Below are 110,259 nucleotides of genomic sequence, written 5' to 3' on the forward strand. Positions count from 1 at the left end.
ATTCGGTTGGAGCTCGCAGCACGACGTCGGGTTGCGGACGGGGTGTCGCCGATGGGCGACGCGGTCGGTCGGACCGGGGTCAGAGGGCGAGGGCGATGCCGAGCGCGATGAGCCCGAGCAGCGGGGGCAGGCCCTGGACGACGGCCGGACGGGCCTTCGTGCGGTCGGAGGTGATGAGGACGAGCGAGGCCAGCAGCATCGAACCGGCTGAGGCGAAGACGAGGGCGGCGCCGATCCCGGTCGAGCCGGTGATGAGGAACACGATGCCGACGATCGTGCCGATGGCGAGGAAGAGGTTGTAGAAGCCCTGGTTGTAGGCCATCCCCCGCGTCGTCTCGGCCTCCAGCTCGGAGGTGCCGAAGGTCTTGCGGGTGGAGGGCTCGGTCCAGCGCAGGGACTCGAGGACGAAGATGTAGACGTGCACGAGCGCGGCGATGCCGACGAGGATGAGACTGACGACGAGCATGGACGGGCCTTCCGAGAGGTCGGGATCGAGTCACTCGGAGTGAGGGACTATCTGTACCGATAGGTCTACTATAATAGTAGAACGCTCGGTCCACAACCCCGTCCGCATCGTGGACGGCCGAGCCATGAGGAGGCCGTCCATGGGACGCACGCAGGAGTTCGACACCGTCGCCGTCGTGCAGGCGGCGCGTGACGTGTTCTGGGATCACGGGTTCGAGGCGACCTCCCTCGCCGATCTCGAGGCCGCCACCGGACTGCGTCGATCGAGCCTGTACCACGCCTTCGAGAGCAAGCGCGGACTCTTCGACGCCGCCGTCCAGGACTACCTCGACACGGTCATCCGACCTCGGCTCGCCGTCCTCGCCCGGGCGGACGACGGGCGCGCCGGACTGGCCGCCTACTTCTCCGGGGTGCAGCACGTGATCGCGACCCTGCCGGACGACTCCCCCCGCCGCGGCTGCCTCCTCCTCAACAGCGCGGCGGGCCTCGCCGCCCACGACGACGCCCTGCGCGAAGTCGTCGACGGCTACCGGGCCGAGCTCACCGCGGCGGTCTCGGACGCGCTCGCCCTCGCCCGGCCCGACGCGGATGCGGCCGAACTCGCCGCCGAGGCACGCCAGCTCACCTCGCTCTCGGTCAGCGCCCTCCTGCTCGCGAGGGTCAACCGGGACGAGGCCGTCGCGATCCTCGACGTCGCGGTCTCGCAGGTCGCGCGCTGGTAGTCGGCGCCGACTCCGGGCGGTCCAGGGTGACACGCGCGCGTGCGAATGTGACGCCCTGTTGCGGCGGCCGAGAGGGGCTGGCCGGGCTCCCGTAGCATGGCGGGCACCCCACCCCTGGAGCCATCGACCCATGACGAACGCCGCCCGCAGCCCGCTCGCCGGGAGCAGCTCCACCGCCGCCCGCGCGGCGGGATCCGGAGCCGCAGCCGTGGAGACCCGCGCCTCCGCGGTCGCCTTCGAGGCCGTGGGACGAGCCTTCGCGAACGGCCCCGGCACCTCCTCCGCCGACCCGCGTCCGGTGCTCCGCGACGTCACCATCACGGCCGAAGCCGGCGAGGTCGTCGCCATCCTCGGGACGAGCGGCTGCGGCAAGTCGACCCTGCTGCGCATCGCCGCCGGTCTCGACCACCCCACCTCCGGCTCCGTGCTCATCGACGGCACCCCCGTCGCCGGCATCGACCCCCGCATGGCGTTCGGCTTCCAGGAGCCGCGACTCCTCCCCTGGCGCACCATCGCGGCCAACGTCGCCCTCGGACTCCCGAAGCGGACACCCACGGCGGAGGGGCGCGAGCGCGTGGCCGGTCTCCTGGAGCTCGTCGGCCTCGCCGACTTCGCCGAGCACCGTCCCCGCGAGGTGTCCGGCGGCATGGCCCAACGCGCCTCCCTCGCCCGAGCGCTCGCCCGGCGACCCGGCGTCCTCCTCCTCGACGAGCCGTTCGGCGCCCTCGACGCCCTCACCCGGCTGAAGATGCAGGACCTGCTGCTCTCGATCCACCTCGCAGCACCCACCACGATCCTCCTCGTGACGCACGACGTCGACGAGGCCCTCCAGCTCGCCGACCGGGTCATCCTCCTCGGACGTGAGCCGGGGAAACCCGGTTCGACCATCGCGCAGACCGTGACCGTCCCCGGTGGCCGACCACGCGACCGCGGCTCGGCCGAACTCGCCGAACTGCGCGGACGCCTCCTCGACGGGCTCGGCATCGACCGCCACGGCCTGGCCCGCGGCGACCAACGACTGCCGTCCATCCCGCACTTCCCGTACTGACCCGGGCAGCACCCACCCGGCACCACCCATCGCGCACCGATCCACAGCAAGGACCAACGCATGCCCATTCGACGTCGCTTCACCACCTCCCGAGCCGGACGCATCGCGCTCGTCGCCGCCACCGCGACGGCCGCGCTCCTCCTGAGCGGCTGCGTCGCCGGCGAGAACGCCCCGGCAGCCGGCGGCGACAGCACCGCCGGCACCACCGAGGGCGGCACCCTGAACATCGACTTCGCGACCTACAACCCGCTCTCGCTCATCATCAAGGACCAGGGCTGGCTCGAGGATGCGCTCGACGACCAGGACATCACCGTCAACTGGGTGCAGTCGGCCGGTTCGAACAAGGCCAACGAGGCTCTCAGAGCGGACGCGATCGACGTCGGCTCCACGGCTGGTTCGGCGGCGCTCCTGAACCGCGCGAACGGCTCCGCCATCCGGGCGATCGACGTGTTCTCCCAGCCCGAGTGGTCCGCGATCGTCGTCGGCGCCGGCTCCCCCATCACCGACGTCTCCGAGCTCAAGGGCAAGAAGGTCGCCGCCACGAAGGGCACCGACCCGTACTTCTTCCTCCTCCAGGCCCTCGAGGAGGCCGGACTCTCGGCCTCCGACGTCACGATCGAGAACCTTCAGCACGCCGACGGCTGGGCGGCCCTGCAGAACGGCTCCGTCGACGCGTGGGCGGGGCTCGACCCGATCATGGCCGGTGCCGAGGAGGCGGGTGCGAAGCTCATCTACCGCAACGTCGACTTCAACAGCTACGGCATCCTCGCCGCGACGGAGTCCTTCATCGACGAGCGACCCGACGTCGCCCAGACCGTCGTGAACGCCTACGAGCACGCCCGCGAGTGGGCCACGTCGAACCCCGACGAGACGGCGCAGATCCTCGCCGACGCCGCCGGCCTCGACCTCGCGGTCGCGACGAAGGTGATCACGGAGCGCTCCAACCTCGACGTCGACCCGACCCCGGGGAAGGCGCAGGAGCAGGTGCTGTCGATCATCGGGCCGATCTTCGTGGAATCCGGCGACGTCTCCTCGCAGGACAAGGTGGACGACGCCCTGGCGGACCTCTTCGACCCGAGCTTCGTCAAGGACGCCGACCCGTCCGCCATCGGCGCGAAGTAGCCCGTGAGCGACCGACCCGGCCTCGGCACCCCGACCGCAGCGCTCGCGGGCGCCCAGGCCACCCGGTCCGGCCGCGAGGCGCGCGCCGTCCTCGGGTCCCGCAGGATCGTCGTCGTCCTCGGCGGCCTCCTGGTCCCGGTCCTCATCCTCGTGGCCTGGCAGCTCGTCACGGCCTTCGGTCTCGTGCCCGCCTCGCAGCTGCCGGCGCCCGCCGAGGTGTGGGCCGCGGGTGTCGACCTCGCGCAACGCGGTTGGCTGCAACAGGACGTCGCCATCTCGGTGCAGCGGGTCCTCATCGGCTTCCTCATCGGCGCCGTGCTCGGCCTCGTCCTCGGCGCGGTCGTCGGGCTCTCCCGCCTGGGTGACATCCTGCTGTCGACGACGTTCGCCGCGATCCGTGCCGTCCCGTCGCTCGCCTGGGTGCCGCTGCTCATCCTGTGGCTGAAGATCGGCGAGGAGTCGAAGATCACCCTCATCGCGATCGGCGCCTTCTTCCCGGTCTACACGACCGTGTCGGCCGCCCTCCGTCATGTCGACCGGCAGCTGGTCGAGGCCGGCCGCGCGTTCGGGCTGAACGGGGTCGCGCTCTTCCGGACGGTGCAGCTACCGGCGGTGACCCCCTCCGTGGTCTCCGGGCTGCGTCTCGCGCTCGCGCAGTCGTGGCTGTTCCTCGTGGCCGCGGAGCTCATCGCCTCGTCGATGGGCCTCGGCTTCCGGCTGGTCGACTCGCAGAACAACGGCCGCGTCGACCGGATCTTCTTCGTCATCATCGTGCTCGCCCTGCTCGGTGCCCTCACCGACGCCCTGGTGGGTGTGTTCGACCGCTGGATCAAGCGCCGCTGGGGATAACCGACGCCTGCCGCACGTCCGCGGCGCGAATGCCTGAATGTTGCAGCGAAGTCGCTCTCGACGCAAGAAACCACCGCCTGCTCCGCCCGTACGCTCGAAGGGATCGCCTCCCATCCCGTGAGGCGGCATCTTGCACAGCGGTCAGGAGGTTCACCATGTCGAACGTCGCCACCACCAACACGAAGAGCATCGTCGGAGAGCCGGAGGTCGTCGAAGACGGCTCAGCACTCGCCGCGGACCCGGCCTGGGTGGAGCTCAAGACCGCCGCGACCGCCGTGCAGACCGTCCAGGTGAAGGACGGATCCATCCCCGAGGTGGGCGACCACGCCGCGGCCGCAGCGCACGTCGCGACGATCGTCGCGAGCGTCACGACCCTGGCCCCGCGCTTCCCCCACGACGCCGAGTACCTCGAGGCCCTCGTCACCGACCTGGAGCGCTGGGCACGAGACGGGTTCGGCGTCCCGGACTTCCTCGACTCCCTCGTCGCCTTCCACCCGGAGCAGCATCGGGTCGACGGCCTCCGGCATCTCGTCGTGTTCCCGATGGTCACGCAGAACGGCTCCCCGGACCGCCACCTCGAGGCGGTGCTCGTCGAGGTCATCTGGCCGGAGTTCATCGCCGCGCTCGAAGCGGGTGACTACACGAACGCCCTGTTCGTCCCCATCCGGTTCCTCGACTTCACCCCCGGCTACGACACGAACTCCGCGGTCCTGTTCCCCGAGACGGTCGCCATGCGCGCGATCCCCCCGTTCACCTGGGGCGCGATCTTCCAGGACCGCGAGGCGGCGCGCTACCGACGCGTCGTCCGTGCCGCAGCCGGGATCACCAAGCTCGATCTCCCGGCCGACGCCGCCTCCCTCCTCGACGACCAACAGCTGGCCGAGGAGACCTTCGTCATGTGGGACCTCATCCACGACCGCACGCACATGCGCGGCGACCTGCCCTTCGACCCGTTCATGATCAAGCAGCGGATGCCGTTCTTCCTCTACTCCCTCGAGGAACTGCGCTGCGACCTCACGGCCTTCCGCGAGTCCGTGCAGCTGGAGCGGTCCCTGACGCTCCGCTCCGAGACGGAGACACTCGACGCAGCCGACGCGGCCATCCTCGGGCACGCGAAGCTCGTCCAGTACGCGATCATCTTCGACCGCATCTTCCGGTTCGCGATCACCGGCTCCCGGGTCCGCAACTACGACGGGGTGGGCGGGCAGCTGCTCTTCGCCTGGATGCACCAGCGCGGCGTGCTGCATTGGACCGACACCCGCCTGACCATCGACTGGGACGAGGTGCCCGACGTGGTCGTCCAGCTCGGGGAGAGCATCGACGAGCTGTACTGGCGCTCGATCGACCGCCCGAAGACGGCCCACTGGCTCGCGGCGTACGACCTCGTCCGGACCACACTGACCCCGCATCCCGCGTCGAACTGGGCGCGCGGATTGTCCGACGAGATCCTCAGTGGCCCGCCGCGTGGGCTGACCGATGCGGTCCTCGACGACGAGTTCCCGCTGTCGATGTTCTACGAGGCGCTCGGCAAGAAGATGACCGACGTCATCTCGTCGACCGCCGGGATCACGGGGCGTTCCGCGGCCTGACCCGACCATGCCGCGGAGGAGCCCGGAGCAGTGCGCACCCTGCGTGCCGCTCCGGGCTTCAGGCTGTGCCCAGGCCGGCGAGCGCCACCGCTCCGCCGACGAGCGCCCAGCTGGCGAGGCTGCCGACGATGAAGAACTCGGCCTTGGATCCTCCGGCGGAGTCCTTCGAGATCTCCGGGAAGCGGATGATGCCCTTCGCCGCGACGACCGCGCCGATGGCCGTGAACTGTCCGGCCAGGGCGAGCGCGAGGATGAGGATGCGCTCCAGCGGTCCGATGAGTCGCCCGCCGGGCAGGGGGAGTTCGAGGACGTCGTCGGGACTGCGGAAGAGGACGGCGCCGTCGCCGGTGCGCCGTTCCTCCGCCGTCTCCTTCGCGGTGAGCGGCGCCAGCGCCAGTCGGACGACCACGTTCGCCGATTCGATGAGGAAGAGGGTGGAGGCGGCGACGATGGCCGCGACCTCCGGTGGCACGGCCGTGAGGCCCGCGTAGGGCAGCGCCTCGTACCAGGTGACCACCAGCCCCTCCGGCGACGGCTGCGCCGAGCCGAGGGCCAGGACGGCGACGACGAGGAGACCGAGCAGACCGACGACGGCCGCCGCCGCGCGGTGCCGTCCTGGCCGGGTGGCGAGTTGCCAGACGGGGACGAACAGCAGCACGGCCGCCCAGGCGCCGATCCCGACGCCCAGGGCGACGATCGTCCCGAGCACGAGACCGACGGCGGTGCCGAGCAGTCGATCCCGGCGCCAGCCGAGCGCCGCGCCCAGCACGAGCCGCGCGACGTCCGAGGCACCGACGGCGATCAACAGGGTGGCGACCACCATCATCCGAGTACCTCCGTCATCAACCGCTGTCCTTCGAAGACGGCCAGCACCCCCTGCGCCCGCACGGTCTGTGAGACCGCGGAGGCTGACACGCCTTCACGCTCGGCCAGCTCCCGTTGCGTCCGTCCCGACAGCTTGCCGAGCAGGAGCCTACGACCGCGGTCCGACATCTTCCCCACGAGGTGATCGCGTCCGAGGAGGTAGGCGTTGACCAGCGCCTCGTCCGGGGCGTGGTCGCGGGTGCCGCCGACGGCGAACCAGGTCCGGAGTTCGGGCAGTCTGGCGTACTCGTGGGCGCGGGCCCGGTCGATCGCCGCTCGCGCCGCCCACCATCCGGGACCGTCCTGCAGCGGGACGTTCGGCCCGGCGCCGATCTCCCTGACCGCTCCGAATCCCAGGCCGAAGCGACAGTCCACGCCGGCGGGCAATTCGAGGCGCACCAGCAACGACGCGAGGAGTGCGGCGGGGAGGTCGGCGAAGACCGCTTGGAACTCGTCGCCGACGGTCGGGACGAACGGCTGTCTGGCCGCGACCCGCTCACCCGCCTGCGCGAGCGCGTGTTCGACGGTCCGCTGCAGCGCGACGCGGTCCTCGTGCTCCTTCGACCTCGAGATGTCGACGATCACGGCGATGGAGGCGTTCATGAGTGAAGCCTATCTCTTCACTCAGTCAAAATGAAGCGTGAGACTTCAGTTTTGCGAAGTGAAGCCAGGAGCTTCAGGATGATCGTGGGAGTCCGGACCCGCCGCCGCGCGCTCCTCCGCACGACGGATGTCCGCGCGAGGGCTCCGCGCTAGCGTTGACGGCATGAGCGACTCCGCCGCCGAGCAGCACGAGGAACGCCCGGTCGACCCGTACGACGCCGGATGGCGACGACCACCGGCCACCACCGCGGAGCTGCGTTCCGACGTCGTCCTCGCCATCGCGCTCGGCGTCGGCACCCTCCTGAGCCTCACGCTCTACACGATCGCCGGCTTCTACGCCGAGCCCGCCCCGATGTGGGCCTCGGTGCTCTGGGCGATCGGCATCACCGCTCCCCTCGCGTTCCGTCGCCGCGCCCCCTGCACCGTGTCGGTCATCGTCGGGGTCATGTTCATCATCGGCGGCACGGTGCTCGTCCCCGAGGTGCTGTTCACCAACATCGCCCTGTTCATGGCCATCTACACGGTCGGCGCCTGGGTGTCGGACCGACGTCGTGCCGTGCTCGTCCGGGTGCTCATCATCTTCGCCATGTTCGCCTGGCTGCTCGTCTACATGTTCATCCAGGCCACCGACCCCGACGCCCTCCCGAACCTCTCCAGGGTCGGCCTCTTCTCGCCGCTCGTCGCGTTCATCCTCATCCAGATCCTCACGAACATCCTGTACTTCGGCGGCGCCTACTTCTTCGGCGAGCGCGCGTACCAGTCCGCGAGGGAGCGGGCGGTGCTCGAAGCGCGGACGATCGAGCTCGAGCAGGAGCGCGCGCGGTCTGCCCGGCAGGCGGTCGCACTCGAACGGGTGCGGATCGCCCGTGAACTGCACGACGTCGTCGCCCACCACGTCTCGGTGATGGGCGTGCAGGCGGGGGCGGCGCGCACCGTGCTCGATGCGAACCCCGCTGCCGCGCGCGACGCCCTCACGAACGTGGAACTCGGCGCCCGGAGCGCGATCGACGAACTGCGGAAGATGCTCGGCACCCTGCGGGCGGACGGCGACACGAACCCGGAGGACGGACCCTCGACGGTGGGCGTCGGCCGGCTCGGGCAGCTCGCCGACGAGTCGAGCGCGAACGGCCTGCCGACCCGGTTCGAGCGCATCGGTGCTCCGGTCCCCATCCCCGCGGTGGTCTCCTTCAACCTGTACCGGATCGCGCAGGAGGCGTTGACGAACGCCCGGAAGTACGGCGGCACCCACGCGACTGCGGAGCTCCGGCTCCGCTACCTGACCGACGCCGTGGAGCTCGAGGTGACCAACACGGGCACCGTCCCCGCGTCGGCCAGAGCTGGCGGGCTCGGGCTCATCGGCATGCGCGAGCGGGTCGCATCCTCCGGCGGTGTCCTGGAGGTCGGTGCGCGCACCCGTGGTGGCTTCCTCGTCCGCGCGGCCATCCCGCTCGGGCGATCCGGCGACCAGGCGATGGAACCGGTCGGCCCCGCACGGGACGACACCAGGGCGCTGTCGTCCGCAGCAGCCCACCCCTCGACCCCGATGACGGAGGACCCCGCATGACCGAGCACCCCACCCGCATCCTCCTCGTCGACGACCAGGAACTCCTCCGCGCGGGGTTCCGCATCATCCTCGGCTCACAACCGGGCGTCGAGATCGTCGGCGAGGCGTCGAACGGTTCCGAGGCGGTGGCACTCGCGACGACGCTCGCGCCCGACGTCATCTGCATGGACGTGCAGATGCCCGGCATGGACGGCCTCGAGGCCACCCGTCGGATCGTGGCCGACCCCGAGGTGCACGCCGCGGTCCTCATCCTCACCACCTTCGATCGCGACGACTACCTGGCCGAAGCGCTCCTGGCCGGCGCGAGCGGCTTCCTGCTGAAGAACTCGTCCCCGGAGGAGCTCGTGGCGGCGGTGCGGGTGATCGCCGACGGTGAGGCGCTGCTGTCCCCCGCGGTCACCCGTCGGGTCATCGAGGGTTTCACCCGGCAGAACGCGGCGGCCACCGATCCCGCTGCCGGCCAGACACCGACCCCGACCGTCCGCACGACCGGCTCCGACTACGAGCAGCTGACGGAGCGCGAGCGCGAGGTCCTGCACCTGGTGGCCCAGGGGCTGTCGAACCAGGAGATCGCGACGACCCTCTTCGTCGGCGAGGCGACCGTGAAGTCGCACGTCTCGAAGGTGTTGCAGAAACTCGCCCTCCGCGACCGCATCCAGGCGGTCATCTACACCTACGAGCACGGGCTCGCCGCACCGCGCAGCTGAGGGTTCGCTCCGCCTCGGCGCAACCCCGTCCCCCGAACCGGCGGGAGGAGTACCGTGACGACCATGGAATTTCGATACCTCGGCAACAGCGGACTCAAGATCTCAGAGATCATCTTCGGCAACTGGCTGACCCACGCCTCACAGGTGGAGAACGACGTCGCGACGGCGAGCGTTCGGGCCGCCCTCGACGCGGGCATCACCACCTTCGACACCGCGGACGCGTACGCGAACACGGCGGCGGAGCAGGTGCTCGGCGACGCCCTCAAGGACGAACGACGCGCGAGCCTGGAGATCTTCACGAAGGTCTACTGGCCCACCGGCCCCAAGGGACACAACGACGTGGGCCTCTCCCGCAAGCACATCATGGAGTCGATCGACGGGTCGCTGACGCGCCTCGGCACCGACTACGTCGACCTCTACCAGGCGCACCGCTACGACAGCGAGACGCCGCTCGAGGAGACGATGCAGGCCTTCGCCGACGTCGTGCGTGCCGGCAAGGCCCTCTACATCGGTGTCAGCGAGTGGAACGCGGAGCAGCTTCGCGCCGGTCACGCGCTCTCGAAGGAGCTCGGCTTCCAGCTCATCTCGAACCAGCCGCAGTACTCGATGCTGTGGCGCGTCATCGAGGAGGAGGTCGTCCCGACCTCCCGTGAGCTCGGCATCTCGCAGATCGTCTGGTCGCCGGTGGCGCAGGGCGTCCTCAGCGGCAAGTACCTCCCGGGTGCCGAGCTGCCGCAGGGCAGCCGCGCGACGGACGAGAAGGGTGGCGCCGACACGATCAAGCGCTTCCTCGACGACGAGGTGCTGACCGCCGTGCAGCAGCTCAAGCCGATCGCCGAGGAGCTCGACCTCACGATGGCGCAGCTGGCGCTCGCGTGGGTGCTCCACAACGACAACATCGCGGGTGCCATCGTCGGCGCCTCCCGCCCGGAGCAGGTCACGGCCAACGCGGCCGCGGCCGGCGTGAAGCTCGACGACTCGGTGATCGCCCGGATCGACGAGGCCGTCGCGTCCGTCGCCGAGACCGACCCGGCGAAGACCGTCTCCCCGGAGTCGCGTCCCGCCTGATCAGGCCACACGAGACGCCCGGCCTCCCCCGTCAGACGGACGGGGGACGCCGGGCGTCGTCGCGTCAACCCGCCCCGCGGGGGATGCCGGTGCACGCGGTGCGGCCGTAGCGTGATGAGCAGACGGGGAGACCCCCGCCCCGGCCCCCGCCGGACACACGCTCACTGGAGGCGGCCGATGCTCGAACTCAGCCACATCGACAAGTCGTACGGCGAACGGAAGGTGCTCGACGACGTCAGCTTCCAGGTCGCTCCCGGACGCATGACGGGCTTCGTCGGCGGCAACGGGGCCGGCAAGACGACGACCATGCGCATCCTCCTCGGGGTCCTCACCGCCAACGCCGGAACCGTGACCCTCGACGGCACCGCCCTGACCCCCGAGGACCGCCGCCGGTTCGGGTACATGCCGGAGGAGCGCGGCCTGTACCCGAAGATGCGGGTCGAGGAGCAGCTCGTCTACCTCGCGCGGCTGCACGGCTTCACCGCACACGCCGCGAAGCGGAACGCCGGCGAACTCCTCGAGCGTCTCGGCCTCGGCGAACGCCGGAACGACACCCTCGAGAGCCTGTCGCTCGGCAACCAGCAGCGCGCCCAGATCGCGGCGGCGCTCGTGCACGACCCCGAGGTCCTCGTCCTCGACGAGCCGTTCTCGGGCCTCGACCCGATGGCGGTCGACGTGGTCGTCGGCGTGCTCAGCGAGGTCGCATCGGGTGGAGCGCCCGTGCTGTTCTCGAGCCACCAGCTCGACATCGTCGAGCGACTCTGCGACGACCTCGTGATCATCGCGTCCGGCACCATCCGGGCTTCCGGCTCGCGCGACACCCTCCGTGAGGCGCACGCCGGCAACCGCTACGAGCTCCTCACCACGGCGGACACCGGCTGGCTCCGTGAACGGCCGGGCATCACGGTCGTCGACTTCGACGGCGGCTACGCGCTCTTCGACGCCGACGACGCCGCGGCCGCCCAGGCCGTCCTGCGCGAGGCGCTCGCCCACGGCGACGTCACGAGCTTCGCCCCCCTCCGTCCCACCCTCGCCCAGATCTTCAAGGAGGTCATCCAGTGAGCACCGCAACGCACACGCCGACCCAGTCGGGCGGACGCCGTCACTCCGGCCCCGCCACTCCCAGCCTCGTCCAGAGCATCGGCCTCGTCGCCGAGCGCGAGGTCAAGATGCGCCTCCGGAGCAAGACCTTCCTCATCTCGACGGGCATCCTGCTGCTCGTGATCCTCGCCGGCATCGTCGTCGGCGGGTTCATGGCGAAGAACACGGCATCCGAGGCGACGAAGGTCGCGGTCGTGGGGAGCCCGGGCGGTGGACTCACCGAGGGCGCCGCCGGGAAGTTCGACATCACGGGCGCACCGGACGTCGCCACCGCCGAGCAGCTCGTGAAGGACGGTGACGTCGAAGCGGCGGTCGTCCCGAGCGACAGCAACGCGACCGGCTTCGAACTGATCTTCGCGACCGAGGCGGACCCGGCGCTCGTCTCCCAGATGAGCGTCCAACCCCAGGTCACGATCCTCGACCCCGACAGCGACGGGTCGGCGGGCTTCCTGCTCTACATCGTGTCGCTGGGCTTCGGGCTCGTGTTCTTCGTGTCGGCCACGACCTTCGGTGCGTCGATCGCGCAGAGCGTCGTGGAGGAGAAGCAGACGCGTGTCGTCGAGATCCTCATGTCCGCGATCCCGGTGAAGGCCCTCCTGGCCGGCAAGGTGCTCGGCAACAGCATTCTGGCGTTCGGTCAGATCCTCGCGATCGCCGCCCTGTCGGTCATCGGCCTGACGGTGACGGGTCAGAGCGAGCTGCTTGCCGGTCTCGGAACCCCGGTCGTCTGGTTCGTGGTGTTCTTCATCCTCGGCTTCATCCTCCTGGCGGCACTGTTCGCCGCCGCCGGATCGCTCGTCTCGCGGCAGGAGGACATCGGATCTACCACCACGCCGATTACGATGCTCATCATGATCCCGTACTTCGCCGTCATCCTCTTCAATGACAATCCGCTGATCATGACGATCATGTCCTACGTGCCGTTCTCGGCCGCCGTCGGCATGCCCGTCCGCCTGTTCGTGGGCTCGGCGCAGTGGTGGGAGCCGATCCTGTCGCTCCTGATCCTCGCGGTCTCCGCGGCGCTCGTCATCCTCGTCGGCTCGCGCATCTACGAGAACTCGCTGCTCAAAATGGGTGGACGCGTCAAGATCTCGGAAGCGCTCAAGGCATGAGCGGGCTCGGCGGGATCGACGAGGTCTTCAACCCCGGCGCGTTCGAGGCGAAGCAGTTCCTCGATGCCGAGCAGCGCCTCCCCGCGCCGGCCCCGCTCGCGGGCGACCCGGTCGGCGACATCTACGGCGACGAGCCCATCGTGCTCGACCTCGTGGACGAGGACGAGGAGGACCAGGACGCGCACCTGACGCCCGAACAGGCCGCCGCGAACGCGACCCCGACCGTGGGCGACGACGACGAGCAGGTCGCGGTGGCGTCCTCGATCGCCGTGCACGCCCTCGCGTACGAGCACGCGCTCGCGCAGGAGACGCCGGACGCCGAACCCGAGCCGGGTGCGCACGCCGACGTCGACGCCGCGGTCGACGCGGTGTCGGAGGAGGTCGCGCCCTCCTCCGACGGCCCGCGTCACGCCGCCGACTGACCGCACGTTCGGGTTCGCAATTCAGGAGCGCCACGGCGCGTCGCGGCCGATTCGCCTCGTCCGATGACGCCGCACCCGGGCGCTCCTGAATTGTGAACAGCCTTGACCGGGTTCCATCCACGCAGGAAGTCCGCCCGCGATGCACGGAAGCTGCGTGTGGCATGCGCGAGGATGGATCAGTGACCGACTCCTTGCATGACTCCTCCATCCGCGGCTTCGCCTCCGACAACTACTCCGGGGTCCACCCCGAGATCCTCGAAGCCCTCGCGGCGGCCAACGGCGGCCATCAGATCGCGTACGGCGAGGACGACTACACCCGCCGCCTCCACGAGGTGTTCGCCGACCACTTCGGTCGCGACGTCGCCGTGTTCCCCGTCTTCAACGGCACGGGCGCGAACGTCGTCGGTCTGCAGTCCATGCTCCCGCGCTGGGGGGCCGTCATCTCGGCGACGACCGCGCACATCAACTCCGACGAGGGCGGCGCCCCCGAGCGGGTCGGTGGCATCAAGCTCCTGACGGTCGAGGCACCCGACGGCAAGCTCACCCCGGAGCTGATCGACCGCGAGGCCTGGGGCTGGGGCGACGAGCACCGCGCACAGCCCCTCGTCGTCTCGATCACCCAGACGAGCGAGCTCGGCACGCTGTACACGCCCGAGGAGATCCGCGCCATCGCCGACCACGCCCACGGGCACGGCATGAAGCTGCACCTCGACGGCGCCCGCATCGCCAACGCCGCGGCCGCGCTCGGGGTCCCGCTGCGCGCGTTCACCACCGACGCCGGCGTCGACGTGCTGTCGTTCGGCGGCACGAAGAACGGACTCATGTTCGGCGAGGCCATCGTCGTCCTCGAGCCCTCGGCGTCGGAGGGCCTGATCTACCTGCGCAAGCTCAACATGCAGTTGGCGTCGAAGATGCGGTTCGGGGCCGCGCAGCTCATCGCCCTGCTCGAACCCGCGGCCGACGGCGGCGACGGTCTGTGGCTGCGCTCGGCCTCCCACGCGAACGCGATGGCCGCGCGCCTCCGCTCCTCGCTCGAGGCCCTCATCGCAGCCGGCGAGGCGCCCGGTCTCGGGTTCAGCCAGCCGACGCAGGCGAACGCGGTCTTCGCGACCCTGCCGGCCGGAGTGCCGGACCGCCTGCGCGAGCGGTTCCGGTTCTACGACTGGGACGCCGCGAAGGGCGAGGTGCGGTGGATGTGCTCCTTCGACACCACCGAAGCGGACATCGACGCGTTCGTCGCCGCGATCCGCGAGGAACTCGCGCGCGCCTAGCTCTCGCGACGACCCACCCACGCGAGCCCAACCACGATGTGGCAAGGTTGGTGGTCGGGCTTCCATCCGGATGAGAGAGACGGTCATGCACTATCAGTCGACGCGGGGACACGACCTGCCCCAGCACTTCTCGGACATCCTCCTCGGCGGGCTCGCCCCCGACGGCGGGCTCTACCTGCCGGCGGAGTACCCGCAGCTGACGGCCGAGGAGCTCGAGTCGTGGCGCGAACTCTCCTACGCCGACCTCGCCTTCGCCGTGCTGTCGAAGTTCGCGGACGACATCCCCGCCGCCGACCTCCAGGACATCACCCGGCGCACCTACACCGCCGAGGTCTACTCGAACGGGCGCGAGGGCGACGACGCGTCGCTCATCACCCCACTGCGCACCCTCGGTGAGGAGGGCGGCACCGAACTCCGGCTCCTCGGCCTGTCGAACGGCCCGACGCTCGCCTTCAAGGACATGGCGATGCAGCTCCTCGGCAACCTCTTCGAGTACACGCTCGCGAAGAGCGGCGACGAGCTGAACATCCTCGGCGCGACCTCGGGCGACACGGGCAGCGCGGCCGAGCACGCCATGCGCGGCAAGACGGGCATCCGGGTCATCATGCTGAGCCCGCACGGCCGCATGAGCAGCTTCCAGCGCGCGCAGATGTTCAGCCTCCAGGACGACAACATCGTGAACCTCGCCGTCGAGGGCAACTTCGACGACTGCCAGGACATCGTGAAGGCCGTCTCGAAGGACGCACCGTTCAAGGCGCTCCACGCCGTCGGTACCGTCAACTCGATCAACTGGGCCCGCGTCGTCGCCCAGGTCGTCTACTACGTGCACGGCTGGCTGCTCGCCACCGACGGTCCTGGCCAGAAAGTGTCGTTCTCGGTGCCGTCCGGCAACTTCGGGAACGTCTGCGCCGGCCACATCGCGCGCTCGATGGGGCTGCCGATCGACCAGCTCGTCGTCGCCACCAACGAGAACGACGTGCTCGACGAGTTCTTCCGGACCGGCGTGTACCGCCCGCGGTCAGCGGCCGAGACGCACCACACCTCCAGCCCGAGCATGGACATCTCGAAGGCGTCGAACTTCGAGCGCTTCCTCTACGACCTCGTCGGCCAGGACGCCTCGCGACTCGGCGAGCTGTTCCGTGCGCTCGACGAGGAGGGCGGGTTCGACCTCTCCGGCACACCCGAGTTCGAGCGCATCAGCGAGTTCGGGTTCGTCTCCGGCCGCAGCACGCACGCCGACCGGGTCGCGACGATCCGCGACGTGCACGAGCGCTACGGGGTCACGATCGACCCGCACACCGCCGACGGCGTCACCGTCGCGCGGCGCCACCTGCGGGAGGGCGTCCCGATGCTCGTCCTGGAGACCGCGTTGCCCGCGAAGTTCGCCGAGATCGTCCGCGAAGCGCTCGGCGATGAGCCGGAGCGCCCGGTGGCGTTCGAGGGCATCGAGGGCCTGGAGCAGCGGTTCGAGATCGTGCCGGCCGACGTCGACCGCATCAAGGCGATCATCGCGGAGCACAGCGGCCGCTGAGCCCTGGGCGTCGAGCCGTTGGCGTTCCGCGGGCCGCTCGGCGAGCAGCGCGGAGGATAGGCGTGCGAACGCCGTCGGCCAAGCCCGAGCGGCACGAGTCGGGGATGCCTACGCTGCTCACATGACCGATCCCATGGATGCAGCAGCAGCAGATGCGCAGCGCGACGCCCTCGCGCACGGTGGCCCCGGTGCTCAGGCACACGTTCCGGGTGAGGACGCGACCGACGGTTCCGTCGGCGGTGTCGTCCCCGACGGCGACACGTTCGACCGCTCGGCCGACGACGCGGCCCCCGGTGACGGCGGCCCGAGCAACGCCGGCGACGGTGTCGGCGGGGACGACGTGGTCGGCGACGCCGGACTCGACGGGGCCGACGACACCGAGGACTCGCTCGAGGACCTCGACGACGCCGACGACCTCGCTGACCACGCGCCGGTGGGCGACGACAACGGCGAGGGCCCCGAGTAGGAGGTCGCCGACCTCGGCTCCCCGACGGCGCTCACCGAGCCCGTCGGGGAGTCGCGGTCCGATCACCGACCCGGTCCCCGAGCGTGTCGAGGGGCCGCCGTCAGCTCGTCGTCAGGGGACGAGGATCAGCTTGCCACTCGGGTGCCCCGACTCGCTCTCGCGGTGCGCCTCGGCGGCCTCGGCCAGCGGCCGGATCGTGCCGAGCTCGAAACTGAACCCGGGACGCCCCTCGGGCCCGGCGGTCGCAAGTGCGGCGACGGCCGGGATGGCCTCGGCACGCCACGCCTGCTCCTGGTCGGTGAGCGGGAGCGGGTTGCCGCCGGACCACGCCTGGATCCCGAGCTCGGCCGCCTTCCCGCCGACCACGATCGTCCCGATGTTCCGGCGGTCGTCGACGAGCTCGAAGGAGGCGTCGAGCGCCTCGTCGGTCCCGACGGCGTCCAGCACGCGGTCGACGCCCTGCGGCGCGACCTCGCGGACGCGCTCCACCAGGCCCGGTCCGTACACGACCGGGACGGCTCCGAGCTCGCGCAGCCGCTCATGGTTCCGCTCGCTGGCCGTCGCGACGACCGTCGCGCCCCACGCCACGGCGAACTGCACGGCCGCGTGCCCGACCGCGCCCGAGCCGCCGTGGATGAGCAGGGTCGTCCCCTCGGTCACCCCGAGCGAGCGCAGGGCCTGATACGCCGTGCTCACCGGGATGCCGATCGCCGCCGCCTCCTCGAAGGAGACGTTCGACGGCTTGGCGATGATCTGCTGCGGCGTCACGACGACGTGCGTCGCGTACGTCCCTGCGGCGTTCGTGATGACGACCTCGTCGCCCACCGACCAGCCCTCGACCCCTTCGCCGACCTCGGCGACCACGCCGGAACCGTCGCTCCCGACCCGGCGCGTCCCGGTCAGTTCACCGCCTCGGATGCCGCTCCGGAGCTTCCAGTCGATGGGGTTCACCCCGGCGGCGCGGACCTCCACGACGAGCTCGCCCGGACCGGCGTGCGGGGTCGGGACCTCGACGGTCTCGAGGACGTCTGCGGACCCGAGTTCCCGGTACTGGATGACGGTGGCCATGTCGTTCCCTTCTCGTGACGCGGCGGTTCGCCGCTCGTCGACGGTCGCCGCGCAGGGAGGCGGCGTTCCGAGGCTACTCCCGACCCTCCTCCACAGCGCCCGGGGGTGGGCGAGCATGACGCCCGATGACCGCGGGATGGCACGGGCCGGCACCGCCCCCGTAGCGTTGGAGCATGCCTCCCACTGATGGATCGACGTCCGCCGCGGCCTCCGCGACCATCGCGAACCTGCTCGCCGAGACCCGCAGCTACGCGCCGCCCGCCGACATCGCGCGCAAGGCGAACGTCGGGCCGGGCGAGTGGGCGCGCGCCGCTGCCGACCCCGTCGCGTTCTGGGAGGAACAGGCGCGCCGACTCGACTGGGTCACCCCCTGGGAGACGGCGCACACCTGGGAGCCTGCGCGGCCGGTCGATGGTTCCGATCCCGACGACCCCTCGCCGGAGCTCACCGTCCCCGCCGCGACCTGGTTCGCCGGGGGCACGCTCAACGTCGCGGTCAACTGCGTCGACCGGCACGTCGACGCCGGGCGAGGCGACAAGGTCGCCCTGCACTTCGAGGGCGAGCCCGGCGACCGCCGCTCGATCACCTACGCCGAGTTGCAGCGCGAGGTCTCGAAGGCGGCGAACGCTCTGACCGCACTCGGCATCGGGCAGGGCGACCGCGTCGTCATCTACCTCCCCGTCATCCCGGAGACGGTCATCGCGACGCTCGCGGTCGCCCGCATCGGCGCCATCCACTCGCTCGTCTTCGGCGGCTTCTCGGCGGAGGCACTGCGGTTCCGCGTCGAGGACACGGAGGCGAAGCTCCTCATCACCACCGACGGCCAGTACCGCCGCGGCTCCGCGGTGCCGGTCAAGCAGAACGCCGACGCCGCCGTCGACGGCGTCCCCTCCGTGGAGCACGTCCTCGTGGTGGCGCGGACGGGCGAGGAGACCCCGAACGTGCCGTGGACGCCCGGGCGCGACGTCTGGTGGCACGACACGGTCGGCGTCGCCCCCGACACCCATGAGGCCCAGGCCTTCGACGCCGAGACCCCGCTGTTCATCATCTACACGAGCGGCACGACGGGGAAGCCGAAGGGCCTCGTCCACACCTCCGGCGGCTATCTCACGCAGGCGTCCTGGACCCACTGGGCGGTCTTCGACGCCAAGGACGACGACGTCCACTGGTGCACGGCCGACCTCGCCTGGGTCACGGCCCACACCTACGAGATCTACGGGCCGCTCTCCAACGGCCTCACCCAGGTCATCTACGAGGGCACGCCGAACACCCCGCACCAGGCGAGGCACTTCGAGATCATCGAACGCTACGGGGTGACGACGTACTACACGGCGCCCACGCTCATCCGGACACTCATGACCTGGTTCCCGGAGGGCCCGCCTCCCGAGCACGACCTCTCGAGCATCCGGCTGCTCGGTACCGTCGGCGAGGCGATCAACCCCGAGGCCTGGATGTGGTTCCGCGAGCGCATCGGGCGCGGTGAGGCCCCCATCATCGACACCTGGTGGCAGTCGGAGACGGGGTCGGCCGTCATCGCGCCGCTGCCCGGCGCGACCACGATCAAGCCGGGCTCCGGGAGCCGGGCCCTGCCCGGCCTCGAAGCGCTCGTCGTCGACGAAGCGGGCGAGACGGTGCCCTACGGTTCCGGCGGGTACCTCGTCGTCAGCCGGTTCGGGCCCTCGATCGCGCGCACCGTCTGGGGCAACCCGGAGCGATACCGCGACTCCTACTGGGCGACGTACTGGAAACAGGGCTACTTCTTCTCCGGCGACGGCGCCAAGTGGGACGCCGACGGCGACATCTGGGTGCTCGGCCGCGTCGACGACGTCATCAACGTGTCGGGTCACCGCCTGTCGACCATCGAGATCGAGTCGGCCCTCGTCTCGCACCCGCACGTCGGGGAGGCCGGCGTGGTCGGGGTGCACGACCCGATCACCGGGAGCGCGATCGCGGCCTTCGTCATCCCGTCCTCGCGCTCGCACGGGCCCGAGGCCGACGATGAGGCCTACTGGCTGGAGCGGTCCGCGAGCCTGGAGGCGGCGCTCCGCGCGCATGTGGCGAACGAGATCGGGCCGATCGCCAAGCCCCGCGACGTCTTCGTCGTCCCCGACCTCCCGAAGACGAGGTCGGGCAAGATCATGCGGCGCCTCCTCGGCGACATCGTCGACCGCCGTCCGCTCGGCGACACCACGTCACTGCAGGACGAGTCCGCGCCCCACCGGATCGCCGAGATCGTGGCCGCCGCCCGAATCGCGCAGGCCGGGGAATAGCCCGCAGATGCATGCAGTTGCATCCATCGTCAATGGAGACGCCGACCCTGTCCCGTTCCCCGTCCCCCTTTGGAGATCCATGTCCATCGTGACCCGCACCGCTCAGACCGATGCCCCCATCCTCGACGTCCTCGCCGACCGCTGGAGCCCCCGCGCCTTCGTCAGCGAGCCCGTCGACGCGGCGAAGCTGGCCTCCGCGCTCGAAGCCGCACGGTGGTCGCCGAGCGCCAACAACAGCCAGCCCTGGCGGTTCATCGTCGGCACGAAGGGCACGGAGACGTTCGACAAGATCGCCGAGCAGCTGGTGCCGTTCAACCGCGGGTGGGCCGCCCAGGCGGGCGCGCTCGTCGTCGCCGTCGCCGAGACCCTCGACGACGAGGGCAAGGAGCGCCCGTGGGCGATCTACGACCTCGGCCAGGCCATGGCGCACCTGAGCGTCCAGGCCCACAGCGACGGGCTCTTCGCCCACCAGATGGCCGGGTTCTCCGCCGATGGCCTCCGCGAGGCCTTCTCGCTGCCGGACGGCCTGCTGCCCTTCACCGTCACGGCCCTCGGCGAACTCGGCGAGCCCGAGCTGCTGCCGGAAGGCATGCTCCGCGACCGCGAGAGCGCTCCGCGCGAGCGTCGCCCCATCGCCGACCTCGTGATCGTCCAGGAGTAGTCCGCTCGCTCCACCCTGCTTCTCGCTGCTGCGCAGTCCGGTCCGCCGGGCTGCGCAGTCGTCGTTCGTCGTTCCCTGTCCCGGCCCGTCGACAGGCTCAGGGACCACCTGTCGACGGGCGAGGCGCTAGAGCCCGGCGACGAGGTTGATCACGGTCGCGAGGATCACGGAACCGAAGAGGTACGACAGGAGCGTGTGCTTCAGCACCGTGCGCCGCAGCTCGCTCGTGCGGAGCGTCGTGTCGGAGACCTGGTACGTCATCCCGAGGTCGAAGGCGAGGTAGGCGAAGTCGCTGTACTGCGGGGCCTCCGCCTGGTTGAAGTCGATCCCGCCCTCCGGTGCCGCGAAGTACATGCGCGCGTACCGGAGCGTGTAGATCGTGTGGATGAGCGCCCAGGAGAGCGCCACGCTCAGCACGGCGAAGCCCGCGAGCACGCCCTGCTCGACGCCGGTCGACGCGCGCGCCTGGAGGATGACGACGCTCAGCGCGATGAGGCTCCCGACGCTCGCGAGGACGATCAGCACCTCGCTCGTCGTCCGCCCCGGTTCCTCGGACGTCGCGTGCTCGCGCGTCCGTTCGGGACCCATCCGCCAGATCCGCACCCAGAGCGATCCGACGAAGACGACGCAGGTGGCGCCCCAACCGGCGAGGATCGCGCCCGCCCAGAACCACTGCAGCCCGGCGACCACGCCGACGACGAGGCCGATGCAGGCGGAGACGGACAGCCGGAGTTTCGCGCCGTGCCGCACCATGATCGGTTCTGGGGTCGATGAGCTCACGAGCTGATCGTGGCACCGTCCGCCGGGCTCACGGTGCAGGCTCGCGGCCCACGACGCAGCTCACGCCGGTACGACGAACAACTCCTCCAGCTCGGCGAAGACGCCGACGGCGAGGCGTTCGAACGGTTCGGCACCCAGCCGGATCGTCTCGCCGGGGACGAGGCCGGTGAACGAGCCCTCCACCGCGTACGTCAGGACGGTTCCCACCGTGAACACCCGCTCGTGTCCGATGATCGACTCGACGATGAGTTCCAGCTCGTTGAGGGCGCTCGGCCCGCGCCCGATCACCGACCGCACCCGGTGGACGAAGGGACGGTCGAGCACGAGGGTCAGGCCGGTGAAGAACTCGGGGTCGACCACGGCCACCGCGGCGGGATCCGCTCCGGCCTCGGCGAGGGTCACCCGTCCGGCGACGAGCGCGGCGATCATCGCCTTCGCCTGGTCGACCTCGCGCTGTTCGAAGGTCTTGCGTCCCAGCATGGGCGTCTCCTCGGGTGACTCGGATCGGGTGCGCCTCACGCTACTCCCCCGCGCGCCCGACGCCCAGTGGGCGCGGTGCAGGAGGCGTGGCGGTCAGGCCTTCGTCCGCCGGCGACGCGGAACGTGGAGCGACACCACCCCGGCCTCGCGGTTGATCCGACGAGCCCAGGCCCGCCAGACCAGGGCGAACACGACGACGAGGACCACGAGGGTGGGCAGGCTGAGGACACCGAGGGCAGGCATGTCGGGGAAGAGCAGTCCCCAGACCACGGCGTTGCCGTCCCACAGCCCGTGCATGAGCGCGACGCCCAGGTAGGCGAGCACGACGCCGACGGTGAGGCGGAAGCGCCCGTTGCGGGCGGCGGCGAACACCGCGGCGGCCAGGAGTGCCGTCCACAGCGGGTGACCGACGGGATCGAAGATCGTCCTCCCGACGGCCGCTCGAGCCGCCTCGAACGACGGGTGGGCGATGATCGTCTCGATCGGAGTCGCGCCGGCGGCCAGCTTCTGCGTGTCCTCGACGCCCTGCGCCCAGCCCTGCCCGATGTACCAGAGGTTCTCGAGGACCGCGAAGCCGATGCCGACGGCCCCGCCCACGAAGAGGCCGCCGCGAGCGGTCTTGCGCGGCAGGCGCCAGGCGAGGATGACGACCGCGATGATCTTCGCGAGTTCCTCAGCGACCCCGGCGAAGAACAGACCGACGTCGCGCGGGTTGTCGTGCAGATCGGTCGCGGCCACGCCGATGAGGGAGTCGAAGGTGCTGCCGAGCGAGATCGCGACGAATCCGCCGACGAGCACCGCCCACAGCAGGACGGGGATGGTGACTCCATCGCCCGGCTGGAGGCGTCGCACCATCACGAGGAGCAGCGTCGCCGCGGCCAGGCCGGAGCCGAGGAGGATCCAGGCGGGGATGACCGCCGGGTTCCCGAGGAGCACGTGCGGCACGAGGAGGAGGAACGCCCAGAGGCCCAGCCCGCCGAAGAAGAACCAGGTGATCGCGTGGCGGCGTCGCCAGATCGGGGCTGGCGGTTCGATCGCCTCAGGGGTCGTGCTCGGGGCTGCGTGTGACATCGGGTCCTCTCAGGGCGCGCCGATCGGGCCCATCGCGAGGATCACGCTAGTGCGCGTCGCCCGTCGCACGACAGGGGGTTCCTCCCCCATTCGGGGGTGGTGGCCAGCGCGGTGCTGTCGCGTGAGCGCGGGGTACACGCGTGAGCGCGTCCCTCCGGAGGGGCGCGCTCACGTCACAGGGTCGCGCTCGCGTCAGCGCACCGCGCCGGCCGCGACGACCGGGCAACGCTAGGCCGGGACCTCCGCGCGCTCGACCGTCAAGCCGTCGCCGTCGAGCGCCAGCCCGACGTGGACCGTGTCGCCGTCACGGATCGACCCGTCGAGGATCGACCGCGCCAGGCGGTCGTCGATCTCCCGCTGCATGAGTCGACGCAGCGGACGGGCGCCGTACATCGGGTCGTACCCGCGCTCCGCGAGCCAGGCCCGGGCATCGGGGGTCACGGCCAGATGCAGTCGACGTTCGCCGAGGCGGCGCTGCAGGCGGTCGATGTAGAGCTCGACGATCTGGCCGAGCTCCTCCTCGCTGAGCGGCTGGAACACGACGATGTCGTCGAGCCGGTTCACGAACTCCGGCTTGAACGCCTGGCGCACCAGCTGCTGGACGGCCTCCTCCTTCTGCTCGAGGGAGAGCGAGGCGTCCATCAGGTACTGCGAGCCGAGGTTCGACGTCAGCACGAGGATCACGTTCCGGAAGTCGACCGTGCGGCCCTGACCGTCGGTCAGTCGCCCGTCGTCGAGCACCTGGAGCAGGATGTCGAACACCTCCGGGTGCGCCTTCTCCACCTCGTCGAGCAGCACCACCGAGTACGGGCGCCGACGCACGGCCTCGGTCAGCTGACCGCCCTGCTCGTAGCCGACGTACCCGGGAGGGGCTCCGACGAGTCGGGAGACCGAGTGCTTCTCGCCGTACTCGGACATGTCGATCCGAACCATGGCCTTCTCGTCGTCGAAGAGGAACTCGGCGAGCGCCTTCGCGAGCTCCGTCTTGCCGACGCCGGTTGGGCCGAGGAACATGAAGGAACCGGTCGGGCGGTCGGGGTCGGAGATGCCGGCCCTGGTGCGGCGGACCGCGTCGGACACGGCGGCGACCGCGCGGTGCTGACCGATGAGTCGGCGGGAGAGCTCCTGCTCGAGGTGCAGCAGTTTCTCGGTCTCGCCCTGCAGGAGCCGGCCGACGGGGATGCCGGTCCAGGCGGCGATCACGGCCGCGATGTCTTCGGCGGTCACCTGGTCGTTGACCATCCTCGGCTCGCCGTCGGCGTCCTGCTCGGCGGACTCCGCCATCGCCAATTCGCGTTCGAGCTGCGGGATGTCGGCGTAGAGGAGTTTGGAGGCCTGCTCGAGCTTGCCCTCGCGCTGTGCGCGTTCGGCCTTGCTGCGGGCGGCGTCGAGCTGCTTCTTGAGGTCGCCGACCCGGTTGAGGCTCGCGCGTTCCTTCTCCCACCGCGCCTGCAGCTCACCGAGTGCCTGCTGTCGTGTGGCGAGGTCCTCCCGCAGGCGGGCGAGGCGTTCCTTCGAGGCGTCGTCCTTCTCCCGTTTGAGCGCGAGCTCCTCGAGCTTCAGGCGGTCGACGCTGCGTCGGAGTTCGTCGATCTCGACCGGGGCGGAGTCGATCTCCATGCGGAGCCGGCTGGCCGCTTCGTCGATGAGGTCGATGGCCTTGTCCGGGAGCTGACGGGAGGTGATGTACCGGTTGGAGAGGGACGCGGCGGCGACGAGCGCGTTGTCGGCGATGGCCACCTTGTGGTGGGCCTCGTAGCGTTCCTTCAACCCGCGGAGGATGGCGATGGTGTCCTCGACGCTCGGCTCGCCGACGAAGACCTGCTGGAACCGCCGTTCCATGGCGGCGTCCTTCTCGACGAACTCGCGGTACTCGTCGAGGGTGGTCGCGCCGATGAGGCGCAGTTCGCCGCGGGCGAGCATGGGCTTCAGCATGTTCGCCGCGGCGACGGAGCCTTCACCGCCGCCGGCACCCATGAGGACGTGCAGCTCGTCGATGAAGGTGATGATCTGGCCGTCGGACTCGTCGATCTCCTTGAGGACGGCCTTCAGTCGCTCCTCGAACTGCCCGCGGTACATGGCGCCTGCCACGAGGGCGGAGAGGTCGAGCGACACGAGCTGCTTGCCCTTGAGGCTGTCGGCGACGTCGCCCGCGACGATCCGCTGGGCGAGGCCCTCCACGACGGCGGTCTTGCCGACCCCGGGTTCGCCGATGAGGACGGGGTTGTTCTTGGTGCGCCTGGTGAGCACCTGGCTCACGCGACGGATCTCGGCGTCGCGGCCGATGACCGGGTCGAGTTTGCCCGACGCGGCGATCTCGGTCAGGTTGACGCCGTACTGCTCGAGCGCGCTGCGCTGATCCTCCTGCTGAGGCGTCTGGCCTGCTGGCATGGGTACGGTCTCCTGTTCAAACTTGAGTGAATCTGACTCAAGTTTACCACCGTGCCGAGCGGGCGACAAGATCCACACGACAGGTGCCCTCCAGCCCATCGAAGGGTAGGCTTACCTATCGATGCCTCGCCTCAGTGAACAGACCCCCGACTCGATCTTCATCCTCCTCGCAGCCGTCGTCCGGCGGATCGAGCAGGTGAGCCCGAGCTATCGGCGGTTCACGTTCACCGGTCCCGAGGTCCAGCACATCGCGGACAACCGCCACGATCAGCGCATCAAACTGCTCTTCCCGCTGCCCGACACCGGGTTCGACGAGCTACCCATGCACGACGACTGGTACCAGGCCTGGCGGATGCTGCCCAACGACAAGCGTCACCCGATGCGGACCTACACGATCCGCGAGGTCCGGCCGGAGCTCGCTGAGTTCGACGTCGACATCGCCATCCACGGCCGCGTCGGACCGGCCTCCTCCTGGGCGATGGACGCCGAGGTGGGCGACGAGCTCATCGTCAACGTCCCGAACGCGCGGTCCGCCGTGGCGGCGGGCGGCATCGACTGGCACGCCCCCGCGACGGTCGATCAGGTCCTCCTCGCCGGTGACGAGACGGCACTCCCGGCGATCGCCGGCATCCTCGAGAGCCTGCCGGACACCACCCGCGGGATCGCCGTCGTCGAACTCCCCCACGCCGACGACGTCGCCGCCCTCTCCACGAAGCCCGACGGCGTCGAGCTCATCGTGCTCCCCCGCGGGACCCAGCCCGTCGGCACCCTCCTCATCCCCGAGGTCGAGCGGATCGCCGGGCGTCTCGCACCGTCGGTCGACACCGCGACGATCGCCACGCAGCCCGCCCTCGAGGACGTCGACGTCGACACCCAGCTGCTCTGGGAGGCGCCCGTCAACGCGACCGGAGGGCCGGTCCTCGAGAGCGCGCCGCTCTACGCCTGGCTGGCGGGGGAAGCCTCCGCCATCAAGACGCTGCGCAGGCACCTCGTCTCCGGATGCGGCGTCGACCGCAAGTCGGTCGCGTTCATGGGCTACTGGCGCCACGGCAGGGCCGAAGACAACCGATGAGCCGGTGAGCGCCGACCTCGACAGCCTGCGGCTCCCGACCGCGGCGGCCCGCGCCCGCGAGGCCTCGACGGGGATCGCCCGGACGACGACCGCGCGCTGGCTCCTGCTCGTCGCGGCGATCCTCCTCCTCGCGGGCATCGCCGCCGCGAGCCTCTTCATCGGTTCGGGAACCATCAGCGTGTCGGAGGTGTGGCGGGCGCTCACCCAGGGCGGCGGCGACACGAACGCGATCCTCGTGACCGGGTTCCGCGTGCCGCGCATGCTCCTCGCGATCGGCGTCGGTGCGGCGCTCGGTCTCGCCGGGGCGATGATGCAGGCGGTCACCCGCAACCCGCTCGCCGACCCCGGCATCCTCGGCGTCAACGCGGGGGCGTACCTGGCGGTCGTCCTGGCCGTCGCCATCGCCGGGACGGCGGACCTCGGCTCCTACGTCTGGTGGTCGTTCGCCGGTGCGGGTGTCGCGTCCGTCGTGGTCTACGTGATCGGCTCGCGTGGGCGGGCGGGCGCCACCCCGGTGCGCCTCGTCCTGGCCGGAGTCGCCCTCTCCGCAACGCTGCAGGGCGTCACCTTCGCCATCACCATCCGGAACCCCGACATCTTCGACAAGATCCGCTTCTGGCAGGCCGGCTCCCTGCAGAACCGTCAGCTGGACGTGTTCCTGGGGGTGCTGCCGTTCCTCGTCGTCGGCGCTCTGCTCGCGCTCGTCGTCTCCCGGTCGCTCAACGCCGTCGCCCTCGGGGACGACCTCGCGACCTCGCTCGGCACGAAGGTCCTCCGGACGCGTGTGCTGTCGGTCGTCGCGATCACCCTGTTGTGCGGTTCGGCCACCGCGGCGGCCGGGCCGATCGCGTTCCTCGGGCTCATGTCGCCCTACCTCGCCCGGGCCGTCGTCGGCCCGGACCAGCGCTGGACGCTGCCGTTCACGATGGTGTTCGCCCCGATCATCTTCCTGCTGTCCGACCTCCTCGGGCGGGTGGCCGTGCAGGGTGAGATGCCCGTCGGGATCGTGACCGCGTTCATCGGGGCGCCCGTGCTCATCGTGCTGATCCGCCGGTCGAAGGCGCAGGGGCTGTGACGGCGTTCGCCGAGCCGGGGCGCCGCACCGTGCGCCTCGGTCCGATCAGCTGGGTGGTGCATCGGCGCGAGCTCGTCGTCGTCGCGATCCTGTCCGTGATCGTCCTGGCCGTCGGGGCGTTCGCGCTCACCCAGGGCGAGTACCGCATCCCGCTCGACAAGCTCCTCGCGGCGTTCGCGGGTGACGGTTCGGAGAGCGTGCTGCGGATCGTGCTGGAGTGGCGGCTGCCCCGGGTGGTGATCGCGGTGGTCGGCGGGATCGCCCTCGGGCTGTCCGGGGCGATCTTCCAGTCGATCACCCGCAACCCGCTCGGCAGCCCGGACATCATCGGCTTCAACTCCGGCGCCTTCACGGGTGCGCTCATCGTCACCCTCGTCGTCGGCGGTGGCTATGCCGCGACGGTCACGGGCGCACTGGTCGGCGGGCTCGCGACCGCCCTCGTCGTGTACGTCCTCGCCTGGTCGCGGGGCGTCCAGGGGTTCCGGCTCATCGTGATCGGCATCGCGATCAGCGCCGTCCTCAACGCCTTCAACGACTACCTGCAGCTGCGCGCGGACCTCAACGCGGCGATCGCGGCGGCGAGCTGGGGCATGGGTTCCTTGGCCGACCTCGGCTGGAGCGACGTCGTCCCGGTGACGATCGCGGTCGCCGTCCTGGTGCCGATGCTCGGACTCCTGTCGCGTCGGCTCGGCATGCTCGAACTCGGCGACGACATCGCGAAGGCGCTCGGCATCCCGGTCGAGCGCACGCGACTGCTGCTGCTCGTCGTCGGGGTCGCCCTGACCGCGACCGTGACCGCGGTCGCCGGTCCGATCGTCTTCGTCGCCCTCGCCGCACCCCAACTCGCGCGTCGGTTGACGAAGTCGGCCGGCATCACCCTCGTCCCCTCGGCCGCCATGGGCGCGGCGTTGCTCCTCGTGAGCGACGTCGTGGCCCAGCGGATCATCGCCCCGGCCGCGCTGCCGGTCGGTGCGGTGACCGTGACCCTCGGTGGCATCTACCTCATCGCCCTGCTCATCACGCAGGCGGGAAAGCGCTGACATGAAGACCGAATCCCCCACCCCGAGACTCGCCGGCTCCGGCCTCCGCGTCGGCTACGACCAGCGGACGATCATCCAAGAGCTCGACCTCTCGATCCCCGACGACTCGTTCACCGTCATCGTCGGCCCGAACGCCTGCGGCAAGTCGACGCTCCTCCGTGCCCTGGCCCGATTGCTCAAGCCGACGCAGGGGCACGTGCTGCTCGACGGTCAGGAGATCACGCGGTACCCGTCGAAGGAGGTCGCGAAGCGCATCGGCCTGCTGCCGCAGACGTCGATCGCCCCTGACGGCATCTCGGTGATCGACCTCGTGTCGCGCGGGCGGTACCCGCATCAGTCGATCCTCAAGCGCTGGTCGGCGGCTGACGAGGCGGCGGTGATCGCGGCGATGGAGGCGACGAACGTCACCGAGCTGTCCGGTCGGCTCGTCGACGAGCTGTCGGGTGGCCAGCGTCAACGGGTGTGGGTCGCGATGGCGCTCGCTCAGGACACCCCGTTGCTGCTGCTCGACGAGCCGACGACGTTCCTCGACATCACCCATCAGGTGGAGCTCCTCGACCTGTTCACCCGCCTCAACCAGGAGGGTGGCCGCACGCTCGTCGCGGTGCTGCACGATCTGAACCAGGCGGCCAGGTACGCGACGCACCTGATCGCGATGCGCGACGGTCGTGTGGTCGCCCAGGGGGCGCCGGCCGACATCGTGACCGCCGACCTCGTGGAGGAGGTCTTCGGGCTCCGCTGCCGCATCATCGACGACCCCGAGTCGCACACGCCGCTGGTCATCCCCCTCATGGGCGCGCACTGACCCGACCCGTCTTCGTTGCGGGCGGGTGGTGTCGGCGCGGTGCGCTGGTGTGAGCGCGGTGCTGCGGGCACGGTGCGCTGACGCGAGCGCGGTGCTGCGGGCACGGGCGCGCCCCGGTGACGTGAGCGCGGGCCTCCGGAGAGGCGCGCTCACGCCGCCGGGGCGCGCTCACGGCAGTGAACCGGTGCGGGGTTCAGCAGCCGAGGGCGGGTGTGCCGGGTCGGCAGGGCTTGTCGACACCGACCGTCGCGTTGCGGACGATCTGGATGGGGTGCGGAGTGTCCGTCGGGATGGTCAGGGTCCCGATCACGGGAAGCCAACCGCTGTCGCCGACCCGGTACTCGGCCGCGTACTCCACCTCCACAGCGATCGTCTTGGACCCGACGGTCGTGTACCGGTGACTGGTCGGCGTTTTGGAGAACTCGGGGAGCCCGAGGGACGCCCAGGTGGCACCACCGGTGCTGCTGGTGACGGTGGTGCCGTCGCCGTAGTCGATGGTGAACCCGACGGGGATGAAGTTCACCTCCGCCGTCTGACCGAGCAAAGTGCCCGAGCGGGTGTGGCCTGATGCACCGGCGATCACGTTCGTGTGCAGCCCGCGCACACCCCAGCCCCCTGGTTCGGTGGTGACGGTCGGGGCAGCGGGCGCGAAGCTGATGAGGTCCCGGATCGTGACCGGTTGTGCGGCGGGTGCCTGTTCATCGACTGGCTCCTCCGGCCGAAGCGGTGGGTAGATGATCGAGCAATCCCGTGGATGGAATATCGGGCAGACGACGACCTCTCGGTCCTCGTCAGAATCGCCGACGGCCGAGGCGTCCTCGTCCTGCCCTCCGGCATCTCCACCACCACCGCCGGTTCCGGGTCGCGTATCGGATCCGCCGATGATCACGGACCCGTCTCCGATACAGCTACCGCTGATTGCACCCCCGAACGAACAGTCTGAAGCAGCCGATGCGGACTCGGTCGGAAGGACGACCCCGAGGAGGGCGAGGCTGAGGACAGACGGGAGGATGACCTCGATCATTCGCCGTCGCATACGGATGCTCCTTCCTGCAGAACTTTGCTGGTGATGAGGAAGGATCCGTCGCGCACGCCGTTCCCGATCTCGATCGCGAACGGCAGCCGCGTGACTCGATCCGGTGGCGCCACCGAGGTGCCCGTCGCGTCGACGACGTCCATGCCCGAGATGTCGAGGCAGGTCAGCGCAGAGGCGAGGACCCCGTCGGCATCAGGGTTCGCACTCCAGGTCTGCAGTCGAACGCCGTCGACGCGAGCAGCGCCGATGTAGTCGAGCCCGCTACCGCTGAGCATCCCGAATCCGTCGATCTCGGCGGTGGCTGCGTCAGGCGACATGACCTCCAGGATCCGCTCGGGTTGAGACCCCTTCTCGGAGGCAATCGTGTTGGAGATCTCGACGAACCGACCGTACGTCTCCGTAACGGCCGCTAGCGCCTCCTCTTCGTTCGCGAACACCGGCGGCGGTGAGCTCCTCGACGGGGGTGTCGGATCCGGGCCGGTGCACGCTGTCAGGGCGAGGATCGACGTCACGAGGGCGAGGGCGGGGATGGAGCGAGGAAGTTGGGTGACTGGCATCCATCGACGCTATGGGCGCTCCCCCACCCTCCCGGGGTTATCCACAGAGCAGATATGCCTACACCGACATATGCCGCGCAACTGGCCCTTTCGCCAGCGCGGTGCGCTGACGTGAGCGCGCCCTATGGAGGTGAGCGCGGGCCTCCGGAGGGGCGCGCTCGGCTCAGAGACCCGCGCTCGCGTCAGCGCACCGCGCTGGCCGAACCACCAGTCGTTACCGGGACGTGACCCGGGAAGCTTAGGCTTACCTCATCCCCCGCACTCTCTACGGAAAGCAGAACATGCGCCGCATGCCCCGCACCCTCACCGCCGTCGCCGCGCTCGCGGTCGCCGGCCTCGCCCTCGCCGGCTGCACCGCCGGGTCCTCCACCGACGACGCGTCCACGGGCACGCTCGGCACCGTCGACACGATGTTCGGCCAGGTGACGGTCCCCGAACCCGCCGGCGACCTCACCGTCGTCGCACTCGGCTGGTCGGACGCGGAGATGGCGCTCTCCCTCGGCGTCGTGCCCGTCGGCGTCTACGACTGGCAGTCCCTCGGAGCCGACAACAAGGGCGTCGGCCCATGGGCGACGGAGCTCTTCGGCGACGTCACCCCGGAGATCATCGAGGACAGCGGCGACACCGTCAACTACGAACAGATCCAGGCCCTCGAGCCCGACCTCATCCTCAACACGCGTTCCGCGGGCGACGAGAAGCAGTACGAGCGACTCTCCAAGATCGCCCCGACGGTCTTCGCACCGAAGGGCACCGCCGCGTTCGCGACCCCGTGGGACGTCCAGCTCGAGCAGGTCGCCGCTGCGCTCGGCAAGACCCAGGAGGGCGACGCGCTCGTGTCCGCCACGAAGCAGTCCATCAACGAAGCCGCAGACCTCCACCAGGAGTTCGCCGGCCTCACCGCGGTCGCCGCGACGAAGTTCGGCGACGCCTACGGTGCCTACCTCGAGGGCGACGGGCGCTTCGACATCCTCGCCGACCTCGGCTTCCGACAGAACCCCGCCGTCCTCGACCTCGAGACGGCCGGCTTCTACGCAGCCGTGTCGGCGGAGCATGTCTCCGCCTTCGACGCCGACATCGCCGTCATGCTCCCGATCGGCTTCACCGCCGCCGAGACGACCGCTGACCCCCTCCTCGCGAGCCTCCCCGTCGTGCAGGACGGCCGCGCCATCGTCCTCGACCCGACCGACGAGCTCACGCAGGCCTACAGCGCCGCATCGGTGCTGAGCATCCCCGTCGTCCTCGAGCAGCTCGTCCCGAAGCTCGCCGAGGCCGCCGCCAAGGTCGCGAAGTAGGCACAGCGGCACCCCGCAAGGGGCCGCACCCGAGAGCCGGACGGAACCGTGTGTTCCCTCCGGCTCTCGTGCGCTCCGGGGGCGACGCAGCGCGTCAGACGAGTCAGGCCGGCGTCGCTCAGGCCGGCCGCACCAGCGTCCGCACCCGCATCGCGCCCAGCAACCCGACGAGCAGCAGGGCGGCGAGGAGCAGCGCGACGGCCACCCCTGCAGACACCGGGAAGAGCACCGTCAGCCCTCCACCGACGAGGAACGCCAACAGGACGGCGTCCGACTGCCAGATGAGGACGTTCAACGACGAGACGTCACCGACCGGGGTCGGGATCGGCATGAGCAGGCCGATCGGCAGCGGCCCCTTCGCGGCGTCGAAAACCCGCAGCACGACGAGCCAGGGCCCGAGCAGCAGCCACCACCCCAGCGGTTGCAGGAGCAGGGTCCCGCCGGAGGTCGAGGCCAGCAGGAGACCGAGCAGGGCGCCGACGCCGCCGAACCCGAGCACGGCGACGAGGGGCGCGACGGCACCGGCGAGGACGAGCGCACGCGGGCTCCGACCGTAGAGGGTGGGAGCACCGGCACTGTCGATCCCGTGCCGAACGGCATCGCACCACACGCCGACCGCGAGGTAGGCGCCGAACACGGCCGGGAGGGCGAGCATCCACCGAACGCCGTCCGGGAGACCGAGCGCGACGACGACCGCGGCTCCCGACGCGACGAGCACCGACGAGCCGAGCAGCATCCGTCCCGGCGTGCGGCGCGCGCCGACGAGCGATCGGCGGAGGACGACGAGCCAGAACGGACCACTCATCCGGAGCGGGATCCGACGGCCCCGCGTCGGCGAGGCGCGCAGGCCGCCGACGGCACCGGAGGCGTCACCGCTCTGCACCATCATCCCGACGCGCTGCCACCGCAACGCCTGCTCGAGCAGGGGCCCACTCCGGAGGCGGTCCAGTTCGCGCGGGACGAGCAGGAGCGCGAGGAGTCCGAGGAGGACCAGGGCCACCGCCGGCCACCACACGACCGGCACGCCGACCACCGCGAACGAGCCGCCGCCACCCCAGGTGAACAGTGCCGCCCAGTCACCGGTCGCGAGGGCGCTCCCGAGCACGAGGCTCTCGACGCCGCCCACGACGGGCGACCAGAGCAGTCCCAACCACCCCCACGGGGAGAGGAGCAGCCCACCGGGGACGAGGAGCCCGAGGATCCCCGCACCACCGGCGATGGAGGCGACGACCGCGACGGTGCGCCGTGACCCCTGCTGGCCCACCAGCCAGGCCACCGAGAGCAGGAGCGCGAACCCGACGGCACCGATGAGGAGGGCGACGACGGCGGCGGGTGAGGTCGGGCCGGAGACGCCGATCAGCGAAGCGCTCTCGGCTGCCGCCCCGACGGAGACGGCGGCGGGCTCCCCCGACACCAGGAGGCGCGACAGGCCGACCACCCCGGCCGCCAGGACCGAGAGCCCCGTCAGCGCGAGGACGGAGCCGACGAAGGGCCGGCGCAAGGTCAGTCGCCTGGGGAGCGGCGAGTCCGCGAGGAACTGCACGGACATCGGGCGGGGCACGACCGGGCCACGCGACCGCGCGCCGAGCACGACGACGATCGTCGTGACCGCCGCGATCAGCGCGACCACCCCGGGGCGGACGGCCGACACCACGCCGGCGGCATCGGGTTCGATCAGTCCGAGCACCGCGAACCGGACGAGCGGCGCACCCGCGATGAGGGCGGTCAGCAGCCCGGCGTAGAGGACGAACGCGATGTCGGTGGCCCGTGGGCGACCGTCGCGCGCGGCGAGGACCGCGCGGCTCGCGCTGAAGACGCGACGGTCCTCGCGCGCCGTGCCGACGTCGGGGGTGGTCACGGGGCTTCGACCGTGATCGCCTCGTCGGCGATCCGCTCGATGAGTCCGGGGTCGTGGCTTGCGAAGACGACCGCCGCTCCGCGTTCCTTCGCGAGGACGATGCGATCGGCGACCAGTGCCCGCCGCTCGGCGTCGAGGCGTTGCTCGGGTTCGTCGAGGATGAGTACGTCGAAGGGCCGCACGAGTGCCGTCGCGAGGGCGAACATCTGCGACTGGCCCGAGGACAGTTCGGTCGTGAACCGTCGCGCGAGCGCGTCGATGCGCAGCTCGGCGAGCAGCTCGTCGGCGGCATCGTCGGCCGCGCCCCCGGTGACACCCCAGGTGGTGGAGATGTAGCGCAGGTGTTCGCGGAGCGTCAGGTCGGGAGCGTAGGCGGGCGTGCCCACGAGCGCGGACACCGATCGTCGGACCGTGCGGTCGCGATCGTCGATCGTCCGGCCGCCGATCGTCGCGGTGCCGCTCGACGGGCGCATCCGGCCGCTGAGGATCCGGAGCAGGGTCGTCTTGCCGGAGCCGTTGCGTCCTCGGACGGCGAGCGCCATCCCCCGCTCGACCCGGATGTCCGTCGGCGCCAGCAGGGTCTCGCCGTCGATCACGGCGCTGACCTCGTCGGCCTCGATCAGCGGCTGCGTCTCGGCAGCCGGTCCCCCCACGTGTTCCGACATCGTTCCATCCTGTCAGGCGGGTGCCCGGGTGTCCTCCGCCGCGCGACGGATCCGAGTGATCGCCCTCGCGCCGGATGGGTCCGACGAGGGTGCAGAATGCAGAGCATGGGAATCGTCACCGGGCGTCGGAACGCCCGTCCGCCGAGACAGCGCCGCGCAGGCGGATCACCCGACCCGGACGCCTACGACGAGCTCGTCCGGCAGATCCGCGACGGACGGATCGACGCCGACGCCGGTGCCGATCGCCTCATCGCACGGCTGACCGACCGGGAACTCCTCGGGCTGCTCGACGGCGACTCCCCGCGGCGGTTGCTGCCCCTCATCCCCCTCCTGCTCCACCGTCGGCCGTTCGTGGCAGGCGCGGTCCCCCGCCTCGGGATCCCGGGGATCCGCTTCAGCGACGGTGCCCGCGGTGTGGTCATCGGCTCGTCCACGGCCTTCCCCGTGACGATGGCGCGCGCGGCCACCTGGGATCCGGAGTTGGAGGAGCAGGTCGGGACGGCCATCGGCGCGGAGACCCGTGTCCGCGGCGCGAACTACTCGGCCTCCGTCTGCGTCAACCTGCTCCGGCATCCCGCCTGGGGTCGAGCGCAGGAGTGCTACGGCGAGGATCCGGTGCTGACGGGGCGGATGGGCTCGGCGATGACCCGAGGTGTCCGGGTGCACACGATGGCCTGCGTGAAGCACTTCGCCCTCAACTCGATGGAGGACGAACGCTTCGAGGTCGACGTCTCGGTCGACGACCACGCCCTGCACGAGGTCTACCTCCCCCACTTCAAGGCCGTGGTCGACGCCGGAGCCGACTCGGTCATGAGCGCCTACAACCGGGTGCGCGGGGAGTACATGGACGTCAACCGTCCGCTGCTCACCGGGGTCCTCCGCGAGGAGTGGGGGTTCACCGGGTTCGTGACGAGCGACTGGGTCTTCGGCACCCACGACGCCGTCGGGAGCCTCGAGGCGGGGATGGACGTGGAGATGCCGCTCCGTCTGCGACGGGCGCACGAACTGCCCGCCGCCCTGCGGGCAGGCACCCTGGATCGCGCCACCGTCCTGCAGTCCGCGCGACGCATCCTGCGCACCACGCTCCTGCACGCCGCGACCCGCGCCCCGGCGGAACCGCCGGCGGACATCGTGGCGGGATCGGCGCACCGGGCGCTCGCGAGGCACGTCGCCGAGGAGTCGATCGTCCTCCTCGCCAACGCCCCGGTCGACGGCACACCGCTCCTCCCGCTGCCGGCGACGACGCGTCGGATCGCCGTGCTCGGTCGCCTCGCCGACCAGGAGAACCTCGGCGACCACGGCTCCTCGCGCGTCCGCCCGCCCTCCACGGTCTCGCCGCTGCAGGGGTTGCGGGCGGCCCTGCCCGAGGTGGACATCACGACCGCGCCGGCGCGCGACGTCCGGGCTACCGTCGCGGCGGCTGCGGCGGCCGAGACGGCGATCGTCGTCGTCGGCTTCGACCAGCACGACGAGGGCGAGTCGGTCGTCACCGGCGGCGTCGACGTGGGTGTGCTGGGGGCAGCCCTCGACTCCGGCCGGCTGCGTGGCGCCATCACCGCGGTCGCCCACCTGGCGTCGCGCTTCGTGCGCGGTGGCGACCGCACCTCGCTCCGGCTCCGCCCCTCGGACGAGCGGCTCATCCTCGCCGTGACGGCCGCGAACCCGCGGACGGTCGTCGTTCTCGTCGGCGGCAGCGCGATCCTCACCGAGAGCTGGCGCCACCGCGTCCCGGCCCTCGTCCTCGCCTGGTACGGCGGTATGGAGGGCGGTCGAGCGCTGGCCGACGTCCTCACCGGTGTGGTCGAACCCGGCGGGCGGCTGCCGTTCGTGATCCCGACCGACCCCGCGCACCTCCCACCGTTCGACCGCACGGCCAAGGCCGTCGTGTACGACGACCGCTGGGGCCAACGCCGACTGGACGATGAGGGCCGGACGCCCGCCTTCCCGTTCGGGTTCGGGCTCGGCTACACGACCATCGCCCATCGCCTGCTCGGCCACCGCTTCGACGCCTCGGGTGGGACCGCCGAGGTCCGCGTGACGAACACCGGCGACCGCGAGGGTTCGACGGTCGTCCAGCTCTACGCAGCGGACGTGGCCAGGGCGCGACCCGTCTCCGAGCTGCTGGGGTTCCGGAAGGTGACTCTGCAGCCGGACGAGGAGCGGATCGTCCGCGTCACCCTCGACCCCACGCCGACGCTCGAACGGGACCCGGCCACCCGGCGCTGGTCGGCCCGTCCGGGCGACTGGATGCTCCAGGCCGCGCAGCACAGCCCGGGCGACTGGTCGTCGGCCGTGGCACTGCGGCACGATGACGCCACAGCCGAGGACGACGTCGCGACCGAGGGCGCGGCCGGCTGAACCGCGGCGGTCGGTCGGCTCAGCGCGGCGACGTCCGCGACTCGGACTCCGCGAGCCCGTCCACCCTCACGGCCAGCTCGTCATCATGGCCGAGCACGGCGCGCAGGAGTCGTTGCGTGTCGCGGCGGACGGACAGGACGGCGTCGTCGCGGCGCAGGACGAGCGTGCCGTCCGGGCCGGTGTAGCGCTGCTGCAGCTCGTCCAGTTCGCGAGCGCGGAGTAGGGCGACCGTGCTCTCGGCGATCGGGTCGACGAGGCGGACGAGTGCCGCCTCCCCGCTCAACTCGCTCGCGACGACGCGACGGGCGCTCGCGTCGAAGATCGTCTTCTGCGCCGCCCTGGTCACGACGAACGGCCGTGACGGTCCGTCGAGCAACCGTCCGACGACGTCGCGCGCGGCGTCCGGGCGGCCGATGCGCCGCGCGGCCGCCTGCATCCGCTGCAGCCGCCCCGGTTCGCGGAGGATCTCGTCGATCTTCCAGCCGATCGTCGTCGCGGTGTTGCACCGGACCGCAGCGCCCTGCTCCATGAGGTAGTCGCCGTTGCGGACCTCCTGCCCGGGGATGGGGTTCACGAGCACCATCGGGAGCCCGGCCGCCATGCACTCCGACGCCGACAGGCCTCCCGGCTTGCCGACGAAGAGATCTGCCCGGTGGAGCAGCTGCGGCATCTCGTCCGTGAAGCCGAGCACCGTGTACCGCTCGTCCGTGGGCGCGATGAGCTCCTCGATGCGGTGCCGGAGCGCGTCGTTCCGGCCGCACACGATCGTGGCCGTGAACGGCGAGCGCAGGTGCAGCGTCTGTCGGACGACCGCGAGCGCGTAGTCGCCGCCCGAGGCCCCCGCGGAGACGAGCAGCGCGGGTGGAGCACTCGGATCACGTTCGGCCGGGGTGCTCGGCTGGGCGGCGATCGGGATGCCGGTGGCGGCGACCCGGTCGGGCGGGAGACCGAGTGCGGTCAGTTGCACACGCCCCTCCTCCCGGGCGAGCGACAGCGAGTGGAAGGCGCTCGTCAACCACAGGCCCTGGAAGTCGTAGTCCGTGGTCACGACGGCGGTCCGCGCGTCCACGGTGCCGCGCAGGATGAGCGACGCGAGCAGCTGGGCCGGGAGGAAGTGGGTGCAGACGATGGCCGTCGGCTTGAACCGTTTGATCGCCGCGACCACGGGCATGGCGTTCGCCCGGGTCCACGGGTCGAGCGGGCCGCGACGCCGGAACGGGGCGTCGCTGATGTCGTAGCCCCACTCCACCAGCCACGGCGTCTCCTCGACGAGCACGAAGTAGCCCTTGCCGAGGACGTCGCGGTACAGCGAGGTGCTCGCCTGCAGCACGTCGAGGACCTGGACCTCGCCGACGTCCGCGCGCTCGAGGCAGGCCTGCTCCACGGCGGCGGCCGCACTGTTGTGGCCGGAACCGACCCCCGCCGACAGGATCAGGACGCGCTCGTGGCCGACCGTGGCGGGGTCCCGTGTCGTCGTCCGCTGCATGAGGCGATGCTAGCGCGCCGCCCCACCAGCCGCCGCAGCCTCGTAGAGCGCGATGAGTCGGGTGGTCTGGGTCGACTGACGGAGGGTGCGCGCGAGTTCCGACGGGACGACGGGTGCCGTGCCGGCGTCGATGTCGGCCACCGCGCGGCGGATCGATGCGGCGAGCGCCTCGACGCCACCGTCCGCGGGCTGCCACATCGTGCCGGCGGGCAGTTCGGCGGCGATGTTCGGATCGCTGATGATCGACGGCGTGCCGAAGGCGGCGGCCTCGAACACGGTCATGCCCTGCGTCTCGAATCCGATCGAGGTCTGCACGAGGGCGTCGGCGTCGGCGATGGCGCGGAGCGAATCCGGGTAGGACACGCGCCCGGCGAAGACGACGTGGTCGGCGAGGTCGTGCTCCGCGACGAACGCCTGCGCCTTCGACAGCAGGAGGCCCGCGCCGTACAGGCGGAACACCGCGTCGACCTCGGCCAGCCGGACGGCCTCGAGGAACTCCATGAGCCGTTTCTCCTGGCTGAACCGACCGATCCAGACGAAGGACGGCAGCCGGTGCGGCACCTGGAGCGTCGTGGCGCGTTCGTCGAGGATCTCGTCGAGGACCGCGTCGTCGACACCCGTCGAGAGCACCTCGGCGCCCGCGGTGACGCCCTGCTCGCGGAGGACCCGGGCGAAGTGATGGGACGGCGCGATGACGACGGCCGCGCGCTTCGCGAACTCCTGCAGGTAGGCCCACACGCCGGTGGGCAGGGTCGAGAGACGGGGACGGAGCACCCGGCGCTGCCACCACGAGAGAGCACCGATGACGAGCCCGGGGGCCGGCATCGTCTGCTCGATCCCGACGTCCATCCGGTTGTGCATCGTGTGCACGGCCGGGATCCCGTGCCGCTCGGCGTACCGGTAGGCGGTGAGCGCCTGCCAGAAGTCGGCCTGCACATGCACGACGTCGACCGGCGGCAGCGCGGCCAGACGGGCGTCGAGCCACCGGTCGGTGAGGCGACCGGGCACGGTCATGGAGTACTCGCGGTCGAGCGTGATGGGGATCGACGGGGTGTCGAGGTAGTGCGGGTCGTCGTCATGGGTCTGGTGCATCCGCGGTGCACAGACCGTCACGGTGTGACCGGCCGCCTCCAGGAAGCGCCGCTGCAGGCGGATCGAGACCTGGGCCCCGCCGGACGACTCGGGATGCTGGTCGCTGAAGACGAGGATGTGCATGGTCCCCAAGGCTACCCGTGGCGCTCGCGCAGCCGCTCAGGCTTCGTCGAGCACCGCGACGATCGACTCCTGCAGGTAGCCGAGCCAGGAGTAGATGGCGAGCATGAGCTGCGGGTCCTGCTCGTCGTCCGTCTCGGGCGTCGGCGGCTCGAAGCCCTCGGCGTCGTCCTCCTCGATCCCGAGCCGAGCGGCGATGGTGAGTCGGGTGTCGTTGAGGAACCGCAACCACGTCCACGCCGTCTCGCCCTCGAGCGTGACCGCTGCGCCGTCCTCGGCTCCGGTCGATGCACCGGACACCGAGGGGTCACCGTCGTCCGTCGTGAGCGCGGCCAGCACGGTCCGGGCGGCGTCCACCTTCCCGCCGACGAGGTCGTCGGCGGTGAAGCGACGGAACTCGGCGGCCGCCTCCGGGTCGTCGCGGTAGCCCTCCGGCACCAGACGGGCCATCGCGGGGTCGAGTTCGACGGCGTTCGCGAGACCGGCACGGGTCGCGTCCTCGAGCATCTCGACGAGCTGCCCGGCCAGCTGGCCGAGGATCGAGGTCTCCTGCTCGTCGAGCCGCAGCACGACGGGCCCGGCCGGGGGCCGGACGAAGGCGCTCACGCGTCGGCCTTCGCGAGGGAGGCCCAGAGCCCGTAGCCGTGCATGGCCTCGACGTGGCGCTCCATCTCCTCGCGGTTGCCGGTCGCGACGACGGCGCGGCCCTCGTGGTGCACGGCGAGCATGAGTCGTTCGGCCTCCTCGTGCGTGTAGCCGAAGTAGCTGCGGAACACGAGCGAGACGTAGGACATGAGGTTCACCGGATCGTTCCACACGATGGTGACCCACGGTTGCATGGTGAGGGTCGCCTCGTCGACGATCGGCTGGTCGAGGATCTGCGCCATCCTCCAAGCCTCCCACGATGCGTGCGGCTGTGCCTCCCCGCGGACGACCGATTCAGGCGGTGGCGGGGGTGCCGGCGCGCGGCTGGCGCAGTGGCAGGGTCACGGTGAACGTGGAGCCACGGCCCGGACGGCTCGACACCGTGATCCACCCGTGATGCGCCTCGGTGATGGACTTCACGATCGACAGGCCGAGGCCCACACCCGGCTGCGCCTCGTCGCGGACCTCCCTGGCCCGGAAGAAGCGGTCGAAGAGCTGGCGTTGGTCGTCCGGCGAGATGCCGATGCCGGTGTCCGCGACGGTGACGGTCGAGGTGTCGTCGTCCGCGGAGACGGTCAGCACGACGCGCCCACCCCGCGGGGTGTACTTCACCGCGTTCGAGAGCAGGTTGTCGAGGACCTGACGCAGCCTCGACCCGTCGCCCTCCAATTCGACGTGCGGTGGGACCTCGGCGCGGACGGCGACCCCGGCCTCCGAGGCGCGCGGCAGGATCGCCGCCACGCTCTCCCTGGCGATGTCGCCGAGGTCGGTGAGCGCGATGCGTACCCGCATCTCCGCATCACCGGCCGCGAGGAGGTCGCCGATGATCGCGTACAGCTGCTCGGCGTTGCGCTGGATCGTCGCGACCTCGCGCTCGAGGCCGAGTCCCTTGAGGTCGTGCCCCTCGGTGAGGAGGTCGAGGTAGCCGATGATCGAGGTCAGCGGGGTGCGGAGCTCGTGGGAGACGTCGATGAGGAACGCCTCCCGCAACGCCACCGCGTTGGCGAGGTCGGTGACGTCGTGACCGACGGTGATCGTCCCGATGAAGGTGCCGTCCTCGGTGTGCACCTGTCGCGCGTTCCCGATGATGGCGCGCTGGTCGCCCGGTTCGCCCACCCAGTAGAGCTCGCCGCGGAAGCTCTCCCCGCGCAGCGCCCGGTTGATGACCTGCTGTTCGGGCCGGAGCTTCGTCGTCCGATCCGCCCCGTACACGTGGACGCCAGACCGGGTCTTCGGGTCGAACCCCGCCAGCGCGGCCTGTTCGTACGTCGCCTGGTTGCGGAGCGCGGCCGAACCGTCGGGGCGGAAGAAGACCACGGCGGCGTCGACGGACTCCGAGACCGTCGTCGCGACCGCCGCCGCCTCGGTCGCCGCGGCGAGCGCGATCCGGGCGCGCCCCTCATGGGCGCGGAGCTGCCGTGCGGCCAGATGCACCGTGACGGTCATGATGAGGACGAGCGCCGGCAGGATGCAGAGCGCACCCCAGCCGCCGGGCGTCGTCGGCCAGGATCCGGCACGCGCGACGGGGACGAGGGAGACGAAGATCGCCCCGAACACCGGTACGGGCAGGGCGGAGACCCCGAACCCGCCGGCCAGCCAGAGGACGGGGATCACCAGCAGGAGACCGGACGTCGGCAGGTTCGGCAGGGTGTCGCGGAAGAACGCCACGGCGAGCATGTCGATGGTCGGCACGAGCACGAGCAGGCCGCGGAGGGCGCCCGCCGGCGGCACGGCGAAGAGCAGGGAGGTCGCTGCGGCCGTGAGGGAGAGCCCGATGAGGAAGTCGGGTGCCAGGAGCGTCCACGTCGAGGTCAGGCCGATGTAGACCCCGAGCATCACGATCGAGGTGATGAACGCGAACTGCGCGCCGGCGAAGAGGTGGTTCGTCCGGGGCAGGGGCGCGGCGGCCGCAGCGGGGACGGTGATGCCGACGGCCGGCGTCGCGGAAGGACGGGCGGCATCCGGCCGAGCAGCAGCCGGCTGCGACGGCTGCGGCCGAGCGGGGCCCGGCCGCGCTGCATGCGCCTGAACGGGACGTGGCTGGGCGCCGGCACGTTCGCGGAACCGTGGGTCCTGGGGCTGACGCTGGGCCATGGCTGCTCTCCGGAGTGGACGAGCGGGGCACCGGGATCGGGCCGCTCACTTCGGAACCCTACCTGGTACGGGGACACGCCCGACAATCCCCGGTCGGCGGCCGTTCAGGCCGGGCGGGGGTCCGGCCGCTTCGGCGGGTAGACCCAGGTCACCATCACGACGGAGATCATCATGAGCAGGAACCACGACACGAGCTTCGTGAGCGGCACGAGCTGCCACCCGTCCTCCTGGTTCGGGTAGAGCCAGGCACCGGTGACGGTCCCGATGTTCTCGGCGATCCAGATGAAGCCGGCGACGAGGAGGAAGGCGAGCAGCACCGGCATCCGGTACGTCCGCCGGAAGACCCGGAAGTGCATGATCGTCCGGGCGAACACGACGAGGACGGCCGCGAGCAGCACCCACCGCAGGTCGACGACGTAGTGCTGGCTGAAGAAGTTGACGTAGATGCCCGCGGCGATCAGGGTGGTCAGCCAGACGCTCGGGTAGCGGTCGAACCGGAGGTCGAACAGCCGGTACACGCGCACCAGGTACGAGCCGACCGCCGCGTACATGAACCCCGTGTACAGCGGGACGGCTCCGAGATGGAGGACCCCGCCGCCGTCGTACTCCCAGGACCCGACACCCGTCTTGAAGAGCTCCATGCCCGTCCCGACGAGGTGGAACAGGACGATCACCCACAGCTCGCGGCCGGTCTCCAGCCGGGTGGCGATCATGACCACCTGGATCACGACGGCGGCGACGACGAGGGCGTCGTTCCGTGCGAGCCAGACGTCGTCCGGGTACCAGAGCCGGGCGGCGACGATGACGAGGAGCATCGCGGCACCGAAGACGCACGCCCAGGCCTGCTTCGCGCCGAACACGAGGAACTCGACGAGCCGTGCACGCCCGCCGCCGCCGGGGGCGTCCCGCAGGAGCCGGTTCGCGCGGTCGTCGATCCACCGCTCGACCGCGGTGAGTTCGTGCCGGCCCGTCCGACGGGAACCGCGACCAGCTGCGTCTGCTGGCGTGGGCGGCTCGGACATCGGGCCAGCATACGGGCCCGGCCCGCACCCGGGCTGGGACCCGGGACGCCCCCGACGCGGGGCCCGGCGGCGACTGCTTAGGGTGGGTGCATGCCTCGACACCGGACGATCAGGATCGCCGCCGCTGCACTGGTCGCCACGGCCGCCGCCGCCGGCCTCACCGGGTGCGGGGACGTGGACGCGGGCTCGGCCGCCGCCAGCGCGTTCGAGGAACTCCTCGACGGCGTCCCCGACGTGGTCGACGTGGACGCGAGCGGCAGCAACGACCTCCCCTGGAGCGGAACGGCGTCCGCATCGGTCCTCATCGACGACGCCGTCACCGCCGACCACCTGGGCGAGATCGTGGACCGCATCGGCGGCTTCCTCAGCGAGCAGTCGAAGCGGAGCGGCGGGGCCACCTGGGAGGGCGTCGACGTCTCCGTCCGCGGTTTCACCGTCGCCGTCCTCGACCGGCGCGAGGACAACGCGACCCAGCTGGAGCTGCTCGCATCGCTCGAGGCCGAAGGCGTCCCGGGCGGTGAGCTGCACCTCTTCCCGGTCGGAGCCGACGGCGGACGCGCCTCGTCGCTCACCCTGGAGGCGCGACCCGGCGAGGACTTCCTCGACGCCTACGACCTGGCCGGCGAGACGGCCGAGGCGACGCCCGCTTACGCCGACGCGGTCCTCACCGGTCGAAGCGACGACGGCGACCCGATCGGGTCCGGCGCGGACGAGGCGACGAACGCGACCCCCGGGTCCCCCGAGCAGGGCGAGGCCGCTCGCTTCTCCATCTCCTCCGGTGACGACGACGACCCGACCGCCAGCGGGGATCCGAGCGGGAGTCGAGCCGCCTACCTGGCCGTCGCCGAACAGTTCGAGGTGATCGGGGCGGCTCTGACCCCGGGCACCCTCGACCTCCGGATCGCGAACGTCGACGACGTCGCCGCTGCGACCGCGCTCGCGACGGGGTCGCTGCCGACGGACGTCTCAGTGGAGATCCAGGGCGGCATCGTCACCTGGGACGACGGTGTCCAGTCGGCGGAGATGCTGCCGGTCGTCCAGGCCGTCGGTGCCGTGCCCGGCGTCACCGCCATCGACGCGTCGAGCGACAGCCTCCGACTCACCGTGTCCGACCCGGCGGCAGGACGTGCCGCGCTCGACGCCCTCGACACCCTGCCGGCGGCGTCGGTCGTCGCGTCGCTCCGGATCGACGGGCCCGTCGCAGCCGGCACCCCGGACACCTTCGCGGTGGGCGGCTCGCGTGCCGAAGCGGCCGCCCAGTTCGCCCTGGTCGAGCAGGGACTCGCTTCGGGCTCGCTGGTCTCCTTCGAGGGCAGTGCCGACCGCCTGCAGCTCGAGTTCCGGAACGGCGACGACGCGATGCTCGGGGCGGCGATCGGGCTCGTCAAGGCCGGCGTCGCACCGGGGACGTGGACGAGCATCGAGATCGAGGGCGAACCGGGGACGTGGTGGTTCGACGCCGCGGACTCCGTCACGATCGACGCGTCCGCATACAGCGACGAGACCCCGGAGGAGACCGCGAACCGGGAGCGCATCGAGCGACTCTGGAACGCCGCCTGACGCGAACGCTCCGAGCTCAGGCGGTGGTGCCGCCCGTCGCCCGGGGGTGCGAGATCGTCACCGTGAACTTCTGGTTCCGCGCGAGCCGCGTGGTCGGGCCGACGAGCCGTTCGAGCGCCGCCCGGTAACCGAGGTGCGAGTTCCACACGACGGCGAGGGTGCCGCCTGGTCGCAGCACGCGAGCGGCCTCGGCGAACAGCTCGTGGGCGACGCCGGTGTGGACGGTGGTCCCGCTGTGGAACGGCGGGTTCAGGACGATGAGGTCGGCTGACGTGTCCGGTTGCATCGACAGGCCGTCGTCGCGGACGACCGTGATGCGCTCGGCCAACCGGCGATCCGCGTCGTCGTTGGCGGCGATGGTCGCGGTGGTCGACGTGACCGCGGCGGCCGACTGGTCGGTCGCGATGACCGCGAGCTCGGGCCTCGCGATGGCGAGCGACACGGCGAGGACGCCCGTGCCGCAGCCGAGGTCGATGGCCGTCCGGGCCGCCGGTGCGATGTCCGGCAGCAGCTCGAGCAGGAACCGGGTGCCGATGTCGAGCTTCGTGCCGGCGAACGCGGTGCCGGTGGCGGCGATGGTCAGGCCGATGTCGGCGTGGTGCTCGGTGCGCACCGTCGTCGCGGTCGTGGTGTCGGCAGGCCGGCCCTCGGCGTCAGCGGCGACCACCGGTCCGCTCGCTCGGAGCACCCGCGACTTCTGGCGGGCCAGGCTCGCGGCGACCGTCGAGAAGCTCCGCCCCAGGACGTCGTTCATCGCGGGCGTCAGGTGCTTCACCCGCCCGCCGGCCAGGAGACGCACATCGGCCGTGCTCCAGCGGGCCACGGCGGCGGCGATCTCGTGCAGCGCTTCGAGGTGTTTCGGAAGCTGGAGGAGGACGAGCGATGCGCCGGTGAACAGCTCCTCGCCGAGCGGCAGGTTGCGGAAACCGCCGTCACTGCCGAGCCGTTCGGCGTTCGCCGCGAGGGCGCGCTCACCGACCGCGGCGTCCTGGTGGACCCGGACGTCCGTCGCTCCGAGGAGGGCGATCGCGCCGAGCGTCAGCGCACCGTGGGTGTCGCCGACGACGACGATCTCACCGGCGACGGGGACCCGTCCGTCGAGGGCTGCGGCCGCTTCGTCGAGCAGTAACCGGTCGGTCGCATCGACGGCGAAGAGGTTCGGTGCCTCGTGATCGGGGAACCGGCGCAGTGCGTCGAAGGAGAACTCGGGCATCCCCTCAGCGTACCGGCGGGGCTTCGCGGGCTCAGCCGCGGCGGCGCGACCGCTTCGCGGGTTTCTTCGCCTTCGCTGGCTTCTCCGCCTTCACGGCACGGAGGACGGCCGGGAAGATGAGGACGCCGAGGCCGGCGGAGACGATCAGGTTCACACCCGTCGCGATGGCGATCCCCTGGCCGAAGGCCCGCACGGTCTCGACACCGGTGGCGTCCTCGGCCCGGATGGAGGCGATCGCTCCGAAGACGACGAGGAGGCTGATGACGGCGAAGACGAGCTGCAGCGGCACCGTCGCCCACATGCCCCAGTGCGTCACGGCTCCGGCACGACGCACGCCGTGGCTGCGCAGGATCCGCAGGCTGAGGGCGATACCGCCGAGGAAGGCGACGACGCCGAGGGCCACGTAGCCCCACACCCACGCGCCGAACGGCGGCGTCAGGAAGAGCAGGATGAACCCGAACGCGCGGGAGAAACCGTCGACCCACTCCGCCTCGCCGGCGCCGAAGAGGACACCGAACAGGATCGGCGCACCGATCACGACGAGGGTGACGAGCGGGAGGACCCCGGCGATGACGCCGAAGTACATGAGCGGATAGGCCGAGAGTCCCGTCAGCCGCGCGCCGCGACGCCGGCGTGCGGTCGCCGGAGCGGTCTGTGCCGGGTCCGGCTTCGTCACCACGGGCTGCGCGCTCATGCCCCAACCCTACGCGGCGTGCGCGTCCGGCCGGGGTGGTCGTCGGACTACTCGGAGAGCGACGGCCGCCAGACGACGACCTCGGTGCGCCGACGGGTGCGGGTGCCGCTCCGCATCGGGACGACACTGCCCTCCATGCCGGCGGCGAACACCCGGTTCCCCGGGGACCGCAGCAGGGCGTTGGCGAGGGCGTGCTCCAGTTCGCGCACCCGACCCTGGAGCGAGGTGACCTCGTTCTCCAGGGTCAGGATGCGGGAGATGCCCTCCAGGCTGACGCCCTCGGCGCTCAGCCGGGAGACCTCCCGGAGCTGGGCGATGTCGCGCATCGAATACCGGCGCGACTTCCCGGCCGTCCTCGTGGGTGACACGAGGCCGAGCCGGTCGTACTGCCGGAGGGTCTGCGGGTGCATGCCGGCGAGCTCAGCAGCCATCGCGATCGCGAAGACCGGCGAGTTCTCGTCCATGCGCCCAATCCCTTCCGGTGGTGCCTAGCCCCGCGCGCGGGCGATGAGCTCGTCGCGGGGGTTGTCCTTCGGTTCCAGCTCGTGGAACCGTTCGAGTGCTTCCTTCGCCTCGCCGCCGAGGTGGGCGGGGACGACGATCTGCACGACGGCGAGCAGGTCGCCCGTGCCCTTCGTCGTCGCGACGCCCCGACCCTTGACGCGGAGCACGCGTCCGCTCGGCGTACCGGGGGCGACCCGCAGCTTGACGGGCTCGCCGCCGAGCGTCGGAACCTCGATCGTCGCGCCGAGCGCGGCCTCCACGAAGGTGACCGGCACGGTGACGCGCAGGTTCAGGCCGTCGCGTTCGAACACGGGATGCTTGCGGACACTCACGGTGACCACGATATCGCCGGGCTCACCGCCGTCCGGACTCGGCTGCCCCTTGCCGCGCAGTCGGATCTTCTGACCGTCGGACACCCCTGCCGGGATCTTCACCTTGATGGTGCGTCCCTCGGAGGTCTGCAGGGAGATGGTGTCGCCCTGGGTGGCCGTGATGAAGTCGATCGTCGTGTGCGCGGTGATGTCGCGTCCGGGTGTCGGTCCGCCGTAGCCGCGGAACCCGCCGCTCGTCTGGCCGAAGCCACCCTGGCCGAACATGCCGCCCAGGATGTCCTCGTAGCCCGGAGGGGCCTGCTGGTAGCTGTAGCTCTGGCGTCCGCCACCGCCACCGCCTCCACCGAACATCGATCCGAAGACGTCCTCGAAGCCGCCCTGACCGCCACCGGCGCCCGGAGCGGTGAAGCGTGCTCCACCGCCCATCGCGCGCACGGCGTCGTACTCCTTGCGCTGCTCGGGGTCGCCGAGCACGGAGTGGGCCTCGCTGATCTCCTTGAACTTCGCCTCGGCCTTCGCATCGCCCGGGTTGGAGTCCGGGTGATACTGCCTGGCGAGCTTCCGGTAGACCTTCTTCAGCTCCGCCGGCGTCACGTCCTTCGAGACGCCGAGGACCTTGTAGAAGTCCTTGTCGAACCAGTCTTGACTCGCCATGGCTAGCTCGCCGGGACCGCGACGACCACCTTCGCGGCGCGCAGCAGCGTGGAGCCCAGGGTGTATCCGGTCTCCACGACGTCGAGGACGGTCTCGCCCTCGGCGCCCGGGGTGGGCTGCTGGAAGATGGCCTCGTGCACGTTGGGGTCGAAGGTCTCCCCGACCGTACCGAAGGGCTTCAGACCGAGTCGCTCGGCGGAGGTGCGCAGCTTCGCCGCGATCTGCGCGAACGGGGAGTCGCCCTCGAGGTCGCCGTGCTTCTGGGCACGGTCGAGGTCGTCGAGCACCGGCAGCAGGACCTTCGCGACCTCGCCGGTGGTGCGCTCACGCTCCACCTCGCGGCCGGACTCGGTGCGCTTGCGGTAGTTCGCGTACTCGGCCGTGACGCGCTGCAGGTCGCCGAGGCGTTCTGCGGCGAGCTGCTCGGCGGGCGAGAGGTCGCCTGCCTGCACGGGCTCCTCGGGAGCGGCGTTGAGGATGTCCTCGACGGTCAGCTCGTCCTCGGCACCCGACGCGGCGGCGTCGGCGGATTCGGCAGGTGCGCCCGAGGGGGCCGACGCGTCGGCGTCAGCCCCCTCGGTGCCAGGCTGACGAACCTCGCCGGTCTCCGGGTCGATCCGTCGCTTGTCGCGAATGATGGGATCGTCCTGGTTCTGGTTCTGGTTCTCGTCAGTCATGGTTACTTCTTGTCCTTGTCGTCTTCGTCCTCGACGACCTCGGCGTCGACGACGTCCTCATCGGAGGTCGCCTCCTCAGCCGGGGCCTCGGTTCCTGCGGCGGACTCGGAGGCCTGCGCCTGGGCGTAGATGGCCTCACCGAGCTTGACCTGGCTCTCGTTGAGCTTGTCGAACGCGGTCTTCACCGCGTCCTCGTCCTCACCGGCGAGCGCGCTCTTCAGGGCGTCGACGTCGCCCTGGACGTCGGTCTTGACGTCCTCGGGGAGCTTGTCGTCGTTCTCCTTGATGAGCTTGTCGATCGAGTAGGCGAGCTGCTCGGCGCTGTTGCGGACCTCGGCCTGCTCGCGGCGGGCCTTGTCGTCCGCAGCGTGCTCCTCGGCCTCGCGGACCATGCGCTCGATGTCCTCCTTGCCGAGGGACGAGCCACCGGTGATGGTCATCGACTGCTCCTTGCCGGTGCCCTTGTCCTTTGCGGACACGTGCACGATGCCGTTGGCGTCGATGTCGAAGGTGACCTCGACCTGCGGCACACCGCGCGGAGCCGGAGCGATACCGGTCAGCTCGAAGGTGCCGAGGTTCTTGTTGTCGCGGGTGAACTCGCGCTCGCCCTGGAACACCTGGATCGCGACGGACGGCTGGTTGTCGTCGGCCGTGGTGAAGGTCTCGCTCCGCTTGGTGGGGATCGCGGTGTTGCGCTCGATGAGCTTCGTCATGATGCCACCCTTGGTCTCGATACCGAGCGACAGGGGGGTGACGTCGATGAGCAGCACGTCCTTGCGCTCACCCTTCAGCACGCCGGCCTGGAGGGCTGCGCCGACGGCGACGACCTCGTCAGGGTTGACGCCCTTGTTGGGCTCCTGACCACCGGTGAGCTTCTTGACGAGCTCCGCGACGGCGGGCATGCGGGTCGATCCACCGACGAGCACGACGTGCGCGATGTCGGAGACCTTCACGCCGGCCTCGGCGATGACGTCGTTGAACGGCTTGCGGGTGCGCTCGAGGAGGTCGTTGGTGAGCTCCTCGAACTTCGCACGGCTGAGCGTCTCGTCGAGGTTCGCCGGGCCGTTCTCCGTGAGGGAGAGGTACGGGAGCTGGATCGAGGTCGACATCGAGGAGCTGAGCTCCTTCTTCGCCTGCTCGGCAGCTTCCTTGAGGCGCTGCTTCGCGATCTTGTCGCCCGAGACGTCGACACCGGTCGAGTCCTTGAAGCGCTTGATCAGGTAGTCGACGACGCGCTGGTCCCAGTCGTCGCCACCGAGGCGGTTGTCACCGGAGGTGGAGCGCACCTGGATGGTGGAGAAGTCGTCGTCCTTGCCCACTTCGAGCAGCGAGACGTCGAAGGTACCGCCACCGAGGTCGAAGACGAGGATGAGCTCGTCCTCCTTGCCGCGGTCGAGGCCGTACGCGAGGGCGGCGGCGGTCGGCTCGTTGATGATGCGGAGCACGTTGAGGCCTGCGACCTCACCGGCCTCCTTCGTGGCCTGACGCTCGGCGTCGTTGAAGTAGGCGGGGACGGTGATGACCGCGTCGGTCACGGTGTCACCCAGGTACTGCTCGGCGTCGCGCTTGAGCTTGGCCAGGATGCGGGCCGACAGCTCCTGCGGGGTGTACTTCTTGCCGTCGACGTCGAACTTCCAGTCGGTGCCCATGTGGCGCTTGACGCTCGCGATGGTGCGGTCGACGTTGGTGACGGCCTGGCGCTTCGCGGTCTCGCCGACGAGCACCTCGCCGTCCTTCGTGAATGCGACGACGGAGGGGGTGGTGCGGAAGCCCTCGGCGTTGGCGATGACGGTGGGTTCTCCACCCTCGAGGACGGCGACCACCGAGTTGGTGGTACCGAGGTCGATGCCTACTGCACGTGCCATGTGTTGGTTCTCCTTGTGTTGACTGCCGGTTCAGAACTCGTCGACCCGGACGGCATGCTTGCCGCTTCCGGCCGACTCGACGAGCTCGGCACCGAGCTGATTGGATGGGTGTTGCCGATGATGCACGAGACTTGAGCCCCGATGACTCAATGTTAGCGAAGGCCCGTTTCGTCGTCAAGAAAGTTGAGTCCTGCTGGCTCAACTCCCAGCGGATGGCCAGGGTGCCCTTCGACAGGCTCAGGACAGCCCTTCGACAGGCGGGGACCGGGGCCGGAGACGCCGACAGGCCCAGGGCCGGAGGTCCGGTCCCTGAGCCTGTCGAAGGGGTGATCCCTAGGCTGCGTCGGCGAACACCGCGGTCTGCTCGGTGACGACGATCGCCCCGTCGGCCGCGCCGACGTGGATGCGGGAGCCCGCAGCGACCCCACCGGCGACGACGAGTTCGGCGATCCGGTCGTCGACCTCGCGCTGGATCAGGCGCCGCAGCGGACGGGCTCCGTACTCCGGCTCGTACCCGAGCTCGGCGAGGAGCGCGAGTGCCGCAGGCGTCGTCTCGAGGGACGCCCCGCGAGCGGCGAGGCGCTCGCTGGTGCGGCCGAGCATGAGCCCGACGATCTCCTGCAGTTGCGCCTGGTCGAGCTTCCGGAACAGGACGATCTCGTCGATCCGGTTCAGGAACTCGGGCCGCATCGCCTCACGCAGCTTGCCCATGACCCGGGCACGGAGCGCCTCCTCCGAGCCGAAGCCCGTCGGGTCGTCCGCACCACCGGCGACGAACCCCATCGCTCCCGACCGGGAGGCGAGGAACTCGGAACCGAGGTTCGAGGTCATGACGACGACCGTGTTGCGGAAGTCGATCGTCCGACCCTGGCCGTCGGTGAGGCGTCCGTCGTCGAGCACCTGCAGGAGCAGGTTGAAGACGTCCGGGTGGGCCTTCTCGATCTCGTCGAACAGCACGATCGAGTACGGGTTGCGTCGCACGCGCTCCGTGAGCTGGCCGGCCTCGTCGAAGCCGACGTACCCGGGAGGGGCACCGACGAGTCGCGACACCGTGTGGCGTTCGCCGAACTCACTCATGTCGAAGCGGATCACCGAGGTGTCGTCGGCGAACAGGGATCCGGCGAGCGCCTTGGCGAGTTCCGTCTTCCCCACGCCGGTCGGGCCGAGGAAGAGGAAGCTGCCGACGGGGCGGTTCGCGTCGCCCATGCCGGTCCGGTTGCGGCGCACGGCCTTCGAGACCGCGGCGACCGCGTCGTGCTGACCGATGACGCGCGCGTGGAGTTCGTCCTCGAGGCCGGCGAGGCGTTCCCGCTCGCCCTCGGTGAGGCGGTTGACGGGGATGCCGGTCGCGCGGGAGACGACGCCGGCGATCTGCGTCTCGTCGACCACGGCCGCGCTGTCCGTCCGGGCACCGGGGCCGTTGGACGCGGCGTCGAGCTTGGCCTGCACCGCGGTGATCTCGTCGCGGATGCGCGAGGCCTCCTCGTAGTGCTCGGCTGAGACCGCAGCGTTCTTCGAGGCCTCGAGGGTCGCGAGCTCCTCGACGAGGGCGCTGACGTCCACCGTCGTGCCGAGTCGCAGTCGGAGCCTGGCGCCGGCCTGGTCGATGAGGTCGATGGCCTTGTCCGGCAGGACGCGGTCGGGCAGGTAGCGGGCTGAGAGCTCCACGGCGGCGCGGAGGGCGTCGTCGGTGAAGCGGACGTCGTGGTGCTCCTCGTACGCGGGACGGAGGCCGCCCAGGATGAGGACGGCGTCCTCGATCGAGGGCTCACCGACGCGCACGGGCTGGAACCGACGCTCGAGCGCGGGGTCCTTCTCGATGCCGCGGTACTCGCGGAGTGTGGTCGCTCCGATGAGGTGCAGCTCACCGCGCGCGAGACGTGGCTTGAGGATGTTGCCGGCGTCCATGCCGCCCTCGCCGGACCCGCCGGCGCCGACGACCGTGTGCACCTCGTCGATGAAGACGATGAGCTCGGAGCGGCTCGCCGCGATCTCGTCGAGGAGGCCGGTGAGGCGCTCCTCGAAGTCGCCGCGGTAGCGGGTTCCGGCGACCATGGCGGGCAGGTCGAGCGAGACGACGCGCTTACCGCGCAGCTGCTCGGGCACGCCGCCGTCGACGATCGCCTGCGCGAGGCCTTCGACGACGGCGGTCTTGCCAACGCCGGCCTCACCGACGAGCACCGGGTTGTTCTTGGTGCGGCGCGAGAGGATCTCGATGGTCTGCTCGATCTCGTCGGCACGGCCGATCACGGGGTCGAGCGAGCCGCCGGCCGCGAGGGCCGTGAGGTCGGTGCCGAAGCGGTCGAGCATCGGGGTGTCGGAATCGAAGTCGTCGGCGTCGTCGTCACTCCGGTCCTCGGTCGCGACGCCGGGGTCGCCGACGGTCTGGCGCATCCCCTGCGTGAGCGCGTCGGCCGTGACACCGGCGCGTGCGAGCACCTCACCGGAGGGCGAGTCCTGGTTGATGACGAGGGCGAAGAAGAGGTGCTCCGGGTCGACGTAGGTGGAGCCTGCGGCACGGGCGACCTGGTAGGCGTGGAACAGGGCCCGCTGCGCGGACGGCGTGATCGCCGGGTCCTTGACGCTCGGCGACGACGCCTGCGGGAGTCGCTGTTCGGCGGCGCGGGCGATGGTCCTGGGGTCGACGCCGAGGCGCGCGACGGCGTCCTTCGCGGGCTCCTCGCTGACGATGACGCGCAGGATGTGGAGCGCGTCGAGCTCGTTCTGGCCGCGTTCGAGTGCGAACCGGCCGGCGCGCTGCAGGATCTCCTGCGTCCGCGAGGTGAGGAAGCGGCTGAGGTCGATGGTGCGCGCCGAACGCGCCCGCTCGCCCTCGAGGTATCGGGCGAGGAAGTCGTCGAACGACGACGAACCGCCGTCTGCTGCTGCGCCGCCCTGGGTGAAGTCTTCGGGCACGTGAACCTCCTGGATTCAAACTTGAGTGTCGTACGCTCAAGTCCAACGCGGAACCGTCCCGGCTATTCCCGGGCCCGATCCGCGTCCCAGTGAACCCCCAGCAACGGCGCGAAGGCCGTGCGCTACCGGCCGTTCACCGCGGAGCACTAGCCTCGGTGCATGAGCACGACACCCCCAGGTGGCACCGACGACACCGGCAAGCGGAGCGGCACCGGCGACGACACGCCACGCCTCGGATCCCGCCCCCGCAACTTCCCGCCCCCACCGCTCGTCGACCCGGACGCCGCGGCGGCCACCGTCGACCTCGACACCTCACAGGTCGCCGCCGTGAAGGCGCAGTCGGGCCGCAAGGGACGCATCTTCGCGTGGAGCCTCTGGGACTGGGGTTCCGCCTCCTTCAACGCCGTCGTCACCACCTTCGTATTCACCGTCTACCTGACGAGCGACGCCTTCGGTGACGAGGCCGCGGTGTCCGCCTCGCTCGGATGGGCGCTCGCCGCCGCCGGCCTGCTGATCGCGATCCTCGCGCCGGTCGTCGGCCAGCGCTCCGACTCGGCCGGCCGACGGAAGTTCTGGCTCGGCTTCAACACCTACGTCGTCGTTGCGATCACCGCGCTCCTGTTCTTCGTCGCCCCCGATCCGGACTTCCTCTGGCTGGGGCTTGTCCTCCTCGCGGTCGGCAACATCGTGTTCGAGTTCGCCGGCGTCAACTACAACGCGATGCTCGCGCAGGTCTCGACGCCGTCGTCCATCGGCAAGGTCTCGGGCCTCGGCTGGGGCATGGGGTACATCGGCGGCATCGTGTTGCTGCTCGTCGTGTACTTCGGCTTCATCTCCCCCGAGGTCGGCCTGTTCGGCGTGACGGGCGACGACGGCATGGACGTCCGGGTCGCGATGCTCGTCTCCGCGGCGTGGTTCGGGATCTTCGCCCTCCCGGTGCTGTTCGCGGTGCCCGAGTACCACGCACCCCAGGCCGTCGCCCGGCCGCACGTCGGGTTCTTCGCCTCCTACGGCGTCCTCGCGAAGAGCATCGCGGAGCTCTGGCGCGACAGCCGGCAGACGCTCTACTTCCTGCTCGCGAGCGCCGTGTTCCGCGACGGGCTCGCCGGCGTCTTCACCTTCGGCGGTGTCCTGGCCGCCGGCACCTTCGGCTTCTCGCCCGGCGAGGTCATCATCTTCGCCATCGCCGCGAACGTCGTCGCCGGCATCGCGACCATCACGATCGGCCTGCTCGACGACAAGGTCGGCCCGAAGCCGGTCATCGTCGCGTCGCTCATCGGCCTCGTGATCGCCGGCAGCGCGGTCTTCCTCCTGCACGAGGGCGGTGCGACGATCTTCTGGATCTTCGGGCTCATGCTCTGCCTCTTCGTCGGCCCGGCGCAGTCCGCGAGCCGCTCGTTCCTGGCACGCATCATCCCGGAGGGCCGCGAGGGTGAGGTCTTCGGCCTCTACGCCACGACCGGCCGCGCCGTCTCCTTCCTCGCACCGACCGCCTTCGCCCTGTTCGTCACCCTCGGCGGCGAGCAGTTCTGGGGCATCCTCGGCATCGTGCTCGTGCTCCTGGTGGGCCTCGGACTCCTCCTCCCGGTCCACGCGAAGCAGGGCAGGCTCGCCGCCCGCCGGTGATCCGAGACGGGCGGTACCGCCCTGCCTCTTGATTTCGTAATTACGTTATTTGTACACTTGGGACATGACGACCGTCGACCCTGGTGATCACGAGGCACGCCTCCGTCGGCTCGAGGCCGCGGTCTTCGGGGGGACGACCGGCGACGATCAGGCCGCGGAGGACTCCGACGACGTCCTACCGAAGGCCACCTCCGACGACACGTTCTGGGCGCTCCGCGGACTCGAACAACGCACCGCGTCACTCGAACACGGCGCCGTCCTCTTCACCGGATCCGTCGTCGCGGGCGGGGCACCGGTCCAGTGGCAGTACGCCAGGGCGACCGACGACCTCCTCGCCCTCGGCGACGACGCCGGTTCCGCCGACGCCGCGGCATCCGTCCCACTCGCGACGACCGCTGCGCGGCTCGCGGCCATCGGGTCGCCCGTACGCCTCCGGCTGCTCCTCGCGGTCGCGAACGGCACGACGGCCCTCACCGAGCTCGGCGAGCTCGACGGCATCGGCACCACCGGCCAGATCTACCACCACATCCGCGTGCTCACCGCGGCGGGGTGGCTGCAGGCAGCCGGACGAGGACGCGTCGCCGTCCCGCCCACGCGGCTGGTGCCGCTGCTCGTCGCCGTCGCCGCCATGGAATGACCACCGAACCACGGAGAGGACTCAGCATGACCACCACCGCACGCCGCACGTCCCGATCCAGACGGGTCTGGATCATCGCAGCGGCCAGCACGGCCGTCGCCCTCGCGATCGGCCTCGCCGTCCGGCCGGGCCCCTCCACCCTCCCGACCGAAGCGACGGGTGACGCGGAGCTCGCGGCGACCGTCCGCGAGCTCGCCGGCTCGGACCACCGGGCCCTCCTGGCCGTCGTCGTCACCCCGGACGGCACCCGCACCACGACGATCGGCGCCCAGCCGGACACCCGGTTCGAGATCGGTTCGGTCAGCAAGGCCTTCACCGGGCTGCTGCTCGCCGACGCGATCGAGCGCGGCGAGGTCGCCCCGGACACCACGCTCGGCGAACTCCTCGAACTCGGCGATGCACCCGCCGCCGCCGTGACCCTCGAGCAACTCGCGACCCACAGCTCAGGGCTGCCGCGGCTCCCGATCGACCTCTCCACCATCCTCTCCTCGAGCTGGTTCGCGCTCACGACGGCGAACCCCTACGGCGAAGACCTCGACCAGCTCCTCGAGCAGGCCCGGTCCGCTTCCCTGGACACCCCGAAGGGCACCTACTCCAACCTCGGCTTCGAGCTCCTCGGCGCCGCGCTCGGAGCGGCCGCCGGCACCAGCTACGCCGAACTGCTCGAGGAACGGATCACGGGTCCGATGGGGCTCGACTCGACGGCCCCGGTGGACGATGCGGCCGAGCTCGGCGATCGCGACCTCCTCGGTGAGACCGCCGGCGGACGGACCGCCGCCGCATGGACCGGCACAGCGATCGGGCCTGCCGGCGGCATCCGCTCGGACACCGAGGATCTCGCCCGCTTCGCCGAACGGCTGGCCGACGGCAGCGTACCCGGCATCGAGGCGCTCGACGCGAAGGCCGCGTTCGGCGATCGTGAGATCGGATGGGCCTGGATCGTCGACCGCGAGGCCATCGACGGCGACGACCTCGTGTGGCACAACGGCGCTACGGGCGGGTTCGCGTCCTTCGTCGGCGTCGTCCCGGCGACCGGCACCACGGTCGTGCTCGTCTCGGCCACCCAGCAGTCGGTCGACGCCGCGGGCGTCGCCCTCCTCGAACAGATCGGAGCAGGACGATGATCGAGCTCCTCATCCCCGTGGTCGTGTCACTCGTAATCGCGTGGTTCGTCGCGCTCCAGGTCGTCCACGCGTGGTCGACGGGCCGGTGGGCCGCGACCGATCGCCATCGACTGGTCGTCGACGCGGTCGACAGCATCGCGGTCCTCGCCCTCGTCCGTGCGCTCGCCTCGCCGGTCGGCGTCTGGTCGTGGGTGTGGGTGCTCGCGGTCGCGATCACCGGATTCGGGCTGGCCGGCGCAGCCCTGCGCTGGCGCTCACTCCCCTGGCACGCCCCCAAGCCGAAGCGCTCGCTCGACGAGCACGGGGCGACCGTCGAGACCGCCGGCGAGCCGCGCACCCGCCGTCAGCAGGTCACAGCGGGGATCTACGCGGCCGTGGGCATCGCGATCGTCGCCCTCTGCTGGTGAGCACGATGCGGGGCGGGCTCAAGCGCCAGGCGTCACGAGCCCCTTCCGCAGGGTGACGTTCCCGTACTTCCGGGTCTCACCGGTGCGGATGATGAGGAACGCCGTCGCGGCCTCGTCGTAGTAAGCGAAGCGGTCGACGAACCGCACCGCGTCCTCGGTCGTGCCGGCTGCGGCGATGAGTTCGCGCTGCACCTCGAGCACCGTCCCGTCGGCGCTCGTCATGAGGTCGAGCACCGGCTCGTCATCGAGCGGGATGACCGTCCGCACCGCGCGCAGCACCTCCGGTGTGGACAGCGTCGGTAGGACGACGACGCGTGCGCCGAGCCGTGCCGCCGGGAAGTGCGCGTCCGCGATCACCACCGCGTCCGAATGTCCCATCGCGTCCAGGTGCAGCAGCAGCTCGCCGCTCAGCGTCGGATCGATCCCTGTCAACATGGTGACCTCCTCGTCGGTGTTTCGATCATGTCAGGCTGTCCGTCCACGGTCACGCCACGTCGTCCAGTCGGTACACCCGTGCGGCCGTCCCACCGAGCAGCATCGCCCGTTCGGCGGGTGAGAGCGTGCCGACCAGTTCGGTCAGCGCCGCCCAGACGGGCGCATACCCGCCACTCGTGAGGGTGATCGGCCAGTCGCCGCCGACCATGAGCCGATCGGGACCGAATCCGTCGAGTGCGACATCCCACGCCCGCCGGGCATCGTCGGCAGCGAACCGACGGCCGGCCGTACTGAGCCCCGACACCTTCGCGACGGTGTTCGGCAGCGCGGCGATCGCCGTCAGCTGCGCAGACCAGACGTCGAACCCCGCAGGGTCGGTCGGTGGTTTCGCGAGGTGGTCGACGACGATCGTCAGGTCCGTCACCGCTGCGGCGAGCGCCGTGGCGTCGCCGAGCAGCCGCGGGAAGGCATTGGGCACGTCGAGCACGAGGTCGCGCTCGGCGAGTAGCGCGGCCAGCCGACGCGCGTCCGGTGTGGACAACAGGCCGTCGCGCGGGTCGTCGTGGAGGAGCTGACGCACCCCGCGGAGCGCGCGTCGATCCGCCCAGTGGTCGAGCAGGCGCTCCGCGCGCGTGGCGTCGTCGATCGGCACCCAGCCCACGACGCCGACGATCCAGTCGTGCGCCTCGGCCGTGTCGAGCAGGAACTCCGTGTCGGCCTCCGTGTCGTCCGCCTGGACGAGGACCGCCGTGTCGACACCGGCCGCACGCAGCTCGGCCCCGGCCTCCTCCGCCGTGACGTCCCGACGCAGGACCTCGTCGGCGCCGTCGAGCCAGCGGTACCCGTCGGCGCGGTTCCACAGGTGCAGGTGCGCGTCGACCGTGCGCATCAGCCGAGGAGTCCGCTGGCCTGGAGCTCCGCCCAGAACGTCTCGGGGATGGGCACCTCGAAGCGTTCGATGTTCTGCACCATCTGCTCGGGTCGGGAGGCGCCGACCGCGACCGTCCGCACGGCTGGATGCCGCAGCGGGAACTGGAGCGCTGCGGCGGGCAGCTCGACGTCGAACCGGCGACAGACCTCGGCGATGGCGACCGCGCGGTCGAAGACCTCGGAGGGGACGGCGCCGTACTCGTACCGACCGTCCGGATCCGGCACCGAGCGCGCGAGCAGCCCGGAGTTGAACACCGAGGCGGCCACCACCCCCACCCCGTGGTCGAGGCAGGCCGGGAGCACCTCCGCCGCGGCGGGCTGCTCGGCGAGCGTGAACCGGCCGGCGATCATGATGAGGTCGGTCAGCCCGGTGCGGACGGCGGCGAGGAGCGCCTCGACGTCCATCGAACCGATGCCGACGGCGCCGACGAGACCTTCGTCGCGCAGGGCGGCGAGCGCCGGGATGCCCTCCGCGATCCCGGACTCCGGGTCGTTGCGTTCCGGGTCGTGGAGGTAGAGCACGTCGACGTGGTCGATTCCCAGACGTTCGAGGGATTCGTCGAGGGAGCGACGCACACCCGACTCGCTCGCGTCCCATTCGCGTCGCAGGGTCGCCGGGACGACAAAGTCGTTGTCGGTGTCGAGCGTGCCCGCGCCGTCCGGGTTCGGGACGAGCAACCGGCCCACCTTGGTGGACAGCACGTACTCGTCGCGCGGCTTCGTGCGGAGGAAGGCGCCGAGTCGACGCTCGGACAGGCCGAGTCCGTAGTGCGGAGCGGTGTCGTAGAACCGGACCCCGTGCTCCCAGGCCGCGTCGAGGATCGCCCAGGCCTCGTCGTCACCGAGCTCCCGGTAGAGGTTGCCGAGGTTGGCGGCGCCGTAGGCGAGGCGTGGGACGAGCAGCTCAGGCATCGGCACCCTGGAACGTGAACTCGGCGATCGAGGTCGCGAGCATCTCGGATCCCCCACCGGGCGCGAGGGGGGCGCGGTACCGGCCGGCTACGATCTCCACCGGCTCGACGAAGTGCTCGTGGAGGTGGTCGACGAACTCGATCATGCGTCCATCCTCGCTGCCGGAGACGGCGATGAAGTCGAACATCGAGAGGTGTTGCACCGCTTCGCAGAGGCCGACGCCGCCGGCGTGCGGGCACACGGGGACGCCGAACTTCGCCGCCAGGAGGAGGATCGTGATGTTCTCGTTGACCCCGGCCACGCGGGTCGAGTCGATCTGGAGGACCTGGAGGGCGTCCGCCTGCAGGAACTGCTTGAACATGATGCGGTTGGCCATGTGCTCGCCGGTCGCGACCGGGATCGGGGCGACGCCGCGCGCGATGGCCGCGTGGCCGAGGATGTCGTCGGGGCTCGTCGGCTCCTCGATCCAGGCGATGTCGTACGGAGCGAGTCGCGCCATCCAGTCGATCGCCTCGGCGACGTCCCAGCGCTGGTTCGCGTCGACCGCGATGCGGATGTCGGGGCCGACGGCGTTCCGGGCGATGGCGAGGCGACGGACGTCGTCCTCCACGGCACCACCGACCTTGAGTTTCACCTGCGCGAAGCCGTCCGCGACGGCCTCCCGGCAGAGGCGGTCGAGCTTCTCGTCGGAGTATCCGAGCCACCCGGGCGTCGTCGTGTAGGCGGGGTAGCCGGCGGCGAGGAGGGCTTCCGTGCGGGCAGCGCGACCCGGTTCCGCGTCGCGGAGGATCTCGAGGGCGTCCTCGCGGGTGAGCACGTCGCTCAGGTAGCGGAAGTCGACGAGTTCCACGAGCTGCTCAGGTGTCATGGTGGACAGCAGCTGCCAGAGCGGCAGACCCGCACGTTTCGCCTTGAGGTCCCAGAGGGCGTTGACGACGGCGCCGATCGCCATGTGCATGACGCCCTTCTCCGGGCCGAGCCAGCGGAGCTGGGAGTCGTAGACGAGCTCACGCCAGAAGGCACCCATGGTGTCGAGGATCGGCTCGACCTCGCGCCCGAGGAGGTGCTCGCGGAGGGCGTGGATGGCGGCGACCTCGACGTCGTTGCCGCGGCCGATCGTGAAGACGAAGCCGTGACCCTCGTGCCCGTCGTCCGCGTCGGTGACGAGACGCAGGTACGCGGCCGAGTAGTCGGGGTCCGGGTTCATGGCGTCTGAACCGTCGAGGGTGGTCGAGGTCGGGAAACGGACGTCATGCGTCTCGAATCCGATGATGCTACTCACGGCGGTGTGCTCCTTCGGCTGGTGCCCCCGAGCATAAACATCCGATGTCTGTGCTGTCAATGCTGGGATCAACCCGCGAATCCACCCCTGGCGACGACATCCTCGGGGTAGAGTTCAGACGTTATCGGCTAGGAGGCCGGGTCCCTCGCCTGCGGACACCCGGCGGAACCGGAAGGATCAGCATGCGCTTCGCCAGACTCGGCCCCGTGGACGAGGAGATCCCCGTCGTGTATTCGGGCGACACCGCCCACGACCTCCGATCGATCACCGCCGACGTGGACGGGGTGTTCCTCGCCGGCGGGGGTGTCGAACGGGCTCGCGCCGCACTCGAATCGGGCGCCCTTCCCGTGCTCGACGACGCGGCGTCCCTCCGGATCGGTGCACCGATCGCGAGGCCGAGCGCCGTGGTCTGCATCGGGATGAACTACGCCGCGCACGCCGCCGAGTCGGGGTCGGCGCCGCCTGAGATCCCGATCATGTTCCTCAAGACGCCGAACACGGTCGTCGGCCCGAACGACGACGTCCGCATCCCCCGGGGCAGCACGAAGACCGACTGGGAGGTCGAGCTGGGCGTCGTCATCAGCGAGCGCACGTCCTACCTCGACAGCCCGGACGAGGCCCTCGGCCGCATCGCCGGCTTCGTCACCGCGAACGACGTGTCGGAGCGGGACTTCCAGATGGCGGTGAGCGGCGGGCAGTGGTCGAAGGGCAAGAGCGCCCCCGGATTCAACCCGACCGGCCCCTGGCTCGTGACCCCGGACGAGGTCGACGCGGGCTCGCTCCGCCTGCGGAGCTGGGTCAACGGCGAACCACGTCAGGACTCCACCACGGCCGACCTGATCTTCGACGTCGCGACCGTGATCTGGCACCTCAGCCAGTACCTGCAGCTCGAACCGGGCGACCTCGTCCTCACCGGCACGCCGGAGGGGGTCGCCCTGTCGGGTCGCTTCCCCTATCTCTCGGCCGGCGACGTGTGCGAGATCGAGATCGAGGGACTCGGCCGACAGCGGCAGCGCTTCGTCGAGCCGGTCCCCGGGGTCGCACCGGTGGCGAAGCCCGCGGAAGCCCTCGCAGCGATGGAGGCGGGACGATGAGCGACTCGGAGACGGGCGTGTTCACCGGGCTCGTGGCCGTCGTGACCGGCGGAGCCTCCGGCATCGGGGCGGCGATCGTGGACCGCTTGGTAGCGGACGGCGCGAAGGTGGCGATCCTCGACCTCAACCCCGCAGTGGACGGTTATTCCGAGAACCGACTCTCGGTGCGCACGAACGTCGCCGACGACGCCTCCGTGCGGGCGGCCGTCGACGCCGTCGTCGCCCGGTTCGGTCGCCTCGACATCGTCGTGAACAACGCCGGGATCGGCGCGCAGGGCAGCGTGGAGGACAACGACGACGAGGAGTGGCACCGCGTCTTCGACATCAACGTCGTCGGCATGGCCAGGGTCGCCCGGGCGGCGCTCCCCCACCTGCGCGAGTCGCCCGCCGCATCGATCGTCAACACCGCGTCGATCGCGGCGACCGCCGGACTCCCGCAACGCGCGCTCTACTCCGCGACCAAGGGTGCGGTCCTCTCGCTCACCCGGGCGATGGCCGCCGACCACCTGCGTGAGGGCGTGCGGGTGAACTGCGTCAACCCCGGCACGGCCGACACCCCGTGGGTCGGTCGCCTGCTCGACAGCGCCGCGGACCCGGCCGCCGAACGCGCGGCCCTCGAGGCGCGGCAGCCGCACGGCCGTCTGGTCTCAGCGACCGAGGTCGCCGACGCCGTCGCCTACCTCGCGAGTCCCCGGTCCGGCTCCACGACCGGCACCTCGATCGCCGTCGACGGCGGCATGCAGGAGCTGCGCCTGCGTCCCCAGTAGCGCGAGCCGAGTCTCGATGCATGCCGCACGGTTCACCATTCAGGAGCGTCCCGGCGCGTCTGCCGTGAGGCTGCCGTTCCCGGACCGACACGCCTGACTCGTCCTGAGTTGTGGACCGCTCAGACCGGACGGGTCGCGTGGTCCACAACTCAGGCGGGCGGATCCGCGACGTCGGGGCGCGGCCACGCCGCGACGAAACGTTCCAGGAAGGCGGCGAACTGCGCCGCCTCCTGGGGCGTGAAGTCCGCAAGGGCCGTGGTCACCGTTTCACGCCGGCCCCGATGCGCCTCCTGGAGGACCGCGCGACCGGCGGCGCTCAGCTGCACGACACTCCGTCGTCCGTCGTTCGGGTCGACCGCCCGGGCGACCTCGCCCCGCTTCGTCGCCTCGGCCACGAGTCGGCTCGCCCGCGGTTGGTCGACCCCGATCGCCTCCGCGAGCGCGCTGATACCCATGCCGCCGGACGCCCCATCGCGAGCAAGCGCGTCCAGCATCCGGAACCGGGCCGCCTGAGCGATCGCCTGCTCACGCGGATGACGGCCTCCCCCGCCGGCGGACCATGGCCCTCCGAGGCCAGGTCCGAAGCCCGGCCCACGACCGCGTCCGTGCTCGTCCCCGCCGCCGCCGTGGGCGTCGTGGTGATGGTCTCCTCCGTGCTCATCGTGATGACGATGCCCGGGGCCACCACGCCCGCCGCGTCCGCCGAAGCGACGACCCGACTGGTCCCTCCGGATCTGGACGAGCGCCTGCTCGATCAGCTCCACCGGGTCGGTTGCTGTGGGTTCGCTGGGCTGCGCTTGACGATCGTCGGACATACATGTCATTATACATTTACATGTAACAGAGCATGCAAATAAGGAGACCACCCATGAACACCCCAATGACTTCCCCAGAGCAGTCCACCAGCCCGTCCGACGAGCGTCCGCTCGGCTTCTGGCTCCGCAGTGTCGACCATGCGATCAAGCACTCCATGCACGAGGTGCTCGCCGAAGACGGCCTCGGTCGCCGAAGCTGGCGCACCCTCGAGCTCATCGCAGGCGGCGCGACGAGCGTCGACGAGATCGATGCGTCCTTCCCGCCGCACCGCCGTGGACCGCACGGCCCGGAACGATTCGCCCGACGCGGCGGGTTCGGCCCCGGTCGTGGCTTCGGCCGTCCTGACCACACCGCCGAGACGGCGACCGACACCGAGGCGGCCGAGCGTCCGAGCGATCACGAGCACGGCCACCCCGGCCGCGACCACACCGTCGGTCACGGACGGCCCGGCGGTCCCGGCTTCGGACACGATCACCACTCCGGTGGCGCGCCGTTCGGCCGGGGCCACCACCGTGGGCACCGCGGGCCGCGTCGCTCGACCGCCGAGATCGTCATGGACTTCGCCGCGCGAGGCTGGGTCACCGTCGACACCGACGGCATCACCCTGACGGACACCGGACGCGAGGCGCACGACGCGCTCCGCACGAAGGTCGACGCGGTCCGCCAGACCGTCACCGATGCCGTCTCGCCCGAGGACCTCGCGACGACCCTCGCCAGTCTCGGCAGCATCGCCCGGGCCTTCGGCTGGGACGAGCGCACCGCCCACGGACGCGGCCCAGGTGGTCGCTCCGGTCGCGGCCCGCGCGGCGACCGCTGACCGGTCGCCGGCGTCACCGGCCCATGCGTCCCGCACCGGACCACCACCCGAAGAGCCCCGGGCAGCAACCGCTGCCCGGGGCTCTCTCCGTCCACAACTCAGGACCAGCACCGCGCGTCGCGGACGACCGGACCACAATCGGGCGCGCCGCGCCGGAGGCGTCCTGAATTGCGGACACACACCATCTGCGGTCCCTTCGTTCACAACTCAGGAGACCCGTCGCGTGGCGCGACTCGTCAGCGGGGCCCGGGGACGGACACGCCGGAGACGTCCTGAATTGCGAACCTCAGTTAGTCGGTGAGGCCGTTCGCCTTCGCGACGTTCCCGAGCCACGCGAGGCTCGGCTTGGGCGTCCGCACGAAGGTCTCGCGGTCGACGGCGATGAGGCCGAAGGTCGGCCGGAAGCCGCTCGCCCACTCGTAGTTGTCGAGGGCGCTCCAGTGCAGGTAGCCCTCCAGCTGGATGCCGTCCGCGATGCACGCGTGCAGCTCGCGGAGCGCACCGTCGGTGTAGTCGATCCGACGCGTGTCGTCGGAGGTCGCGATGCCGTTCTCGGTGATCATGATCGGCACCCCGCCGGACAGCTCCCACGCACTCCGCACGCCCTCGGCGGCAGCCGGCGGGTAGAACTCCCACCCGGTGAGCGTCGTCTCGACGCCGTCCTCGACGGGCAGCGGACCCTTCGGCCCGATGAACGTGCGCGTGTACGCCTGGACACCGAGGAAGTCGTCGCCGGCGGACTGTTCGAGGTACCAGTCGTCGCGCGGGTAGCCGTACTCGCGCAGCATCTCGTCCGAACCGGGCTCACCGTTCGAGCGGAACGCCTGCGTCGCGATGGTCCAGCCGGACTTCAGGCCAGACACCTGCGACAGCACCTCACGCGAACGCTTGTGCGATTCGAGGAGCGCATCGGCGACGAAGAGGTCCGGGTTGGGGAGCCCGTACGCGACGAGGTTCGCGGCGTCCTCACCACCGGCGAGCATCGCGGCGATGTTCGGCTCGTTGATCGTGCAGACGTGCTCGACGCCCTCGCCGACGATCGGCAGAGTCAGCTCGGTGTACCGCGCGAAGAGGTCGGCGGCGGCCTTCGCCCGCCAGAACCCGTCACGCTCGAACCAGCGCGGCACCGTGAAGTGCATGAGCGTGACGACCGGGTTGAGCCCGAGCTCGTGCGCGGTGTCGACCATGCGGCGGTAGTGGTCGACCTCGGCCCGCGAGACGACGCCGCGCTCAGGCTCGATGCGCGCCCACTCGATGCTGAAGCGGTAGGTGTTGAGCCCCGCGTCGGCAAGGAGCTGCATGTCCTCGCGGTAGCGGTGGTAGCTGTCCATCGCGTCGCCCGAGGGCTCGACGATGTTCGTCCCGGCTTCGTGCTCGTGCACCCACCAGTTGCTGTTGATGTTGTTGCCCTCGATCTGGTGGGCGGCGGTGGCGGCGCCCCAGAGGAAGCCGTCGGGGAAGGTCAGCACGGGTGTTGCTCCTGTTTCATGTTGGGGTGTGGCCCTTCGACAAGCTCAGGGACCGGGAGTGGTGTGGCCCTTCGACAAGCTCAGGGACCGGGAGTGGTGGCTCAGGGACCGGAGAGACCGCAGGGACGGGACGGGCTCAGCGCTTGGCGCGCGCCGGGTTGGGGACCGCGTCGAGCAGCTGGATCGTGTACGGATCCTGCGGGTGCTGCAGGACGTGCGCGGTCTCGCCACGTTCGACCACACGGCCCTGATTGAGGACCATGATGTTGTCGGTCACGAGTCGCGCCGACAGCAGGTCGTGCGTGATGTAGAGCATCGAGACGCCCCACTGCTCGCGGAGGTCCTCGAGCAGCGCGAGCACACCGGCCCGGAGCGACACGTCGAGCATCGACACCGGCTCGTCGGCGATGAGCACCTGCGGGTCGCTCGCGAGCGCCCGGGCGATCACGACACGCTGCCGCTGCCCACCGGAGAGCTGGTGGGGAAGCTTCGCCGCGAACTGCTCGACCGGCGAGAGCCCCACCGTCTCGAGGAGCTCGAGCACGCGCTTGCGGACGGCGTCGCCCTTCAGCCCCGTGAAGTTCACGACCGGACGGGTGAGCGTGTACTCGACCGTGTGCAGCGGGTTGAGCGCCGCGTACGGGTCCTGGAAGATCATCTGCACGTTCTTGTGCAGATTCCGGATGCCCTTGCGGTTCAGCTGGGCGACGTCGAGGTCGCCGAAGCGGACCGCGCCGGACGTCGGCTTCTCGATGCCCGTGATGAGCTTCGCGATCGTCGACTTGCCGGAGCCGGAGGCCCCCACGAGGGCGAGCGACTGCCCGGGTTCGAGCGTGAACGACACGTCGTCGACGGCCGTGACCGCGGACTCACCGCGACGCGGCGGCGGGTACACCTTCGAGACGGCGTCGACGATGACCGCCGACTCCGCCGAACGACCGGCGCGCGACGAGGCCTTGCCCGACTCGGAGCTCGCGCTCGTCGCGGTCGGGACACTCGTCGTCGTGCCGGAGACGGGAGCCGTGCCCCGGTTCGCCCGTGAGGGGAAGCCGGGCAGCTCGACGACCGCTGCACGCGGGTCGGCGTAGTGGCTGAGCAGCATCCGCGTGTACGGATCCTGCGGGCGCTCGAGGATGTCGCGGCTCGGGGCGTCCTCGACGATGCGGCCCTCGTGCATGACGAGCACGCGCTGGGTCGCCTCGAGGACGACGCCGAGGTCGTGGCTGATGAGGATGGCGGTGAAGCCCTCCGACTGCTGCAGCTCGGTGATCGTGTCCATGATCGCGTGCTGCACGAGCACGTCGAGCGCGGTGGTCGGCTCGTCGAACACCATGAGTCGCGGTTCGAGCGAGAGGGCGAGCGCGATGGAGACGCGCTGACGCATACCGCCGGACAGTTCACCCGGGAAGCGGGCGAGGACCTGCGGCGTGAGCCCGACCTTCTCGACGAGCTCCGCCATCCGTGCATCCCAGCGGTCGCGGGAGACGTGCCCGTGCGCCTTGAAGATGTCGACGAAGTGGTTGCGGATCGTGCGGACCGGGTTGAGCGCGTTCATGCCCGACTGCAGCACCATGGCGAACCCGCCCTGACGCTGCTCGCGGAGCGCTTCCTCGTCGAGCTCGCGGATGTCGGATCCGCCGAAGAGGATCTGTCCACCGTTGATGCGGGCCGGCGGCTTCTGGAGCCGGGTGGCCGCGAAGCCGAGCGTCGACTTGCCCGAGCCCGACTCGCCGACGAGACCGATGAACTCACCGGCGCCGACGGAGAACGACACGTGGTCGACGGCCTGCACCGGTGCGGCACCGACGGACTCGTAGACGACGGAGAGGTCGCGGACCTCGAGCAGCGCTCCCGTGCCGGGGGCCGGAGCCGGGGCGCTGTCGGCCTGGAGGTTGACGGCGTTCATCGGGACTTCCCTTCACGGAGGCGCGGGTTGCTGATCGCGTCGACACCGAAGTTGATGAGGGTGAGGCTCATCGCGAGGAGCGCGATGCAGAGACCGGGGGCGAAGAGGAGGATCCACTGACCGGTGAGCAGGGCGTTGGAGTTCTGCGCCCAGTAGAGGATCGTTCCCCAGCTGACGATCGACGAGTCGCCGAGTCCGAGGAACTCGAGGCCCGCCTCGGCCAGGATCGCGCTCGTCGCGGCTCCGAAGAAGCCACCGGCGATGAGCGAGGTCATGTTCGGGAGGATCTCGTTGAACACGATGCGGAATGGGCGGTCGCCGGAGAAGCGGGCGGCCGTCACGAAGTCCCGCGATCGCAGCGACTGCGTCTGACTGCGGAGCACGCGGGCACCCCACGCCCACCCGGTGATGACGATGACCGCGACGATCATCACCAGTCCACCGTTCTGGAGGTACGCGGCGATGACGATCATGAGCGGCAGACCCGGCACCACGAGGAACAGGTTGACGATGAAGTTCACGACCTCGGCGCCGAACCCCTTGATGTAGCCCCAGCTGAGGCCGATCAGGACCGCGACGATCGTCGACAGGATGCCGGCGATGAAGCCGACGGTGACGCTGATCTGCGAGCCGTAGATGAGCTGGCTGAGGACGTCCTCGCCCGCCGCCGTCGTCCCGAACCAGTGCTCGGGGCTCGAGTCGGCGTTCCGCGGGAAGCCGTCCTGGCTGGCACCGTACGGGGCGAGGAGCGGCGCGAAGATCGCCACGAGGATGAAGAAGCCGAGGATGGTCAGGCCGAGGCGTGACTTCCAGTTGGCCCAGAGCGTCGCCGCCGATCGACCGATGAAGGCGAACTTCCTCGGCGGACGGACGGCTTCGTCGGACTGCAGTGTCTTGACGTGCTGTGTGGTGGTCATCGGCGGGTCCTTGGGTCGAGTACGCCGTACAGGATGTCGACGAGGAAGTTGGCGACGAGCACGCTCACCGTGATGAGCAGGAAGAGCGCCTGCATGAGCGGGTAGTCCTGACCGATCACCGCGTTGAACAGGAGGAAGCCGATACCGGGGTATCCGAACACCTGCTCCACGAGGATCGAGCCGCCGACCACACCGCCGAGCGCGAGCCCGAAGCCGGTGAGGTTCGGGAGGATCGCGTTGCGGGCCGCGTACTTGACGGCGACCGTGCGACCGCGGAGTCCGTTCGCCTCGGCGAAGGTCACGTAGTCGTCACCGAGGGTGTTGATCATCGCGTTGCGCATGCCGATGATCCACCCGCCGAGGCTGGTGACGAGGATCGTCAGCGCCGGCAGCACCGCGTGGTACGCGACGTCGACGATGAAGTCCCAGGTGAAGGCCGGCGAGGCCGTCGGTCCGAAGGCGCCCGAGGTCGGGAACCAGTGGAGGACGTACCCGGCGAAGAACAGCAGGAGCAGCGCGGTCCAGAAGTACGGGAACGTGCTCGCGAAGGTGCCGGTCAGGGTCGGCAGGGCGTCGAGCCAGGTGTTCCGTCGCCAGGCCGCGAGCACACCGATGAGCGTGCCGAGGATGAACGCGACGATCGTGACGATGCCGAGCAGGATGATCGTGTACGGGAACGCCTGCCAGATGAGCTCACCGACCGACTGCGGGAAGAAGGTGTACGAGACCCCAAAGTCGAGGGTGACGACCTGGTGGAGGTACGTGACGTACTGCTCCCACAGGTTGCCGCCGGGGACACCGAGCTGGGCCTCGATCGCCGCCCGCGTCGCCGCGGAGACGGGGCCGTTCTGCGCGAGCTTCGCGATCGCGGCGTCGGTCGGGGAGCCGGGCATGAGCCGCGGCAGGAGGAAGTTCAGCGTGACGGCCGCCCACAACGTGAGGACGAAGAGGCCGAGTTTGCGCACCATGTACACGGTCACTCACCGTCCTTCCGGAGCTTGAGGTGCGTGAACACGAGGAGCGGGGTCTGGTCGTAGGTCTGCAGCGGCGCGTACGGGTTGTCCGCGTCGGGCCAGCCGGTGAACTTCTTGTCGTTGTAGAGGCCCCAGAGTCCGCCGTAGTACATCCCGATGACCGGGAAGTCGCTGTAGACGATCTGCTGCATCTGGTGGCTCAGCCCCAGGCGGGTCGCCTCGTCGGTGGTCGCCTTGTACTGGGCGAGCAGCGCGTCCATCTGCGGGTTCCGGTAGCGACCGAAGTTGCTGGACGTCGTCTCGCCGAGCGGCTTCGCGAACTCGCTGTTGAAGCTGTTGTTGAAGCCCTGGAACATGATGCCGTTGCCCATGCCGCCCATCGCGACCTCGAAGGTGCCGCTCTGGATGGCCTGCTGGTAGCCCGGGGGCTGCGGCTGCTTGATCTGCACGTCGATGCCGAGGGCGCCGAGCTCCTTGCGGACTTCCTGCACCGCACGCAGCCAGTCGGCGTAGCCGTTGGCCGTCGTGATCGAGAAGCTGAACTGCTTGCCCGCCGCGTCGACGAGCTTGCCGTCCTGCTGCGTGTACCCGGCGGCGGCGAAGGCCTCGAGGGCCCCGGCGGTGTCCTGGGTGATCATGCCCTGGTTCGGCAGGGTCGGGTCGAGTTCGTCCTCCTGGTTGGGGAGCATGAGGCTCGACTGGCCGGCGGCACCGAGGTAGCCCTCGGTCGCCGCGTCGGCGATCTTGTCGCGGTCGAGTGCCAGGGCGATGCCGCGGCGGACGTCGACGTTGTCGAACGGGGCGACGTCCATGTTGGGCACGAGCCCGATCACGCCTCCCGGCGGGAACCAGAACTTGTTGTGGTCGTTCGCCGCGCCCCAGGTGCCTTCGACGTTCGACAGGAACGAGTACGCCCAGTCGAAGCCCTTGGTCACGATGTCGAGCTCGCCGGTGGCCGCGGGGATCACGAGGTGGTTGACCTCGATCTTGTCGGCCTGCCAGTACGTCTCGTTCTTGTCCATCGTGTACTGCTGCGAGGTGTAGTTGCCGAGGACGTACGGACCGGTACCGACCGGGTTCGGGTTCCGCCAGGTGTCGGGGCTCTTGACGTCCTTCCAGATGTGCTCGGGGACGATGAGCGTCTGCGAGACGATGTCGGCCGCGGGGGCGTCGTCGTCGAGCAGGTGCATGATGACGTGCTGGCCCTTCACCTCGACCGTGTCGATGTGCTGCCAGGCACCCTTCTGGTCGAGCGTCGGGTACTGCTTGATGAGGTCGAAGGTGAACTTGACGTCCTCAGGGGTGAAGTCCTCGCCGTCCGACCAGGTCGCGCCCTCGCGGATCGTGTAGTCGATCGTGCGCGCATCGGGGAGGTCGACCTGCTCGGCGAGCCACGGCGTCTCCTTGCCGTCGAGCACGTTGATGATCACGAGGGGCTCGTAGATGTAGCTCGAGGCCGAGCGCTTGTTCACGAGGTAGGGGTTGAAGTTCCGCTCGAGCATCGGGGTGCCCTTGTCGGAGGCCAGCAGCATCGTGTCGGCGGGGATCGAGGGATCCGGCTCACTCTTGATCTGGATGCTGCAGCCGGAGACGAGCAGGGCCGCCGCGGCGATCATCGCCGCCGCTCCGAGTCGTCTGCGCCTGCGGACCTGGGTCCGCTCGTGCGTCGTGTGCGTCATCGCCACCGTCCTTGCTGAAGTCTGTACCCGTTGAGTGTAAGCGCATACATTGCCCTGTGCAACCCGTGTCGGATTTCCCGTCTCGTTCGCAACTCAGGACCGCCCCGGCGCGGCGGCCGCGCGGCGCACGGACGCGGCGCGGCACGCCGAGAACGTCCTGAATTGCGAACGCGAGCAGAGGCGATGGTCAGGACGTGACCGGCTCGGAGCTCTCCCGGAGGAGGACCTCGACCGGCAGGCGGACGGACATCGCCGGGAGCTTCGGTTCGGCCAGCCGGCGGGTGAGCGCCTGCACCGAGACCCGGCCGAGGGTCTCCATCGGCTGGCGCACGGTCGTGAGCCGGGGGGTCGAGAGGCGGCCGGCGTCGATACCGTCGAAGCCGGTGACGATGAGCTCGTCCGGAACCCCCACCCCGGCAATCCGGGCGGCGTCGATGACACCGAGCGCCATCTGGTCGTTGGCGCAGACCACGGCGCGCGGCAGCACGCCGCGACCGAACAGCTCCCGACCCACGCGGCGACCGCCCTCCCGCGTGAAGTCACCGCGCAGCGTCGGCGCGTCGGGGACGTCGAGCGACCGCTCGGTGAGGGCCGCCTGGAAGCCGCTCCACCGTTCCGCGTCGTCGGGCGAACCGAGGCTCCCCGACACGTACTCGAGCTCGCGGGCGCCCAGGTCGTCGATGAGGTGCGCCGTGAGGGTCCGCATGCCCTCGGTGTTGCTGACCGAGACGTGGTCGAGGTCGTCGCCGCGACGGGGTCCGGCCATGACCACGATCGGGACGTGACGCGACAGCCGCGCGAGTTCCTCCTCGCTCGCACTGCCGGCGAGGACCATCAGCCCGTCCACCCGGCCCGCCATGTCGCGCACGGTCTGCGTCGCCGTCGACCCACGGCCGACCCCGACGAGGAGCGCGAAGCCGCTCCGCCAGGACTCGAGCTCGCAGCCGCGAAGGACCTCGTCGAAGTACAGGTTGAGCGTCCTCGTGTCGGTCCGCTCGGGGATGTCGCGGACGACGCGGGCTCCCCCGGCGGCGGCCTCGTCACCCTCGAGCGCGATGTCGCCGAGATCGTCCATGGCGTCGAGCCCCTGGAAGAACAGGCCGATGACGCCCGTGCGCCGGGCCGCGAGTCCGCGGGCGGCACCGCTCGGGACGTATCCGAGCTCCGCGACCGAGGCCAGCACCTTGTCGCGAGTGGCCGGCTTCACGTCGTCCGGCCGGCCGAGTACCCGCGAGACGGTGGCGATGGAGACGCCCGCGTGGTGCGCGACGTCGTAGACCGTCGGCGGTTTCGTCATGGGAACGCCTTCCTTCGGGGACCAATGATACGCAGGGCATCACGGTCGTCCGGTCGGCGACGGCCGCGGGATGCCGTGCATGACCGGTCCGTCTTCCGTCACGGGACCCGGCACTTCGGACGGCTCGCGCCATCCGCGGAGCGCATCGAACCCGAACGTTCGCTGAATTCCCGACGCTTGTCGGGCAGCCGGTGGACGCGCGCTGCCAGACTGCGGAGATGACCGATCTGCAGGCGAAAGCCACCCTCCTCAACTCCCTCCACCAGCCGGGTACACCCCTCATCGTGACGAACGTGTGGGACGCCATCACCGCCAAGGTCGTCTCCGAGGCGCCCGGCGTGGTCGCCCTCGCCTCCGCGAGCCACTCCGTCTCGAACGTGCGCGGCCTCGAAGACGGCGGCGGACTCGACGTCGACGAGGCGATCGCCGCCGCGAAGATCATCGTGAGCGCCGTCGACCTGCCGGTGACGATCGACTTCGAGAAGGGCTACGCCGACGACGCCGCGGGTGTCCGCGAGAACGTCCGTCGCCTGATCGTCGAGGCCGGTGCCGTCGGCATCAACCTCGAGGACTCCGTCGGCGCGGCGAAGGCTCCGCAGTTCCCGATCGAGGAGGCCGCGGCCCGTGTCGCCGCCGCTCGTGCCGGAGCCGAGGACGCCGGTGTCCCGCTCGTCATCAACGCCCGCGTCGACACCCTCGCCGGCGACCCCGAGGCATGGGACGAGGCCGTCGCACGCGCCAACGCCTACCTCGAGGCGGGCGCCGACGTGATCTTCTTCCTCGGACTCGGCACGGAGGAGCTCGTCGCGAAGGCGATCGAGCAGGTCCACGGCCGCATCTCCGTCATCGGCTACCCGGGCGCCGTGCCGCTCAAGCGCCTGGCGGAGCTCGGCGTCTCCCGCGTCAGCTTCGGACCCGGCACGCTCGGCCTGACGCTCGCCGCCCTGCAGCGCGCCGCGACCGGCCTCACCGAGCTCGGCGAGTACCCCGAGGACCTCGGCTTCTCCTTCGAGCTCTAGCCTCGACCGACGACCCTGTCTCAGGAGTTCCCGGGCGCGGCGCCGCATGACGCGGGCGGCGCGCCGACGGACTCCTGAGACAGGGTCGCGGCGTTCGATCAGGACGTCAGGAACCAGTACCAGATGATGAGCATCGTGACGAGGAACCCCGTCAGGAAGTTCAGGCGGAGGAACCGCTTCCAGCCGGCGTTCGCGCCCTCGGCGTCCTCCTCGCGGAGGTTCCAGAACGGCAGCACACTCGCGGCGTACGGCAGGGCGAGCAGGCCGGCCAACGGGATCGGCCACGGCGTCACGAGCATCAGCGCGCCACCGGCGAGGTAGGCGACGAAGGCGAACCGCACCGTCGGGGCCGCTCCGATGACGGTCGCGATCGACCCGATGCCGCCCTCCCGGTCCGCGATGATGTCCTGCACCGCGCCGAAGGCATGGCTGGCGATGCCCCAGAGGAAGTAGCCGACGAGCAGGGCCCACAGTGCCGGAGTGAACACCGCGCCGGCCAGCACGAGCCCGTAGACCGCCGGACTCACGAAGTGCGTGCTCGAGGTGAGCGAGTCGAGGAACGGCCGTTCCTTGAACCGCAGTCCAGGCGCGCTGTAGGCGACGAGTGCGAAGACGCTGATCGCGAGCACGAGCCAGGACAGCGGCGACCCGACGACGACCAGGTAGACGAGGAACGGGACGTTCGTCGCGATCGCCGCGAAGATCGTCAGCCGGTGCATCCGCCGGTCGAGCACCGCGCCCTCCACGCCGCCCTTGCGCGGGTTCCGGAGGTCGGACTCGTAGTCGAACACGTCGTTGATCCCGTACATGGCCAGGTTGTACGGGATGAGGAAGTAGAGCGTCCCGAGCCAGAAGGTCAGGTCGAGCTCGCGGGTGGTCAGCAGATAGGCCGCCGCGAACGGGTAGGCGGTGTTGATCCACGACAGCGGTCGTGAGGACAGCACGAGCTGGCCGAGTCGGTTCATGCCGGGTCCTCCTGGGACGGGGATGGGGAGACGGGAGCCGGGGTGCGACGTTCGAGCAGCACCCAGAGCGAGGGCAGCAGGACGGCGGCGGCGATGGCGTAGGCGAAGTCCTCGAGCGGGGCGACCCCGATGAAGGCGCCGGAGATGAGCTCGGGGTCGTAGCCGACGAGCCCGATCCCGATCATGACGTTGTCGAACAGGGCGGTCATGAGGAGCAGCACGACGAGGACGGCGCCGACGCCGAGCAGCCAGGTGCCGGCCGTCGGGCCGCTCCCTGGCGCACCGCGGCGACGGCGGGCGTCGAGCCGCACGACGGCGAGGAGGGCGGCGACCGCCACGACGGCGAGGAACCACGCGTTGAGTCCGGCGTACGTCATCGTCCGCTCACCCCGGTGGCGGCGTCCGTCCCTCTGGCCGTGCGCCCGGTCAGGTGCCGCGCCGCCCCGAAGAGGTTCATCGTCAGGTAGCAGAGGAGGGTCAGGAAGAAGACCTCCTCGATCGGCAGCTCCGGAGCGATCTGCAATCCGGTCATGAACGAGGTCTCGCCGCGGAAGAAGATCCCCAGGCCGATGCCGAACAGGTCCCAGACGAGGAAGAACACGACGCCGACCGGCAGGATGACGGCGGCCCGCCGCCGGTCCGCCCAGAAGAACAGTCGGAACCGCCGGTCGAGCATGACCATCCCGGTGATCGAGACGAGGAGCGCGAGCAGGTACAGCAGACCCATCAGTCGGCGGCCACGGAACGTCTGCGCAACGGCACGGGCATCGGCCCGGTCGTGATGTCGCCGCGCATGCGCTTCACGACGAGCTCGGCGCTGATGAGGCACATGGGGAGCCCGATGCCGGGGATGGTGGAACCACCCGTGTAGTAGAGGCCGTCCACCTTCTTGCTCACGTTGCCGCTGCGGAACATGGCGCTCTGCGAGAGGATGTGCGCCGGCCCGAGGGAGGTGCCCTTCCACACGTTGAGGTCGTTCACGAAGTCGGCGGGACCGACGTCGCGGCGGACGACGATGCGGTCGGCGAGGTCGGGCACGCCGGCCCAGGCGGCGATCTGCGCGATGGCCGCGTCACCGATCTCCGTGACCCGGGCGTCACCGCCACCGCCGATGGTGGGGTCGGCCGGAATGGGCACGAGGATGAACAGGTTCTCGTGTCCCTCGGGGGCGACCCCGGCGTCGGTGGCGCTCGGGCGGCAGACGTAGAGCGATGCCGGGTCGGGCACGCTCGTCACCTCGCCGAAGATGCGGCCGAAGTTGTCGCGCCAGTCGGTGGTGAAGAACAGGCTGTGGTGCAGCAGTTCCGGCAGCTCACCGCGGACCCCGAGCATGACGAGCACGGCGCCGGGGCCGGCGGTGCGCTTCTCCCAGTACTCGGCGGGGTAGGTCTGCAGCTCACGCGGGAGGAGCGTCGTCTCGGTGTGGTGGAGGTCGGCGGCCGACACGACGTTGTCGGCGTGCAGGAGCTGACGGCGACCGTCGACGTCGAGGTAGTTGACCCCGGCGACACGCGAGCGACGACCGGCGGGCATCGTCGTGATGCCCGTGACCTCCGCGCCCGTGACGATCTCCACGCCCTCGGCACGCGCCAGCTCGGCGATGGTGTCGATGATCCGGGAGAACCCGCCCTGCGGGTAGAGCACGCCGTCCTCGAGGTCGAGGTAGCTCATCAGGTGGTACATGCTCGGCGCGTCGAACGGCGAGGACCCGAGGAAGACCGCCGGATACCCGAGGATTTGCTGCAGGCGGACGTCGGAGACGGTGCGGGCGGTGAGCGTGTCGAGGTCCTCGGTCAGGAGCTTCGCCAGCTTCGGCATGCGCGCGAGGACCTCGCGGCTCGCGAGCGTCCGGTACGACTCGAACGTCGTGTAGAGGAAGCTCCGGATCGCGATCTCGTACGTCTCCTTGGCGCTCCGGAGGTACTCGTCCATCTTCGCGCCGGCACCGGGCTCGACGGACTCGAACAGGGCCAGGTTGTCGGCGCGGTTCGCGGCGAGGTCGAGGTGGCCGTCGCGGCCTTCGGAGTAGACCCGGTAGGCCGGGTCGAGGCGGCCCAGGTCGAGCTGGTCCGCCGCCGAGGTGCCGAGGAGTCGGTAGAAGTGGTCGAAGACCTCAGGCATGAGGTACCAGCTCGGCCCCGTGTCGAAGGTGAACCCGTCCTGCTCCCAGGTGCCGGCCCGCCCGCCGAGCACGTCGCGGCGTTCGAGCAGGGTGACCTGCTGACCGTCGCGGGCGAGCAGGGCCGCGGTGGCGAGTCCGCTGATGCCGCCGCCGATGACGACGGTGCGGGTGGGGGAAGTGGTCATGACAGGGAGCTCTCGTCGATCGTCGGTATTGAGGCGGTGGTGCCGGTGGAGGTGGGCGTCCGGCCGGCGAGTGCGCCGGCGGCGATCCGTAGCTTCACGGGGTCGGGGACGCGCACGCGGGTGCGGACGAGGTCCGAGGCGGGGGTGGTGCGGATCCGTCTCGCCAGTTCGGAGAACAGCTCCTGCGCGAGTGCGACGGCACGACGACTCGACTTCGGCAGCTGGGCGAGCACGGCGGCCGAGCGGTCGAGGTCGGCCTCGATGTCGTCGAGCAGGCTGTGCTTCTGCGCCTCGGTGAGGTCGTCGACGGCGACACCCGGGAAGTAGCTGCGACCCAGTTCGTCGTGGTCGGCCGAGAGGTCTCGGAGGAAGTTGACCTTCTGGAACGCCGCACCGAGGCTCCTGGCTCCGACGACGAACGCGGCGCGCTGGGCGTCGTCGACGTCGTGGCCGCGCAGGAAGATCCGCAGGCACATGAGGCCGACGACCTCGGCGGAGCCGTACACGTAGTCACGGAAGGTCTCGGGCGTGTGGACGGTGCGCGAGAGGTCCGCCCGCATGGACGCGAAGAACGGCCGGGTGAGGTCGGTCTCGATGCCCGCCGACCGGGCGGTGATGGCGAAGGCGTGCACGACGAGGTTGCTGCTGTACCCCGTCTCGACGGCGTCCTCGGTGTCGCGCTCGAGGGCGTCGAGCATGGCGAGGACCCGCTCGGGGTCGAGCCCGGCGGCCGCGGCGACCCCGTCGACGATCTCGTCGGCGATCCGGACGAGCGCGTAGACGTTCTCCACGTCCTGCCGGATCTCGCCGCCGAGGAGCCTGGCCGCGAGCCCGAAGGAGGTGGAGTAGCGCCGGATCACGATGCTGGCGGTCTCCTGCGCGACCCGGTCGTAGAGTCGTCGGGCGTCGCCGACGGCCGAGTCGTCGTCGTTCGGGTGCCCCGTCCCGTTGCCGCCCGCGGTCATCGCGACCGCTCGAGCACCGTGGCCACGATGGGACGCAGTTCCTCGCGGAGCTGCTGTGGGATGCTCGGCGACGCCAGTTGCTCCCAGGCCCGATTGGCGTAGTCCCCCGCGAGCAGCGTCGCGTGCTGGCGCGCACCCGTGGAGGTGAGCACGTCGCGCAGCACGGCGGCACCGTCCTCGTCGAGGTCCGGGTCACCGAAGAGGTGCTCGACGGCGTGCCATTCGGGCTGCTCGGCGGCGAACGCCACCATGACCGTCAGCTTGCCCTCGCGGAGGTCGCCGATCGTGGTCTTGCCCGTGGTCTTCGCGTCGCCGAAGACCCCGAGGACGTCGTCGATGATCTGGTAGGCGATGCCGATCTGCTGCCCGAACGCGCCGAGGGCGTCGATCGTGGCCTCGGGCGCTCCGGCCAGGACCCCGCCGGACTGCAGCGGCGCCTCGAAGGAGTAGTACGCGGTCTTCAGGCGTTCCATGCGGATGATGTCGTCGACCGTCGGGACGACGCCGCCGACGGTGAAGTCGACGTCGGCGAGTTCACCGGCGGCCGACGCGGAGATGGCGTCGTCGAGGATCTCGCGGAGGCGGGTGCGGACCGAGTCGGCACTGCCGGCGCGGTCGATCAGGCGGTAGGACGCCGACAGGGCGAGGTCGCCGGCGATGACGGCGACGGACATGCCACGGTGCTCGGCGAGTGGCAGGGGGATGCCGGCGGTCTGCGCGATGTCCCGGTAGCTGCCGGAGACGTTGGGGCTGCCGCGCCGCACGAAGTCGCGGTCGATCACGTCGTCGTGCACGATCAGCGCGGTGTGGAGGAGCTCGTAGGCAGCCGCGACGTGGGCTGCCGCGACGACGTCGTCTCCGCCGAGCGCCTCGTAGGCGGTCATGACCATACGGGGGCGGAAGCGCTTGCCGCCGGCCATGCTGCGTTCGATGGTCTCCCAGAGCCGCAGGTACCCGGCGCCGCCGAACGACACCGCCTGCGTCTTCGCCAGTTCGAGGAACCGCTCGAGGGCGTCCTCGACCTGGTGCTGTTGCCGGTAGGGCACGTCGACGACGTGGTGGGTCTCCATAGCACGAGGCTACTTCACCGAGCCTGGAGATTAGTACGCTAGCTGTCCATTCGCGTTCACCCCGATCGTCGGGGAGAATGGACACATGTCGGTACCCGAAGAACTCGTCGTCCTGCTCGCCGAGGACGGCACCCGCATCGGCACCACGCCGAAGGCGACCGTCCACACGCAGGAGACGCCCCTCCACCTCGCCTTCTCCTGCCACGTCATCGGTCCCGACGGCCGCATCCTCGTGACCCGCCGCGCCCTGTCGAAGCTCACCTGGCCGGGCGTCTGGACGAACTCGTTCTGCGGCCACCCGGGTCCCGAGGAGGACAGCGTCGACGCGGTCCTCCGCCGCGCGAGCGCCGAGCTGGGCCTGCCGATCTCGGCGCCGCACCTCGTGCTGCCCGACTTCCGGTACCGCGCCGTCGACGCCTCCGGCGTGGTCGAGTACGAGATCTGCCCGGTCTACGTCGCCTACACCGACGCTGTGCCCGAGCCGAACCCGGCAGAGGTCATGGAGTGGGCTTGGGCCGAGCCCGCAACCCTCCTGGAGTCGGTCGAGCGCGCGCCCTTCGCGTTCAGCCCGTGGCTCACCCTGCAGTTGCCGCTCGTCGTCCCGCTCCTCGCGGAGACGCCCGCGCGCTGAGTCTGCTCGGTGCGGCGCCCGTCCGGATGCGTCGGCCTCGCCGTCACGCGCCGCGGAGCGCCTCGACGGCCGCGGCCAAGCGCTTGTCGCGCGTCGCGTCCGTCTTCGCGAGCGCGATCGGCTCGGCGAGCGCACGCTGCCGACTGAACGACAGCGCCCCGTAGGCGGCGAGCGCCTGCTCGTCACCCGCGAGCGCCTGTTCGAGTTCCGGCGGCAGGGGGAAGACCCGGGGAGCCGTGTCGACCTCGAGTTCCACCTCGACCTCGTCACCGCCGGCGACCCCGGCCGCAGCCCGGTTCGCGGCGCTGAGGGCGATGAGGAAGCGGCCACCCATCGGCGTGATCGTGCTGCGGTAGGTGGTCGCGCCGACGGTCACGACGACCGGGACGCGCTTGCCGGCGCCGAGCTCGTCGATGACGGCGTCGGGGACGAGGATGCCGGTGTTGTTGCCCTGCAGCTCGATGACGGTGCGGAATCTCATGCGCTCAGTATGGTCTTCGGCGCCCGTGCCGTGAAGACCAGGACGAGGGAGCCGGCGACGACCCCGATGCCGAGGAGCTGGCCGAGGCTCAAACCCTCACCGAGCACGGCGACCCCGAGGAGCACGGCGACGACCGGGCTCAGCAGCCCGAGGAACGAGACGGAACCGACCGGGAGGACGCCGATGCCCCGGAACCACAGGGCGTAGGCGAGCGCGGTGCCCACGACGGCGAGGTATGCGTAGCCGCCCACCGCGGCGGGACCGGGTGCGTCCGCGGGCAGCCCTTCGACGACGAGGAGGACCGGCACGAGGACGAGCCCGCCGGCGACGAGCTGCCACGCCGTGACCGCCAGGCCCGACACGGGGCTCGACGAACCCTGGTCGCGGCCACCGAGCCGCCGACCCGTCGACGGCCTGCCCCACCGCTTGCTCAGCACCGAGCCGAGGGACATGGACACCGCACCGGCGAGCGCGGCGACGACCCCGACCACGTCGAGACGTACGTCCGCCTGCAGCACGATGAGCGCGACGCCGCCGATCCCCGCGAGGCCGGCGAGGACGCGGCGGAGGGTCAACGCCTCCCCGACGAGCAGGCTGGCGAGGACGGCGACGAGGACGGGACCGATCGCGCCCATGGTGGCCGCGACCCCGCCGGGCAGGCGGTAGGCGGCGAGGAAGAGGAAGGCGAAGAAGGCGCCGATGTTGAGGGTGCCGAGGACGAGGGACCGCCACCACCAGCCACCGACCGGCAGGGTGCGGGTGATCGCGAGCAGCAGCAGTCCGGCGGGCAACGCCCGGAGGACCGCGGCGAGCAGCGGCCGTCCGGGCGGGAGCAGTTCGCTCGTGACGAGGTAGGTGGTCCCCCAGCTGACGGGGGCGAGCGCGGTGATGGCGGCGACGCGGAGGTTTTTGCTTAGCACTGAGCAAATATAGCTCAGCGCTAAGCGAATCGCTAGAGTGGTCGCATGAGCACGCGCGTCGACGACATCCTGAACCAGTGGCGAGCCGAGCGACCCGAGCTCGACGTCTCCCCCATGGCCGTGATCGGACGACTCTCCCGAGCCGCGACGACGGTGGACGCCCGCCTCGCGGCGACCTTCGCTGCACACGGCCTCGACAGCGCGTCGTTCGACGTCCTCGCGACCCTCCTCAGGGCCGGCGCCCCGCACGAGCTCCCCCCGAAGGACCTCACCCACTGGTCCATGGTGACGTCGAGCGCCATCGCCCAGCGCGTCAACAAGCTCGTCGACCGCGGCCTCGTGACCCGTCGACCGAGCGAACACGACGGGCGCGGGACGGTCGTCGCCCTCACGCCGGCGGGGAAGGACCTCGTCGAGGAGACCCTCCCGGACCACCTCGCCGCCGAAGAGCGGCTCCTGGCCGGCTTCTCCGCCACCGAGCGCGAACAGCTCGCGTCACTCCTCGAGCGCCTCGCGGGCGCCTGAGCCCGCCGCAGACGAGACCCTCAGACGATGCGGCGCCCCTCGTTGTGCTCCTGCAGCCACCAGCTGGCACCCTCGTCGTCGGACACCCAGCTCTCCCACGTGTAGGAGGACTCGGTGATCGCGCTGAAGTTCCACCGGATCAACTTGTCGTCGTTGCGGGTGCCGTCCTGTCGGATGCCGTCCGAGCGGTGCGGCGTCGCCACGAGCTGGCAGAACTCGCCGCGGCGCGGTTCGACGTAACTGACCCGCCACGCACCCATCAGCCGGTCGTAGACCCGCAGCGCGGTGCTCACCGTCTCCCAGCCCGACGGCTCGTCGTCGTTCACCACGAGTTGGACGTCCTGTACGGCGCGGCCCTCGAGGACGTACGACACGATCCAGCGGAAGTCGGACTCCACCCACTCGCCGGTCTCGTCGTCCAGCCGCTTCGAGTGCACGTCCCAGGAGCCGACGAACTGCCCGAACCGCACCATCCGGCGCGGGTAGAACGGCGTCGGCCCGTCTGCCGTGATCGCGCTGGCGAAGTCCGGACGCTCTGACGTGCTCATGGCGGAGCCTTTCTACTGGTCCACCAGCGGGCCCGCGGTCGGAACGCCCGCCTCAGACCTCCGTCAGCGCTGCGTCTCGCCGACGTCGGTCCGGTGGAAGTTCTGGAAGGAACGGGAGGCGGTGGGTCCACGCTGTCCCTGATACCTGGAACTGTACTCGCTCGACCCGTAGGGGCGCTCGGCCGGCGAGGTCAGCCGGAAGAAGCACATCTGGCCGATCTTCATGCCCGGCCACAGCTTGATCGGCAGGGTCGCGACGTTGCTGAGCTCGAGCGTGACGTGCCCCGTGAACCCGGGGTCGATGAAGCCGGCGGTCGAGTGCGTCAGCAAGCCGAGGCGGCCGAGGGAGCTCTTCCCCTCCAGCCGCGCGGCGACGTCGTCCGGGAGGGACACGCGCTCGTAGGTGGAACCGAGGACGAACTCGCCGGGGTGCAGGATGAACGGCTCGTTCGGCAGGGTCTCGATGAGCCGGGTGAGTTCCGGCTGGTCTTCGGCGGGATCGATGAACGGGTACTTGTGGTTGTCGAAGAGCCGGAAGAAGCGATCGAGCCGCACGTCGATCGACGAGGGCTGGATCATCTCCGGCGAGTACGGGTCGAGCGCGATGCGGGAGGCGTCGAGTTCGGCTTTGATGTCACGGTCCGAGAGCAGCACGCTGTCAGTGTATCGGCCGGGAGCGCGGCGCCGAGGGCGGGTGCGCTCGTGCTGATTCGCTACGATGCTCGCACGGCGACGACTCCCCCGACCGGGCGGCGAGCAGTCGGCGCCGCAGCGACCCGGAGGCCTCTCATGACCAGACCGCACGTCCTGATCCTGCAACACGTCGCCTGGGAGCAGCCCGCCGTGCTCGGTGAGGTGCTCACGGCGTCCGGCATCGACTGGACGCTCGACACCGTCGTCTCGCGTCGCGAACTCCCGCCGGAGCGCGAGATCACCGGCTTCGACGGCCTCGTCCTCCTCGGCGGTCCGATGGGGGCGCTCGACGTGGAGGAGCACCCGGGCCTCGGCCTCGAGGCACAGCTCGTCCGCGACGCTGCGGTGCTCGGCATCCCGGTGTTCGGCATCTGCCTCGGGCATCAGCTCATCGCGACGGCCCTCGGGGCGACGCTCCACAGCGCGTCCGCGCACGAGGTGGGGGTCGGCGACGTCGAGCTGCTCGTGGACGGCGAACTCGGGATGCGCGGCGAACAGGTCCCCGTGCTGCACTGGCACGGCGACGTCGTCGAGGCACCGCACGGGGCCACCGTGTTGGCATCCTCGCCCTCGACGCCGAATCAGGCGTTCCGGATCGACGACCGGGTGTTCGCGACCCAGTTCCACCTCGAGGTGGACCCCGCGACACTCGACCACTGGCTCGAGGAGCCCGCGATGCTCCGTGACCTGCCGTTCGTGACGGGCACCGCCGCCGAGGCCGCCGATCGGTTGCGGGCGGACCTCGCCGCCATCGCGGAGCCCATGCGAGCGGCCGGCGAGCGACTGTTCGGCGCCTTCGCGGACGCGGTGCTGCGCCGGACGAGCGTCGATCCGTCACTGCGCTGACGACGGGGGCACGGGCCCGAGCTCCGGCCCGGACACAGCGAAGCGGCCGGAACCCTGAGGTTCCGACCGCTTCGTGAAGCTCGAGTTCGAGCTAGAGGGCCTTGCGACCCGTGATCGTCCTGATCAAGAACGCGATGATCGCGATCGCGAGCAGCACGAGGCCGACCCACAGCAGGAAGTTGAGGGACTGGACGAACCCACCGGTGATGGCGAGAACGATGGCAACGACGATGACGATGATGAGCAGGATGTTCATGGTGAAGCTCCTTTCGCAGAACTGTGACCACCGTATTGGGGTGCGGTCATTCCGTCCTGGGGTTGACATCGTCCGCGGCCGTTCCGATACGCGCGCGGAGCGCCCCCGCGTTGCACACCGTGCGGGGGTCGGGCGACGACGCCTCTTCGGCGGTTACAGGAGGCCCGGCTGGTCCGCCGGGTCGCCGTCGCCGGGCTCGGGACGCGGGTCGTCGTCCGTCGGCGCCGCCATCGGGTCGTCGCTCTCGGGGGCGTTGTCGGGCAGCGCTCGGGAGATGGCCTCCTGGGCGTCGCCGATCGCGTCGTCGATCTCGTCTCGTGGGTCACTCATGCTGATTCCTTTCGTCGTGTGGAGACCGTAACGCGCAGCACGCGCTCGTGACAGCCCCTGGCGGGACCACCCGGATCGGCCTACGCGGTCGGTGATCCCGTCGGAGCTGTGACCGCGAGCCGTCTGGCCTCGGCGATCACCCGGGCGCTCGCGAACGGCTCCGTCGCCGGCGCGCCCGCGGCGTCGAACACCTCGATGTCCGACGCCGACCGCCCGGCGGGTGCCCAACCCGGCGAACCGCCGCGGACGAAGGCGACGGCGGCGCCGTGGAGGCGGTCCGCCAACTCCTGCGGTGCGGCGGGACCGGCGACCCGCGTGACGTCCGGGTCGTCGAGGAGGTCGAAGAAGAAGGGGACGTCGAGACAGTGCTCGGCGATGCCGCTGACCGCCGACGGCCACACGAAGTCGGAGACCCAGGTCTCGGCGTCACCGCGCGCCGCCGCCCAACGGATGATGCGCTCACGGAACATGACGTCGCTGATGAAGCGGCCGGCGACGAGGCTCGTGGGCTCGCCGACCTGCGTCGCGACGTATGCGTCGGCGAGCGCCTCGGGAGCCCCCATGAGGTGCACGGCACGGGCCGGCGGTACGGCGTCGAAGGCGTCCGGCCGCCCGGTGAAGAAGCCGGCGAACTCCTCACGGGTCGCGCTGACGAGCAGGGGTTTGTCGGCCCCGCGTCCTGCGGCCAGGCCGGCGTCGACCGTGTCCACGAGGAGTTCGCCGTCGACCACCGGTCCGAGGCCCAGGCGGCCGTCCATGGTCGTCATCCCGCGGAGGATCGACTCCGCGTCGCGAGGCCCGCCGGCGGTCGCCTCGAACCCCTGCGCCTCGATGAGGGCGGTCTCCGGCACGCTCGCGAAGCCGGCGGCCGTCGGCGCGACCCCGAGGTGGGCGGCGAGACGCTCGGTCAGCGAGCGGGCCTGCTCAAGCGGCACGTCTCCGGGGACGCCGGACAGCGAGATCGCCCGGTGGAACAGGTGCTGGGCGGCAGGTGTGGCGAGCAGGGTCATCACCGAGCCACCGCCGGCGGACTGGCCGGCGATCGTCACGCGTCGCGGATCGCCGCCGAAGGCCTGGATGTTGTCACGGACCCATTCGAGGGCGAGGATCCAGTCGAGGACCCCGCGGTTCGCCGGGGCGTCGGGCAGCCAGCCGAAGCCGTCGAACCCGAGTCGGTACGAGATCGACACGGTGACGACGCCGTCGCGGTTGAACGAGCGGCCGTCGTACCAGGGACTGGCGGGCGAACCCGCGATGAAACCGCCGCCGTGGATCCAGACGAGGACCGGGAGTCCGGTGCCGTCCGATGCGGGCGAGGGGTCCGGGGTGAAGACGTCGACGTTGAGGGTCGACTCGCCGGGGATGGACGGCTCGGGGATCGTCGTGATCTCGGCCATGGCCTTCCGCTGCGGCGTCGCGCCGTGCGTGGTGGCGTCGCGCACGCCCTCCCATGGGCCGGTCGGCTCCGGCGCCTGGAAGCGGCGGGCGCCGAACGGGGGTTCGGCGAACGGGATGCCGAGGAAGGCGGACGAGCCGTCTGGCCGACGAATGCCGCGGACGGCACCGGCGAGCGTGTGGACGACGGGGTACGTCGAGCTGGTGTCGGGCGTCATCGGCAGATCCTCCGGGTGCTCGTCCGGCACGATATGCGACGAACGTCGGGCGGTGATCTGCTCAGTATGCCGCTCCGGACCCGAATCCCGTCCAACGCCCGGGGTTCACCCAGCCACCTGTCGGGGAGGCCAGCGCGGTGCTGCCGCGCGAGCGCGCCCCACACACGTGAGCGCGGGTCTCTGGAGACCCGCGCTCACGTCCGATGCACCGCGCTCGGCTCAGCGCACCGCGCTGGCCGAACCCGAGGGGTGCGGGGTGGGGAGGGGTTACGCGACGATCGCTGCGCGGAGCTCGGCGGCGGAAGCAGCCGGGTCGTCGGCCGAGTAGATGGCTCCACCGGCGACGGCGACCTGCGCGCCGGCCTGCTGGACCGAGGCGATCGTCGAGGCGTTGACGCCACCGGCGACCGAGAACGGCACGGCAGCGGCCTCACCGTCGGAGAGGAGCGTCTGGAAGGTGAAGCCCTCCTCCGCCTGCTCGTCGAGCCCGGCGTGCATCTCGACGAAGGCGGCACCGAGGGCGGTGACCTCCTTCGCTCGCGTGACCTTGTCGGCGACACCGATGAGGTCGACGACGACGGACTTGCCGTGCGCCTTCGCGGCCTTCACCGCGCCGACGATGGTGCTGTCGCCGGCGGTGCCGAGCACCGTGACGATGTCCGCACCGGCCGAGAACGCGATGTCGGCTTCGAGCTCGCCGGCGTCCATGGTCTTGAGGTCGGCGAAGACGATCTTGTCGGGGTGGGCGTCCTTGATCGCGGTGACGGCGCGGAGACCCTCGGCCTTGATCAGCGGGGTGCCGAGCTCGAGGATGTCGACGTAGGGCGCGACCTTCCCGGCGAGTTCGAGGGCTGCCTCGGTGGTGAGGACGTCCATGGCTACCTGGAGCTTCATGTGGTGCTGCTTTCTGTCGTGAGGGGAGACGACCGACGTCCGTCGGTCGCGTGGGGAGTGGATGGGGCGGACTATTCGAGGTTCGCGTGGCGCGGCCACAGCTCTTCCGCGCTGACCCCGGCGGACTGCCAGAGCGCGTGGAAGATCGCGTCGCCGAGGAGCATGACCGACTGCTCGAAGAGCCCGCCGGAGTACTGCACCGACCGCGTGCCGCCGTGGTCGGTCTTCTGGGCGGCGGGTACGACGACGACCACGGAGGCGAGCTCGGCCAGTTCGGAGTCGGCGTCGGTCGTGATGGCGATGACGCCGGCACCGACGGACGCCGCCGTCGAGGCAGCCCGGACGATGCCCGTCGTCGTGCCCGAGCCGCTGGCGACGAGCAGGACGTCGCCCGCGGCGATCGCCGGCGTCGTGGTCTCGCCGACGACGTGGACCGTGCGTCCGAGGTGCATGAGCCGCATGGCGGTCATCCGCAGCGCCAGGCCGGAACGACCGGCACCGAGGACGAAGATCCGTTCGGCATCCTGGAGTCGCGTGAGGGTCTCGGCGAACGGCGCCGTATCGGCGGAGAGCAGCGTCGTGACGGTGCGGTGCAGTTCCGTGTCGATGGCGGCGAGCGCACCCTGCACGGTCGTCGGCGGACGCTGCGGGTCGGTTCCGGGCTGGTGATCGGGGGGCGTCGTACTCGGCATCCATTCATCCTGTCGTCGAACGGGTAGGTACACCGCTGGTCAGGCGGACGGTTTTCCCTACCCGAACGGGTGGGTCGGACGGGCTGGGGTAGGGTTCGACGATGGACGGACACCAAGACACCTACTCGATCGAACTGCTGCAGGGGATGGCCGTCGTCGCGTCCAGCTCGCTGCTCCGCATCGCCGGCGCCTTCCGGGCGGTCCTCGAACCCGTCGTCCAGCACTCAGCCCTCGTCATCTTCACCGAGGACTGCACCGGGCGTCCGCGCAAGAAAGCGGGCGATCCGTCGATCGTCGAGGGCGTCACCATCGCCGAGCTGGACGCCGTCCGGCAGCGCACGCCGCGTCGGCGGGACGCTTCAGCGCACGCGGCGCCCACCGACCGCCCGACGACCGCCGTCATCGCCGGAGCGGAACGGCCCATCGCTGCCTGGCTGGCCGACACCGGGGCGCTCCTCGTCCTGACCGACCCCCGAGGACCGATCGACGACGCCCTCATCGGCGCGCTCTGGGAGATCGTCGCGGCCGAGATTCGACAGCAGGTCACCACCGCGGCTCCCGACTACCTCCGCGACTCGCGAGCCGCATCGAGCGAGCGGGCGGATGCGATCGCCGAGCTGACCGACGCCCACGCGACGACCCTCGAGTCGATCCTCGCCGTCACCCGCTCGCGGCAGACCACGGCGGAGGACGCCCGCCGGGCGGTCACGGAGATCGCTTCGGCGGCCATGGTCCAGCTCCGCGCCGTCTCCGACCGCGACCGCCAGCTCGCCTCGGAGCCCGTCGCGCAGGCGTTCGCGCGCCTGAAGGACGACCTCCGTCCGCTCGCCCGCTTCGGCGGCCCGGAGGTGCAGTTCATCGAGCCACCCGTCGACGGCCGGGCGCTCCCGGGCGAGGTCGCGCACGCCGGACGGGCCATCGTCCGCGGGACGGTACTGGCGCTCGTGGAGCAGTCGACCGTCGGACGGGTGCGGGTGCAGTGGGACTGCGACGGCAGCAACCTCCTCATCGGCATCCGCGACGACGGCCCGGGCGAGCTGACGATCGACACTCCGAGCGTGCAGCAGCTCGGTGCGCGCGTCACGGCGTTGCGTGGCGATCTGCAGGTGCAGGCGACGCCCGGCTGGGGATCCGAACTGCACGTGTCACTCCCGCTCGACCCACCTCCCACCGCGCAGAGCCGTTCCGGTGCGGCGGCGGCGCTGACGGAACGCGAGTGGAGTGTGGCCGAGCTGGCCGCCGGCGGCGCACGGAACCGTGCGATCGCCGAAGCCCTCACCATCAGCGAGAACACGGTGAAGTTCCACGTCGCCAACGTGCTGCGGAAGCTCGGTGTCGCGAGTCGCGTCGAGTTGGCCGCCGCTCTGTCCTCCGGCCGCTGACCGACCGCCGGATCGCCACCGCTCAGCGGCACAGCGCGGTCAGTCGAGCGCGAGCACCCGGCCGGTTCCGACGCCCTCGACGGCCTTGACGAAGGCGAGGCCGACCACGTCGGAGGTGACCGGGAGGAAGCCGGGGAAGGTGTCGTGGTACCCGGGGGCGTCGGCGAGGACCGTCGGGCTGACGGCGTTGATCCGGATGCCGCGAGGCAGTTCGACGGCGGCACCGATCACGAACGACTCGAGCGCGCCGTTGGCCATCGACGCGGCGGCACCGCTCGCGATCGCCTCGCGGGCGAGGATGCCCGTGGTGAGGGTGAACGAGCCGCCGTCCCGGACGAACGGGGTCCCGATCCGCACGACGTCGAGCTGGCTCAACACCTTGCCGAGGAACGCGGCACGGTAGTCGTCGCGGGTGAGGGCGTCGAGCGGCTTGAACGGCACGGACCCGACGGCGACGATCACGGCGTCGACATCACCGACCTCCGCGAACAGCGCCTCGATCGAGGCCTCGTCCGTCGTGTCCACCGCTGGTGACGTGGACCGCGACACCGCGATCACCTCGTGCCGGTCTCCCAGCGCGGCCTCCGCCGCTCGTCCGATGTGTCCACTCGCGCCGATCAACAGGATTCTCATGCGGGCGACGCTAGCACCGTGCTCGGACAGCGGGCCCGTCAGTGGGCGTCGTCCATCCCGGTGGTGTGGACGGCGTAGCCGTCGCAGCCTCCCAGCCGCCAGTCGTAGGGCTGGTCATCGGGGTTCGTGCCCCAGAGCGCGAGCCGCGCGGCCTCGTCCTGGTCGGACAGGATCATCCCGCTCGTCGGGTCGGCCAGCTTGGAGCGATCGTTCGTCCACGCATACCAGAACCCCTGATCAGCCATGCACCTCGCCGTGATCTGCCGCTGCTTCTCCCAGATCCCGGTGCTCGGCTCACCCCGGTCGTCGGTCGGCGGGATCACGACGTCGGCCGGGTCGGTGGTGGCGTCGAACCACCCCTCGGGGGTCTTCGAGTAGTCGACGCGGGCCGCAGGCGACACCGGTGCGCCGGGATCCCGCGAAGGGTCGGCGGGGACCACGGGCTCGACGGGCGGGAGCTCGTCGATCGACGCCGCCGCCTCGGCCACCGCCTCCATCGACCGTGCGTCGTCGGCCGCCGCTCGGGCGTTGGTGACACCGACGAACACCCCTCCGGCCACGACCGCGAGCACGCCGCTCATCGCGATGCCGAGTCCGATCCGGCGACGGATCGCTCCGGCCTGCTTTGGAGTGGTCGACTCCTCGATCCCGTCCTGCGTCATGCCGACGCCCCCTGCATCCGTCCGGACCCGTCGGCGTCCCGCCCGACCACCCGTCGGCCGCCCGGCCACCACCACACGGCGGCACCGATGAAGCCGAGCGCTGCACCGACGCCGATGGACAGACTCAGCACCCACCAGGGTTCGAGGCCACCACCGTGGGAACTCAGCCGGGAGATCAGGAGGACACCTGTCGCGCTGACGCGGTACAGGATGTCGCCGGCGAGCAGGCCGACGAGCGCGGCGGCCGGGGCCAGCACGGCCGATCCGAGCCATCGCGACCGCTGACGCAACGCGAGCAGGAGCCCGACCACGGCCAGCAGTGCGGCGAGCGCCACGCCGACCGCTCCGATCGGCGCTTCGACGACGTCCCCGATCCAGAGCGCGCGGACCACGCGGACGAGGAGGAAGACCGCGGCTGCGGCGACCATGACGCCGCCGGTCAGGACGAGGGCGGTGAGGACGTTCCCGGTGCGCCTCGTGCCGAGCGACACCGGGTCGAGGCCGCGGCCGGCACGCAATTGTCCGGAGCGCCAGGACAGGTCGTGCGGGATGCCGCGGACGGCGCGCAGCAGGATGTCGCGGCGCAGTCGCGTCGGTGGGATCCCCTCCGCATCGGCCCAGACCGCGTGCTCGTGCAGGTCGGAGGCGATCTCGTCCCGACGCTCGCCGGCCACCTCGGGCACGAGGTCGCGGGTGTACCAACCGCACCAGCCGAGCACCCGCCGCGAGGCCGTGCGGTACTGGGGTGTCCGGAGGGCGCTCACGCGATGACCCCCGGCGTCTGCGACCAGGCGGCGCCGGCCGGGCGTGCGGTGGCCGCCGCCTCGCTCGCGAGCCGGGCGTGCTCCCGGTCGCGGGCGGTCGCGCCTTCGCCGGTGACCTTGTAGAGCCGGCGCCGTGGTCGCCCTTCCCCCTCGGCGACCGCAGGGTCCTCCCAGCTCGCCTCGATGAGGCCGGCTTCGGTCATGCGGGACAGCGCTTTGTACAGCGTGCCGTGGGCGGTGAGGCCGCCATCGCCACCCGCGGCGAGCTGCTTGGCGAGCGCGAACCCGTAGAAGCTGCCGTCCGCGGACTGCAGCACCGTGCCGACGTCGAGGATGTCGAGCTCGAGCGGGAAGAGCGTGCCGGGTCGTCTGCGTGCCATGCGATCACTCTAGGAAGATAGGTTCCCAATCGCAAGCGGAGAGCCGCCGGAGCGACACCGATCCTCCGTCACCTGCCGTCGCGGAGGTCCGACGGCGGCTCGTCGCCGAGCACGATGTCGTCGAAGCGTGCCGTGCACGGCGGGCCGACCGGCGCCTGCGACAGAAAGCCCACCTGGACCGGCGCGTCGGTGTGGAGTCGGAACAGTCGGACGAAGTCCCAGAGCACCCCGTCGGTCGAGCTGTGGAACGCCCACGCCTCGCCCAGCCGGCTGACGCGCATCCACACCGCGTCGTCGTCGACGGGCGTCGAGTTCACGTCGTCCGACCAGGTGTTGGTCACGACGCTGACCACCATCGCCTGCCCCTGCGGCGACTGCTCGAAGCAGAGTTTCGCCCAGTGGTCGCCGTCCACCCAGAGTGCGATGGCCCCGGCGTCGAAGGTGCTGCGCTCGCTCACGACGGCGATGCGGGCCGACAGGGTGAACCGCTCGGGCGCTGCGAATGCGAGCGCCGTCGCCCCGAGCTCCTGCGGGCCGCCGCGGGAGCTGTTGCTCCAGTCCACCTGCGCGGCGGAAGTCATCGTCAGTGCCCCGGCGTCGGCGTCGTAGTCGGCGTGGCCGGTGGTCGAGGTCCAGGTGAGGTCGGGAAGCCCGGCGATGCGGGTCACGTCGGTGTGCATGCTGCGACCCTATCGGTGAGGGGTCAGGACGCGCCGGTGACGTCGACGACCCGTTCGTCGCCCACTGTGACCGCGAGCGAGCCGTTGGAGGCCGACGCGATGTCCGCCTCGAGCCGCGCGAGATTGGCCGGCGGCACCCACAGTTCCAACTCGGCCCGAGCCGCGTACCGCGTCTCACCGAGCGTCGCGCCGTTGCCCTGGGCCCAGTCCCGGAGCAGGTGGTCGTAGCGACCGGCGTCGGCGTGGGGCACGACGAGGGTCGCCTGGGTGAGGGTCTCTCGGCGCACGATCGTCGCGAGGTCGAGCGTCTCGGATGCCGCTGAGGAGTAGGCGCGCACGAGGCCGCCGGCACCGAGCTTGACGCCCCCGAAGTACCTCGTGACGACCACGACGACGTCGGTCAGCTCGCGTCGGCGCAGGACCTCGAGGATGGGCATGCCGGCGGTACCGGACGGTTCGCCGTCGTCGGAGGACCTCGCCTGGTCACCGAGCAGCCCGGTGACCATCGCGACGCAGTGGTGCCGGGCATCCCAGGCATGCTTCTTCACGCGGGCGATGACCTGCTCGGCGTCGTCCGGGGAGGAGACCCGGTGCGCGAGCCCGATGAACCGCGACTTCTTGATGACGAGCTCATGCTCGACCGGCGCCGCGATCGTCGACGGGTACTGCCGCACGGTGGTCATCGTGTCGAGCGTACCGAGCGCGGCACGTCGCTACGGCCGGAGCACGTCGTCGACGGGTCGGGCCTGCACGTGTCCTCGGACGAAGACGAGCCCGACGACGGCCACGAGCATGATGACGAGGTTGGCGGGGCCGGCGATCGTCAGGAAGACGTCCTGCCCGGCCGCCGCTCCCGCGTGGTCGATGCCGCCGGTGGAGAGGAAGAGGGTCGGGTCGAAGAGGGCGTGGAGCAGCATCGGCCAGACGAGGTTGCCGGTCGCGCGGAGCGTCAGGTACATGCAGACACCGAACCCGAAGGTGTAGACGACGGTGACGAGCACGGTGGTGACCGGTTGGCCGGACAGCAGGTTGGCGGAGTGGAGCAGCGCGAACACCAGTGAGGAGATCACCATCACGATCCACTCGGAGCTTCCGGCGTCGCGGAGCATCTTCACGACGATGCCGCGGGTGAGGAGTTCCTCGGCGAACCCGATGAAGATCCCGGAGAACATCGCGACCGCGACCACGGAGCCCTGGTAGCTGCCGTAGTCGATGCCGAGGAGTCGCAGGACGATGGCGGCGAGGATCAGGGCGGGCGCGACCCACATCCACCAGCGACCGCGGATCGGCTGCCGAGCGAACAGCTCACGGAACCAACCGACGGAGAGGACGAAGGCTGTGAGCAGGAGCGACCCGACGATGAGCGGCAGCATGAGTCCGAAGAACACGCTCTGCGGTGTCGCGAAGAGGTCCGCCTCGATCTGGTCGCCGAACACCAGCTCGATGAGCCGACCCGCCCCGAGGTAGAGCGCCAGGTAGACGACGGCCAGCACGAACGAGCGCCAGATGCCACCCTTCGCCCAGAAGTCGTGCCATCCCCGTGTCGTCAGTGTCCGCTGACCTCGCCGATCGCCCACTCGTCCGCCCTCCCGCCACGTCGGTACGCCTCACGCACCTGCTCGAACCGTACTGGAGCGCGGCGCTCGGCGCACGGCGCGCCGCCGATCAGGGGCTTGCACCGCCCATGGGAGCCGCGTAACCTACAACCAAATGGTTGTACAAACTGACGCAGGACCGGAGCTGTCCGCCGACGAGGTGGACCGCCTCTTCCACGCGCTCGCCGACGCGACCCGACGGGACATCCTCACGAGGGTGCTCGCCAGGGAGCAGTCGGTGACGGCGCTCGCCGAGCAGTACGAGATGTCGTTCGCCGCTGTCCAGAAGCACGTCGCCGTCCTCGAACGGGCTGCACTCGTGATGAAGGAACGACGCGGCCGGCAGCAGATCGTGCACGGCGACGTCACGACCGTGCAGCGATCCGCCCGCCTCCTGGACGCCTACGCGGACGTCTGGAACCAACGGGCGCTGCGCATCGGAGCGATCCTCGCCGAGGACGGACCGGAGCGCGGCGACACACTCAACACCCCCTGACACACCGACCGGAAGCAGGACTGGACCATGAGTACGCTCACCGCCGAGAAGGACCTCGACCAGCTCACCTTGACCTTCGTCGCCGAGTTCGACGCACCGCCGACGCGTGTCTGGGAGATCTGGGAGGACCCGCGTCAGCTGGAGCGCTGGTGGGGACCGCCGACCTGGCCGGCCACGTTCACGCAGCACGCCCTGACCCCGGGGTCCGAGTCCGTGTATTTCATGACCGGGCCGGACGGCGAGCGCGCGCACGGCTGGTGGGAGATCACCGCGGTCCGGGCGCCCGAATCCCTGAGCTACGAGGACGGGTTCGCGGACGAACACGGCGCACGCCAGGAGGGGATGGGCGTCGTGCACGCCACCGTCACGCTCGAGGCCCTCGGGACCGGCACGCGCATGACCATCGAGAACCGCTTCGACAGCCTCGAACAGCTCGAGCAGCTGCTGGCGATGGGCATGGAGGAGGGCATGGGACAGGCGATGGGCCAGATCGACGCCCTCCTCGCGGCGTAGACCGCCGGACGACGAACCCGCTGGCTACGCACCGCCCGCCGCCCCCGGTCACGGGGACGGCGGGCGATGCGGTCGGTTCAACTCGGGGCGCGGCCGGTGGCGTACGCGCGAGCAGCCATACGCTCGATGAACGGATCGGGACGGGTCACTGTCAGATTGCAGCCTCAGCCGTCGCCGCGTCGATTCGGCGAATGAAGTCGTTCGCCCACACTGCGGCAGCCTCGGCATCCGGCAGGACCTCGACCCCGTCTGCAGCCGTTTCGTACAACGTGTCCCAGTCGGCGTTCACGACGACGAGAGGCGGCCATTCGTGCCCGCCGCGGTAGGCGAACAGTCGCGTGCACGTCTCGCGCACCAGTTCCAAGTCGAGGTCTTCCTCGCGATCGAGGAGCTGCAAGTCGATGAGGTCGTGTGCGCGCTGGCTGTCGACCCCGGTCGCTGCGTGGAGCTTCTGCGCGATCTGATGGTCGCTGCGCATCACGTGGACCGGCTCCGGGCGGGGAAGTCCGACCGCTTCGAACAGGTCCGCGAGGTCATCCGAGAGCACGATCTCGGGCTCGTCGGCGTCGCCGATCTCGTTGTGACCGAGCTCGAACGTGACGGTGCACCACGGCCTGCCCCGATAGTCGAGTTTCACGTCGAACGGCTGCATGACGTATGTCGCCGGAACCCCGGCCGGTTTCGGTGGCGTGCGCTCGATGAGTCGCCCGGTGAATCCCGCCCACCCGTTGCGCAACCGTTCCTCGAACTCGCTGACGAACTCCGCCAGGGTGCCCGATCGCGCAGCATCGAGATCCCTCGTGAATCGGGTGGCCCGACCGTATCGGAGCGCCATCGCGCTCCCACCCTTGATGGCCCCGGCTGGAAGCATCTGACCGACCACGACGAGTGCCATCGCAACGGTACGCCTGTTCACCAGCCCGTCGTCGCCTTCGAGGTTCGCGACCCGCTGACGGAGTGAACGGAGGCTCGGCGGGACACTGTCGTACGTCATACGTCCAGCGCCGTTCGCACGCGCGCGAGCTCCGCGGTCGTCAGGTAGCCCTCCGCACGCGCTTGGTCGGCGGCTTCACGGAGCCGACCAGTCTGGACACGCCCCCGGCATTCGAGGAGCGCATCCACGACGGGCTGCGCCGCGATGCCCTCGTACATCGTCGGCCTCGCATCCGCAGGAGCCCGGGTGATGGCGATTCGATCGGGTACCGTACGCCGAGTACGCCGAGGAGTTGCGACGGAGATGGTCTTCGGGTTCACATCCGCGAGGCCGAGGAGCGCAAGAACCGTCTCCCCGCGCAGGAACGCACCCTCTCCTGCGCGCAGCGTCGCCTCCGCGTATTCGTCCAGCGGGGTGTGCGGGATGGTCTCGTCGCGGTACAACCCGTACGCGATGTGCGCGAACCTGTTGCGTGTAGCGAGCTTCACCAACTCGACCTTCGGGACACCGGCGTCCTCCGCATCACGGGTGGTCACATACCCGTAATTGTCGGCTGCGATCTCATGCACGACATCTCGATAGGTTCCCTGCGACATGTCAAAACTATACCATTATCAGTATACTTTTGCCGCGCTGCACTGGACATCGTCGACGCACCGCCCACCGCCCCCGATCACGGGACGGCGGGCGGTGCGGCCTGCTCAGCCGACGCCGTTGAGCACGGACGAGGTGAACGCGACCGCCCGCTGCTGCAGGGTCGCGATCCGCTCCTGTCGGGCGGCCTCGGCGTCGAATCCGACGTAGGCGAGCGGCGGCAGCTTGCGCACGTTGGCCGAGCACTGGAACTCGGCGCACACGAGCGTGCCGACCGTGTCACCGTTCTTCCCGGCCTGGCCGGCACGCTTCGCGCTGTAGAAGACGACGTCGTTGCTGAGGGTCACGTCCTGGCACCAGGCGCACTGCGGCCGGGTCCGTGGCATGGCGTCAGCCTGCCGGAGGAGGACGCCGACGGGTGCTCCGTCGACGATCGTCACGACATACGCGCGCCGCGGCAGCTTCTTGTCGCGCCACCCGAGGAAGTCACGGACCTCGAAGTCGATGGTCTCGAGCTCGGCGGGCAGTGACACGTCACTCACCTCCTTGCGTGAGGCGTTGACGAAGGAGGTTCTGATCTGGGAGTCGTTCAGGGGGATCATGTGGTTCACCGGTTTCGGCTGGGCCGTCGGAGCGACGGCGGAGAGACCCTCCGGGCGCCTGGGCGCCGCAGCGGGCATGTCGGGTGCGCGACCCCGTCGGCGGCTCGGATGAGCGCGCTGGACGGGGCCGACGTCCTCACCGCGTGGGTGAGGTGATCGACCGGATGGACCGTGCTCTCGGGCCGGCGTTGGGGACGCCGACGACCTCCAGACGCCCGACACGGGGCGGAGCGATGATCAGGGACACACACGCACTGTATCAAGCGACGGCGCGCCTGCTCCCCGTCGTTCCCGTCCTCGACGCTCAGCGCGCGGCAGGATGGACGCATGACCCTCGACGTCGCACGACTCCGGACCGCGTTCCCCTCACTCGCCTCGGGCATCGCCCACTTCGACGGCCCGGGCGGCACGCAGACTCCGCTCGCGGTGGGGCAGGCGATCCTCGACACGCTCACCGGCCCGCTCTCGAACCGCGGGACGTCGGTCGCCTCGGAGCGCCGCTCCGACGACGCGGTCACCGCCTTCCGAGCCGCCTGCGCCGACCTCCTCGCCGCTGACCCGCGCGGGATCGTCTTCGGACGCAGCGCGACCCAGCTCACCTACGACTTCGCGAAGCACCTGTCCCGCGACTGGTCGGCGGGTGACGAGGTCGTGGTGTCCCGCCTCGACCACGACGCGAACGTCCGGCCCTGGATCCAGGCCGCGGAACGCGCTGGGGCGACCGTGCGGTGGATCGAGCTCGACGCCGCGACGGGCGAGCTCGACCTCGATTCGCTCGACGCGGCCCTCAGCGAGCGCACCCGCCTCGTCGCCGTGACGGCCGCGTCGAACCTCATCGGCACGATCCCGCCCGTGCGCACCATCGCCGACCGGGCGCACGCGGCAGGCGCGCTCGTCTGGGTGGACGGTGTCCACTACACGGCGCACCACGTCGTCGACGTCGAGGCACTCGCCGCCGACTTCTTCGTCTGCTCGCCGTACAAGTTCTTCGGCCCGCACTGCGGCGTCCTGGCCGCATCGCCGACGCTCCTCGAGTCGATCCACCCCGACAAGCTGCAGCCGTCGACGAACGTGGTGCCGGAGCGCTTCGAGTTCGGCACCCTGCCCTACGAGCTCCTTGCGGGCGTGACCGCGGCCATCGGGGTGCTCGCCACGATCGACCCCGGTGCCGCCGAGAACCGACGCGACCGCCTGGTCGCCTCCGCCGCGTCCGTCCACGAGCGTGAGCTCGCGCTGCGCACCCGCATCGAGGAGGAACTCGGCGCCCTCGCCCCCGACGTCGAGCTGCACTCCAGGGCCGCGGAGCGCACGGCGACCCTCTTCATGACCTTCCCGGGTCGACGTTCGGCGGACGCCTCGGCCTTCCTCGCGGCCCGCGACGTGCTCGCACCGTCGGGCTCGTTCTATGCGGTCGAACCCTTCGCGGCGCTCGGCCTCGACGACGTCGGCGGCCTGCGCGTCGGCGTCGCCCCGTACACCTCGGACGAGGACGTCGACCGTCTGCTGGACGGCGTCAGGGCGTTCCTCGCGAGCTGACCCGTCGCGGGTCACGAACGCTTGGTGGTCTCCCGTCGCAGCACGACGAACCCGGCGACCATGACGACCGCCCCGAGGACGAGGGTGATGATCCGGAAGAACCCGAAGTCGTTGACGCCGAAGATGGGCGGTCCGGCGAAGAGGAACGTGGCGCCGACGAAGTACCAGACGGCGGTGGAGCTCCCGCTGGACGACGTGGGCTGCGAGGACGCGGGCTCCGACGACGCGGGGCCGGCCACCGGCACCTCGCCTCGTTCCGATCCCGGTTCGGGCTGGGTCGATCCGGTCATGGTTCGCTCCGATCCGCCACGCTGTCGGTGGTGCACGTGGCATCCGTCGACACGCTACGCCGAGCCGCGCCGAGCGGAATCCCCCACGCGACGGAGATCAGGCCTCGCTGGCGAACATCCGCCCGTCGGGGTCGAGTCGCGTCAGGAGGGCCGCGGAGATCGCGCCGAGCTGCTCGACCTGCTCGGCGCTGAGCGCATCGAGCACCAGTGAGCGGACGTTGCCGACGTGCCCGGGCGCTGCCTGGACGACCTTGTCCCATCCGGCGTCGGTGAGCGTCACGTTCGTCGCGCGCCGGTCCTCCAGCACCGGTGAGCGTGCGATGAAGCCCTCCCCCTCGAGGCGGGTCAGCACCCGCGAGAGACGAGGGAGCGTCGCGTTCGTCCGCGCGGCCAGCGCCGAGGTGCGGAGCGTGCGCTCGGGGGCCTCGGACAACATCGCGAGGGTGAAGTAGTCGAAGTGGGTGAGGTGTTCGTCCCGCGTCAGCTGCAGATCGAGGGCAGCGGGGAGGAGCTCGAGGACGGCCGCGAACCGCACCCAGTCCCGCTGCTCCGCGTCGCTCAGCCAGCGGGTGTCCGTCATGGTCCCAGCGTAATGCTTGCCGCTACAACGAAGACCCCGCGATCGGGCCGTGCGGGCGCCGCCCCGGAGGAGGACGATGGACCCATGACCTTCCGCGCCCTCGCCCCCGGCCAGCGTTCCCGAATCCTCCTCGGCGGCCCCTCCGATGCGGAGCCGGAGGTCCTGTTCGAGACGGACGAGCTCCTCATCGAGGCGCCGAACTGGTCCCTCGACGGGAGCACGCTGGTCCTCAACGGCAACGGCCGGCTGTGGTCGCTGAGCGTGGAGGACCCCGGTGCGGGCCTGACCCGGATCGAGTTCGCGGGCCTGCCGGAGCTCAACAACGACCACGTGCTCGACCCCGACGGCGAGCACATCCTCCTCTCCGCGATGGACGGGCACATCTACCGCGGGGCCCTCTCCGGCGGCTCCGTCACGAAGCTCACCGCCGACGACGGCCGCTGGCACTTCCTGCACGGCGTCTCGCCCGACGGCGAGCGCATCGCCTACGTGGAACTCGAGGGCTTCGAGCACCCCGGCCGGCTCGCGGTCGCCCCAGCGGTCGAGGGTGGCGGCCCGGTCACGGTCCTCGACACCGGCGACGGGCACCTCGACGGTCCGGAGTGGTCGCCCGACGGCCGATGGCTGGTCTGCAACACCGAGCACTTCGGCATCGAGCCCGGTCACGCGCAGCTCGCCCGCATCCCCGACGGCGGGGGCACCCTCGAACACCTCGTGGCGAGCGACACCGTCGACTGGTTCCCGCATCTCTCCCCCGACGCCCGCCTCGCCGCGTACATCGCGTTCCCCGCCGGGACGATCGGGCACCCGGCCGACCTCGACGTCGAGGTCCGCCTCGTCTCGACCGACGACTGGGCGACCCCGCTCCGCCGGTACCCGGTGTTCGGCGGCCAGGGCACGATCAACGTGAACAGCTGGGCCCCGGACAGCACCCGCTTCGCGTTCGTCGCCTACCCGATCGCGCCCTGACCGTCGCCACTGGGTACTGTCGAGAGGTGACCGATGCCAGAAGCGCCCACTCGCAGACGCTCTCGCGCGGCATCCGCATCCTCGAGGTCCTCGCCGACGCCCGGGCACCACTGACGATCGACGAGCTGAGCACGGCGCTCGGCCTCCACCGCAGCGTCACCTACCGGCTGCTGCGCACCCTGGAGGACCATCGGCTCGTCGTTCGCGACGCCGCCGGTCGGATCGCCCTCGGCTCCCGATTGGCCGCCCTCGCCGCCGGCGTCTCCCACGACCTGCAGGCAGCCGCCCTCCCGGAGCTGACGGCCGTCGCCAACGAACTCGGCATGACCTGCTTCCTCGCGGTGCTCGACGGCGACGAGATCGTCACGCTCGTCAGCGTCGAACCTCGCCACGCGATGGGGTCGATCGCGCAGCGGCCGGGAACCCGACACCCGATCGGTGTGGGTGCGCCGGGCAAGGCGATCGCCTCCCGGCTACCGCTCGCACAGTGGCCCGACACCCTCGACGACGCACATCGCGCCGAGCTGTCCGCGGTCGGCGAGCAGGGCTGGGCGTCGAGCCACGACGAGGTCATCACGGGCCTCCGTGCCGTCGCCGTCCCGCTCGCCGTGCACGGGTCGCCGGCCGCGGCCCTCGCCGTCGTCTACGTCGCGAGCAGCCGCCCCGAAACCGAGATCGCGGCCCGCCTCATCGAGGGGGCCGCGACCATCGCATCGTCGGTCTGAGCCCGGCTACATCCGCGTGCCGTACACCTGGCCGCGACCCTGCTGCTCCTCGGCCTCGCCACCGAGCGAGATCCCGGTGCGGTCGCGGAGGAGCAGCGTCGCCGCGAACGCGATGACGATCATGCCCGCGATGTAGAACGCGACGCTCGTCGCCGAGCCGGTGAGCTGCACGAGCCAGGTCGCGATCGTGGGCGCGAACGCACCGCCGAGGATCGCACCGATCGCGTAGGTGACCGAGACGCCGGTGTACCGGATGGACGCCGGGAACAGTTCGGCGAAGTACGCCGCCTGGGGCCCGTAGGTGAAGCCGTTGCCGATCGTGAACAGCGCCAGCCCGAGGAACAGGAGGACCGGGTTGCCCGTGTTCACGAGGGGGAAGAGCACGAACACGGTGGCGAGGAACGCGACCCAGCCGATGATGTACGTGTTGCGTCGCCCGATGCGGTCCGACAACGAGCCGGCGAACCAGGTGACGATCAGCCAGACCACGGCCGAGCCGGTGACCGCGAGGAGGACCGGTGTGCGTTCCATCCCGACGAGGCCGCCGTCGGCGAGGGGCGTGGTCGCGTAGTTCTGGATGTACCCGCCGGTGGTCATGTACCCGGCGGCGTTGTTGCCCGCGAAGGTGAGGGCGGCGAGCAGGACGAGCAGCCAGTGGTGCCGGAACAGCTCGACGATGGGGACGCGGCGACGCTCCTTGTTCCGCGCGAGGGCGACGAAGACGGGGCTCTCGTCGACCTTGCGGCGCACGACGTAGCCGACGATGATCAGCACGAAGCTCAGCAGGAACGGGACCCGCCAGCCCCACTCGAGGAACGCGGCTCCGGGCGAGATCACGCCGGTCATGAGCGCGAGCATGCCGGAGGCGAGCAGCAGCCCGATGGGGACGCCGATCTGCGGGAACGCGCCGAACCGCCCGCGTCGGCCGGTCGGCGCGTGTTCGACGGCCATGAGGACCGCTCCGCCCCACTCGCCACCGGTGGACAGCCCCTGCAGGATGCGGAGGAAGACGAGCAGAGCCGGCGCGAGGATGCCGATCTGGTCGTAGGTGGGCAGCAGACCGATCAGGGTCGTCGCCGCGCCCATGAGGAAGAGCGTGATGACGAGCATGCGCTTGCGCCCGATGCGGTCACCGAAGTGGCCGGCGACGAACGCCCCGAGCGGACGGAACAGGAAGCTGACCCCGACGGTCGCGAACGACAGCAGGAGCGCCGCCTGCGGACCGGCCGGTTGGAAGAAGAGCTGCGAGAAGACGAGTCCGGCAGCACTCGCGTAGAGGAAGAAGTCGTACCACTCGACCGTGGTGCCGATGACGGTGGCGAACGCCACCCGGCGGAGTTCCGCGGGCGTCGTCGCCCGCGCCAGAGATGCGGTTGTCATTGTCTCGAGACCCCTTTGTCCGTCGCGACCCACCGTTGGGCCGCCAGAATGTACACCACATCGTATACAATCGTGAGGAACGCGCAAGAGGCAGTCGATGACGACGCACCGTATCGTGATCGCAGACCGCAGTCGACGCAGATGAGGACGGGACCGATGCAGGATCACGAACGCCGGGCGATCGCCGCCGAACTGGCCACCGCCCACGACGAGCGGAGCATCATCCCGCTCCTCACCGCTCGCCATCCCGACATGGGCATCGAGGACTCCTACGCCGTGCAGGCGCTCTGGGCCGAGAGCCGGATCGCCGCCGGACACCACGTCGTCGGCCACAAGATCGGCCTCACCTCCAAGGCGATGCAGCAGGCCACCGGCATCACCGAACCCGACTACGGCGTGATCTTCGACGACCAGGTGTTCGACTCCGGCGCCACGCTCGACTTCGACGCGTACTCCAACGTGCGGGTGGAGGTCGAGCTCGCCTTCGTCCTCGGCCGACCGCTCCAGGGCCCCGGCTGCTCCATCTTCGAGGTGCTCGACGCGACCGACTACATCGTGCCGGCGCTCGAAGTCCTCAACTCCCACATCGAGCTGGAGGGCCGCACGATCGTCGACACGATCGCCGACAACGCAGCGCTCGGGGCGATGGTGCTCGGGGGAAATCCCGTCCGCCCGGACGCGGTCGACCCCCGCTGGGTGTCGGCGCTCCTCTACCGCAACCAGACGATCGAGGAATCCGGTGTCGCCGGGGCGGTCCTCGGCCACCCGGCCCTCGGCGTCTCCTGGCTGGCGGGCAAGCTCGCCCAGCACGGCGGCAGCCTCGCCGCCGGGGAGATCGTCCTCGCCGGGTCCTTCACGAGACCGATGTGGGTCGAGCGCGGCGACACCGTGCACGCCGAGTACCAGGGACTGGGAGCCGTCACATGCCGATTCGAATGACCCTGCCGCCGACCTTCGGCGAGCGCCTGCGAACCACCGACCGCCCACTGGTGGGCATGTGGGTGGTGTCGGGGAGTCCGGTCGCCGCGGAGATCGCGGCGGGCAGCGGCCTCGACCTGCTCCTCATCGACGGCGAGCACTCCGCGAACACGCTCGAGAGCATCCAGCTGCAGCTGCAGCTCGTCGCGGCGTTCCCGGTGTGCCCGCTCGTGCGGGTGCCGTTTGGCGATCCCGTCGTGATCAAGCAGGTCCTCGACCTCGGAGCCCAGAACCTCATCGTGCCCATGGTCGAGTCCGCCGCTCAGGCCACCGAGCTCGTCCGGGCCGTGCGCTACCCACCGCAGGGCGTCCGCGGGGTCGGTAGCGCCTTGGCCCGATCGTCCCGCTGGAACCGGGTGGACGACTATCTGTCACTGGCGAACGGATCCGTGTCGCTGACGGTGCAGATCGAGTCGGCGTCCGCGGTGGAGCACGCCGCCGAGATCCTCGCGGTGGACGGTGTGGACGCGGTGTTCGTGGGGCCGGCCGACCTCTCGGCCTCCATGGGCCTCCTCGGCCAGCAGGGGCATCCGACGGTGATCGCGGCGGTCGAGCGCGTCCTCGACGCCGCTGCCGCCGCCGGGAAGCCAGCCGGCGTGAACGCCTTCGATCCCGCCGTGGCGGAGCACTACCTCGACCACGGCGCGTCGTTCGTCCTCGTCGGGGCCGACGTCTCACTGCTCGCGCGAGCCTCGGAGGGCTTGGCCGAGCGGTTCATCGACGGCCGTCGTGCCGCCCCGCGTGGCGACGGCTACTGACCCTTTCCGAATCCATCGGGATCGTATATGATTCCATATACCAAACTGAGGACGGACGATGACGAACCACGATGACGACAGCGACCTCCGGGCCGCCGCGGGCGGCAAGATCATCGCCGTACACCTCAACTACCCCTCGCGTGCCGCACAACGTGGACGCACCCCCGAGCACCCCTCGTACTTCCTCAAGCCCTGGTCCTCCGTCGCCCGCAGTGGCGACACCATCGAGCGGCCGGCCGGCGCGGAACTGCTCGCCTTCGAGGGTGAGATCGCGATCATCATCGGCACCGCGGCCCGACGCGTCACGGTCGAGGACGCCTGGCAGCACGTGTCCGGCGTGACGGCCGCGAACGACTTCGGCCTCTACGACCTGCGCACGGCCGACAAGGGCTCGAACCTCCGATCCAAGGGTGGCGACGGCTACACGCCCCTCGGCCCGACCGTCATCCCCGCCGACCGCATCGACCCCGCTGGCCTCCGCGTCCGCACCTGGGTCGACGGCGAGCTCGTCCAGGAGGACACGAGCGACACCCTCCTCTTCCCCTTCGCCCAGCTCATCGCCGACCTCTCGCAGCTGACGACGCTCGAGCCCGGCGACGTGATCCTCACGGGCACGCCGGCCGGTTCCTCCGTCGTCGTCCCGGGCGACGTCGTCGAGGTCGAGGTCGACGCCCCCACCGCCTCCGGCACCCCGTCGAGCGGCCGACTCGTGACCACCGTCGTCGACGGCACCGTGCCCTTCGGCGACGTCGGCTCGAAGCCCGCCGTCGACGACCGGCAACGCGTCGAGGCCTGGGGCGATGCCGAGCTGGCCGGCGTGCCCTACGACAAGCTCAGGGTCCAGAACGCGCTCGGGGACCAGGGAACGCTCACAGACCATGGGGCCACCTCCCGGGTGGTCGAACCGCTCGATCCCGCGGTCGCCGAGCATCTCGCGGCGGTCTCGACCGCGACGCTCAGCGCCAAGCTCCGAGCACGGGGCTACACCGAGGTGTTCGTGGAGGGCGTGCACGCCTCGCGTCCCGGGACGCGCATGGTCGGCGTCGCCCGCACCCTCCGCTTCGTCGCCCACCGGCCCGACCTCTTCGCCGAACGCGGCAACGGCTTCAACGCGCAGAAGCGCCTCTTCGACACGGTCGAGTCGGGCGAGGTCATCGTCATCGAGGCGCGCGGCGAGCGCGGCACCGGCACCGTCGGCGACGTCCTCGCCCTGCGTGCCCAGCAGCGCGGTGCGGCCGGAGTGGTCACCGACGGCGGGATCCGCGACGCCGAACAGGTGGCCGGCTTCGCGCTCCCGACCTTCTCGCAGGGACCGCATCCCTCCGTCCTCGGGCGCCGGCATGTGCCGTGGGAGATCGACGTCGCCGTCACCTGCGGCGGCGCGACCGTCCTGCCCGGCGACGTGATCGTCGGCGACGGCGACGGGGTCATCGCGATCCCCCGCGCGCTCGTCGCCGAGGTCGCCGCCGAGGCCGTGACGCAGGAGGCCGAGGACGCCTGGATCGCCCAGCAGGTGCTCCAGGGTGCCGCGGTCGACGGCCTGTTCCCGCTGAACGCCGAGTGGCGGGCACGATACGAGAGCGAGCAGGGCCGATGACCGCCGAGCGACCCACCCTGAGCAAGTCCGAGCGGGCCTACCGCTTCATCCGCGAGGGCATCGACGAGGGTCGCTTCGTCCCCGGGTACCGCCTGGTGCTCGGGCAGATCGCCGGCGAGCTCGACATCAGCGTCGTCCCCGTGCGCGAGGCGATCCGCCGGCTCGAGGCGGAGGGGCTCGTCACCTTCGAACGGAACGTCGGCGCGCAGGTCGCGCTGCTGCAGGAGACCGAGTACCTCTTCACCATGCAGACACTCGCGCTCGTCGAGGGCGCAGCGACGTCGATGAGCGCCGCGTACCTCACCGAGGACCACCTCGCTCGCGCCCACGAGATCAACGAGCGGATGCGCCGCACCCTCGACGACTTCGACCCGCACGCGTTCACGGCACTCAACCTCGAGTTCCACGCGGTCCTCTTCGAGGAGTGCCCGAACCCGCACGTGCTCGACCTCGTGCACCGCGGCTGGCGACGTCTCAACGCGCTCCGCGATTCGACGTTCAGCTTCGTGCCCGGCCGCGCGCGGGAGTCCGTCGCCGAACACGACGGCATCCTCGAGCTCATCGCCGCGGGAGCACAACCGCTCGAGATCGAGATCGCCGCACGCGACCACCGCACGGCGACCCTCGACGCGATGCTGGCCTACCAGGCCGACCACAAGCCGCCGAGCGCGGCTCCGTTGTCGTCATCCACCACCCACCGGAGGAACCACTCATGACCCAGCACGTTCCGGCAGCGCTGCCCGACCGTATCCGGCACTTCATCGACGGCGAGTTCGTCGACTCGGTCGACGGCGACACCTTCGACGTCCTCGACCCGGTGTCGAACGAGACCTACGTCCAGGCCGCCGCGGGGAAGCAGGCCGACATCGACCTCGCCGTCGCCGCCGCCAAGCGCGCCTTCGACGAGGGGCCGTGGCCGAAGCTCCTCCCCCGCGAGCGCAGCCGGATCCTGCATCGGGTCGCCGACGCCGTCGAAGCCCAGGACGCACGTCTCGCAGAACTCGAGAGCTTCGACACCGGCCTGCCGATCACCCAGGCGCTCGGCCAGGCGAAGCGGGCCGCCGAGAACTTCCGGTTCTTCGCGGACCTGATCGTCGCGCAGCACGACGACACCTACAAGGTGCCCGGTCGCCAAGTGAACTACGTGAACCGCAAGCCGATCGGCGTCGCCGGGCTCATCACCCCGTGGAACACGCCGTTCATGCTCGAGAGCTGGAAGCTCGCCCCCGCGCTCGCGACGGGCAACACGGTCGTGCTGAAGCCCGCCGAGTTCACCCCGCTGTCGGCGAGCCTCTGGGCGGACATCTTCCGCGGTGCAGGGGTGCCGGACGGCGTGTTCAACCTCGTGAACGGCCTCGGCGAGGACGCCGGCGACGCGCTCGTGAAGCACCCGGACGTGCCGCTCATCTCCTTCACGGGCGAGAGCAGTACCGGTCAGCTCATCTTCGCGAACGCCGCGCCCTTCCTGAAGGGGCTGTCGATGGAGCTCGGCGGCAAGTCGCCGGCGGTCGTGTTCGCCGACGCCGACCTCGACGACGCGATCGACGCGACCGTGTTCGGCGTCTTCTCCCTGAACGGCGAGCGCTGCACCGCGGGAAGCCGCATCCTCGTGGAGCGCAGCGTGTACGACGACTTCGTCGAGCGCTACGCGGAGCGGGCCCGCAACATCGTCGTCGGTCACCCGAACGACCCGGCCACCGAGGTCGGTGCCCTGGTGCACCCGGAGCACTACGAGAAGGTCATGGGCTACGTCGAGATCGGCAAGGGCGAGGCCCGCCTCGTCGCCGGTGGCGGGCGGCCGGAGGGCTTCCCGACCGGCAACTACGTAGCACCGACCGTGTTCGCCGACGTCGCCCCCACCGCTCGGATCTTCCAGGAGGAGATCTTCGGTCCGGTCGTCGCGATCACCCCGTTCGACTCCGACGAGGAGGCGCTCGCGCTCGCGAACGACACGAAGTACGGCTTGGCCGCCTACATCTGGACGAACGACCTCAAGCGCGCACATACCTTCTCGCAGAACGTGCAGGCCGGGATGGTGTGGCTGAACTCGAACAACGTCCGCGACCTCCGGACCCCGTTCGGCGGCGTGAAGGCGTCGGGGCTGGGTCACGAGGGCGGCTACCGCTCCATCGACTTCTACACCGACCAGCAGGCTGTCCACATCACGCTCAACCAGGCGCACTCCCCGCGCTTCGGCACGGGCGGGCCGCTGCAGCCCGCCCACTGACGCGCGACCCGCGACACCCCTCTCCCATCAGACATCACGCAAGGACGCATTCATGTCGAACCCCATCACCCCTGCCGGCCCCGAGCCCGTCGTGACCGACACCGACCCGATCCCCACGCCCGGGAACCGGATCCCGACGCCCACCGCCACGCCGCCGGACATCCTGCGGTGCGCGTACATGGAGATCGTGGTGACGGACCTCGCGGCGAGCCGGAAGTTCTACGTCGAGGTCCTCGACCTCGTGGTGACGGAGGAGGACGAGCACACGGTCTACCTGCGGAGCTTCGAGGAGTTCATCCACCACAACCTCGTGCTGCGGCAGGGGCCGGTGGCGGCCGTCGCGGCGTTCAGCTACCGGGTGCGGAGCCCTGAGGACCTCGATCGCGCGGTCGCGTTCTACACGGAGCTCGGCTGCCGGGTGGAGCGTCGTCCGGAGGGGTATGTGAAGGGCATCGGCGACTCGGTGCGGGTCGAGGATCCGCTCGGGTTCCCCATCGAGTTCTTCTACGACGTCGAGCACGTCGAGCGGCTGGCATGGCGGTACGACCTGTACACGCCGGGTGCGCTCGTGCGGCTCGACCACTTCAACCAGGTGACACCGGACGTGCCGCGCGCGGTCGCCCACATGGAGGACCTCGGGTTCCGGGTGACGGAGGACATCCAGGACGAGGCCGGCACCACGTATGCGGCGTGGATGCGGCGGAAGCCGACTGTGCACGACACGGCGATGACGGGTGGCGACGGTCCGCGCATGCACCACGTGGCCTTCGCGACGCATGAGAAGCACAACATCATCGCGATCTGCGACAAGCTCGGTGCGCTGCGGATGTCGGACGTCATCGAGCGCGGGCCGGGCCGACACGGGGTGTCGAACGCGTTCTACCTGTACATCCGCGACCCCGACGGCCACCGCATCGAGATCTACACGCAGGACTACTACACGGGCGACCCGGACAACCCGGTGGTCACGTGGGACGTGCACGACAACCAGCGGCGTGACTGGTGGGGCAACGCCGTCGTGCCGAGCTGGTACACGGACGCCTCGCTCGTGCTCGACCTCGACGGTGAGCCGAAGCCGGTCCTCTCCCGCACCGACGACTCCGAGCTCGAGGTCACGATCGGTGCCGACGGCTTCTCGTACACACGGAAGGGCGACGAGGCGCAGGGCTTCAAGCTCGGCGACACGCTCTAGGGCGCGTTTCGTTCGCCCATCTTTGGGCGAACGAACGCCGCTTCGCCCAAAGATGGGCGAATGAACGGGGACTTCGCCTCCCTATGCTGGCCTGATGACGAACCCGGTCGCCTTGGAGAGTTTCTCCGGATCCGCACCCGATGCCGTGTGGGACGACGTCACCGCGCTGTTCGTGGAGGCGTTCACCGCCGAGCCCTACCTGGAGGACGCACTCGACCTCGGGACCATCCGGCAGTGGGGTCCCGAGCACCTCGGGCACCGGGGTGGGCGGCTCCTCACCGCATCCACCGATGGTCGCCTCGTGGGCTTCGCGCTCGCACACGGGCTCGACGCTGACTCGGCCTGGCTCGGCATCCTCGCCCAGCTCGCCGAGGGAAGCGATGCGGCGAGCGCAGCGCTCGCCCGGCCTGACGACGCGGTCGTCGTCCACGAGCTCGCGGTCACGGCGTCCGAACGCGGACGCGGCATCGGGCGGCAGTGCCTCGCCGCACTGCTGCAGGATCGCACGGAAGCGCAGACGTTCATCGGTGTCTACGAGCGCGCGACCGCGGTCGCCGCGATGTATCGCCACTGGGGACTGGATGAGATCGGTCGGGTACCGATGCCCGGTGATGCGATCGCACTCCGGGTCCTCACCGCGCCCACCGCCGAGCTGGCGGCTCGGCTCAGCGTCCCGGACCCGGAGGTGGGCGGATGACCCGGCGCACCGTCTGGCTCACCCGCTGGGAGTGGGGCTGCTGTGGTGGGCCGCTGGAACCCGGTCAACGAGTGACCCTCTCGGTCTGGCCCGTGGACGACGGGCAGCGGAGCTGGCTGACCGAAGCGGTCGGAGCGGATCTCACGGCACGGATCGACGGCGTCGAGATGCATCACGAGGAGGACCCCGCCCCGGAGCGGCTCACGGGCACTCTGGCGCGGCTGTCGACGGTGTCGATGCCCTCGCGTCTCGTCCACAGCGAACGCCCTCCGCTGCCACTCGGAGCCCTGCCTGCGGCGAGACGCCTCATCGGGCCTCCGGGCAGCGGCGTGTACATCGGCGTCCCGCACTCCCCGTTCGTGACGCACCACGAAAGCGTGCCAGGGCCGCCCGT

112 protein-coding genes (1 of these 112 cut by a window edge) are annotated in these 110,259 nt (G+C 70.6%); 48 read left to right on the forward strand and 64 right to left on the reverse strand.

The genetic code is table 11. The features are described 5' to 3' along the window. Positions 1–79: 79 nt before the first annotated feature. Positions 80–466, reverse strand: coding sequence for a DUF1304 domain-containing protein (locus ASF68_RS07700; protein ID WP_056008944.1), 387 nt, complete (start codon positions 464–466; stop codon positions 80–82). A 139-nt stretch (positions 467–605) separates the two neighbouring features. On the opposite strand from ASF68_RS07700, the gene ASF68_RS07705 reads away from it, so the two are divergent. From ASF68_RS07705 to ASF68_RS07725, 5 genes are all read left to right on the forward strand, one after another. Beyond that, positions 606–1,187: a TetR/AcrR family transcriptional regulator gene (locus ASF68_RS07705; protein WP_056008947.1), complete on the forward strand. Its 582-nt coding sequence runs from the start codon at positions 606–608 to the stop codon at positions 1,185–1,187. A gap of 130 nt (positions 1,188–1,317) precedes the next feature. Further along, positions 1,318–2,235: an ABC transporter ATP-binding protein gene (locus ASF68_RS07710; protein ID WP_082455931.1), complete on the forward strand. Its 918-nt coding sequence runs from the start codon at positions 1,318–1,320 to the stop codon at positions 2,233–2,235. A 60-nt stretch (positions 2,236–2,295) separates the two neighbouring features. After that, positions 2,296–3,357 (forward strand): aliphatic sulfonate ABC transporter substrate-binding protein, encoded by a 1,062-nt coding sequence (locus tag ASF68_RS07715; RefSeq protein WP_200921043.1) that lies wholly within the window; start codon positions 2,296–2,298, stop codon positions 3,355–3,357. 3 nt (positions 3,358–3,360) lie between these two features. After that, positions 3,361–4,206 carry an ABC transporter permease gene (locus ASF68_RS07720; RefSeq protein ID WP_056008951.1) on the forward strand — a complete coding sequence of 282 codons (846 nt, stop codon included), beginning with the start codon at positions 3,361–3,363 and terminating at the stop codon, positions 4,204–4,206. Positions 4,207–4,361: 155 nt separating this feature from the next. After that, positions 4,362–5,795, forward strand: a complete 1,434-nt coding sequence (locus ASF68_RS07725; RefSeq protein WP_056008954.1) for a DUF6421 family protein — start codon at positions 4,362–4,364, stop codon at positions 5,793–5,795. Between the two features lie 58 nt (positions 5,796–5,853). Here the strand turns inward: ASF68_RS07725 and ASF68_RS07730 are convergent, their stop codons facing one another. Both ASF68_RS07730 and ASF68_RS07735 read right to left on the reverse strand, forming a co-directional pair. Next, the gene (locus ASF68_RS07730; RefSeq protein WP_157580249.1) at positions 5,854–6,621 is read right to left on the reverse strand and encodes a hypothetical protein; all 768 of its coding nucleotides are present in this window, start codon (positions 6,619–6,621) and stop codon (positions 5,854–5,856) included. Beyond that, complete coding sequence (locus tag ASF68_RS07735; RefSeq protein WP_056008959.1) at positions 6,618–7,262, reverse strand: SatD family protein; 645 nt, start codon at positions 7,260–7,262, stop codon at positions 6,618–6,620. Before ASF68_RS07735 ends, ASF68_RS07730 begins: the two co-directional genes overlap by 4 nt. A 163-nt stretch (positions 7,263–7,425) precedes the next feature. Here ASF68_RS07735 and ASF68_RS07740 point away from each other — a divergent pair, with 163 nt between their 5' ends. From ASF68_RS07740 to ASF68_RS07780, 9 genes are all read left to right on the forward strand, one after another. After that, positions 7,426–8,826: a sensor histidine kinase gene (locus ASF68_RS07740; RefSeq protein ID WP_082498528.1), complete on the forward strand. Its 1,401-nt coding sequence runs from the start codon at positions 7,426–7,428 to the stop codon at positions 8,824–8,826. Further along, positions 8,823–9,533 carry a response regulator transcription factor gene (locus ASF68_RS07745; protein ID WP_056008962.1) on the forward strand — a complete coding sequence of 237 codons (711 nt, stop codon included), beginning with the start codon at positions 8,823–8,825 and terminating at the stop codon, positions 9,531–9,533. Before ASF68_RS07740 ends, ASF68_RS07745 begins: the two co-directional genes overlap by 4 nt. A 63-nt stretch (positions 9,534–9,596) precedes the next feature. Continuing rightward, positions 9,597–10,601 (forward strand): aldo/keto reductase family protein, encoded by a 1,005-nt coding sequence (locus tag ASF68_RS07750; RefSeq protein WP_056008965.1) that lies wholly within the window; start codon positions 9,597–9,599, stop codon positions 10,599–10,601. Between the two features lie 177 nt (positions 10,602–10,778). Further along, the gene (locus tag ASF68_RS07755) at positions 10,779–11,663 is read left to right on the forward strand and encodes an ABC transporter ATP-binding protein (protein WP_056008968.1); all 885 of its coding nucleotides are present in this window, start codon (positions 10,779–10,781) and stop codon (positions 11,661–11,663) included. A 107-nt stretch (positions 11,664–11,770) separates the two neighbouring features. Then, entirely contained in the window at positions 11,771–12,814 is a 1,044-nt protein-coding gene (locus tag ASF68_RS07760; protein WP_082456069.1) for an ABC transporter permease, read from the forward strand. Next, the gene (locus ASF68_RS07765; protein WP_056008970.1) at positions 12,811–13,236 is read left to right on the forward strand and encodes a hypothetical protein; all 426 of its coding nucleotides are present in this window, start codon (positions 12,811–12,813) and stop codon (positions 13,234–13,236) included. The genes ASF68_RS07760 and ASF68_RS07765 overlap by 4 nt, the downstream gene beginning before the upstream one ends. A 161-nt stretch (positions 13,237–13,397) precedes the next feature. Further along, positions 13,398–14,507, forward strand: coding sequence for a low specificity L-threonine aldolase (locus ASF68_RS07770; protein WP_200936397.1), 1,110 nt, complete (start codon positions 13,398–13,400; stop codon positions 14,505–14,507). Between the two features lie 85 nt (positions 14,508–14,592). Continuing rightward, entirely contained in the window at positions 14,593–16,038 is a 1,446-nt protein-coding gene (gene thrC / locus ASF68_RS07775) for a threonine synthase (protein WP_056011575.1), read from the forward strand. Between the two features lie 121 nt (positions 16,039–16,159). After that, the gene (locus ASF68_RS07780; RefSeq protein ID WP_056008976.1) at positions 16,160–16,504 is read left to right on the forward strand and encodes a hypothetical protein; all 345 of its coding nucleotides are present in this window, start codon (positions 16,160–16,162) and stop codon (positions 16,502–16,504) included. Between the two features lie 111 nt (positions 16,505–16,615). Here ASF68_RS07780 and ASF68_RS07785 read toward each other — a convergent pair whose 3' ends face one another. Then, positions 16,616–17,572: an NADP-dependent oxidoreductase gene (locus ASF68_RS07785; protein WP_056008979.1), complete on the reverse strand. Its 957-nt coding sequence runs from the start codon at positions 17,570–17,572 to the stop codon at positions 16,616–16,618. Positions 17,573–17,745: 173 nt separating this feature from the next. Here ASF68_RS07785 and acs point away from each other — a divergent pair, with 173 nt between their 5' ends. Further along, positions 17,746–19,842, forward strand: coding sequence for an acetate--CoA ligase (gene acs / locus ASF68_RS07790; RefSeq protein ID WP_056008981.1), 2,097 nt, complete (start codon positions 17,746–17,748; stop codon positions 19,840–19,842). Positions 19,843–19,921: 79 nt separating this feature from the next. Next, a complete protein-coding gene (locus ASF68_RS07795) occupies positions 19,922–20,503 on the forward strand; it encodes a nitroreductase family protein (RefSeq protein WP_056008984.1) in 582 nt (193 codons plus the stop codon). A gap of 126 nt (positions 20,504–20,629) precedes the next feature. Here the strand turns inward: ASF68_RS07795 and ASF68_RS07800 are convergent, their stop codons facing one another. From ASF68_RS07800 to ASF68_RS07815, 4 genes are all read right to left on the reverse strand, one after another. Next, complete coding sequence (locus ASF68_RS07800; protein WP_235526771.1) at positions 20,630–21,283, reverse strand: DUF1345 domain-containing protein; 654 nt, start codon at positions 21,281–21,283, stop codon at positions 20,630–20,632. 60 nt (positions 21,284–21,343) lie between these two features. Beyond that, entirely contained in the window at positions 21,344–21,763 is a 420-nt protein-coding gene (locus ASF68_RS07805) for a hypothetical protein (protein WP_056008991.1), read from the reverse strand. A gap of 93 nt (positions 21,764–21,856) precedes the next feature. Continuing rightward, positions 21,857–22,834: a PrsW family glutamic-type intramembrane protease gene (locus ASF68_RS07810; RefSeq protein WP_056008994.1), complete on the reverse strand. Its 978-nt coding sequence runs from the start codon at positions 22,832–22,834 to the stop codon at positions 21,857–21,859. 228 nt (positions 22,835–23,062) lie between these two features. Then, positions 23,063–25,225, reverse strand: coding sequence for an ATP-dependent Clp protease ATP-binding subunit (locus ASF68_RS07815; RefSeq protein WP_082455933.1), 2,163 nt, complete (start codon positions 25,223–25,225; stop codon positions 23,063–23,065). Between the two features lie 121 nt (positions 25,226–25,346). On the opposite strand from ASF68_RS07815, the gene ASF68_RS07820 reads away from it, so the two are divergent. From ASF68_RS07820 to ASF68_RS07835, 4 genes are read left to right on the forward strand one after another with little or no spacing between them, the layout of a single operon-like run. Further along, positions 25,347–26,297: a siderophore-interacting protein gene (locus ASF68_RS07820; RefSeq protein ID WP_082498529.1), complete on the forward strand. Its 951-nt coding sequence runs from the start codon at positions 25,347–25,349 to the stop codon at positions 26,295–26,297. A 4-nt stretch (positions 26,298–26,301) separates the two neighbouring features. Then, positions 26,302–27,372, forward strand: coding sequence for an iron chelate uptake ABC transporter family permease subunit (locus ASF68_RS07825; protein ID WP_082498530.1), 1,071 nt, complete (start codon positions 26,302–26,304; stop codon positions 27,370–27,372). Then, entirely contained in the window at positions 27,369–28,412 is a 1,044-nt protein-coding gene (locus tag ASF68_RS07830) for an iron chelate uptake ABC transporter family permease subunit (protein WP_056008997.1), read from the forward strand. The genes ASF68_RS07825 and ASF68_RS07830 overlap by 4 nt, the downstream gene beginning before the upstream one ends. A gap of 1 nt (position 28,413) precedes the next feature. After that, positions 28,414–29,217 (forward strand): ABC transporter ATP-binding protein, encoded by an 804-nt coding sequence (locus ASF68_RS07835; RefSeq protein WP_056009000.1) that lies wholly within the window; start codon positions 28,414–28,416, stop codon positions 29,215–29,217. Positions 29,218–29,410: 193 nt separating this feature from the next. Here the strand turns inward: ASF68_RS07835 and ASF68_RS18695 are convergent, their stop codons facing one another. Together ASF68_RS18695 and ASF68_RS07845 are read right to left on the reverse strand one after the other, a co-directional pair. Beyond that, positions 29,411–29,821, reverse strand: a complete 411-nt coding sequence (locus tag ASF68_RS18695; protein ID WP_157580251.1) for a hypothetical protein — start codon at positions 29,819–29,821, stop codon at positions 29,411–29,413. 416 nt (positions 29,822–30,237) lie between these two features. Then, complete coding sequence (locus ASF68_RS07845; RefSeq protein WP_157580253.1) at positions 30,238–30,810, reverse strand: hypothetical protein; 573 nt, start codon at positions 30,808–30,810, stop codon at positions 30,238–30,240. Between the two features lie 290 nt (positions 30,811–31,100). Here ASF68_RS07845 and ASF68_RS07850 point away from each other — a divergent pair, with 290 nt between their 5' ends. Continuing rightward, positions 31,101–32,102, forward strand: coding sequence for an iron-siderophore ABC transporter substrate-binding protein (locus ASF68_RS07850; protein WP_162239347.1), 1,002 nt, complete (start codon positions 31,101–31,103; stop codon positions 32,100–32,102). Positions 32,103–32,220: 118 nt separating this feature from the next. On the opposite strand, the gene ASF68_RS07855 is transcribed toward ASF68_RS07850, so the two are convergent. Continuing rightward, positions 32,221–33,960: a hypothetical protein gene (locus tag ASF68_RS07855; RefSeq protein ID WP_056009014.1), complete on the reverse strand. Its 1,740-nt coding sequence runs from the start codon at positions 33,958–33,960 to the stop codon at positions 32,221–32,223. After that, the gene (locus tag ASF68_RS07860; protein WP_056009017.1) at positions 33,957–34,625 is read right to left on the reverse strand and encodes an ABC transporter ATP-binding protein; all 669 of its coding nucleotides are present in this window, start codon (positions 34,623–34,625) and stop codon (positions 33,957–33,959) included. Before ASF68_RS07860 ends, ASF68_RS07855 begins: the two co-directional genes overlap by 4 nt. 105 nt (positions 34,626–34,730) lie before the next feature. On the opposite strand from ASF68_RS07860, the gene ASF68_RS07865 reads away from it, so the two are divergent. Continuing rightward, positions 34,731–36,983: a glycoside hydrolase family 3 protein gene (locus ASF68_RS07865; RefSeq protein ID WP_056011584.1), complete on the forward strand. Its 2,253-nt coding sequence runs from the start codon at positions 34,731–34,733 to the stop codon at positions 36,981–36,983. Positions 36,984–37,002: 19 nt separating this feature from the next. Here ASF68_RS07865 and ASF68_RS07870 read toward each other — a convergent pair whose 3' ends face one another. From ASF68_RS07870 to ASF68_RS07895, 6 genes are all read right to left on the reverse strand, one after another. Next, positions 37,003–38,469 carry an MGDG synthase family glycosyltransferase gene (locus ASF68_RS07870; protein ID WP_056009021.1) on the reverse strand — a complete coding sequence of 489 codons (1,467 nt, stop codon included), beginning with the start codon at positions 38,467–38,469 and terminating at the stop codon, positions 37,003–37,005. A gap of 9 nt (positions 38,470–38,478) precedes the next feature. Continuing rightward, a complete protein-coding gene (locus ASF68_RS07875) occupies positions 38,479–39,684 on the reverse strand; it encodes a glycosyltransferase (RefSeq protein WP_056009024.1) in 1,206 nt (401 codons plus the stop codon). A 36-nt stretch (positions 39,685–39,720) separates the two neighbouring features. Continuing rightward, on the reverse strand, positions 39,721–40,287 hold the full coding sequence (locus tag ASF68_RS07880; protein WP_056009027.1) for a DUF2017 family protein: 567 nt from the start codon (positions 40,285–40,287) through the stop codon (positions 39,721–39,723). Next, positions 40,284–40,568 (reverse strand): ATP-dependent Clp protease adapter ClpS, encoded by a 285-nt coding sequence (gene clpS, locus ASF68_RS18955; protein WP_056009029.1) that lies wholly within the window; start codon positions 40,566–40,568, stop codon positions 40,284–40,286. The genes ASF68_RS07880 and clpS overlap by 4 nt, the downstream gene beginning before the upstream one ends. A 52-nt stretch (positions 40,569–40,620) precedes the next feature. Further along, positions 40,621–42,420, reverse strand: coding sequence for a cell wall metabolism sensor histidine kinase WalK (locus ASF68_RS07890; protein ID WP_056009031.1), 1,800 nt, complete (start codon positions 42,418–42,420; stop codon positions 40,621–40,623). Between the two features lie 104 nt (positions 42,421–42,524). Then, positions 42,525–43,442 carry a DUF817 domain-containing protein gene (locus ASF68_RS07895; RefSeq protein ID WP_082455937.1) on the reverse strand — a complete coding sequence of 306 codons (918 nt, stop codon included), beginning with the start codon at positions 43,440–43,442 and terminating at the stop codon, positions 42,525–42,527. A 90-nt stretch (positions 43,443–43,532) separates the two neighbouring features. Here ASF68_RS07895 and ASF68_RS07900 point away from each other — a divergent pair, with 90 nt between their 5' ends. Further along, positions 43,533–45,002, forward strand: coding sequence for a hypothetical protein (locus tag ASF68_RS07900; protein ID WP_056009033.1), 1,470 nt, complete (start codon positions 43,533–43,535; stop codon positions 45,000–45,002). Between the two features lie 16 nt (positions 45,003–45,018). Here the strand turns inward: ASF68_RS07900 and ASF68_RS07905 are convergent, their stop codons facing one another. The 7 genes from ASF68_RS07905 to ASF68_RS07935 all read right to left on the reverse strand — a co-directional run bounded on the left by ASF68_RS07905 (position 45,019) and on the right by ASF68_RS07935 (position 53,857). After that, positions 45,019–46,215, reverse strand: coding sequence for a methyltransferase (locus tag ASF68_RS07905; protein WP_056009036.1), 1,197 nt, complete (start codon positions 46,213–46,215; stop codon positions 45,019–45,021). A gap of 31 nt (positions 46,216–46,246) precedes the next feature. Then, complete coding sequence (locus tag ASF68_RS07910) at positions 46,247–46,909, reverse strand: hypothetical protein (protein WP_056009039.1); 663 nt, start codon at positions 46,907–46,909, stop codon at positions 46,247–46,249. A gap of 47 nt (positions 46,910–46,956) precedes the next feature. After that, positions 46,957–47,373, reverse strand: a complete 417-nt coding sequence (locus tag ASF68_RS07915; RefSeq protein ID WP_056009042.1) for a heat shock protein transcriptional repressor HspR — start codon at positions 47,371–47,373, stop codon at positions 46,957–46,959. A 24-nt stretch (positions 47,374–47,397) separates the two neighbouring features. After that, entirely contained in the window at positions 47,398–48,399 is a 1,002-nt protein-coding gene (locus ASF68_RS07920; protein ID WP_056009045.1) for a DnaJ C-terminal domain-containing protein, read from the reverse strand. A gap of 2 nt (positions 48,400–48,401) precedes the next feature. After that, a complete protein-coding gene (locus ASF68_RS07925; RefSeq protein ID WP_056009048.1) occupies positions 48,402–49,076 on the reverse strand; it encodes a nucleotide exchange factor GrpE in 675 nt (224 codons plus the stop codon). Between the two features lie 2 nt (positions 49,077–49,078). Further along, entirely contained in the window at positions 49,079–50,941 is a 1,863-nt protein-coding gene (dnaK, locus tag ASF68_RS07930; protein WP_056009052.1) for a molecular chaperone DnaK, read from the reverse strand. A 333-nt stretch (positions 50,942–51,274) separates the two neighbouring features. After that, on the reverse strand, positions 51,275–53,857 hold the full coding sequence (locus ASF68_RS07935) for an ATP-dependent Clp protease ATP-binding subunit (protein ID WP_056009055.1): 2,583 nt from the start codon (positions 53,855–53,857) through the stop codon (positions 51,275–51,277). 159 nt (positions 53,858–54,016) lie between these two features. Here ASF68_RS07935 and ASF68_RS07940 point away from each other — a divergent pair, with 159 nt between their 5' ends. The 4 genes from ASF68_RS07940 to ASF68_RS07955 all read left to right on the forward strand — a co-directional run bounded on the left by ASF68_RS07940 (position 54,017) and on the right by ASF68_RS07955 (position 57,651). Continuing rightward, positions 54,017–55,483, forward strand: a complete 1,467-nt coding sequence (locus ASF68_RS07940; RefSeq protein ID WP_082498532.1) for an MFS transporter — start codon at positions 54,017–54,019, stop codon at positions 55,481–55,483. Between the two features lie 64 nt (positions 55,484–55,547). Further along, entirely contained in the window at positions 55,548–56,120 is a 573-nt protein-coding gene (locus ASF68_RS07945) for a winged helix-turn-helix domain-containing protein (protein ID WP_056009058.1), read from the forward strand. A gap of 26 nt (positions 56,121–56,146) precedes the next feature. Then, positions 56,147–57,244, forward strand: a complete 1,098-nt coding sequence (locus tag ASF68_RS07950; RefSeq protein ID WP_082498533.1) for a serine hydrolase — start codon at positions 56,147–56,149, stop codon at positions 57,242–57,244. After that, positions 57,241–57,651 (forward strand): hypothetical protein, encoded by a 411-nt coding sequence (locus ASF68_RS07955; protein ID WP_056009061.1) that lies wholly within the window; start codon positions 57,241–57,243, stop codon positions 57,649–57,651. Before ASF68_RS07950 ends, ASF68_RS07955 begins: the two co-directional genes overlap by 4 nt. An 18-nt stretch (positions 57,652–57,669) precedes the next feature. Here the strand turns inward: ASF68_RS07955 and ASF68_RS07960 are convergent, their stop codons facing one another. Genes ASF68_RS07960 through ASF68_RS07975 form a run of 4 tightly spaced genes read right to left on the reverse strand, consistent with a single transcriptional unit; the run spans position 57,670 to position 61,210 of the window. Further along, a complete protein-coding gene (locus tag ASF68_RS07960) occupies positions 57,670–58,086 on the reverse strand; it encodes an RbsD/FucU family protein (protein WP_056009064.1) in 417 nt (138 codons plus the stop codon). A 49-nt stretch (positions 58,087–58,135) separates the two neighbouring features. Then, a complete protein-coding gene (locus ASF68_RS07965) occupies positions 58,136–58,975 on the reverse strand; it encodes an amidohydrolase (protein WP_056009066.1) in 840 nt (279 codons plus the stop codon). Beyond that, positions 58,975–59,928 (reverse strand): aldo/keto reductase, encoded by a 954-nt coding sequence (locus ASF68_RS07970; protein ID WP_056009069.1) that lies wholly within the window; start codon positions 59,926–59,928, stop codon positions 58,975–58,977. The genes ASF68_RS07965 and ASF68_RS07970 overlap by 1 nt, the downstream gene beginning before the upstream one ends. Next, positions 59,921–61,210, reverse strand: a complete 1,290-nt coding sequence (locus ASF68_RS07975) for an L-fuconate dehydratase (protein WP_056009071.1) — start codon at positions 61,208–61,210, stop codon at positions 59,921–59,923. Before ASF68_RS07975 ends, ASF68_RS07970 begins: the two co-directional genes overlap by 8 nt. Before the next feature lie 182 nt (positions 61,211–61,392). Between ASF68_RS07975 and ASF68_RS07980 the strand changes: the two genes are divergently transcribed. After that, positions 61,393–62,304, forward strand: a complete 912-nt coding sequence (locus ASF68_RS07980) for a fumarylacetoacetate hydrolase family protein (protein ID WP_082498534.1) — start codon at positions 61,393–61,395, stop codon at positions 62,302–62,304. Beyond that, the gene (locus tag ASF68_RS07985; RefSeq protein WP_056009073.1) at positions 62,301–63,071 is read left to right on the forward strand and encodes an SDR family NAD(P)-dependent oxidoreductase; all 771 of its coding nucleotides are present in this window, start codon (positions 62,301–62,303) and stop codon (positions 63,069–63,071) included. Before ASF68_RS07980 ends, ASF68_RS07985 begins: the two co-directional genes overlap by 4 nt. A gap of 149 nt (positions 63,072–63,220) precedes the next feature. On the opposite strand, the gene ASF68_RS18700 is transcribed toward ASF68_RS07985, so the two are convergent. Continuing rightward, the gene (locus ASF68_RS18700) at positions 63,221–63,886 is read right to left on the reverse strand and encodes a MarR family winged helix-turn-helix transcriptional regulator (protein ID WP_162239348.1); all 666 of its coding nucleotides are present in this window, start codon (positions 63,884–63,886) and stop codon (positions 63,221–63,223) included. 65 nt (positions 63,887–63,951) lie between these two features. On the opposite strand from ASF68_RS18700, the gene ASF68_RS07995 reads away from it, so the two are divergent. Beyond that, positions 63,952–64,704, forward strand: a complete 753-nt coding sequence (locus ASF68_RS07995) for a hypothetical protein (RefSeq protein ID WP_056009078.1) — start codon at positions 63,952–63,954, stop codon at positions 64,702–64,704. A 290-nt stretch (positions 64,705–64,994) separates the two neighbouring features. Here the strand turns inward: ASF68_RS07995 and ASF68_RS08000 are convergent, their stop codons facing one another. The 6 genes from ASF68_RS08000 to ASF68_RS08025 form a co-directional block, all read right to left on the reverse strand. After that, positions 64,995–66,173 (reverse strand): glycoside hydrolase family 1 protein, encoded by a 1,179-nt coding sequence (locus ASF68_RS08000; protein WP_056009081.1) that lies wholly within the window; start codon positions 66,171–66,173, stop codon positions 64,995–64,997. Positions 66,174–66,309: 136 nt separating this feature from the next. Next, positions 66,310–68,079: an ABC transporter ATP-binding protein gene (locus ASF68_RS08005; protein WP_056009084.1), complete on the reverse strand. Its 1,770-nt coding sequence runs from the start codon at positions 68,077–68,079 to the stop codon at positions 66,310–66,312. After that, positions 68,076–68,996 carry an ABC transporter permease gene (locus ASF68_RS08010; RefSeq protein ID WP_056009087.1) on the reverse strand — a complete coding sequence of 307 codons (921 nt, stop codon included), beginning with the start codon at positions 68,994–68,996 and terminating at the stop codon, positions 68,076–68,078. The genes ASF68_RS08005 and ASF68_RS08010 overlap by 4 nt, the downstream gene beginning before the upstream one ends. After that, positions 68,993–69,964: an ABC transporter permease gene (locus ASF68_RS08015; protein ID WP_056011596.1), complete on the reverse strand. Its 972-nt coding sequence runs from the start codon at positions 69,962–69,964 to the stop codon at positions 68,993–68,995. The genes ASF68_RS08010 and ASF68_RS08015 overlap by 4 nt, the downstream gene beginning before the upstream one ends. A gap of 8 nt (positions 69,965–69,972) precedes the next feature. After that, positions 69,973–71,649: an ABC transporter substrate-binding protein gene (locus ASF68_RS08020; RefSeq protein WP_082498535.1), complete on the reverse strand. Its 1,677-nt coding sequence runs from the start codon at positions 71,647–71,649 to the stop codon at positions 69,973–69,975. 187 nt (positions 71,650–71,836) lie between these two features. Next, positions 71,837–72,946 (reverse strand): LacI family DNA-binding transcriptional regulator, encoded by a 1,110-nt coding sequence (locus ASF68_RS08025; protein ID WP_056009090.1) that lies wholly within the window; start codon positions 72,944–72,946, stop codon positions 71,837–71,839. A gap of 218 nt (positions 72,947–73,164) precedes the next feature. Between ASF68_RS08025 and ASF68_RS08030 the strand changes: the two genes are divergently transcribed. After that, positions 73,165–73,965, forward strand: a complete 801-nt coding sequence (locus tag ASF68_RS08030) for an isocitrate lyase/phosphoenolpyruvate mutase family protein (protein WP_056009092.1) — start codon at positions 73,165–73,167, stop codon at positions 73,963–73,965. Between the two features lie 98 nt (positions 73,966–74,063). Here the strand turns inward: ASF68_RS08030 and ASF68_RS08035 are convergent, their stop codons facing one another. Genes ASF68_RS08035 through ASF68_RS08060 form a run of 6 tightly spaced genes read right to left on the reverse strand, consistent with a single transcriptional unit; the run spans position 74,064 to position 79,272 of the window. Further along, positions 74,064–74,930: a prenyltransferase gene (locus ASF68_RS08035; RefSeq protein WP_056009095.1), complete on the reverse strand. Its 867-nt coding sequence runs from the start codon at positions 74,928–74,930 to the stop codon at positions 74,064–74,066. Further along, positions 74,927–75,307 carry a lycopene cyclase domain-containing protein gene (locus tag ASF68_RS08040; RefSeq protein WP_056009098.1) on the reverse strand — a complete coding sequence of 127 codons (381 nt, stop codon included), beginning with the start codon at positions 75,305–75,307 and terminating at the stop codon, positions 74,927–74,929. Before ASF68_RS08040 ends, ASF68_RS08035 begins: the two co-directional genes overlap by 4 nt. Then, a complete protein-coding gene (locus tag ASF68_RS08045; protein ID WP_056009101.1) occupies positions 75,304–75,657 on the reverse strand; it encodes a lycopene cyclase domain-containing protein in 354 nt (117 codons plus the stop codon). The genes ASF68_RS08040 and ASF68_RS08045 overlap by 4 nt, the downstream gene beginning before the upstream one ends. Further along, positions 75,657–77,237, reverse strand: a complete 1,581-nt coding sequence (gene crtI / locus ASF68_RS08050; protein ID WP_056009105.1) for a phytoene desaturase family protein — start codon at positions 77,235–77,237, stop codon at positions 75,657–75,659. The genes ASF68_RS08045 and crtI overlap by 1 nt, the downstream gene beginning before the upstream one ends. Beyond that, complete coding sequence (locus ASF68_RS08055) at positions 77,234–78,202, reverse strand: phytoene/squalene synthase family protein (RefSeq protein WP_082455942.1); 969 nt, start codon at positions 78,200–78,202, stop codon at positions 77,234–77,236. The genes crtI and ASF68_RS08055 overlap by 4 nt, the downstream gene beginning before the upstream one ends. Then, a complete protein-coding gene (locus ASF68_RS08060) occupies positions 78,199–79,272 on the reverse strand; it encodes a polyprenyl synthetase family protein (protein ID WP_082455943.1) in 1,074 nt (357 codons plus the stop codon). Before ASF68_RS08060 ends, ASF68_RS08055 begins: the two co-directional genes overlap by 4 nt. A gap of 85 nt (positions 79,273–79,357) precedes the next feature. Here ASF68_RS08060 and idi point away from each other — a divergent pair, with 85 nt between their 5' ends. Further along, positions 79,358–79,903, forward strand: a complete 546-nt coding sequence (gene idi / locus ASF68_RS08065) for an isopentenyl-diphosphate Delta-isomerase (protein WP_056009108.1) — start codon at positions 79,358–79,360, stop codon at positions 79,901–79,903. 43 nt (positions 79,904–79,946) lie between these two features. Here idi and ASF68_RS08070 read toward each other — a convergent pair whose 3' ends face one another. Next, entirely contained in the window at positions 79,947–80,384 is a 438-nt protein-coding gene (locus ASF68_RS08070) for a YdeI/OmpD-associated family protein (RefSeq protein WP_056009111.1), read from the reverse strand. Then, positions 80,381–81,304, reverse strand: a complete 924-nt coding sequence (locus tag ASF68_RS08075; RefSeq protein ID WP_056009114.1) for an EamA family transporter — start codon at positions 81,302–81,304, stop codon at positions 80,381–80,383. The genes ASF68_RS08070 and ASF68_RS08075 overlap by 4 nt, the downstream gene beginning before the upstream one ends. Before the next feature lie 45 nt (positions 81,305–81,349). On the opposite strand from ASF68_RS08075, the gene ASF68_RS08080 reads away from it, so the two are divergent. Beyond that, positions 81,350–81,829 carry a MarR family winged helix-turn-helix transcriptional regulator gene (locus ASF68_RS08080; protein ID WP_056009117.1) on the forward strand — a complete coding sequence of 160 codons (480 nt, stop codon included), beginning with the start codon at positions 81,350–81,352 and terminating at the stop codon, positions 81,827–81,829. Positions 81,830–81,849: 20 nt separating this feature from the next. On the opposite strand, the gene ASF68_RS08085 is transcribed toward ASF68_RS08080, so the two are convergent. Next, a complete protein-coding gene (locus tag ASF68_RS08085; RefSeq protein ID WP_056009120.1) occupies positions 81,850–82,377 on the reverse strand; it encodes a hypothetical protein in 528 nt (175 codons plus the stop codon). A gap of 63 nt (positions 82,378–82,440) precedes the next feature. Next, positions 82,441–83,031 carry a dCTP deaminase gene (gene dcd / locus ASF68_RS08090; RefSeq protein ID WP_056009122.1) on the reverse strand — a complete coding sequence of 197 codons (591 nt, stop codon included), beginning with the start codon at positions 83,029–83,031 and terminating at the stop codon, positions 82,441–82,443. Between the two features lie 135 nt (positions 83,032–83,166). Between dcd and ASF68_RS08095 the strand changes: the two genes are divergently transcribed. Further along, positions 83,167–83,916 carry a type 1 glutamine amidotransferase gene (locus ASF68_RS08095; RefSeq protein ID WP_082498536.1) on the forward strand — a complete coding sequence of 250 codons (750 nt, stop codon included), beginning with the start codon at positions 83,167–83,169 and terminating at the stop codon, positions 83,914–83,916. A 91-nt stretch (positions 83,917–84,007) separates the two neighbouring features. On the opposite strand, the gene ASF68_RS19040 is transcribed toward ASF68_RS08095, so the two are convergent. The 5 genes from ASF68_RS19040 to hxlB form a co-directional block, all read right to left on the reverse strand. After that, complete coding sequence (locus ASF68_RS19040) at positions 84,008–84,172, reverse strand: hypothetical protein (RefSeq protein ID WP_162852292.1); 165 nt, start codon at positions 84,170–84,172, stop codon at positions 84,008–84,010. 153 nt (positions 84,173–84,325) lie between these two features. Continuing rightward, complete coding sequence (locus ASF68_RS18705) at positions 84,326–84,502, reverse strand: hypothetical protein (RefSeq protein ID WP_157579855.1); 177 nt, start codon at positions 84,500–84,502, stop codon at positions 84,326–84,328. Positions 84,503–84,582: 80 nt separating this feature from the next. Next, positions 84,583–86,115: a carboxylesterase/lipase family protein gene (locus tag ASF68_RS08100; protein WP_082498537.1), complete on the reverse strand. Its 1,533-nt coding sequence runs from the start codon at positions 86,113–86,115 to the stop codon at positions 84,583–84,585. 267 nt (positions 86,116–86,382) lie between these two features. Next, complete coding sequence (gene hxlA / locus ASF68_RS08105; RefSeq protein ID WP_056009125.1) at positions 86,383–87,009, reverse strand: 3-hexulose-6-phosphate synthase; 627 nt, start codon at positions 87,007–87,009, stop codon at positions 86,383–86,385. Between the two features lie 71 nt (positions 87,010–87,080). Then, positions 87,081–87,701 carry a 6-phospho-3-hexuloisomerase gene (gene hxlB / locus ASF68_RS08110; protein ID WP_056009128.1) on the reverse strand — a complete coding sequence of 207 codons (621 nt, stop codon included), beginning with the start codon at positions 87,699–87,701 and terminating at the stop codon, positions 87,081–87,083. 101 nt (positions 87,702–87,802) lie between these two features. On the opposite strand from hxlB, the gene ASF68_RS08115 reads away from it, so the two are divergent. Beyond that, positions 87,803–89,083, forward strand: a complete 1,281-nt coding sequence (locus ASF68_RS08115; RefSeq protein ID WP_056009129.1) for a LuxR C-terminal-related transcriptional regulator — start codon at positions 87,803–87,805, stop codon at positions 89,081–89,083. Positions 89,084–89,122: 39 nt separating this feature from the next. Here ASF68_RS08115 and ASF68_RS08120 read toward each other — a convergent pair whose 3' ends face one another. The 7 genes from ASF68_RS08120 to ASF68_RS08150 all read right to left on the reverse strand — a co-directional run bounded on the left by ASF68_RS08120 (position 89,123) and on the right by ASF68_RS08150 (position 93,779). After that, positions 89,123–89,716 carry a short chain dehydrogenase gene (locus ASF68_RS08120; protein ID WP_056009132.1) on the reverse strand — a complete coding sequence of 198 codons (594 nt, stop codon included), beginning with the start codon at positions 89,714–89,716 and terminating at the stop codon, positions 89,123–89,125. A gap of 38 nt (positions 89,717–89,754) precedes the next feature. Continuing rightward, a complete protein-coding gene (locus tag ASF68_RS08125; protein WP_056009135.1) occupies positions 89,755–90,378 on the reverse strand; it encodes a hypothetical protein in 624 nt (207 codons plus the stop codon). Then, positions 90,375–91,142 (reverse strand): hypothetical protein, encoded by a 768-nt coding sequence (locus ASF68_RS08130; protein WP_157580257.1) that lies wholly within the window; start codon positions 91,140–91,142, stop codon positions 90,375–90,377. The genes ASF68_RS08125 and ASF68_RS08130 overlap by 4 nt, the downstream gene beginning before the upstream one ends. Then, positions 91,139–91,522 (reverse strand): PadR family transcriptional regulator, encoded by a 384-nt coding sequence (locus ASF68_RS08135; RefSeq protein ID WP_056009139.1) that lies wholly within the window; start codon positions 91,520–91,522, stop codon positions 91,139–91,141. The genes ASF68_RS08130 and ASF68_RS08135 overlap by 4 nt, the downstream gene beginning before the upstream one ends. Positions 91,523–91,590: 68 nt before the next feature. Further along, on the reverse strand, positions 91,591–92,202 hold the full coding sequence (locus ASF68_RS08140; protein ID WP_056009142.1) for a DUF1349 domain-containing protein: 612 nt from the start codon (positions 92,200–92,202) through the stop codon (positions 91,591–91,593). A gap of 23 nt (positions 92,203–92,225) precedes the next feature. Continuing rightward, positions 92,226–92,885: a YigZ family protein gene (locus tag ASF68_RS08145; protein ID WP_056009145.1), complete on the reverse strand. Its 660-nt coding sequence runs from the start codon at positions 92,883–92,885 to the stop codon at positions 92,226–92,228. Between the two features lie 30 nt (positions 92,886–92,915). Then, positions 92,916–93,779, reverse strand: a complete 864-nt coding sequence (locus ASF68_RS08150; protein WP_056009149.1) for a CPBP family intramembrane glutamic endopeptidase — start codon at positions 93,777–93,779, stop codon at positions 92,916–92,918. Between the two features lie 133 nt (positions 93,780–93,912). On the opposite strand from ASF68_RS08150, the gene ASF68_RS08155 reads away from it, so the two are divergent. Together ASF68_RS08155 and ASF68_RS08160 are read left to right on the forward strand one after the other, a co-directional pair. Further along, a complete protein-coding gene (locus ASF68_RS08155; RefSeq protein ID WP_056009152.1) occupies positions 93,913–94,293 on the forward strand; it encodes a metalloregulator ArsR/SmtB family transcription factor in 381 nt (126 codons plus the stop codon). 27 nt (positions 94,294–94,320) lie between these two features. Then, positions 94,321–94,806: an SRPBCC domain-containing protein gene (locus ASF68_RS08160; protein ID WP_056009155.1), complete on the forward strand. Its 486-nt coding sequence runs from the start codon at positions 94,321–94,323 to the stop codon at positions 94,804–94,806. Positions 94,807–94,957: 151 nt separating this feature from the next. Here ASF68_RS08160 and ASF68_RS08165 read toward each other — a convergent pair whose 3' ends face one another. The 3 genes from ASF68_RS08165 to ASF68_RS08175 all read right to left on the reverse strand — a co-directional run bounded on the left by ASF68_RS08165 (position 94,958) and on the right by ASF68_RS08175 (position 96,936). After that, complete coding sequence (locus tag ASF68_RS08165; RefSeq protein WP_056009158.1) at positions 94,958–95,800, reverse strand: nucleotidyl transferase AbiEii/AbiGii toxin family protein; 843 nt, start codon at positions 95,798–95,800, stop codon at positions 94,958–94,960. After that, positions 95,797–96,336, reverse strand: a complete 540-nt coding sequence (locus ASF68_RS08170) for a hypothetical protein (RefSeq protein WP_056009160.1) — start codon at positions 96,334–96,336, stop codon at positions 95,797–95,799. The genes ASF68_RS08165 and ASF68_RS08170 overlap by 4 nt, the downstream gene beginning before the upstream one ends. Positions 96,337–96,441: 105 nt before the next feature. Continuing rightward, entirely contained in the window at positions 96,442–96,936 is a 495-nt protein-coding gene (locus tag ASF68_RS08175) for an FBP domain-containing protein (protein WP_056009161.1), read from the reverse strand. Between the two features lie 327 nt (positions 96,937–97,263). Here ASF68_RS08175 and ASF68_RS08180 point away from each other — a divergent pair, with 327 nt between their 5' ends. After that, positions 97,264–98,472, forward strand: coding sequence for a cysteine desulfurase-like protein (locus ASF68_RS08180; RefSeq protein ID WP_056009164.1), 1,209 nt, complete (start codon positions 97,264–97,266; stop codon positions 98,470–98,472). Positions 98,473–98,483: 11 nt separating this feature from the next. On the opposite strand, the gene ASF68_RS08185 is transcribed toward ASF68_RS08180, so the two are convergent. Next, a complete protein-coding gene (locus tag ASF68_RS08185; RefSeq protein WP_056009167.1) occupies positions 98,484–98,762 on the reverse strand; it encodes a hypothetical protein in 279 nt (92 codons plus the stop codon). A 97-nt stretch (positions 98,763–98,859) separates the two neighbouring features. Then, positions 98,860–99,342 carry a MarR family winged helix-turn-helix transcriptional regulator gene (locus ASF68_RS08190; RefSeq protein ID WP_056009170.1) on the reverse strand — a complete coding sequence of 161 codons (483 nt, stop codon included), beginning with the start codon at positions 99,340–99,342 and terminating at the stop codon, positions 98,860–98,862. 84 nt (positions 99,343–99,426) lie between these two features. On the opposite strand from ASF68_RS08190, the gene ASF68_RS08195 reads away from it, so the two are divergent. Both ASF68_RS08195 and ASF68_RS08200 read left to right on the forward strand, forming a co-directional pair. After that, positions 99,427–100,311, forward strand: a complete 885-nt coding sequence (locus ASF68_RS08195; protein WP_056009174.1) for a PD40 domain-containing protein — start codon at positions 99,427–99,429, stop codon at positions 100,309–100,311. A 26-nt stretch (positions 100,312–100,337) separates the two neighbouring features. After that, entirely contained in the window at positions 100,338–101,036 is a 699-nt protein-coding gene (locus ASF68_RS08200; protein WP_056009176.1) for an IclR family transcriptional regulator, read from the forward strand. Positions 101,037–101,042: 6 nt separating this feature from the next. Here ASF68_RS08200 and ASF68_RS08205 read toward each other — a convergent pair whose 3' ends face one another. After that, positions 101,043–102,416: an MFS transporter gene (locus tag ASF68_RS08205; protein ID WP_056009178.1), complete on the reverse strand. Its 1,374-nt coding sequence runs from the start codon at positions 102,414–102,416 to the stop codon at positions 101,043–101,045. Between the two features lie 156 nt (positions 102,417–102,572). Here ASF68_RS08205 and ASF68_RS08210 point away from each other — a divergent pair, with 156 nt between their 5' ends. The 8 genes from ASF68_RS08210 to ASF68_RS08245 form a co-directional block, all read left to right on the forward strand. After that, entirely contained in the window at positions 102,573–103,355 is a 783-nt protein-coding gene (locus tag ASF68_RS08210; protein ID WP_056009181.1) for a 2-keto-4-pentenoate hydratase, read from the forward strand. Continuing rightward, positions 103,340–104,152 (forward strand): HpcH/HpaI aldolase/citrate lyase family protein, encoded by an 813-nt coding sequence (locus ASF68_RS08215; protein WP_056009183.1) that lies wholly within the window; start codon positions 103,340–103,342, stop codon positions 104,150–104,152. The genes ASF68_RS08210 and ASF68_RS08215 overlap by 16 nt, the downstream gene beginning before the upstream one ends. A 58-nt stretch (positions 104,153–104,210) precedes the next feature. After that, positions 104,211–105,749, forward strand: a complete 1,539-nt coding sequence (locus tag ASF68_RS08220) for a fumarylacetoacetate hydrolase family protein (protein ID WP_056009184.1) — start codon at positions 104,211–104,213, stop codon at positions 105,747–105,749. Beyond that, positions 105,746–106,465, forward strand: coding sequence for a GntR family transcriptional regulator (locus ASF68_RS08225; protein ID WP_056009185.1), 720 nt, complete (start codon positions 105,746–105,748; stop codon positions 106,463–106,465). The genes ASF68_RS08220 and ASF68_RS08225 overlap by 4 nt, the downstream gene beginning before the upstream one ends. Then, entirely contained in the window at positions 106,462–107,976 is a 1,515-nt protein-coding gene (gene hpaE / locus ASF68_RS08230; protein WP_056009187.1) for a 5-carboxymethyl-2-hydroxymuconate semialdehyde dehydrogenase, read from the forward strand. The genes ASF68_RS08225 and hpaE overlap by 4 nt, the downstream gene beginning before the upstream one ends. A 52-nt stretch (positions 107,977–108,028) precedes the next feature. After that, positions 108,029–109,168 carry a 3,4-dihydroxyphenylacetate 2,3-dioxygenase gene (hpaD, locus tag ASF68_RS08235; RefSeq protein WP_056009189.1) on the forward strand — a complete coding sequence of 380 codons (1,140 nt, stop codon included), beginning with the start codon at positions 108,029–108,031 and terminating at the stop codon, positions 109,166–109,168. A gap of 94 nt (positions 109,169–109,262) precedes the next feature. Further along, the gene (locus ASF68_RS08240) at positions 109,263–109,865 is read left to right on the forward strand and encodes a GNAT family N-acetyltransferase (RefSeq protein ID WP_056009192.1); all 603 of its coding nucleotides are present in this window, start codon (positions 109,263–109,265) and stop codon (positions 109,863–109,865) included. Continuing rightward, positions 109,862–110,259, forward strand: the 5' portion of a protein-coding gene (locus tag ASF68_RS08245) for a DUF6578 domain-containing protein (RefSeq protein WP_157580259.1). It continues 199 nt past the right edge of the window; 398 of the gene's 597 nt are visible here — the first part of the coding sequence; the start codon lies at positions 109,862–109,864; its stop codon lies beyond the right edge, outside the window. Before ASF68_RS08240 ends, ASF68_RS08245 begins: the two co-directional genes overlap by 4 nt.

This window comes from Plantibacter sp. Leaf314 (assembly GCF_001423185.1).
GTDB lineage: Bacteria > Actinomycetota > Actinomycetes > Actinomycetales > Microbacteriaceae > Plantibacter.

Bases quoted from the DNA above. Each gene is read 5' to 3' on its own strand.
- ASF68_RS07700 (WP_056008944.1), bottom strand. From the start codon at position 466: ATGCTCGTCGTCAGTCTCATCCTCGTCGGCATCGCCGCGCTCGTGCAC.
- ASF68_RS07705 (WP_056008947.1), top strand. From the start codon at position 606: ATGGGACGCACGCAGGAGTTCGACACCGTCGCCGTCGTGCAGGCGGCG.
- ASF68_RS07710 (WP_082455931.1), top strand. From the start codon at position 1,318: ATGACGAACGCCGCCCGCAGCCCGCTCGCCGGGAGCAGCTCCACCGCC.
- ASF68_RS07715 (WP_200921043.1), top strand. From the start codon at position 2,296: ATGCCCATTCGACGTCGCTTCACCACCTCCCGAGCCGGACGCATCGCG.
- ASF68_RS07725 (WP_056008954.1), top strand. From the start codon at position 4,362: ATGTCGAACGTCGCCACCACCAACACGAAGAGCATCGTCGGAGAGCCG.
- ASF68_RS07730 (WP_157580249.1), bottom strand. From the start codon at position 6,621: ATGATGGTGGTCGCCACCCTGTTGATCGCCGTCGGTGCCTCGGACGTC.
- ASF68_RS07735 (WP_056008959.1), bottom strand. From the start codon at position 7,262: ATGAACGCCTCCATCGCCGTGATCGTCGACATCTCGAGGTCGAAGGAG.
- ASF68_RS07740 (WP_082498528.1), top strand. From the start codon at position 7,426: ATGAGCGACTCCGCCGCCGAGCAGCACGAGGAACGCCCGGTCGACCCG.
- ASF68_RS07745 (WP_056008962.1), top strand. From the start codon at position 8,823: ATGACCGAGCACCCCACCCGCATCCTCCTCGTCGACGACCAGGAACTC.
- ASF68_RS07750 (WP_056008965.1), top strand. From the start codon at position 9,597: ATGGAATTTCGATACCTCGGCAACAGCGGACTCAAGATCTCAGAGATC.
- ASF68_RS07755 (WP_056008968.1), top strand. From the start codon at position 10,779: ATGCTCGAACTCAGCCACATCGACAAGTCGTACGGCGAACGGAAGGTG.
- ASF68_RS07760 (WP_082456069.1), top strand. From the start codon at position 11,771: ATGCGCCTCCGGAGCAAGACCTTCCTCATCTCGACGGGCATCCTGCTG.
- ASF68_RS07765 (WP_056008970.1), top strand. From the start codon at position 12,811: ATGAGCGGGCTCGGCGGGATCGACGAGGTCTTCAACCCCGGCGCGTTC.
- ASF68_RS07770 (WP_200936397.1), top strand. From the start codon at position 13,398: ATGCGCGAGGATGGATCAGTGACCGACTCCTTGCATGACTCCTCCATC.
- thrC (WP_056011575.1), top strand. From the start codon at position 14,593: ATGCACTATCAGTCGACGCGGGGACACGACCTGCCCCAGCACTTCTCG.
- ASF68_RS07780 (WP_056008976.1), top strand. From the start codon at position 16,160: ATGACCGATCCCATGGATGCAGCAGCAGCAGATGCGCAGCGCGACGCC.
- ASF68_RS07785 (WP_056008979.1), bottom strand. From the start codon at position 17,572: ATGGCCACCGTCATCCAGTACCGGGAACTCGGGTCCGCAGACGTCCTC.
- acs (WP_056008981.1), top strand. From the start codon at position 17,746: ATGCCTCCCACTGATGGATCGACGTCCGCCGCGGCCTCCGCGACCATC.
- ASF68_RS07795 (WP_056008984.1), top strand. From the start codon at position 19,922: ATGTCCATCGTGACCCGCACCGCTCAGACCGATGCCCCCATCCTCGAC.
- ASF68_RS07805 (WP_056008991.1), bottom strand. From the start codon at position 21,763: ATGCTGGGACGCAAGACCTTCGAACAGCGCGAGGTCGACCAGGCGAAG.
- ASF68_RS07810 (WP_056008994.1), bottom strand. From the start codon at position 22,834: ATGTCACACGCAGCCCCGAGCACGACCCCTGAGGCGATCGAACCGCCA.
- ASF68_RS07815 (WP_082455933.1), bottom strand. From the start codon at position 25,225: ATGCCAGCAGGCCAGACGCCTCAGCAGGAGGATCAGCGCAGCGCGCTC.
- ASF68_RS07820 (WP_082498529.1), top strand. From the start codon at position 25,347: ATGCCTCGCCTCAGTGAACAGACCCCCGACTCGATCTTCATCCTCCTC.
- ASF68_RS07835 (WP_056009000.1), top strand. From the start codon at position 28,414: ATGAAGACCGAATCCCCCACCCCGAGACTCGCCGGCTCCGGCCTCCGC.
- ASF68_RS07845 (WP_157580253.1), bottom strand. From the start codon at position 30,810: ATGCCAGTCACCCAACTTCCTCGCTCCATCCCCGCCCTCGCCCTCGTG.
- ASF68_RS07850 (WP_162239347.1), top strand. From the start codon at position 31,101: ATGCCCCGCACCCTCACCGCCGTCGCCGCGCTCGCGGTCGCCGGCCTC.
- ASF68_RS07860 (WP_056009017.1), bottom strand. From the start codon at position 34,625: ATGTCGGAACACGTGGGGGGACCGGCTGCCGAGACGCAGCCGCTGATC.
- ASF68_RS07865 (WP_056011584.1), top strand. From the start codon at position 34,731: ATGGGAATCGTCACCGGGCGTCGGAACGCCCGTCCGCCGAGACAGCGC.
- ASF68_RS07870 (WP_056009021.1), bottom strand. From the start codon at position 38,469: ATGCAGCGGACGACGACACGGGACCCCGCCACGGTCGGCCACGAGCGC.
- ASF68_RS07875 (WP_056009024.1), bottom strand. From the start codon at position 39,684: ATGCACATCCTCGTCTTCAGCGACCAGCATCCCGAGTCGTCCGGCGGG.
- clpS (WP_056009029.1), bottom strand. From the start codon at position 40,568: ATGGCGCAGATCCTCGACCAGCCGATCGTCGACGAGGCGACCCTCACC.
- ASF68_RS07890 (WP_056009031.1), bottom strand. From the start codon at position 42,420: ATGGCCCAGCGTCAGCCCCAGGACCCACGGTTCCGCGAACGTGCCGGC.
- ASF68_RS07895 (WP_082455937.1), bottom strand. From the start codon at position 43,442: ATGTCCGAGCCGCCCACGCCAGCAGACGCAGCTGGTCGCGGTTCCCGT.
- ASF68_RS07900 (WP_056009033.1), top strand. From the start codon at position 43,533: ATGCCTCGACACCGGACGATCAGGATCGCCGCCGCTGCACTGGTCGCC.
- ASF68_RS07905 (WP_056009036.1), bottom strand. From the start codon at position 46,215: ATGCCCGAGTTCTCCTTCGACGCACTGCGCCGGTTCCCCGATCACGAG.
- ASF68_RS07910 (WP_056009039.1), bottom strand. From the start codon at position 46,909: ATGAGCGCGCAGCCCGTGGTGACGAAGCCGGACCCGGCACAGACCGCT.
- ASF68_RS07915 (WP_056009042.1), bottom strand. From the start codon at position 47,373: ATGGACGAGAACTCGCCGGTCTTCGCGATCGCGATGGCTGCTGAGCTC.
- ASF68_RS07920 (WP_056009045.1), bottom strand. From the start codon at position 48,399: ATGGCGAGTCAAGACTGGTTCGACAAGGACTTCTACAAGGTCCTCGGC.
- ASF68_RS07925 (WP_056009048.1), bottom strand. From the start codon at position 49,076: ATGACTGACGAGAACCAGAACCAGAACCAGGACGATCCCATCATTCGC.
- dnaK (WP_056009052.1), bottom strand. From the start codon at position 50,941: ATGGCACGTGCAGTAGGCATCGACCTCGGTACCACCAACTCGGTGGTC.
- ASF68_RS07940 (WP_082498532.1), top strand. From the start codon at position 54,017: ATGAGCACGACACCCCCAGGTGGCACCGACGACACCGGCAAGCGGAGC.
- ASF68_RS07945 (WP_056009058.1), top strand. From the start codon at position 55,548: ATGACGACCGTCGACCCTGGTGATCACGAGGCACGCCTCCGTCGGCTC.
- ASF68_RS07950 (WP_082498533.1), top strand. From the start codon at position 56,147: ATGACCACCACCGCACGCCGCACGTCCCGATCCAGACGGGTCTGGATC.
- ASF68_RS07955 (WP_056009061.1), top strand. From the start codon at position 57,241: ATGATCGAGCTCCTCATCCCCGTGGTCGTGTCACTCGTAATCGCGTGG.
- ASF68_RS07960 (WP_056009064.1), bottom strand. From the start codon at position 58,086: ATGTTGACAGGGATCGATCCGACGCTGAGCGGCGAGCTGCTGCTGCAC.
- ASF68_RS07965 (WP_056009066.1), bottom strand. From the start codon at position 58,975: ATGCGCACGGTCGACGCGCACCTGCACCTGTGGAACCGCGCCGACGGG.
- ASF68_RS07970 (WP_056009069.1), bottom strand. From the start codon at position 59,928: ATGCCTGAGCTGCTCGTCCCACGCCTCGCCTACGGCGCCGCCAACCTC.
- ASF68_RS07980 (WP_082498534.1), top strand. From the start codon at position 61,393: ATGCGCTTCGCCAGACTCGGCCCCGTGGACGAGGAGATCCCCGTCGTG.
- ASF68_RS07985 (WP_056009073.1), top strand. From the start codon at position 62,301: ATGAGCGACTCGGAGACGGGCGTGTTCACCGGGCTCGTGGCCGTCGTG.
- ASF68_RS18700 (WP_162239348.1), bottom strand. From the start codon at position 63,886: ATGTCCGACGATCGTCAAGCGCAGCCCAGCGAACCCACAGCAACCGAC.
- ASF68_RS07995 (WP_056009078.1), top strand. From the start codon at position 63,952: ATGACTTCCCCAGAGCAGTCCACCAGCCCGTCCGACGAGCGTCCGCTC.
- ASF68_RS08005 (WP_056009084.1), bottom strand. From the start codon at position 68,079: ATGAACGCCGTCAACCTCCAGGCCGACAGCGCCCCGGCTCCGGCCCCC.
- ASF68_RS08010 (WP_056009087.1), bottom strand. From the start codon at position 68,996: ATGACCACCACACAGCACGTCAAGACACTGCAGTCCGACGAAGCCGTC.
- ASF68_RS08015 (WP_056011596.1), bottom strand. From the start codon at position 69,964: ATGGTGCGCAAACTCGGCCTCTTCGTCCTCACGTTGTGGGCGGCCGTC.
- ASF68_RS08020 (WP_082498535.1), bottom strand. From the start codon at position 71,649: ATGACGCACACGACGCACGAGCGGACCCAGGTCCGCAGGCGCAGACGA.
- ASF68_RS08025 (WP_056009090.1), bottom strand. From the start codon at position 72,946: ATGACGAAACCGCCGACGGTCTACGACGTCGCGCACCACGCGGGCGTC.
- ASF68_RS08030 (WP_056009092.1), top strand. From the start codon at position 73,165: ATGACCGATCTGCAGGCGAAAGCCACCCTCCTCAACTCCCTCCACCAG.
- ASF68_RS08035 (WP_056009095.1), bottom strand. From the start codon at position 74,930: ATGAACCGACTCGGCCAGCTCGTGCTGTCCTCACGACCGCTGTCGTGG.
- ASF68_RS08040 (WP_056009098.1), bottom strand. From the start codon at position 75,307: ATGACGTACGCCGGACTCAACGCGTGGTTCCTCGCCGTCGTGGCGGTC.
- ASF68_RS08045 (WP_056009101.1), bottom strand. From the start codon at position 75,657: ATGGGTCTGCTGTACCTGCTCGCGCTCCTCGTCTCGATCACCGGGATG.
- crtI (WP_056009105.1), bottom strand. From the start codon at position 77,237: ATGACCACTTCCCCCACCCGCACCGTCGTCATCGGCGGCGGCATCAGC.
- ASF68_RS08055 (WP_082455942.1), bottom strand. From the start codon at position 78,202: ATGACCGCGGGCGGCAACGGGACGGGGCACCCGAACGACGACGACTCG.
- ASF68_RS08060 (WP_082455943.1), bottom strand. From the start codon at position 79,272: ATGGAGACCCACCACGTCGTCGACGTGCCCTACCGGCAACAGCACCAG.
- idi (WP_056009108.1), top strand. From the start codon at position 79,358: ATGTCGGTACCCGAAGAACTCGTCGTCCTGCTCGCCGAGGACGGCACC.
- ASF68_RS08070 (WP_056009111.1), bottom strand. From the start codon at position 80,384: ATGAGATTCCGCACCGTCATCGAGCTGCAGGGCAACAACACCGGCATC.
- ASF68_RS08080 (WP_056009117.1), top strand. From the start codon at position 81,350: ATGAGCACGCGCGTCGACGACATCCTGAACCAGTGGCGAGCCGAGCGA.
- ASF68_RS08085 (WP_056009120.1), bottom strand. From the start codon at position 82,377: ATGAGCACGTCAGAGCGTCCGGACTTCGCCAGCGCGATCACGGCAGAC.
- ASF68_RS08095 (WP_082498536.1), top strand. From the start codon at position 83,167: ATGACCAGACCGCACGTCCTGATCCTGCAACACGTCGCCTGGGAGCAG.
- ASF68_RS19040 (WP_162852292.1), bottom strand. From the start codon at position 84,172: ATGAACATCCTGCTCATCATCGTCATCGTCGTTGCCATCGTTCTCGCC.
- ASF68_RS18705 (WP_157579855.1), bottom strand. From the start codon at position 84,502: ATGAGTGACCCACGAGACGAGATCGACGACGCGATCGGCGACGCCCAG.
- ASF68_RS08100 (WP_082498537.1), bottom strand. From the start codon at position 86,115: ATGACGCCCGACACCAGCTCGACGTACCCCGTCGTCCACACGCTCGCC.
- hxlA (WP_056009125.1), bottom strand. From the start codon at position 87,009: ATGAAGCTCCAGGTAGCCATGGACGTCCTCACCACCGAGGCAGCCCTC.
- hxlB (WP_056009128.1), bottom strand. From the start codon at position 87,701: ATGCCGAGTACGACGCCCCCCGATCACCAGCCCGGAACCGACCCGCAG.
- ASF68_RS08115 (WP_056009129.1), top strand. From the start codon at position 87,803: ATGGACGGACACCAAGACACCTACTCGATCGAACTGCTGCAGGGGATG.
- ASF68_RS08120 (WP_056009132.1), bottom strand. From the start codon at position 89,716: ATGAGAATCCTGTTGATCGGCGCGAGTGGACACATCGGACGAGCGGCG.
- ASF68_RS08125 (WP_056009135.1), bottom strand. From the start codon at position 90,378: ATGACGCAGGACGGGATCGAGGAGTCGACCACTCCAAAGCAGGCCGGA.
- ASF68_RS08135 (WP_056009139.1), bottom strand. From the start codon at position 91,522: ATGGCACGCAGACGACCCGGCACGCTCTTCCCGCTCGAGCTCGACATC.
- ASF68_RS08140 (WP_056009142.1), bottom strand. From the start codon at position 92,202: ATGCACACCGACGTGACCCGCATCGCCGGGCTTCCCGACCTCACCTGG.
- ASF68_RS08145 (WP_056009145.1), bottom strand. From the start codon at position 92,885: ATGACCACCGTGCGGCAGTACCCGTCGACGATCGCGGCGCCGGTCGAG.
- ASF68_RS08155 (WP_056009152.1), top strand. From the start codon at position 93,913: ATGGTTGTACAAACTGACGCAGGACCGGAGCTGTCCGCCGACGAGGTG.
- ASF68_RS08160 (WP_056009155.1), top strand. From the start codon at position 94,321: ATGAGTACGCTCACCGCCGAGAAGGACCTCGACCAGCTCACCTTGACC.
- ASF68_RS08165 (WP_056009158.1), bottom strand. From the start codon at position 95,800: ATGACGTACGACAGTGTCCCGCCGAGCCTCCGTTCACTCCGTCAGCGG.
- ASF68_RS08170 (WP_056009160.1), bottom strand. From the start codon at position 96,336: ATGTCGCAGGGAACCTATCGAGATGTCGTGCATGAGATCGCAGCCGAC.
- ASF68_RS08175 (WP_056009161.1), bottom strand. From the start codon at position 96,936: ATGATCCCCCTGAACGACTCCCAGATCAGAACCTCCTTCGTCAACGCC.
- ASF68_RS08180 (WP_056009164.1), top strand. From the start codon at position 97,264: ATGACCCTCGACGTCGCACGACTCCGGACCGCGTTCCCCTCACTCGCC.
- ASF68_RS08185 (WP_056009167.1), bottom strand. From the start codon at position 98,762: ATGACCGGATCGACCCAGCCCGAACCGGGATCGGAACGAGGCGAGGTG.
- ASF68_RS08190 (WP_056009170.1), bottom strand. From the start codon at position 99,342: ATGACGGACACCCGCTGGCTGAGCGACGCGGAGCAGCGGGACTGGGTG.
- ASF68_RS08195 (WP_056009174.1), top strand. From the start codon at position 99,427: ATGACCTTCCGCGCCCTCGCCCCCGGCCAGCGTTCCCGAATCCTCCTC.
- ASF68_RS08205 (WP_056009178.1), bottom strand. From the start codon at position 102,416: ATGACAACCGCATCTCTGGCGCGGGCGACGACGCCCGCGGAACTCCGC.
- ASF68_RS08210 (WP_056009181.1), top strand. From the start codon at position 102,573: ATGCAGGATCACGAACGCCGGGCGATCGCCGCCGAACTGGCCACCGCC.
- ASF68_RS08215 (WP_056009183.1), top strand. From the start codon at position 103,340: ATGCCGATTCGAATGACCCTGCCGCCGACCTTCGGCGAGCGCCTGCGA.
- ASF68_RS08220 (WP_056009184.1), top strand. From the start codon at position 104,211: ATGACGAACCACGATGACGACAGCGACCTCCGGGCCGCCGCGGGCGGC.
- ASF68_RS08225 (WP_056009185.1), top strand. From the start codon at position 105,746: ATGACCGCCGAGCGACCCACCCTGAGCAAGTCCGAGCGGGCCTACCGC.
- hpaE (WP_056009187.1), top strand. From the start codon at position 106,462: ATGACCCAGCACGTTCCGGCAGCGCTGCCCGACCGTATCCGGCACTTC.
- hpaD (WP_056009189.1), top strand. From the start codon at position 108,029: ATGTCGAACCCCATCACCCCTGCCGGCCCCGAGCCCGTCGTGACCGAC.
- ASF68_RS08240 (WP_056009192.1), top strand. From the start codon at position 109,263: ATGACGAACCCGGTCGCCTTGGAGAGTTTCTCCGGATCCGCACCCGAT.